Below are 102,684 nucleotides of genomic sequence, written 5' to 3' on the forward strand. Positions count from 1 at the left end.
AACCAAGATACCTACGAACTGGTTATTGATTTTACCAAATGCAGCAGGTACTTCACTTGGGTCAATGCCTTGAATTTGTGATACTGCACCAGGGGCCAAAAGCGTTGTGACAACTAAGAAGCCCACGAAGCCTGAAAGTGCAGCGGCGCCATCTTTGTCTTTAGACATTCCGTAAGCAACACCAACAGCGAACAATACTGACATGTTGTCAATGATCGCTGCACCAGCTTTAATAAGAAATGCAGCAAGTGCACTGTTTGCGCCCCAGCCATTTGGGTCGATCCAGTAGCCAATACCCATGAGTATTGCTGCTGCAGGAAGTGTGGCAACCGGCACCATAAGCGCCTTACCCACCTTCTGGAAGTATCCGAGAATGTTCACCTTAAGTTCCCCCTATAGGATTAGATGTTATGTTGAATGACTTATTTCAGCCGTCCAATTTAGTCATCCTAAGTTTATGATATTAATTTTGCTCCGCAAATTAAAAGCTCACCGTTTGTGATCATAATCACCACAATTTGCCCTTTCGGAAGGTTTTTGCTAGCGAGATCATAAAACTTATTTTATTATACGAAAAAATGGCGTTTTAAAGATAATATTCTCGCACTTTATGCAAGGCAGAATCAGTGTTATTTTGGTATCTAGGCGGGTAAATCACTGTAACTTTGCTCTGAAAAAGAATCATAAAAAACCATACAATTATTACTTTTCAGTTAGTTACTATGACAATAACATCGATAAAACGCGACTTGCTGTATGTGACTCGTTATCTAATTCAGTGATACAAACTAAGTACCCATATGACTGAAGCAGTCTCTACTTAGATAACGATATAGAAATTGAATTCTCATCTATAAGGACTAGCTGACTATGTACGCGCTAAGTAACTGTAAAATTTATACCGGTAGTGATGTTCTTACCGATCATGCGGTCATCATCGAAAACGATCTTATTCAATCTATTGTGCCGGTTTCTGAGCTACCTCAAAGCATCGAACTAAAAGACCTTGCAGGCGCTAATCTAAGTCCAGGCTTTATCGATCTGCAGTTGAACGGTTGTGGCGGTGTAATGCTAAACGATGCAATTACCCCTGAAACCATGCAAATCATGCACCAGGCAAACCTCAAATCTGGCTGTACTAGCTTCCTGCCAACACTCATTACGTCATCTGATGAAGATATGCGAACTGCAATTGCCGCAGCTCGTGAGTACCACAACAAGTATCAAAATCAATCGCTTGGTTTACACCTCGAAGGTCCTTACCTTAACGTCGCGAAAAAAGGCATCCATAACGTAGATTTTATTCGCCCATCAGACGAAAGCATGATCGACCTTATCTGCACAAACGCCGATATCGTAGCGAAAGTAACACTAGCACCTGAGCATAACGACCCAGAGCATATTGCGCGATTAAAGGCTGCTGGCATCGTAGTTTCAATTGGCCACACAAATGCAACCTACGCCGAAGCACGTAAAAGCTTTGAAGCAGGCATTACTTTTGCTACACACCTCTTTAATGCAATGACACCAATGGTTGGTCGTGAACCAGGAGTTGTTGGTGCAATTTACGATACTCCTGACGTATATGCTGGCATTATTGCTGATGGTTTTCACGTCGACTACGCAAACATCCGAATTGCTCATAAAATCAAAGGTGAAAAGCTTGTTTTGGTGACGGATGCCACAGCTCCAGCAGGTGCTAACATTGATCACTTTATTTTTGTCGGTAAGAAAGTATATTACCGAGATGGTAAGTGTGTTGATGAAAATGGCACGCTAGGCGGCTCAGCTTTGACAATGATTGAAGCAGTTCAGAATTCAGTTGAGCACGCGGGGATCGCTTTAGACGAAGCTCTACGAATGGCCACGTTATACCCAGCAACAGCAATTGGTGTTGAGGATCGCCTTGGCCGAGTTCGAAAAGGGATGGTTGCAAACCTGACTATTTTCGATCGTGACTTTAAAGTAAAAGCGACGGTTGTTAACGGACAATACGAGCAAAATTAAGCATGAATGGCGGACAGATTGGTAATGTAGATTTAGTAAAACAGCTTAACAGCGCTGCGGTATATAGGCTGATTGATCAGCAAGGTCCTATCTCCCGTATTCAAGTCGCGGACGTGAGTCAGCTCGCGCCTGCTAGTGTTACCAAAATAACCCGCCAACTTTTAGAGCGCGGCCTTATTAAGGAGGTCGCCCAACAAGCTTCAACTGGTGGTCGTCGTGCGATCTCTTTGACTACTGAAGTCAAACCTTTTCATTCGATTGCCGTTCGCTTAGGTCGAGATTACGTACAGTTCAGTTTATACGATTTAGGTGGTACCGCGCTGGCAGAAGATCAGCATGAACTGCACTACACTAACCAAGCAGACTTAATCGCAGGACTTATCGATTTATTAAAAGATTTCGTAAACCGTTGCGAAGACAAAATTGATCAACTCATCGCTATCGGCATCACTTTACCGGGCCTTGTTAACCCAACAACTGGCGTGGTCGAATACATGCCTAATACCGATATCGATAATCTTGCTCTCGGTGAAATTGTTGGAGAGAAGTTTAATACAGCATGCTTTGTTGGCAACGACGTACGTGGCATGGCGTTGGCTGAGCACTACTTTGGAGCAAGCCAAGACTGCCAGGATTCTATTTTGGTTAGCGTCCACCGCGGTACTGGCGCAGGTATTATCGTTAACGGCCAGGTTTTTCTTGGTTTTAACCGCAACGTCGGTGAAATTGGTCATATCCAAATTGACCCGCTTGGTGAGCAATGCCAATGTGGAAACTTTGGCTGTTTAGAAACCGTAGCTGCAAACCCAGCGATTATTCAACGAGTGAAGCAACTGATTACTCAAGGATACGAATCAAGCTTAACCGACCTTGAAAACATCACAATTGAAGCGGTATGTCAGCACGCAATGAATGGTGATGAACTTGCGAAACAGAGTTTAGTGCGAGTGGGCAACCAGCTAGGTAAAGCGATTGCGATTACGGTTAACTTATTTAATCCACAGAAAATTGTAATTGCTGGCGATATTACTGCAGCACAAGATATTGTTTTCCCTGCAATTCAACGCAACGTAGAGAATCAATCTCTTAAAACTTTCCATAACGACCTCCCTATCGTGGCTTCTCACATTGATAAGCAGCCAACGATGGGCGCATTTGCGATGATTAAACGCGCTATGCTAAACGGAGTTTTGTTACAAAAGTTACTGGAAGACTAAGTTTATACAACCAATTGAGTTACAATCTCGGGCTGTGTTTTCACAGCCCGTTTTTGTATATCAGGAATACAGCTCAACAGTATGGAAATTATTCTAATTACAGCCGCTTTTTTAGCTGGTTTTATTGCGCTTAAATGCAGCCTCCCTCCCCTCGTTGGTTTTCTACTAGCTGGATTTGGCTTGCATGCATTTGGTTACCAAAGCAATGACGTTATTGTCACTCTCGCAGATCTTGGTGTTACTCTTCTTCTGTTTACTATTGGACTCAAACTCGATGTAAAAACCCTGCTGTCCAAAGAAATATGGGGAGGGGCAACCGCCCACAACATACTCTCTACCGCTTTTTTTGCCCTAGCGTTATCCGGCTTAAAACTACTGGGCTTGACTTCGCTAGCCAGTATGGACGGCAGCCAAATCCTGCTTTTAGCTTTTGCACTATCGTTCTCTAGTACCGTTTTTGCCGTAAAAGCATTGCAAGAAAAAGGCGAAATGAACGCGACCTACGGCACACTCGCGATCGGTATCTTGGTTATGCAAGATATTTTTGCCGTAGTATTCCTGACTGCTTCAACCGGAAAAGTCCCAGAATGGTATGCCATCGGTTTGTTCGCACTGCCTTTCCTTCGTCCCCTATTCTATAAGCTGCTCGATAAAGTTGGCCACGGCGAAATGCTGGTGCTATTCGGTATTTTCTTCGCGCTTGTTGTCGGTGCTGGGCTATTCGAGTTGGTCGGGATGAAACCAGACTTGGGCGCGCTAATTTTAGGCATGCTACTCGCAGGTCACCCAAAAGCCTCAGAACTATCCAAGTCATTATTCAATATGAAGGAGCTCTTTTTAGTCTGCTTCTTTTTAAACATTGGTTTATCCGCCTCATTGAGCGTGAATGGCGTCGTTCTCGCCCTGCTATTTATCTTACTGCTACCAATCAAAGGACTCTTGTACTTCGTCACTATTAATCATTTTAAGTTTCGAGTACGTACCTCTTTGCTCGCCTCTTTATCACTATTTAACTACAGTGAGTTTGGTCTTATTGTTGCAGGGTTGGCCTATAAAATGGGCTGGATGCCAAGTGATATGCTTGCTGCGATTGCGGTTGCGGTGTCGGTATCCTTTGTAATTTCCGCGCCACTTAACCGCCTTAGCCATAAAATTTATCAACATTCAGGTAAGTGGCTGCAAGAGACAGCGGTAGAAAAGCTCAATCAACGCGACCAACTCATCAACCCAGGTCATGCCCAAGTATTGATCTTAGGTATGGGGCGTATTGGAACGGGCGCTTATGATGAGCTACGCTCACGCTATGGCAAAATTTCATTGGGTATAGAAATTCGTGAAGACGCTGCACATCATCATCGTTCAGAAGGAAGAAATGTGATTTCTGGTGATGCCACCGACCCGGATTTCTGGGAGCGAATTTTAGATACAGGTCATGTAAAACTGGTTCTGCTTGCAATGCCACATCATCAAGGTAACCAAACAGCACTTGAGCAGCTTAAACGCAGAAAATATAAGGGGCAAATTGCCGCTATCGCCGAATACCCAGATCAATTGCAAGGCTTACTTGAAAATGGCGTTGACGCAGCATTCAATATATATAGTGAAGCTGGTAGCGGTTTTGCTCGACACGTCTGTAAACAACTTCAGCCTAAATTCACACCAATTAAATAAGCAACAGCACTGATATTTTTTGAAAGGCTTTCTATTGATAGAAAGCCTTTTTTGTATAGTTTTTATACCAAACCTTGATCTCATTCACCAAAACAACGGTTGAGTTAAATATTTTCCATACAACAAGGCCTTTTATCATTTTTTTAATCACAAAACGTTGCTTTTTTTATTAGTAATGGCAAATTTAAACCATACCGATTAGAAATTGTTTAGTTTAGTAAGGATGTAGTATGTGTTCAGTATTTGGCATTTTAGACATTAAAAGCGATGCAGCCGCATTGCGCCCTATCGCATTAGAGATGTCGAAAAAACTTCGTCACCGTGGCCCAGACTGGTCTGGGATTTACTCTTCAGAGCGTGCTATTTTAGCGCACGAGCGCTTGGCGATTGTTGGTCTAAATAGTGGTGCACAGCCGCTATACAGCCCTGATAAGAAGCTCATCCTTGCCGTCAATGGTGAAATCTACAACCATAAAGAAATTCGTGCTCGTTACGAAGGAAAGTACGAATTTCAAACCGATTCAGACTGTGAAGTCATTCTTGCACTTTACCAAGATATGGGTGCAGATCTCCTTGAAGAACTAAACGGTATTTTCGCTTTTGTGCTCTACGACGAAGAAAAAGATGAGTATTTAGTCGGCCGTGACCATATTGGTATTATCCCTCTTTATCAAGGTCACGATGAACATGGTAACTACTATGTGGCATCAGAGATGAAGGCTCTTGTTCCAGTATGTAAAACAGTAAGTGAATTCCCTCCTGGTAGCTACTACAGCTCTAAAGATACTCAGCCAACACGTTACTATGTTCGTGACTGGAACGAGTACGCAGCAGTACAAGGTAACAGCACTAGCAAAGAAGAATTGACGGAAGCGCTAGAAGCGGCTGTTAAACGCCAACTAATGACTGACGTGCCTTACGGTGTGCTTCTTTCAGGTGGTCTAGATTCTTCTATTACATCTGCGGTAGCAAAACGCTTTGCAGCGATGCGTATTGAAGATGATGAAAAGTCTGAAGCTTGGTGGCCTCAACTGCACTCTTTTGCTGTTGGCCTAGAAGGCGCGCCTGACCTGAAAGCAGCTCGCGAAGTTGCCGACCAAATTGGTACCGTTCACCACGAAATGACGTACACGATTCAAGAAGGTTTGGACGCGATTCGTGACGTGATTTACCACATTGAAACATATGACGTGACGACTATCCGCGCATCAACACCTATGTTCTTAATGGGTCGTAAGATCAAAGCGATGGGTATCAAGATGGTATTGTCTGGTGAGGGCGCTGACGAAATCTTTGGTGGCTACCTTTACTTCCACAAAGCGCCAAACGCGAAAGAGTTCCACGAGGAGACTGTGCGTAAACTGCTTGCTCTGAACATGTTCGACTGTGCTCGTGCTAACAAGTCGCTGGCAGCATGGGGAGTTGAAGGACGCGTACCTTTCCTAGATAAAGAGTTCATTGATGTAGCAATGCGCTTGAACCCAGCAGACAAGATGTGTGGCAACGGTAAAATGGAGAAACACATCCTTCGTGAGTGCTTCGAGCACTACCTGCCAGAATCGATCGCATGGCGTCAAAAAGAGCAGTTCTCTGATGGCGTTGGCTACAGCTGGATCGATACGCTGAAAGAAGTAGCAGAACAGAAAGTGACAGACCAGCAGATGGAAACAGCTCAATATCGATTCCCATACAACACGCCAACGACAAAAGAAGGCTACGTGTACCGTGAAATCTTTGAAGAGTTATTCCCACTTCCATCAGCAGCAGAGTGTGTACCAGGAGGCCCTTCAGTAGCGTGTTCTTCAGCGAAGGCGATTGAATGGGATGAATCGTTCCAAAACTGTGTTGACCCATCAGGTCGTGCAGTACAGACCGTTCACAACGACTCATACTAATTCTCTACGATAAAGATAAGGGTTGGTTCGTCCAACCCTTTTAAAACAGACAAAAAATTAGATACGATCAAAAAGAGGTGCTTTTGCACCTCTTTTTATGTTTGATGGAATTAGGCTATTTTAAATCTAAATCACTATTGTCTATGCTGACAGGCACACGCTTGGTGATCATCTGAACTAGCATAATTGAGCGTTTCTCACCATCTTGTTCTTGGAAGATGGCATCTATGCCCGCAAATTGACCGCTTTTAACTCTAATTTGATCGCCTGGTTTTGGCATGCATTCAGAAACGGTATTGTCATTACAACACTTTTCTAGCTGCATCAATTCGAAGACCAAGTCACCTTGAACTTCTTTCGGTTGAGCACCAAAACGCACAAAGTCAACAACACCTCGAGTAGAGCGGACTGAGGTGAAGTTTGGCCCTTGCTCATAATCAAAGTAAGCGAATACGTAACAAGGAAACAGCGGTTCATCGACTTTTTGTCTTTTACCGCGCAAAATCTTCTCAACTTCTACAGTTGGATAAAAGCATTCTACACCTTGGTTTTCAAGGTGTTGTTTCGCCCTAACCTGCTCCCCACGTTTACAATAAAGTAGATACCAACGTTTCATCTTTTTACTAGCCAATTCTATTTTGTTTTTATCCTAGCATTAAGCCAAAGTTGAGTCATTGATATTCAGTTTATCTATAAAAGTATGATTATACATCGCTCGCATTAACGACATTTTTCAGCAACTTACGATAAAGAAGTCCATAGGCAAAAATGGAAATTAAGTTTGTGACACAACCAATACACCATCATATAATCTGCAAATCTAATCAAAAACAGCCACTTAACAAACAAAAATAGTTGAATGGCAAAATTTTATTATTTGTCACTCGTTGAATTGCATTGTATACGTAGAAGTCGTTAAAAAATGTAATAACTATTATTAGAAGAGCTTATGTCAAACCAACATCAATATTTTGGTCATCCACGTGGCCTGTTCTTATTGTTCGGTACAGAACTGTGGGAACGCTTTTCTTACTACGCAATGCGTGCCATTCTCGTGCTTTACCTTACTGATACAACAATGAATGGCGGCCTTGGCTGGTCAACCAAAGACGCATTAGACCTATACGGCATATACACAGGGCTTGTGTATATCACGCCTCTTATCGGTGGTTACCTAGCAGATAACTATTTAGGTCAACGTCGCTCAATTTTGCTTGGTGGCGCGTTAATGGCCATCGGCCAGTTTACTCTTGCACTTCCTGCTGATGCTTTAGGTATTGGTTCGCTACACAGTTTCTATTTAGGTCTTGGCCTACTTATCACTGGTAACGGTCTCTTTAAGCCAAATATCTCAACCATGGTTGGCGACCTTTATCAAGAAGGTGACAACCGTCGTGACGGCGCATTCACTATCTTTTATATGGGTATCAACTTAGGTGCATTACTTGCCGGCGTCGTTTCTGGCTCTGTGACAACCTCTTACGGTTGGAAAGCTGGCTTTGTTGCCGCTGGTGTGGGTATGCTGGTTAGCCTAGTGATGCAAATGGTACTGGCTCAATCATGGCTTGGTGATATTGGCCGCGAACCAGCGGCGAAACGAGATCTAAATAACAAAAACGCCACCACGAAGCAGCCACTCACCAAAGAAGAAGTGAATCGACTAAAAGTAATTCTGGTCATGAGCTTATTCACTATTGTCTTCTGGGCAGGCTTTGAACAAGCAGGTGGCCTGATGAACATCTACACTCAACAATATACTGATCGCATGATTGGTGGTTTTGAAGTTCCTGCTGCGTGGTTCCAATCACTAAACCCATTTTTCATTATTACTCTAGCGCCAGTTCTGGCTGTCCTTTGGGTAAAATTGGGTAAACGTGAACCCACTTCGCCAGTGAAATTTGCAATGGCACTGTTTTTCTTAGCGATTGGTTTCCTTTGTATGGTTGGCGCAGTGCTAGAACAAGGTGGAGATACAACAGTAAAAACATCGATGTTATGGTTGGTCGGCGCTTTCTTCTTCCACACATTAGGCGAGCTGTGTTTATCTCCAATTGGTCTTTCATTGGTGACTAAATTAGCACCGCTTCGCTTAGCTTCACTTATGATGGGTGCATGGTTTGGCTGTAATGCGATTGCTAACTATGTTGCGGGCTATGTGGGTTCTCACGTAGGCGAGTTAGGCGCTATGGCTATCTTTAGTGGTATTGCGGTCAGCGCAACCGTAAGTGGCGTAATTTTGCTCCTATTCTCTAATACACTCGTTCGCTGGATGCATGGCGCTGAAAATACGCACAGCACGGCAGAGCAAGTAGAAGAGCAGCAAGTACAAGTTGCTTGATCGCTCAACTAAACGTAGAAAGGGTCGCTATTGCGACCCTTTTTTGTATCTAAAGTTTAGATTGAACTAACTCAACCATCATCTCGATATGAAGTTCACTATCGTTCAAACAAGGGATGTAGGTAAAGTTTTCACCACCTGCTTCAAGGAAAATCTCTTTACACTCTTCCGAAATCTCTTCCAACGTCTCTAAACAATCTGAAGAAAATGCAGGGGTCACAACATTAATATTTTTCACACCCTTTGCAGGAAGTGCCTCTAGGGTCTTATCGGTATAAGGTTGAAGCCACTCTTCTCTCCCAAATCGGGACTGATACGTCATGCCAATTTGTTGTTCGCTTAAACCTAACGCTTTCCCAAGCAAGCGAGTCGTCTCTTCACAATGCTGTGGGTAAACATCACCATTGTCAGCATAACGTTTTGGAATACCATGATAAGAACACAGCAGGTAATCTCCCTGACCATTCTTTTGCCAATGTTCACGAACTGAATGCGCTAACGCTTCAATATATTTCGGGTGATTGTAATAATCACGAATAAAGCTAAAGCCTGGCATCACAGGCAGGTTCTTAAATGCTTTAGTGATTCCGTCAGAAACCGCTGCCGTTGTTGTGCCCGAGTATTGCGGATACAACGGTAAAACAATGACTTCATCAACGCCTTGCGCCAATAGGGCTTCAAAGCCTGATTGCAAACTTGGGTTACCATACGTCATACCAAGCTCTACAGGTATATCAAGCTTTTGTGCCAACTTTTCCGTTTGGCGTTTAGAGTACACCATCAACGGCGAGCCCTCTTCCATCCATACTGATTGATAGAGTTTGGCAACTTTAGGAGCTCGGATAGGAAGGATAACGCCGTGCAATAGTGGACACCAAAGCCATCGAGTCATGTCTACCACTCGGTGATCATGAAGAAACTGACTTAAAAAGCGCTTTACGGCAGGAGCGGTTGGTGCGTCAGGAGTTCCCAGGTTAACTAGGAGTACACCCTGTTTATTATTCTCTTTCATAACATCCTATTCATGGTAAACGGCTTGGTTCATATATTTAAGTAACCTCGAAGTAACGAATAGCCGAGCTGAAGTTAATTAGATATATGTTTACGAGTAAACTAAAAAAAGCGACCACTTGGGCCGCTTTCAATATATCAAAATATTAAATTTTTGACTTCAGCAAATTAAGATAGTGCTTTCTCGATATCCGCACTAACTTCAGCTACTTGCTTAGTACCATCAAACTTAAGGTACTTAGTCTTGCCTGCTTCAGCTTCTTTGCCGTAGTAGTTGATTAGCGGCGCAGTTTGCTCGTGGTAAACACCTAGACGAGCACGTACTGTTTCTTCTTTGTCGTCATCACGAACAACAAGATCTTCACCAGTTACATCATCTTTACCTTCCACTTTAGGCGGGTTGTAAACCACGTGGTAAGTACGACCAGAAGGAAGGTGAGCACGACGACCAGCCATACGCTCAACAATTACATCGTCTGCAACGTCAAATTCGATAACGTAGTCTACGTCTACGCCCATTTCTTTTAGGCCGTCAGCTTGAGGGATAGTACGTGGGAAACCATCTAGTAGGAAACCGTTTGCACAGTCTTCTTGAGCGATGCGCTCTTTGATAAGACCAAGGATGATTTCATCAGAAACTAGCTGACCAGCGTCAATAACAGCTTTAGCTTGTTTACCAAGCTCTGTACCTGCTTTGATAGCAGCACGAAGCATATCACCAGTAGAGATTTGTGGAATACCGTATTTTTCCATGATGAAGTTTGCTTGTGTGCCTTTACCTGCACCTGGAGCACCTAGAAGAATGATGCGCATGATTTATCCTCTTTAATATTTAAGATTTATACCGAAGCTCACAATAGCTGACCTCTTAGACATCAAACCTGAGAAGCACCTGCAACGATAAGTTTCGGTATAACGTATATAGGCGAGCAAAAATACACGCCTTATTACTCACATTCAAGTCGCAGATTCTATCACAGGTTCTCTGAGCAAAGAGTGTATTAAGACTAAAGAATGTTAACAGTACCCTCTTTCACGCCCTATTGATTATTAACTCAGCACTTGAGATGCAAAATTTTGCGACAACAAACAAAAAGCTCGCGAAATGCGAGCTTTTTGATTTGCAGAGGTTATTACACCTTAGTCAAAAGTTGATTAACGGCTCCTAAGAACTCTGTTGGATCCTCAATAGAGCCTCGCTCCGCTAGCATTGCCTGACCAAGCAGAACTTCAACCCAGCGACCAAACGCTTCTTCATCGGCTTCGTCAGCCATACGCTTAACCAATTTGTGCTCAGGGTTTAGCTCAAAGATGTATTTCACTTCCGGCACAGCTTGACCAGCTGCCGCAAGAAGCTTCGCCATTTGAGTACCCATTTCGTAATCGTCCGTTACCACAACAGCAGGCGTAGATGCGAGTTTGAAGGTGGTACGAACTTCTTTCACACGATCGCCTAGGTAAGACTTCGTGCGCTCTACAACCGACTTAAACTCTTCTTCGGTTTCTTTTTGCTTCTCTTTTTCTGCTTCATCTTCAAACTGACTTAGATCAAGCCCAGCTTTAGTGATTGACTGGAACTGTTTACCATCAAACTCAGTTAAGTAGTTCATCAGCCACTCATCAATGCGGTCGTACATCAAGATAACTTCAATGCCTTTCGCTTTGAACTGTTCTAAGTGAGGGCTGTTTTTCGCAGCTGCATAGCTGTCTGCCGTCAAGTAGTAGATCTTATCTTGACCTTCTTTCATGCGCTCAACGTAAGACGCCAAGCCCACAGTTTGCTCAGAAGAGTCCACTTCAGTTGAGGCAAAGCGCAATAAACCTGCAACTTTCTCTTTGTTTGCAAAGTCCTCCGCAGGGCCCTCTTTCATCACAAGACCAAACTCTTTCCAGAATGATTGGTATTTCTCTTCGTCATTCTTGGCCATACGTTCAAGCATCGTTAGCACGCGCTTAGTACAAGCATTACGTAGAGACTGAGTCACTTTATTGTCTTGTAAGATCTCACGCGATACGTTTAGCGGTAAATCGTTTGAGTCTATTAAACCACGTACGAAGCGTAAGTATGACGGCATAAATTGCTCTGCATCGTCCATAATGAATACGCGCTGTACGTACAGTTTCAAGCCTGATTTGTGGTCGCGGTTCATCATATCCCAAGGTGCTTTCGATGGGATGTATAGTAAGCTCGTGTAGTCGTTTTTACCTTCTACACGGTTATGACTCCAGACCAAGGGATCGGCAAAGTCATGTGATACGTGCTTGTAGAACTCTTGATACTCTTCTTCTGAAATATCAGATTTGTTACGCGTCCACAGTGCCTGGGCTTTGTTGATTTGCTCCCACTTTTTCTCATCTGTTTCCTTGCCTTCGTCATCACGAACGACAGTTTGGATTGAAACAGGAATGCCGATGTGATCAGAGTACTTACTGATAACGTCACGTAGACGCCACTCATTCAAAAACTCTTTACCCTCTTCACGCATATGAAGAATGATGTCGGTACCACGTGACTCTTTGGTAATGTTTTCGATGGTGTACTCACCTTCACCCGCTGAGTGCCATTGTACCGCTTCATCAGCGGCTAGACCCGCAGCGCGAGTGCGCACGGTAACGGCGTCAGCAACGATAAATGCCGAGTAGAAACCAACACCAAACTGACCAATAAGCTGAGAGTCTTTGCTCTGCTCTTCAGATAGCTTTGAGAAAAACTCGGCTGTTCCAGATTTTGCGATTGTTCCTAAGTGCTCAATCACATCATCACGGCTCATACCGATACCGTTATCAGAAATGGTTAAGGTATTTGCGCTTTCATCAAACGACAGTTTCACGCAAAGGTCTGCATTACCTTCGTATAGATCTGGGTTAGATAACGCCTGAAAGCGCAGTTTGTCTGATGCATCTGATGCGTTAGAGATCAGCTCGCGCAAAAAGATCTCTTTATTTGAATAAAGAGAATGGATCATTAAATGCAGTAGTTGTTTTACTTCTGATTGAAAACCACGAGTTTCTTTATTTTGAGATACGGTTTCGCTCATGTGTGCTCCATAACATCTAAACTAATTGGCTTTTTCATAGGGACAAGTTTGTGACTTTCCCCTTGAAATCACCTTACCGAGATGTCATTTAACATGTGGCTGACAAATGTAAATTCAAGGTCAATATTGCTAAAAACGGTGTTTTTTTAGAAAATTTTAATTATCCTACCCGTCTAAAAGCATCTAAAATGTCGTGCGCACTCCAAGCGCCCCGGTAATTTTGTGACATAAATCACCATAATTACAACATCATCCATCTAAGAAGAACTAAATGACTAACATTGGCACCAAATTTCTACTTGCTCAAAGGTTCACCTTTGATCCAAATAGTAATTCGCTCGCTGACCAACAAAACGGCAACGACGTTGTACGATTAGGAAGCAACGAAAGCCGTATACTTCTGATGTTGGCAGAGAGACCAAACGAAGTTTTAACCCGTAACGAGCTTCACGAGTTTGTTTGGCGTGAGCAAGGTTTTGAGGTGGATGACTCAAGCCTGACTCAAGCGATTTCTACTCTGCGTAAGATGTTGAAGGATTCAACAAAATCTCCAGAGTTTGTTAAAACGGTACCTAAACGTGGCTACCAACTCATTTGTTCAGTGGAACGCTTGAGCCCATTTTCTACTGACTCTAACACTGACGTTGAAGAAACCGCTTCTGAACACGAAGCGCCAGCAGTGGAGTTAGAAGCGAGCGATACACCACCAACAGAGATAGTGACCGATACTACTGCTGATCTTGAGCCTCAAGTAGAGCCGACTAAAACTCAGCCGAAGCCAGCATCTAACACGATTAACTGGCTACCGCGTGTCATTATCTTTTTGTCTCTGCTGCTTCCTGTTTGCGTATTGTTATTCACGAACCCTGCGGAATCCCAATTCCGTCAGATTGGTGAGTATCAAAATGTACCAGTGATGACACCTGTAAATCACCCTCAAATCAACAACTGGTTACCTTCAATAGAGCAATGCATTGAGCGCTACGTGAAGCACCATGCAGAAGACTCGTTGCCAGTTGAAGTGATTGCCACTGGTGGACAAAATAACCAGCTGATTCTGAACTACATTCATGACAGTAACCACTCTTACGAGAACGTAACACTGCGTATTTTCGCAGGTCAAAACGATCCAACAGACATCTGCAAATAAAGGAGGCCAATATGAAGATTAAATTAGCATCTGCGGTTTTGGCCGTATCCGTTCTTTTCAGTAGTTGGTTGTATTGGGGAAGTGACCTAAAAGTGGAGCAGCTCCTCACAGCAAACGAATGGCAGTCGACCATGGTGACAGTCATTACAGACAGCTTGCCTGACGATACTGTCGGCCCACTACGCCGAGTTAATGTTGAATCAAACGTGAAATATCTCCCTAATGGTGACTATATTCGCGTAGCAAATATAAAACTATTCGCTCAAGGTTCAACCGCAGAATCAACGATAAATATCTCGGAAAAAGGCCGCTGGGAAGTAAGTGACAACTATTTGTTGGTCTCGCCTTCGGAGTTTAAAGATATTTCATCTTCTCAATCAAAAGACTTTTCCGAAGCACAGCTACGTTTAATTACTCAAATTTTTAAGCTAGATGCGGAGCAAAGTCGTCGTATTGACGTCGTGAACGAAAAAACACTATTGCTCACTAGCTTGAACCACGGTTCTTCGGTACTGTTTAAAAACTAATTTTGATTGGATGATAAGGGGGCAAGACGCCCCCTTTGTTTTGCTTATGGATTGGCTAGATACCACTACTCTCTTTTTCGGTTCACTAATCGCCAACACGCTGGCTTCACTTTCCGGTGGCGGAGCAGGCTTGCTTCAATTCCCTTTACTCATCTTTCTCGGCTTACCGTTCTCCGTTGCGCTAGGCACACATAAGGTGGCTTCGGTCGCTTTAGGCTTAGGCGCAGCAAGCACGCATTTAAGATCAGGCACTATTAAATGGAAAGTCGCGCTCTACCTTATCTTGTCCGGCAGTATTGGCGTGATTTTAGGGGCTAACTTAATTGTACAGATCCCTGATGGTATCGCGGAAAAGATGCTCGGCACGATGATCCTAGCGCTGGGTATCTACTCGCGACTTAAGACATCGCTAGGCCAAGCTGAAGTAATACGCAACCGTCATCCTATTGGTTGGGTTATTGGTGGAATTGGCTTACTGTTTATCGGCATCATTAACGGATCTCTTACCGCAGGTTCTGGTTTGCTCGTGACACTATTTTTGGTGCGCTGGTTTGGTTACGACTACAAACAAGCCGTTGCTTACACCATGATTTGTGTCGGCCTGTTTTGGAATGGCATTGGAGGCATTGCCGTCGTACAGGCAGGGGCGCCTATTCACTGGGCTTGGTTACCTGTTTTATTGTTAAGCTCTTTTCTAGGCGGCAGTTTAGGCGCATGGGCCGCGACTCGATACAGTAACAGAGTGATTAAAGTTGCATTCGAAATTCTCACGTTTGCGGTGGGCATCAAGTTGCTGGTTTAAAAAGATTAAAAGGAAAGTTTCATGGATAAAGCAATCATTGATATTTATTACTGCCGCCAGTGCAACTGGATGTTGCGTTCAACTTGGCTATCGCAAGAATTACTGCATACTTTTAGTGAAGAAATAGAAACAATCAGCTTACACCCAGACACAGGTGGTCGCTTCGAAATTTTCTGTAATGGCCAGCAAATTTGGGAACGGAAAAAAGACAGCGGCTTTCCTGAAGCCAAGGTGCTAAAACAGCGCGTTAGAGACATTATCGACCCAGAACGCGATTTAGGACATTCAGACACAAAATAGGGAGCAATTCGCTCCCTATTTTTTTACTTAGTAAAACCGTTAAATCATGGTTTGTGCTAATACTTCGCCTTCTGGCGTTTTTACCGTTAGCTTATTGTCTTCTAGAGTACCAAAGCTTCTCGGTAAGCCATTACGTGGGAATGTCATCGAGCCTGGGTTGAATATAATGGCTCCATCTTGCATCTCTGCGACGGGAACATGTGTATGCCCGTGGGCGATGATATCACCTTCGCGCAGTGGCGGCCGTTTTTCAGAGTTGTACAAGTGACCATGAGTCAAAAAGATTCTCTTGCCAGATTCAAGTAGCACCCATGAGTAATCCATCATCATTGGAAACTTCAATAGCATTTGGTCCACTTCACTATCACAGTTGCCACGTACAGAAATAATTTGATCACTGTATTGGTTCAATAAGTCTGCTACCTGTGGAGGGTTGTAGCCTTCCGGAATAGGGTTTCGCGGCCCATGGTTTAGCGTATCTCCTAGCAAAATCAGGTGGTGCGCACCAGAGGCCAGAAATAGCTCAATGGTTTCTTTAGTTGCTGGCAAAGAGCCATGCAGGTCTGAGGCAAAAAATAGTTTCACGACATTGTCTCCTCAAAAAGTATGAGGTCATTCTACGGCATTTTTTTAGCAGCTCAACCTACGACGGTTTGAATACTACTGATAGCGCAATGATTCAATGACCATAGGCAAAACATAGAACCATGCTGCATACGCTGTTCCAACCAACACCAGTATCCAAAACACCATCGACATAAATTTTGATTTGGCTAGATGGTGCAGCGGATCGGGCTCTCCGCATCCTGGACATGCATGAGCGCGTTTTGAGATTTGTTTCTCACACACGGGGCAAGAGACTAAAGGCATGATACAGATTCCTCGACATTAGGCTTAGGGCGCAAAGAATAATGGTGAATTAACACATATGCAACCTAACATATATTAAATATTTTAGTTCTTTGTAACAGTCGCTGACTTGAGAAAAAATTCGTTGATTTTTCATTTATATCAACCTATTACACTTCTTCTCGCACCATACCATTGATGACAATATTGTTATAACTCACCATCCCAATGACCTCGCCACTTTCAATGACCGGCGCTCTGCTTATGCCAAATCGCTCAAACAAACGGGCACAATATTTTACGTTCATATCTGGTTCGACACACAAAGCGGGCTTGGTCATGATTTCATAAATATTTGTGCGCTGAGGAGAACGATTATTCGCCAGCACCTTTTTGGCGATATCATTCATCAACACGATGCCATATTCATCATTATCATCTCGCTTTTTCACCACCAGCGCTTTGACTTGGTATTTTTTCGCTAGCGTTATGCCTTCGTATACGGTCATCAGTCCATCAACCATTACATACGTTGCCGCCATAACATCTCGAACTCTAATTATCGTTTGATCACTCATAATTCATCCTCGACTACTTTGGTCAATGTCTCGACTTGATGCGCGACACCGACTGCATCTTCAATATCGATCTGAATAGCAATCCCCTGTCCCGACTCTCTGTCAAATTCACCAACCTCATTAATGGTTTCTAATATGTGTCGAGAGAGATGTTCCTCGACCACAAACAGCAGCACATCTTTTTGCACTTCTAGCGTTAAACCAAAAAACGTTCGCTTTTGATTTAAACCTTGCCCGCGAGCATTGTTAATCACTGTTGCACCGGTCGCACCAGCATCGCGTGCAGCGTCCAACACCTTGTCTGTTTTGCTGTCTTCAACAAACGCAAGTATCAATTTAAAGCGCATTTTCTTCTTCCTCCGAGATGTTTTTATTCAGCCATTGGGTTATTTGCGCATAGCCCATCACAGAGATCATAGGAAATAGACTGGCAAACGCGATCAAGCCAAAGCCATCAATCATTGGGTTTCTTCCAGGGACGGTCGAAGCAAGCCCTAACCCTAATGCAGTTACAAGTGGGACAGTGACGGTAGAAGTTGTTACGCCTCCAGAATCGTAGGCGAGTGGAACAATAAGCTTAGGAGCGTAAAACGTTTGAATCACAACGACGATGTAACCCGCGATGATGTAATAATGAATGGGATTGCCCACGACAATCCGGTAACTCCCTAATGCAATACCAATTGCCACCCCAAACGCAACGGCTACGCGCAAGCCGTTAATACTGATACTGCCTCCAGAGACTTGGTTTGCTTTTATCGCTACAGCGATTAAAGAAGGCTCTGCAATCGTGGTACTAAAGCCTATAAAAAAGGCGAAGGTGTAAACCCAATAGTAGTCGACCCACATTAAGGCTTTCCCTACAGATACTTTGAACTCTTGTAAAAACTCCGGCTCCGTTAATTGCACAGCCATCGTCTCCCCAAGTGGAAACAACGCCATTTCTAATCCAAGTAAAAAAAGAGCTAGCCCGAAAATCACATAAACGAACCCAAGCAAAACTTTCTTAAGGTTGCTAACAGGACGCCTTAACACCGCTAACTGAAAACCAAAAATAATGCTGGCGATGGGAACGACGTCTCGAACGGTCGATAATAAAGTATCTAGGAAATGATCAATTGAAATCATGTTACGACCATTCCGTAAACCATCACAAACATCATCGGTAACAGCGAGGCAAAAGCGATTAAACCAAAGCCATCCACCATAGGGTTGCGCCCTTTAATAGAAGACGCTAGACCGACGCCCAGTGCAGTGACCAAAGGTACTGTTATGGTGGACGTGGTTACACCTCCGGAATCGTAAGCGACGCCAATAATGGCTTCAGGTGCAAACCACGTCAGTATTCCAACGCCTACATAGCCACCAATGATCATGTAATGAATCGGCCACCCTTTTAAGATACGCAAAACGCCGATAACGATGGCTATCCCCACAGAGAGAGCTACTGTTACTCGAAGTCCTTCTCCGTAATCCTGCATGGACTGCTCTGAGTTAGCGATCATTCCGCCCTCTGCCGCAACTTCTGAGGCTTCTTCCGCTACCGCGGTTAATGCAGGTTCAGCTATCGTGGTGCCAAACCCCAAACAAAACGCAAAGACTAATAACCAAAACACGCTGCCTTTTTTTGCAAAGGCTTGAGCCATACTCTCTCCGATAGGAAAAAGACCAAGTTCTAGGCCAAAGATAAAAAAGGTTAATCCTAAAACGACAAGCAACAAGCCAAAAAGAATGGAGATCAGGTTGGGCAGCGGCTCTTGCAAAACGACTAATTGAAAAAAAGTGATAACAATGATGATGGGTAATAAGTCACGAGCACTATTGAGGAGCGCTCGAAAAAGCGCAACAAATGCTTCCATGCCTATCCTCCTTGATTGTGCAAACTGATTACGCTCATTCCAATGAGCGATAACTTCTAGTCTGGCATAGATTTCACTCTTCTACCGTGAATGCACTAGCGCCATCTATAACATTTAGTTACATATTTTCTAATATGTGAAGTTAATAGCCTCTCTGTCAGCTTGTCACTATCCCAGAAATAATGGTGTTGAGATGATCAAGCTAAGCACAAAACGACTATAATGTTCTAATACGTGTACATTCAAAGAGATAACATGAAGATATTACTCACAGGTGGCACTGGGTTTATTGGCTCGGAGTTGCTCAAGCTGCTATCAACTCACCAGGTTATGCTACTTACACGCTCTCCAGAGCGAGCAAAACAACGCCTACAGCATGCTGATCTGGGTAATATCGAATACCTTGACTCGCTCGAGTCGTTCGCCGATCTCAATCACGTTGATGCCGTCATTAATCTTGCAGGTGAGCCTATTGCGGATAAAAGGTGGACCAGCGAGCAAAAAGAAAAAATCTGCAAAAGTCGTTGGAAAATTACCGAGCAAATTGTTGAGCTGATCCACGCAAGTACCGAACCTCCCTCTGTTTTTATTAGTGGCTCGGCAGTTGGCTACTATGGTGATCAACAAGACCATCCGTTTGATGAGTGCTTACATGTTAATAGCGACGACTTTCCTCACGAGGTTTGTGCAAAGTGGGAGCAAATAGCCAAGCGCGCAGAGTCGGAACAAACACGGGTTTGTCTACTGAGAACTGGCGTGGTACTCGGCCTTAATGGTGGTGCGTTGGCAAAAATGCTATTACCTTACAAGCTTGGCGTAGGCGGCCCACTTGGGAACGGTAATCAGTACATGCCTTGGATTCACATCCTAGATATGGTCCGCGCCATCATGTACTTGCTTGAAACACCACATGCCCACGGTGCATTCAATATGTGCGCCCCCCATCCTGTGACTAATCGTATATTCAGCGGCACACTAGCTAAAACGCTAAAACGTCCGCATATCTTGTTCACGCCTAAATGGGCGATGGAACTCCTAATGGGAGAATCTTCCTGCTTATTGTTTGATAGCATGAGAGCCAAACCCAAAAAACTCACCGAACTGGGCTTTAAATTTAGCTACTCCAGAATAGAGCCAGCACTCAAGCACTTGCTTCATGACCGGAGCTGATGAATGATGGCTCTAATCAATGTTTCTGAGTCTTAAATTAAATTATGAAAAAGTCGATTCTTATTACGGGTTGTTCAACCGGCATCGGTTACGTGTGCGCTCACGCCCTACAAAACAAGGGATTTAATGTCATTGCATCTTGTAGGAAAGAACAAGATGTCCAGCGCCTAATTAATGAAGGGCTAACCTGCATCAATCTAGACCTAAATAGCCCAGAAAGCATTTCTTCGGGCGTGAAGCAAGCGCTAGAGTTAGCAGAAGGTAAGCTTTACGCAGTGTTCAATAATGGTGCCTATGGTCAGCCCGGAGCACTGGAAGACTTACCCACCGAGGCTCTTCAAGATCAATTTCAGACCAACTTTTTTGGTTGGCACCAGTTGGTCAGAGAAGTGCTTCCTCATATGCGCCAGCAAGGCGAAGGACGCATCATACAAAACAGCTCTGTTCTTGGTTTTGCCGCAATGAAATATCGTGGCGCCTATAATGCATCAAAATTTGCCTTAGAAGGCTGGACAGATACGCTCAGGCTAGAGCTTGCGGATACGAATATCAAAGTAGCATTGATAGAACCAGGACCGATCGAAACTCAATTTAGAAACAATGCATTACGAGCCTTTGAGAAGTGGGTTGATATTGAATCTAGCCCCCATCGTCATGCTTATGAAGGACAAAGAGAGCGACTCAACAACGACAAGTCTAATAATCGATTTGTTTTGCCTGCAGAGTCTTGCATCGCACCAGTTCTTCATGCATTAACTAGCGTTTCACCGAACATTCGTTATCGAATTACTACACCGACTAAATTATTCGCAGTCTTGAAAAGACTATTACCAACCCGTGTACTTGATAAAATTTTGCGACAGGCTGCATAAAAAAGTTTTGTCGAAATGTAATTTCACCGTAACAATGTGATGTCATTATGAACATGTAGGTTAAAAAAACCTCAACTAAACGAATCAATTTCTACGCAATTCAGCGGGGATTCTTTCGCCCAAAGTGATTGAGTTGCTTAGATTTGGTATCGCCACCCATTACGTTTTGTAGCAATGTTTATACTACTGCGAGGCAACAATGACATTAAATCAGCTTAACTGGCTTAGTGTGGGTGTAGTGTTGACCATGTTCATCCTATTTTGATACCGCACTAACAAATAGCATTAGAATTGCGCTGCTTCGGCAGCGTTTTCTTTTTATCTAACACCTGAGCAGCAATAACCTCACTCTATTACCTCACGTTTTCTCAAAATAGAATGATTCATTATTGATGGTGAATGTCGCTTGAATTTCACCTAAATCAACTCCATATCTAATATCAACGACAAGACACAAGGCAAGGATACTCTGATGCAATCCCCATTTATCGTTGAGATAACAGAACAGAACTTTCGCGAAACGCTTGAAGGATCAATGAACACGCCCGTTTTGATCCACTTTTGGGCCAACGCTCAGCCAGAAAGCGCACAGATACTCCCTGAGTTGCAATCTCTTGCTCAACAGTACAACGGTGCATTTACGCTTGCTCTACTAAATTGTGAAGATCAGCCCGCTTTAGCGTCTCAATTTGGCGTGCAAGTATTGCCAACTATCGCGCTGTTTATAAATGGTCAAGCCGTCGATGGTCTGGGAGGCCCCCAGCCAATTGATGCCATTGCTACCATGCTACAAAAGCATTTGCCAAGCCCAGATGAACAACTATTAAAACAAGTCAGTGAACTTCTTCAGCAAGGTGAGCATGCTCAGGCTTTGAGCATCATCCACACTTTGCCGCCAGAGCTGCAAGAGCGTGGTGATGTGAAACTCGCGATGGCTGATTGTTTGCTAGAAACCAAACAATTTGATATTGCCCAAGAACTACTGAACGCTATCCCTCTCGAGTATCAAGATAACTACTACAAGAGCCTAATAGCCAAGCTCGAGCTGCATTTGCAGGCTGCAGATAGCCCTGAGTTACAGCGACTAGAACAAGCATACGCAGCAGACATGGCAAACTTCGAACTCGCTTGTGAATTGGCGGTACAATACAACCAAGTTGGTCGGGATGAAGAAGCGTTGGAACTGCTGTGGAATATTCTTAAAAAAGACTTGGGCGCCCAAGACGGTGAAGTGAAGAAGACTTTTATGGATATTCTCAGTGCGCTAGGTCAAGGTAACGCATTAGCAAGCAAATATCGTCGCCAGCTTTACTCAATTTTGTACTAAGCGCCGCATTCTTCTAGGAATAAGACAACAAAGGCCGGGATTTCCGGCCTTTGTTTTTTGTTAGAAGTCGCTATACAACGTTGGTGCTGCTGGCGGATACTCTATTGGTTGCCAACGATCATTAAAGGTGTACTTGGCATAAAGCATGAAATGGTTTGGTGTATAAAACTCAGAACGTTGTACATCGACTAACGCACCAAGATACCAACGTTTGCTGACTCGCTTTTCCACCGCCGCTTGCAACGACGTACCAAAACCACCACCTTTGTCTGACTCCGCTACTGTCGATAAGTATGGCGCGTCTTCCTTAGTCCAAGAGTTAGAGACGGATGCACTCAATTGATATGACCAAGAACTGTTGTATCGGCCATAAAAGTTGATAGGTAAAGACACCGAGAAGTAACTTTGCGGACTGTAGTAGCCACCGTGACCTAGCGTGTACTCACCCAGATTTTTGTCGTAATCAAGGTACATTGAGTTCGTACCTATACTTAAACGCTGGTCATCCGTTGCAATTAACTTGTAGTACGCTCCACCTAGCACGCCTAAACGAGTGTTGTCCTCAACCTTTTCACCAGTCAAAACATGATACTGCAAGCTACTCCAAAAACCGTAAGGGCCACCAATGTCCCAGCTTGAGCTCAACTTCACACCTGTACGAGCAACTCCGCCCCATTTAGTCCCTTGAGGGTCAGTCGTGCCGCTAGGGACAGACATTCCAGCATAAGAAAGCGCGCTACTGGTCTCTGGGCGACGCGAAGCTTCTGCCGTCCAACCGAACTCACCCAGGTCCCCATTGATGCGCACACCACCAACCCATGTGGTATGGTCGAAACCAATTGGTGTCGTGCCGATATCGACCAACCAATCTTCAGCCTGCCAGCCCACTCCAAATGCCATACCTGATGCGTCATTTTGGAACGAAGTGCTGTCAGAATCGGTGGTTTTTTCATAATAGTCCAACTGACCTGAATCGATAGAAACATAATCAGCTTTTAGCAACAGGTGTCCATCCCAGCTCTCTATCGGGATTCGGGCTTCTATGGGCACTTGATTCGAAGTATTACGGCCATCTCGTGCACTGTAATCCCAGCCAATCATGACATGCCCATCACTCCGATCATGCAGTTTATCGATGTCCGATTTGACGTTACGAGTCAACCAGTAGTCGTCAGCAGTATCATATAGCTCGCGTAAGCTTAGGGGTTCTTTTTTCGCCTCTTCAGGTTCACGATTTTTATCCATTCGGTCACGATTTAAGGCTTGATAGGCGCGTGTTTCAGCTAAGGCCCACTGTTGATTTATCATTGCTATAGACATGCTATTGCGAAACGCTAATGCATCAGCATCAGGCATCGCATCCAACAACTGATTTAGCGCATTAGCGTCATTCCGATAGCCTTGTTGATTAAACACCGCGACCACTGTCATCAACTGTGCCGCAGTTAAGCTATCGCGCTTTTTATTCAAAATGAGGTGCATGTCGTGATACGTCGCTTCATCTCCAGTCAAAGCACTGGCTTGCAACATGCCAATTTCTGCTTGAGTTTTAAATGGCTCAGGCTTTAAAGAAACTTGTTCATACAAATCCAACGCAAGCTTAGGCTGTTGATTAACCAGCATCAGATCCGCTTGACTCAACAGTCGACGGGTTTTGAGTTCATCAAGCTGTAATACTTCCGAAGCACTTAAATCTTGTGTTGCGGAATTTAATGCTAAGTCCGCGTACCAACGATCAAAATCTTCAAAGTGATTCAAGCTTACCATCATGCTGCCGTAAGCCAGTTTGTCATCGGTTGACCAATCTTCTGAAAGCGAAATGTTTTGGAAAATCCTCTCAGCTTCCTTAACTTCATCAATGTCTAACCACGCACTCACTAGACGAGCGAGCGGTTGAATTTGACCTTGATAATCCGACTCTAGCGCACGTAATATCGCCATTACTGATTCGGGAGAAGCTAAGTAACGCGTTTGAATGTCTCTCAACTGAGCATCAAGCTTCAAGCGGGTTAAATTGCGCTGCATTGCGTCTGTCATGTCATGTTGTGCGATACTCTCTAGCTCAGCGATGGCCTCATTCACGTTGAAGTCCTGCGCGAGATAAAGCGCGTAAGCAAATTTCATTTCAGGGTCATTACTAGATGTAGCCCAATCGGACATCAGCGTATCCGCGCGTACTTTGTCGCCCATTGAATGAACCACGTCAGCAATATCAAGCCTTAACCATGGGGAGGTTGGCTGTAGCGCAATCAATTCCTCTACGGACGCTTTCATCGTTGCCTGATCATTTTGAGCGATTGCGATCCGCAGACGAGTCAAAATAACTTCCGACTTGATGCTCGCTATTTTTTCAGCGACCACTTCCTGCTGTGGGGCTGAGTAACTGCGCGCGAGTGCTTCCGCGCCAGACCAATCTTGCTGCTGAATACGAACATCTAAGCGACCACGCAATGCAGAGCTATTGCTGCTATCCAGTTGCAAAGCTTGTTTGAAAACCTTCTCTGCCGCGGCATAATTTTCTTGTACCAGATACAAAGAGCCTAATGATGAATAAGCATAAGGTTGGGATTTATCTACTTGAATCGCTTTTTGATAAGCGCTTTCTGCTTGCTTAAACTGGCCTTTTTCGACCAAGGCATCACCTTGATCAAGATACGCCCAATATTGAGAAGTCTCGATTAGCGCTGCCCATTTTGAGGCCGAGTCAGGATTATGATCTAAGTGCTGAGCCTGTTTAAAGTATCCGAGCGCTTTTTGTTGCTGCCCTCTACGTAGATAAACCTTACCCATAGCACCAAGCAATTCAGGATCTTGCGGACGAGTCGTCAACGCATAACGCAGCTGAGCTTCTGCTTGGCCGGTTTTATCTTCCTCGAGCAACGCTAACCCTTTGAGCTTGGCGAGATAAGTGGGGTCTTTGCGTAGTTCCTTTTCCTTTTTCCAGCGATCTTTCGCGCTTTGATTCGCTCTTTGTATCTCCATGTCAGACGGGTAGTAGCTAGCTAAGATGGCATATTGCTGAACAACTTGATCTGAAATAGGCAATTGATCCAATGCACGCAACCACGACGTTGCCGCATTTGTTCCAACCGAAGGAGCAAGCGCTAACTTTTTATAGGTATCGAGAATCCATGGATCAGCAGGATTCTCTTTGCGAATGTGGTTGGCTAACGCGAGTTGAAAAGACGGAACACTAGGATAATTTGCATTTAAACGTTCCAGTCCCTGTTTTACCGAGCTCCAACTGCCTGGCAAATTACTTTGCAACTGTAGGAATTCCAGTTGTAACGCTGGTGATGGCATTCCATTTGGGAAAAGGGCTTTGTAAGCTTGAATCGCTTCATCGTAACGACCAGATTTTGCAAGCAACTGAGCGCGCTGATAATCCGCTCTTTTCTCTCCCTGAATAGCCATAATCGATGACAAGTTTTTCGCTTGAGTCGAATGAGGCGCCTGTCTGATTAAGCGCTCAAATACCGGTTTTGCTAATTCTGGCTGCTTACGTTTCAGATACATATTCGCTTGATAGAAAAGCCCCGTTGGATTGCTTTCTTCAATCGCGAACAGCCTCTCCAGAGTACTCTCGACAATATCATCTCGGCCAATCGCATCCGCCAGTTTTAGCTGCTCAACCAACCACTCAACCGAGTCAACTCGTGCTAATGATGTGGAAAATTGAACCAGCTCGATAGGCTTGTAGACCTGTGCGAGCTGCGACTTTGTCAGAGGTTTTGAGCTAAAGCTTTCTGCATGCACAGTGCCGACGCCACCAGCCGCCAAAGCAACCAGTGGAATCCACCATAACACGCGTCCTGTTACTGACATCTCTCGCTCCATACAGGAAGCAATTCACCTTGCACACCAAAACGGTAACGTTCTTCATGCCAACCAAGCCCAAATAGACTTAATACGTTGTCGTAATAATGATCGTTTTTGTCCACCACAAGTTCATTTTGAGCACGACGAAACTGCGTCTCCAACAGCGTAGATTCACCAGAAGCCGCGAGTAACGGAAGAGCCGCAGCAGAAAAACCTGCGCTTCCTGCTTGGGTATATTTACCCGTTTCAGTATTTACTTCTCTCGCTGGCGCACCAAGGGCTTTGGTTGCCGCGACAAACGGCTGCATTTTTTGTACTAATACTGCTTTTTCTGAAACTTGGTCATTTAGCATACCCGCCCAAAGATAAGTGCGGATCGCGTTGTAACTGCCCATCGGCCCTGTAACCACATCTGAGCTATAACGACCATTTCTCAATGCTGCCCAGTCTGGGCTAAAGCCAGCTGGCATCGTTTTCTCTAGCATGTGAACACTTGCCTTGTACATTGAATCCCAGTTGTATTGCGGGTACAGCGACTGCATACGAGCAATCAGTTGTAACGGAACATAACTCGGATTCACACGGTACTGGCCGTCGGCATCAAAGCCCGTTGGAGCTGGCAACAATACCGTTCCAACTCCCGCTATGTTGATGGTTTCTTCACGTAAAATACGACTCGCGATCAGATGTCCAAGGGTCTGATAGTAGTAGTTATTCCATAATCTCCCCGCCTCAACAAGGGAGTAAGCTATCCACAAATCAGAATCTGACGCTGGGTTAGAATCCAACACTCCGAACTGACCATTTTCTTTTCTTCCCCACAACCAAGCGGGAAGCCTTGCCGTCAAGTCCCCATCAGCTAAATGTGATTGAGTCCATTTTAAAACCTGATCGAAGGTTTTAGGGTCATTGGCAACCAAGGCAAAAAACAATGCGTAAGATTGGCCTTCCGAGGTTGTAATCATACGCTCGTCACTGCCATCAACGACTCGGCCTTGCTCCATGTATACCGACTTAAATGTTTCCCATTGTGGCCACTCGCAGGTGTTAGCCCACAAGTAAGGAGACACGAACAACATAAGGAACGAGATGAGTTTTTTCATTATTCCTCTTCCTCAGTTTTTTCTAAACGTCTAGACGCCACTTGACGTAATACGCGCCAAAGCACAATGGTTACGATCACCACTAGCAAGGCGGCAAAGCACGCAACGATGACTGGGTGATTAGAGAAGTGATACCAAACGAGCTGCCACACAGGAAGCTTACCGACATAGTAGTGCGAACCCACGTTGTAGCTTGCTACTTCGTTATTTCTCAACGTCACTACCGAGCCAAACATGCGCTCCACTTTACCGGAGTCAGCCAACGCGCGATCAACCGACGCAAAATCTGACGGGTGAGCCGCCATAATAGAAATGACGCTGCGTTTTTTCGTAAATGGCGATTCTGCACCATAAATAGCAGCAAAAGAGCCTTCTGCCTCAACAGAAACATAATCCGCGGCCACTTGACGAGCATCACTTGGACTCATCCAGTTCATTCCGAGCTGCTTTTCATTTTTGCTTGGCAGGCGAATTTGTCTCTGACCTTCTTTAACCACTAAGTTAACTTGGTCAGGGTTATTAGCGGCTTGTTCTAGTGCATCCACAACACCAATCGTCAGGATGTCTTTATTTTTTAGTTGCTCAGCATTCCATTTATCTGTCAAAAGCACCTGAATACCTGGGTACCCAGAATCACTTCCTAACGAGCCCATGACGTTTAAGAAGGTCTGCAACACTTCTTTTGGAGCTCTCTCTGGAACAACAATCGCAGTTTCTGACAAATCGGCCATGCGTGTGTAAGGGAAGCCAGAAGTAGCAAAAGCGCGCATATTTGGCATTTCGATGTAGTGAGGGAAACCACTAAAATCAACCGTAGAGTCACCATCAATGACCGCGTATTGCTTACTTGGCTGCGTCACCTGACATTGCCCATCAGTCACCGACGCAAAACCAAACTCAAACTCGATTCGGTTTTGACTACCCACCTTAAAAGCCGGAATGCGAACAAACGTATCACCACTTAGAATGCCATCATCTAACAAAGGAACACGTATACGGTTAGATTCTCCACCTTGACCTTTTGTGGTTAGGTTGAACGCCTCAATGAATTGGTCATTAATACTCAAAGTCAGACGAGAGCCGGAATGATCCGCAGCAGGCGGTGAATAACGATAGTTAAGATCCATCGGTATACCACGGCTTTGCCAAGTAAAGAGATCGGGTGGTAAACGCAAACTTACGTTGATTGGTGGAGGCGTTCGGCCTTCCACTTGCAGCATGCTTTTTTGTTCGACTAACTCAGACAATGCAACAGGACGAGCCGTACTCACCCAGTTTGGCGCATCGTACGGGACTCGTGGTTTGATTTGTTTGACTTCATTAATCTTCGCGATTGGTCCAGTAAGAAGTTGGTTTCCCAACGCCAAACCTTGCACCGCAATGTTAAGATCCTTACTGTCACGGCCTATCACTAGAAGAAGCTTCACGTACGGGTCTGTTGGATGAGTGATGACTTGAAGACGAGGGCCATCCGTGTCTGGAAAATCTCTCAGAAACTCAGGTTTGTTGTCATTGGTAACAAAGACAATGGCGTTGCGCTTAGGTAACGTGTCGACACTAAAAGGGAATTGAGCACCACGCCAACCCGCAAGAGCACCAAAGTAAGAGCTCAAGACACCGGCAGCCTTGACATCATCTAAATCGTATTTGCTACCCATCACGACAGGCAGATTTAACTGGCTGAAATCACGGACATCAAAAAAAGGAGCCGGTAACAAACTCAAGTCACTTTCCAGCACTGTCTTTTGAGCAAGCATCTCAATTCGACTACTTTGGCTAATCTCAGCCCAAATGCTCGAGTCATTGGGGTTAGCACAGTCTTTCTGAGTATTCCCTATTAACTCAAAGCGAATTTGGTTGTAATTACTAAAGTAACGAGTGTCCAGCGGCATAGATAAGCTCAACTTTTTGCCTTGCTGGCCATCGACGATTGACGCTACTCCCATAAGTTCGTTGTTCAAATACACTTTGACGTGAGAAACCAAAGAGAGCAACGCTGGCGAAGGTGTGATATCAAAGTGCAACGTTGCTTTAGATACCACCTCATCGAGTCGCGAACCGAAACCAATATAAGCACTGGCCTCACTACCTTGGATAGCAATTGAACCACTGTAACCTAATTGACTAAATGGGATGACGCGCTTAAACACGGTCGAATCTTCAGCATCTTGCTGTGCCAAAGGCGTTGCTTGTTGCTGACTTACTTCTTGTGCCGCGAGACTGCACGACATACACATGAGAGTGATAGCCGTTGTCAACGCTGTTAGTTTTTTATTATTTAGCATGACTTGAGGTCCTGATTGGGACATAACGAGGTCTTAGTGACCAAATAAATTCGATACAAAATAAAAGTGCATCCACACTGACCTGAACAAACTTAGGACAATGTTGCAGCAAGCGTTTGTATCCATTAAAGCCGACTTGCAGTACAGCCTGCATACTCGATAGAGGTTTATCTGATTGATAACCTTGTTGCCATTTCGCCCATGTATCTGCACGTGCAAATGTACATTGGACGTATTGGATTTGTTGTTGATGAGACAATTCGTTGAGTTGTAAACCAAATATCCCCTTATGAGCATAGGCAACCGTCATAGGGAACACGAATTCTTGGCCACCTCGATTGAGGATCACTTCTAAGGTTTGACCGAGTAAGTAAGCACAGGTTGGTTCATCGACCCCGTCAATTTCTATGCGCACGCCCCCCAAAGAGAAATCCTTCATCTGCGCTTGTATTAAATGCCCAGAATTAAGCCTAACCGCGACAGGAATCGCCACCTCTACTCGGTGATCTTTTCGCACTTGTTTAGCTTCTACTGCAACCGCAACGGCAGCACCTAAAATCAACAGGTTGTACATCGTCCATACGAGATTCACGATAACTGTACCGATTTCATTTTGAGGCCCCCACCCCATTCGGTAAATCCCTACAGCGAAGCCCAAAATGTTGAGTGCAACCAAAACCAAATATGGTCGAGAGATCACCCAATCGTAGTGAGACTTTTCAACCAAACCGCCTTTTGCCGTTACGTTGAATGTCCCTTTATGGGGCGCAAACAAAGCCACCGTTGTTGGCCTTGCGATATACCAAGCAAGCACGGTTTCGTATACCTCACCCCAAAACGAATAACGGTAGTCACCCTGCATACGAGAGTTGGTCATGCTGGCGTGAATCATGTGGGGTAATACGTACAAAATGATCGCCAGCGCTGGCGCATAAATCACGTAGGAATGCAGCAACAAATAAGCCAAGGGTGCGATCAGGAATACAATCCTCGGGATACCAGATAGAAAGTGCAGCATGGCATTGACGTAACAAAGCCGTTGAGAGAGCTTAAGCCCCTTTCCAGTCAATGGATTATCGACCCTAAATATCTGCGCCATCCCGCGAGCCCAACGAATGCGTTGCCCAACGTGTGCAGACAATGTTTCTGTCGCCAAACCAGCAGAAATCGGCTGCTTAAGATATGCAGAACGATAGCCTAAACGGTGCATGCGCAGAGACGTGTGCGCATCTTCCGTCACGGTTTCGACTGCAATACCACCGACTTCCTCTAAAGGCTCTCGACGTAAAATAGCGCACGAGCCACAGAAGAAAGTCGCATCCCATAAGTCGTTACCATCTTGAATCAGGCCGTAAAACAAGTTGCCTTCGTTTGGCACGTTACGAAAGTTCGATAAGTTACGCTCAAAAGGATCCGGTGAGAAAAAATGGTGCGGCGTCTGAATAAGCGCCAACTTTGGATCTTTCAGGAACATCCCCATTGTGAGCTGAAAAAATGCTCGTGTAGGAATATGGTCACAGTCAAAAATCGCAACAAACTCACCGCTGGTCTGCTTCAACGCATAGTTAATGTTACCGGCTTTCGCATGTTCATTCGTTGGGCGGCGGATGTAGTTCACCCCTACACTTTTGGCGAAATCTCGGAAGCTATCACGCTTGCCGTCATCCAGAATGTGGATGTTAAGTTTGTCTTTCGGCCAATCGACACCTAACGAGGCATAAACCGTCGCTTTCACAACATCGAGATCTTCGTTGTAAGTAGGGATCATCAAGTCAATGGTTGGCCAAGTTGACTGATCCGGTGGCATCGATACTGGTTTGCGATTCAATGGCCAGATATTTTGGAAATAGCCAAGCATCAGCACAATCCAAGAATACGTCTCAGCTAGAAGTAAAACGCCCCCTAGAAACAAAGCAACAGGATCGTCCCAGTTCAGGGTAGACGAATAACGCCACCACAAGTATCGACATGAGGCCGTAACCGACAAGATGATCAAAAGCATGGTAGGAAAACGACCCGGCATGCGACGGACCATCATCGCTAATGCCCAGAGTAACAGCACAAAGACAGTCTGAGCCTGATAACCAAATGGCACCGTAAAACAAAGCAAAGCGATTAACACCACGAAAAACAACAAGGTGTAGTTCAACGCCATCGCTGACTTACTTGCTTTAATACGCTCTCGAACTTGTGGATCTTTGATGTTGTTCGCTGTCTGTTCTAACCAGCGGACGCCTTTTGCAACCAATTCAAATGGCAAGTAGAACGCATTGCGAATTTGCTCGGCTAAAGTCATCGCTAAGCTGCTGGTTTTTTTGGACCATGCTGTATTTACATTTACGTTTTGCCTGAAGCAAAGCAACCACACGCTTTGGATAATAAAACGTACAGGATCAAACCATCTTGGCGCAGCAAAATTAACGTTTGGATAGTAAACCAAAGGCAGTTTCCATGAGGGAACACCCGAAATAACCGGCTTTAAAAATACAAAACTCAATGAAAACCAAAAAGACAAAGCACACTCACCAACCCAGTTTGTTTTACAATTCCAGGCTTGCTCGTAAGCGTTCTTCTGCAGTCTGAATTGGTCCACTACCCAACGTTGGAAAATCAGATTAAGACTTCGCATAAATTAGCTTTGGTCCTGAGCGCTTGATAACGCTGATACACACCAAAAAGCAAAAGACTGAAAATCTTTTGCGGCTTGGCTCGATGGCGAATAGTGTTGAACGGTCGTCAGGTTTGCCACACATTCAAGCAATGCCGTATCTCGATGAATCGAAACAGGAATCAAGGATTCGCTAAGTTCCTTTTTCAGCACCAACATGAAATCACGACCAATTTCGGTTTCTGGCTGATATTTATTCACCAAAAAACGTAATTTATCAGAGCGAAGCAATCTCGATAGCTCTTCATGTTGTAGCCAAGATTGAAGAGTGAGATAACTCAGGGCGTCTGCCGTTACCACCACCACAATCATATCCATTGAGTCGACAAAAGATCGCACTTCAGGATCAGTAAGCTCTGCTAAGTCGGCGTGAAAAAGCAGCCACTGCTCACCACGGTTTTCGCTCACTTGCAACGTCATTTCACCTAGCATTGATAGATAGTGAGAACGCTCATTAAAAAACGCTTTTAACTGCTCAGAATTCAGATGGCCAAACGGTAAAAAAAGTGCACCTTGTGGGCTTTCATAACCAGCCTGGGTCCAAGGCTTATCTAAAAGAAGTTGTTTCGCCCAGCCTCCTTGCTCTTCCCTCGGCAAGCCAAGATGAGCTTGCAGTAAACTATTAGGCACCACCTCAATGGCCAGTACCTGTTTATTTATCTTAACTAACGCTTGTGCCAAATTCGCAGCGACGGTCGTTGAGCCACAGCCGCCTTTTAAACTAACAAATAGAAGGCGCTTCATATCGCTTCCGTTTCTGAATTTTTCTGCGTATTACGTACCAAAGATAGAACATTACGAGCACCGTTGGCTTTGAAGACTTGCCACTTATTTTTAACTTGTACGTAAGACTCGTTTTCTGTTGTTTCAATATACGTGTATTGAGTTAAGTTATAAGAAGAGTAGATCGAATTAATATCTTTTGCAGACTCAGTCATAGAATTTTTCACAATGTAACGGAGCTTAAACTGAGATAACAGCAATCCCGCCACTATCATTTTCAGTATAAATTCCATTGTTAAAAAATTGACGCATCGACCTATGCGTCTCATATTTATAGAACGATGATGAATGTGAATAAGTTTATTTATAGCCCATATAAATAACAAAGGCCTAAATAATATTTAACTTCAGAAAAAAGGATTACAATAATGAATTGTTACCATCCATTTAATACACATAAGAAATTTAAATATTTTAAATGAGAATCATAGACTTAGAGACTATTGATTTTAAACTCATAAACATCATGTGAAGCACATGCTATAACTATTTTAATTTCTGATCAATTTCGTTTAATATCTTAGCGTCATTTTCTTGTCACTAAGAAAATCAAAATTGTAACGATTAGCATACAACGGATTGTGAGCTTCACAAAACACATTAAGTTATTGATTTAAGGCTCTTTATGTCATCACTCTCTGAATCATCTGCTATTAAAAACGAACGAGAGATAAACTCTGTTTATGTAAACTTATTTACTCATAAACAGATGCTTATTGATTATTTGTTCAGTACACTACCGGAAAATGACAACACTTCACTTACAAGCTTTACAGACAAAGAAACTTTTTTGTCCACATTGAATGATGAAGCCTTAATGAAATTCAATGACTTATCTAAAACCCACCTTGAACAGTGTTTTTTTCTTAGTCATAAATTCACAAAAAAAACACCCAAAGCTATAAATCTTGCTAAAGACATTCACCAAACGAACATAAAGAAGTTTTCTACATGTCTATTAGTTGTTCCAGACTCGCTACTATCATCAACTAATGATGATTTTATAAGTGTCTTTATACAAAGCTTAAATGAGCTGGCAAATAATAAAAAAATCACTATTAGTGTTTGTATATATGGGCATCTGACGACTTCACTATTAAAGCCCATTCTTATTTCTCATAATAGACACATTGCAGGTTTGGCGACCATGACATCATTAGATGACGCTCGCTACTGCTATCTTGTGGATTTTTGGTCCAATAAACACGGTGTAATTACCCAACACGAATACATTCTCACTAAAACTAAAGATAAAACACTAAAAGCAACGTCTTACGAAACGCATCAATCTCATGTCATGCCAGAAGACAAATCGGATAGCGATAGAATCTATGTCAGCAGAAGAGCTTTCAGAGAAAGCGTGAAAGCCCCAAAAGGGATGCGTGTGGCAGAGAGCAATCAAGGACTCATAGCGATGCTAGACAACCCTCGCTCTTCAACTATTGTTTTCAGCTGTGATAACCAAAGCGAAGTTCAACAGATCGCGTTAGATTGCTACCGTTTAAGGTCCGCGTATGGCCGTCAGCTAAAGATTATTGTCAGGGAGACCCAACAATGTCTGAGATATGCAGATGAAAAGTTCTTACTTCGCTCGGGGGCAAACTTCATTTCTCACGCGCAAATCCCCCCAATGCGCTTTATGACTCAGGTTGAAGCAATTCAAGGCCAGATGCTTACACGCCCAATTCCTGACAGTTTAGAGGCGCTCTTAAAGTATGACCTTAAGTTTGGTAGCAAAGGCTACTTACAAAACCAGGACTTTAGCCAATACTGTATTGACGTCATTTCCCACTCAACACACTCAAATGTGAACTTTGCGCTTATCAAGCTGAACTTATTACCAGGTATGACGGCAGAGGAATGTTTACGTCTTTGCCATATTCGAAGAGATGGCGACGTTGTGACAGCCTGCAACAAAGCTCTATATGTCTTGTTCAGTGCTATTCGACATAGCGATATTGATATTGCACTCAACAATATATTTGAGTTCCCAGTGAGAGACTTATTTCATTCAACTCACACGTTTGATACTCAATTAGATATCGAAACAGAGTTAAAATTCATCGTTCAAGATGAAGCCGTCATATCCGACGACGTTTCAGCTCTGGCGACAGAGAGGAAAATATTCCATACCGCCACTAACTCCATTACTGATGTTCCTCCTTTGTTTGCTGTGAAAAAAACCATCGAGCTCAAGGAGCGTTCATGAATATTAACGATTTTTTACTGACCGTGATTATCAGCTCAGGTATTGGCCTACTCCTAGGATACTTTATCCGTGACCTAGTAAACGCTACCCGACGCTTTTACCACAAGCACTTAAAACGCTCGCGCTATTTTGAGCTAGATACATCAGCCACTAATACTAAGAAGCTTAAGTAATGATATCGCATTCTCATGACTCTACCCCCTCTACTATAGGATTGGGCTGGTGGAATATTTACTTTATCGCAAAAACAGCGCTCTATTTTCAAGGAATCATCGATTTCCATCCAATAGAAAACTTTGCGCTGTTGATCTTCATCCTGCTTCCTATCTCGATGAAAAGCCTAAATGCGGTACGTCATATCGTTGTATTTGTCGCCGCAGCGTGGCTCTTGCATTACGATTCTTACCTACCTCCTCTAGACCGTCTTTGGGCTCAAGCGGGACAGTTAATGCAGTTTGAATTGAGTTATCTGGTCGAGCTTTTGGGACGATTTTTATCATTCCAAGCAATACTCGGATTGCTCGCTTTGTGTGGTGCGTACTTTATTTTGAGCAAGTTCGTTAGAGTTTCAGTCTTTGTGGTTATTGCGATGGTCTATATAAGTATTCCTATGACGACTGAACCTCAGACAACAGTGGCTGCAGAAGTAGCTCAACAACAGCCGACAACCGAGGTTACTGCTAGCAAACAACCTCAAATAACGGAAATTAATGATGCCAGTTTCAACACGTTAACTGCAGATTTCTTTTCTAAAGAAGCTTCTCGACGTGTGGCATTCGATACCAACAGCGCAATGGATGCTCCTTTCGATTTGTTGTTCTTGAGTATTTGCTCGGTCGCGTGGGATGACATCGAAATTGCAGGACTGGCCGATCATCCTCTATTCAAAGAATTTGACATCATGTTCGACAACTTTAGCTCTGCAACGTCATACAGCGGGCCTGCGGTCATTCGTCTGTTACGAGCCAATTGTGGTCAACAGGAACACAGTCAACTGTTCCAGCCAGCACCATCAAAGCAGTGCTACTTGTTCGAAAGTTTGAAAGAGCTAGGCTTCACAGAAAATTTACTGATGAACCACAATGGTGTCTTTGATAGCTTCCTTGAATTGATCAAAAAAGACGGCGACTTACAAGCGGCTCTTATGTCTCAAGAAGACTTAACTCCTTACCAAAAATCTTTTGATGGCTCTTCGATCTTCCGCGATAAGCAAGTATTGGATAACTGGTGGCAGCAAAGACTTAACAGTAGTGACGACAAAGTCGTGGCACTCTACAACTCAATTTCACTACATGATGGCAACAGGATCATCAATGCGAATTCAAGCACATCTATTGCTAGCTACAAAATGCGCCTTAAGAATTTGCTTGATGATCTCCACGCGTTCTTTAAAACCTTAGAGTCCTCAAAACGCAACATCGTTGTCGCTTTGGTACCAGAACATGGTGGTGGAATGCGAGGAGACCGCATGCAAATTTCGGGTATGCGAGAAATTCCTGCACCGACAATCATTCATACACCGGTAGGAATTAAAATCTTCGGAGAAGGAATTCAGCGTCAGGGCGACACCGAACACGTAAGCGAGCCATCTAGCTATCTGGCATTGTCGCAGCTCGTTTCGAATATCCTGGATAAAAACATTTATCAAAGTAAGACGTTTAGCCCTTCAATATTGACAGAGAACCTACCAGAAACACGAGTTGTCGCGCAGAACTCAGGCTCTACTGTGATTGAAGTACAAGGGAAATATTATGTTTCTCTTGATGGTTCAAGTTGGATTGAATACCCCGCAAAATAGCGAGAGTAAAACCATGCAATGACAAAGGCCGGTGTTTCCGGCCTTTGTCATATAAAAAACCAATAACCTCTCAAAGGTCTCAGAACTTCAATTGTCTATTGTCTATAAATAGGTAAAAATGGATCGAATATTATGCACTTAAGGGAATAACTCATGCCAATTGATTCACTGATCACCATCGGTATTTTCGTCGTTCTTGCTGTCGTTATCTTATCTTCAGCCATTAAAACGGTTCCGCAAGGAAACAACTGGACAGTTGAACGCTTCGGACGCTACACCCACACATTAAAGCCGGGTTTAAACTTGATCATTCCATTCGTTGATAAAGTTGGTCAAAAAGTAAACATGATGGAGCGCGTTCTCGATATTCCTGCGCAAGAGGTCATTTCAAAAGATAACGCTAACGTGGTTATTGACGCTGTCGGATTTGTTCAAGTGATCGATGCTGCAAAAGCGGCTTATGAAGTCAACGACTTAGAACACGCTATTAGAAACTTGACCCTTACGAACATTCGTACCGTTTTAGGTTCAATGGAACTGGACGAAATGCTGAGCCAACGCGACATGATCAACTCTAAGCTGTTGGCGATTGTTGACCAAGCAACAAACCCTTGGGGCGTAAAAGTCACACGAATTGAGATTAAAGATGTCCAGCCACCAGCCGATCTGACCGCTGCAATGAATGCGCAAATGAAAGCCGAGCGTAATAAGCGTGCGGAAATTCTTGAAGCAGAAGGGGTTCGCCAAGCTGAGATATTAAAGGCCGAAGGTCATAAACAATCAGAGATATTAAAAGCTGAAGGCGAAAAGCAGTCTGCTATTCTCCATGCAGAAGCACGTGAGCGTGCCGCGCAAGCAGAAGCAAAAGCGACTTACATGGTTTCCGAAGCCATTGCAAAAGGTGACATGCAAGCCGTCAATTACTTCATTGCACAGGGTTATACCGAAGCGATCAAGAGCATTGGTCAAGCCGAAAATGGTAAAATCATTATGCTTCCATTAGAAGCAACCGGACTAATGGGCTCGGTTGCAGGGATAGCAGAAATGTTTAAACAGCAAGATAAAGAATAATTTATGGACTTTTTTAGTTTGTTGGAAGGTATCTCTTTCTGGCATTGGCTAGCGTTTGGCTTTGCTCTTTTAGCAGTTGAGCTACTTGGTACCGCAGGGTATTTTCTCTGGCTCGGGATGTCTGCACTTATCGTTGGAGCACTCATGACCGTTTTGCCAATGAGCTGGCAATTGCAATGGCTTTGCTTTGCAAGCTTCAGCTTAATCACCACCTGGCTTTGGTGGCGACGACAATGGTCTAAAGACAAGCAAGAAGACCAAGAAAGAGATCTGAACCAAAAGTACAAGCAGTTAATTGGGCGTACTCTTATCCTTGAAGAAGACTTTTCCGTCGGGCTCAATCGCATCAAGGTAGCCGATACCACATGGTCCGCACAATCGGATCAAGCACTTCCAGCCGGTACCCGCGTAAGAATCACCGATGTTGAAGGTATTATTTTAATCATTGAGCCTGATTCTAATTAATTTATGCCAAAGTAATGGGGCAAATCATGCTCCATTACTTTAATCTAAACAACTGCTTTCATTTCATTACCTTAATTAAAATCGAGAAAAAAATAAGTATTAGTAATATTATTAATACCCTACCTACCATTTCCTATTATTTAATTATTCAACACACGACAATCAATAAGATAGAAATATATCTAGGTAAATTATCGATCTAAATTTATTTTAAAAAATAAAACTTTATTGAATTATTTTTTGATCTTTTTATCCTCGGATACATACTTAACGCATAAGCATTTAAGTTGAGTGCTTTTTATTTGGTAAGTAAGAGGATGTACTATGAATAAGCTTCTCTTTCTAATGTTGTGCGGTATTTTTTCTTTTTCTTCCTTTGCCTACAACAACGGAAACGGCGGTACAACTAATTTGGGACCTATAGTCGAATGTAAGATGCCAAGTGGCGACGTTACGAATATTCCAAGTGAAATGTGTCGATTTAGAGGTGGGGAATGGGAATAGTAAAGAAGTAAGAGCTTAGTTTGATATAATAGCCCTATTCAACCTTGCCTTTCTGCGTAGTCACGGTTTATACAAGCACGTAGATATTTAAAGTTTATATTAAGGTGATTATTATGAGATTTTTATCTGGTCTATTAGTAATATCTTTTGCCATAATTCCGTTAACCACTCATGCTAATGGTGCATCCGGTGGTCGTACGTTAGGCCCAGAGATAAAGTGTGAGTTGCCAAACGGTAATGTACATATGTTGCCACCGTTATATTGCAAAATATACGACGGCCGAGAAGTGAAATAGAAAAGGAGCCTAGCGGCTCCTTTTATTATCTAATTAAGTATTAGTGGAAGCTGTAAGGGATAAGAACTTGTAGACGTAAGTCTGTTTCATCCGCATCGCCAGCACCTGCGTACTCATCACGTTCTAGGATTGTACCGTGTAAACGAATGGTAGAACCTTTAAGCGCGCCACTTTGTAGTGAGTAAGATACTGTTGCGTTAACTGCGTATTCGCTTTCGTAATCCCAGTCACCTGATGCTCCGCTTGCTGCAGAGTCAGCGCCAGTACCGTAACCAAAGCCTAGGTAGTAGTTCCAGCCGTTACCTTGGTTGTAAGATAGACGGTTGTACCATGCTAGCTCACCCGCTTTGTTCCAGTCAGACAGCGCGTCCCACCACTGAGACCAAGTACCATTGTTCATACCATATGTATGAATAGTACGAGGAACGAAGTCCGCACGGTTATCTGTGTCTGTGTAGCGCAACTCAGACATCCAAGCTAGCTTGCCGAAAGATTGATTCAAAGATAGACCAGTGTGGAAACCTAGACCATCGTATTTCACATCATCGTCAACACCGTAGAAATCAAATGCTAGAGTTGTACGGTCACTAACAGTGTACTTCAAGTAAGCCTTGTAAGAAGTGTTGTCAGTTTCGTTGTGGTAGCTAGTTACTTGACCTGCACCCCAGTCAACACCATTTGCATATTGAACGCCAGTAGCTTGACCCAAACCAAGTTGCATAAACAAGCTGTCAGTTAGGTTACCGTTTAGGCCCAGAGAGTGTAGGTAGCTCCATGAAGTGTCAGACCAAAGCGCTGGTGCGTAATCATCTTCGTGAAGCAGCCAAGGTGCTGTAAATTGGTCTGCGCCAAAGTAGCTTAGGTTGAAATCACCAAGTTTAGCGTTTAGTTCGAAACCACGGTAAGTACCAGGTACAAAGCTCCAAACGTTACCGATTGTACCGTTACCACCAGCCTGTAACATACCGAAACGAGCATTAAAGTTTTCGTTTGCTTTGAATTTCAGCGCTGCTTTGTAAACTTTAAGCTGCTGACCATCACCTGCACCCCAGTCTAGGTTGTTACAAGTTGAGATTTCGTTACATAGGTAGCCTTCGTTTGAATTGTAAAGACTATCGTTGTAAAGATCGCCAGAGTAGTAAGCCGCAACATCTGCGCCCACCCAACCATCGTGGTAGCCAGAAGTGAAGTCTAAAATTGCGTTGTAAGAAGAGTAGTTTAGACGACTCCAACGGTCACCATTTTCACCGCCGGGCTTACCTGTTGTACGAGTTCGTGAACGAGTATCAACTATGAATAATGCATTCAGACTTGAGTCTTGCATAAATTCGTTCACTTTCTCTACGTACTCGCCACCTGCTGCACTTTCAGTAGACGCTGTAGCTGGAGCGACAGCAACAACACCAAACATTGCTGCGGTTAACGCTGAAACCTTAAAAAATTTGTCCATGGAAAAACTCCTAAAAATGGATATAGCTGTATTTTTCTATCTCACCTTTAGTTGGCCGCCGAAGGAGAGAAGTAAATTCCTGATCAAACCTCATTATTTCTAATTTGGCTTTTTTTAGTTCCTGCATACACACCGTGTATCCACGTGATTAAGACTAACTTCGCAGCTAAAAACATCCAAATGGAACTTATTTTTTTTCTAAAAAAATATGAGCCACTCCAAAGTTCCATATAACTTATTGATCCAGATCTTATTTTTAACAACACCAACACAAATCAACAAAATATCATTTAAAATCAAACATTTAAATTTAGCCTGAAAGTATCAACTTGAAGTCACTCGCAGACTAAAAAAGCCAAAAAAACCAATAACCCAAGGTTCGATCTTGATCACTGAAAAGAACAAAGGCATCAATTACTCAATAAAAAAACACTTAATTATGAACAAGAAAAAGCCCCGCATGCTTACCATACGGGGCTTTTAGTTATTTTTTAGCTTTTTTGAGAAGACTTAATTCATCAATTCGAGTAAGTCTTGTTCTGTTTTAATTTCGATACCCAGTTCTTGTGCCTTTGCGAGCTTCGAACCTGCATTTTCACCAGCAAACAAAATATCGGTTTTCTTAGAAACACTACCCGTCACTTTAGCCCCCAGTGCTTGGAGGGCTTCTTTGGCTTCTGTACGCCCCATTTGAGAAAGTGTTCCCGTTAATACTACTGTTTTACCTTCTAATGGTAATTCCCCCACCTGCTCAGTAGTATTAATCTCTGGCCAATGAATTCCTTGTTCAAGCAAATCTTTAACCACCGCTTGGTTCTGTTCTTCACTAAAGAAAGTCGTAATATGTTGAGCAACCACAGCACCGATGTCTTGCACTTCAATCAACTGCTCTTCGGTAGCATTTTGGATCGCTCCCAACGTTTTAAAGTGCATTGCTAAGTTTGCTGCGGTTGCCTCGCCAACTTCACGGATCCCCAGTGAATACAAAAACCGAGGTAAAGTTGTTTCTTTGGATTTTTCTAACGCATTCACAATATTCTGCGCAGACTTTGGCCCCATGCGATCTAGTACGGTTAAAATCCCCGCTGATAACTTAAATAAGTCAGCAGGAGTTTTCACCATCTCACGATCAACAAGCTGCTCGATCACTTTATCGCCTAAACCGTCAACGTCTAACGCTTTACGAGAAACAAAGTGTTTTAGCGCTTGTTTGCGTTGGGCTTGGCAAACTAAGCCCCCCATACAACGTGTTACCGCTTCTCCTTCGATCCGCTCAACATGCGAACCACAAACAGGACACTGAGTTGGGAAAACAATATCTCGAGCTGTTTCTGGTCGGCGCTCTTTGATGACAGAAACGACTTGCGGAATAACATCGCCAGCACGGCGGATCACAACGTGATCACCAATCTTGACTTGCAGACGTTCTATCTCATCTGCGTTATGAAGCGTCGCATTACTTACCGTTACCCCACCAACAAATACAGGCTCTAGTTTAGCAACAGGTGTAATCGCACCAGTGCGACCGACTTGGAACTCCACTTCATTCAGTGTCGTCATTTCTTCCTGAGCTGGAAATTTGTAGGCAATCGCCCAACGTGGAGCGCGAGCAACAAAACCCAGACGCTCTTGCACGGCAATATCGTCAATTTTAATAACGACACCATCGATCTCATAAGGGAGGGCATCACGACGCTGCAATATATCTTGGTAGTAAGCTTTTACATCCGCCAAGCTTTCAACTCGCTTAGTTTCCGGACACATTGGCAGTCCCCAAGATTTGATTTGCAAAAAGCGTTCGTAATGACTTGCTGCCAATTCTGCACCTTGCACCACGCCTACACTGTATGCATAGAAGCTAAGCGGACGAGAAGCCGTAATACGTGAATCCAATTGTCGTAAGCTACCTGCCGCAGCGTTACGTGGATTAACAAAGATTTTCTCGCCTTTCTTCCTTGCTAATTCATTGAGCTTTTCAAACCCAGCTTTCGGCATAAAGACTTCACCACGAACTTCAAGACGATTTGGCCAGTCATTACCTCTGAGTTTTAAAGGAATAGCTTTAATCGTACGCACATTCTCTGTGATGTTTTCACCCGTAGTACCATCGCCTCGAGTGGCCGCCTGAACTAAAACGCCATTCTCATATAACAAACTTACGGCGAGTCCATCCAATTTAGGCTCACAACAGTATTCTTTCACACTCTGGCTGCCCACGCGCTCTTGTGCGCGCTTGTGGAAACTATCGAGTTCACTATCATCAAACGCGTTATCAAGCGAAAGCATCGGTACTTCATGTGTCACTTGGCTAAACGCAGAGAGAGGTTGCCCACCGACACGTTGGCTTGGCGAGTCTACGGTTATTAAGTCAGGGTTCTCAGCTTCAATATCCAGTAACTCTCGCATTAAACGGTCGTACTCGGCATCAGGGATCTCTGGGTTATCTTCCACGTAGTAACGCACAGCGTGGTAATGCAACGACTCTTTTAGTTCTTCTAGTCGCTGAAGTACTGATTCAGACATAGTAAAGCCCCGTGTATTTTCAATCGGTGAGGTTGGGAAATCCAAGAAAAAGGGCTCCATCCGGAGCCCTATTATTATTTGCTGTTAAGATTATGCGTTAGCGGCATTAAACTCAACTATTTGACGTCGATAAGATGCTAAACGATCTGGCGTCATTAAGTTGCGCTGGTCATCAAGTACGTTACCACCTAAGTCATCAGCAATTTGCTGCGCAGTTCGGAGCATTAAGTTGAAGTTCTGTTCAGCCTCGCCATAACAAGGCAATGTCATGAAGAATGAAATACCCTTCGTTGTAAACTCAGCAGGATCAGCATGTTCAAACGTACCAGGGTGCATCATATTAGCGACGCTAAACAGCACTTTGCCGTTACCGGACAAGTCGACATGACGATGGAAAATATCCATCTCGCCATAAATTAGACCGTTTTGTTGCATACTTTCAAATAAAGCAGTACCAACAAATGGCTCTTCACCAGCACAGTGCACATTCAATACAATCACTTGCATTTCAGGTTCTGGCTTTGGCTCTTCCTTAGGCTCTGCAACGACAGGCTCACTAACCGTTTCGACTTGCTGTTCTTTCTCCGTAATATCAAACGCGGCGGGAATAACTTCTTCTTCCACAGCAGGCTGGAATGGCTCTTCAGCTACTGTTGCTTGAACAACAGGCTCAACGTCCTCTTCTTTATCTTTTTCTGCAACAAATGAAGGGATGTCATCCGGCTCCTGCTGCGTCTGTTTGACTTCAGATGGACCACCGAATAACGGGTCAGATTCAAACTTGTTGTCGAAAGAACTCGCCATCCCAAAATCTGGTTCTTTGCGATCTTTGCGAATGATCTCAAAGTCATCTTCAGGAGCGGGAGCGAAGTCTCGTTCTTTCTCAACAAGATCATTTTTGTCTTCTTGGTCAACATCCAGCTTACCAAGTGGCTTGTTACCAAACTTTGCTTTGCCTTCTTTTTTACTGCTCCATAAACCATGAAACAGTAATGCCGCGATGGCTAATGCGCCAACAACAATGAGTACGAATCGCAATTCCTGCATTATTTACTCTCAATATACTTGTTTTTACTACTCGCAGTTCCTTGAGCAGCAACCCAAGTGCAATAAATCTGAATGATACGTTTACTTTACCAAAACTATATGTAGATTTAGAACAACTTAATGCAAGAAGTTCCGTTTTTTGTTGTGATTCTTGCCACGATTCCACTTAACAAGACGTCATTTGTCAGGGCTTTGAAAGAAAAGTCCTCACAGGTACAATGAGTTTTCATTTACACGAAGCCAAAATAGACATGAAGAAAAACAATCAGCAGAGAACCGGGTTCGGTTATTTTCTATACGGGATACAATTGGCACTAGCCCCTAAAATCAGGCGCTTTGTCATCTTACCTCTACTTGCAAATATCTTGCTTGTAGGTGGTGCCATCTTCTATCTATTTTCAAACCTTAATATATGGATAGAAGGCTGGATTGGGCAGCTGCCTGAGTTTTTATCCTGGTTAACTTACATTCTTTGGCCTTTACTCGCTCTAACGATACTCGCTACCTTCTCCTATTTTTTCAGCACGCTCGCGAACTTTATCGCCGCGCCATTCAATGGCCTCTTGGCTGAAAAAGTGGAAGAGTACTTAACGGGACAAAAAGTAAATGATGATGGTTTCACTGCCGTCCTGAAAGATGTTCCTCGCGTTTTAGCTCGTGAGTGGAGAAAGCTCCTTTACATTTTACCTAAAGCAATAGGCCTATTCCTGTTATTGCTCATCCCTGCCCTTGGACAAACAGTAGGCCCATTTTTATGGTTTATCTTTACCGCCTGGATGCTCGCGATTCAATATTGTGACTACCCGTTTGATAACCACAAAATCCCATTTAACGACATGCGTTACAAATTGAAACAAAAGCAAGGTAAGGCCTATGGCTTTGGGGTATTGGTGTCTGTATTTACGACGATCCCAATTTTGAACCTCATTGTCATGCCTGTAGCAATATGTGGTGCAACCGCTATGTGGGTCGCGGAGTTTAAGCACCAACGATAGTCGATTAGAGATTAAGGAAAGGGATCAGCGCCAGCTTTTCCCTTTTCTTTTATCAAGTTCTGGGCCAACCTAATAAGATATAACTTTTTAATCCTTTTCCCTTTTTTTCATACCGCATATTCTTCTATCCATATTCACACAACGTGTAATGAAGGAACATCACTATGAGCAAAATCTACGAAGATAACTCTCTTACTATTGGTAATACACCTCTCGTTCGTCTAAACAAAGTAAGTAAAGGCAAAGTTCTCGCGAAAATTGAAGCGCGTAACCCTAGCTTCAGTGTTAAGTGCCGTATCGGTGCAAACATGATTTGGGAAGCAGAGAAAGCGGGCCTTCTTAAGCCAGGTGTAGAGCTTGTAGAACCTACCAGTGGTAACACAGGTGTTGCTCTAGCATTCGTAGCGGCTGCTCGCGGTTACAAGCTAACATTGACCATGCCTGAATCAATGAGCCTAGAACGCCGTAAGCTACTAAAAGCACTAGGCGCGAACCTTGAGCTGACTGAAGCGGCGAAAGGCATGAAAGGGGCGATTGCTAAAGCAGAAGAAATCGTAGCAAGCAACCCTGAGAAGTACCTACTTCTTCAACAATTTGACAACCCAGCGAACCCAGAAATCCACGAAAAGACTACGGGCCCTGAGATTTGGGAAGCGACAGACGGTGAAATCGACGTATTCGTTGCTGGTGTTGGTACGGGCGGTACTATCACAGGTACAAGCCGTTACATCAAAGGTGAAAAAGGCAAAGCCATCACTTCTGTTGCAGTTGAGCCAGCAGAGTCTCCGGTTATTGCACAAGCACTTGCTGGCGAAGAAATCCAACCTGCCCCACACAAAATTCAAGGTATCGGTGCTGGTTTCATCCCTGGTAACCTCGATTTAGACATTATTGACCGTGTTGAGCAAGTTACCTCAGAAGAAGCGATTGAGATGGCTCGTCGCCTAATGGAAGAGGAAGGTATCCTAGCTGGTATCTCATCTGGCGCAGCGGTTGTTGCAGCGAACCGACTTGCGGAACTACCTGAATTTGAAGGAAAAACAATTGTAACTGTCTTGCCAAGTTCCGGTGAGCGTTACCTAAGTACAGCACTCTTTGCAGGTATCTTTACCGAAAAAGAGAACCAACAATAATATGTGTTCAAATCAATTTTTAGTTTAAAAAAGCCCCGTTTAGGGGCTTTTTTGTTGATCCCTGCCCTACCTTTGGTAATATCAGGGTGTTTTATTTCTAGCTTCAAAATAAAGAAGCAGAACACAAAAAGGTTTCAAAGTGATTACGCACGCAAACAGTTGCGTAGTTACCAAACTTTTGACTAGTATCAGAACTGACGCGCTTTGAACTCTTCCCGTGCTAGCGCACAAGATGTAAAGCAGTTAAGCTAAAATCTGGTCACAAACTAACAAAAAAATACATTTATTGGGGTATATCACATGTACGAGAAGCAAGTAGAAATCACAGCAGAAAACGGCCTTCACACTCGTCCAGCTGCACAGTTTGTTAAAGAAGCGAAAGCATTCGACGCAGACATCACTGTGACTTCTAACGGTAAAAGCGCTAGCGCTAAGAGCCTGTTCAAACTACAAACACTAGGCCTAGTAAAAGGTACTCAAGTTACTATTTCTGCTGAAGGCCCACAAGCTCAGCAAGCAGTTGACCACCTAGTTGCTCTAATGGACCAACTACACTAATCCGGTCTCCTACTCCAGAAGCCATTTTGTGAAAGCAAAATGGCTTCGTTGGAAATAGGCTCAAAACTAAGCTAAAACTATTCGTTAGCGCACCCATTATTCTCCCGTTTTATAAAGTTGACCAAACTTAAGGTAAGGCTATGATTTCAGGCATCCTAGCATCTCCTGGTATTGCAATCGGTAAAGCACTACTACTTCAAGAAGATGAAATTGTCCTAAACACAAACACTATTTCTGACGATCAAGTAGAAGCTGAAGTTCAGCGTTTCTTTGACGCTCGTAACAAATCTGCAGCTCAGCTAGAAACTATCAAGCAAAAAGCGCTTGAAACGTTTGGCGAAGAAAAAGAAGCGATCTTTGAAGGTCACATCATGCTTCTTGAAGACGAAGAGCTAGAAGAGGAAATCCTAGCACTTATCAAAAACGACAAGATGACTGCTGATCACGCTATCCACTCAGTGATCGAAGAGCAAGCATGTGCTCTTGAGTCTCTAGACGACGAATACTTAAAAGAGCGTGCAACTGACATCCGCGATATCGGTTCTCGTTTTGTTAAGAACGCACTAGGCATCAACATTGTTTCGCTTAGCGATATCAACGAAGAAGTAATTCTTGTTGCTTACGACCTAACGCCATCTGAAACTGCACAAATCAACCTAGACTACGTGCTTGGTTTTGCTTGTGATATCGGCGGTCGTACATCTCACACTTCAATCATGGCTCGCTCACTTGAGCTTCCAGCTATCGTTGGTACTAACGACATCACGAAGAAAGTTAAGAATGGCGACATGCTGATTCTTGACGCAATGAACAACAAGATTGTTGTTAACCCATCAGAAGCTGAGCTAGAAGAAGCGAAAGCGGTTAAAGCAGCATTCCTAGCTGAAAAAGAAGAGCTAGCGAAACTGAAAGACCTACACGCAGAAACGACTGACGGTCACCGTGTAGAAGTTTGCGGTAACATCGGTACAGTGAAAGACTGTGACGGTATCCTTCGTAACGGCGGTGAAGGTGTTGGTCTGTACCGTACTGAATTCCTATTTATGGACCGTACTGCGCTACCAACTGAAGAAGAACAGTACCAAGCGTACAAAGAAGTTGCGGAAGCAATGAACGGTCAAGCTGTGATCATCCGTACTATGGATATCGGCGGCGATAAAGATCTCCCATACATGGATCTTCCAAAAGAGATGAACCCATTCCTAGGCTGGCGCGCTGTACGTATCAGTCTAGATCGTCGTGAAATCCTTCGTGATCAGCTACGTGGCATCCTACGTGCTTCTGCACACGGCAAACTGCGTATCATGTTCCCAATGATCATCTCTGTCGAAGAAATCCGTGAGCTTAAGAAAGCGATCGAAGAGTACAAAGAAGAGCTACGCGCTGAAGGCCACGCGTTCGACGAAAACATCGAAATCGGTGTTATGGTTGAAACTCCTGCTGCTGCTGCGATCGCACACCACTTAGCGAAGGAAGTGTCTTTCTTCTCTATCGGTACAAACGACCTAACTCAGTACACGCTAGCGGTTGACCGTGGTAACGAGATGATTTCTCACCTATACAACCCACTATCACCTGCTGTACTTACTGTGATCAAGCAAGTTATCGACGCTTCTCACGCAGAAGGTAAATGGACTGGTATGTGTGGTGAACTTGCAGGTGACGAGCGTGCAACACTTCTACTTCTAGGTATGGGTCTGGACGAGTTCTCAATGAGCGGTATCTCTATCCCTAAAGTGAAGAAAGTAGTTCGTAACTCTAACTTCGCAGAAGTGAAAGCAATGGCTGAAGAAGCCCTTTCTCTACCGACAGCAGAAGAAATCGAAGCCGTGGTAGAAAAGTTTATTGCTGAGAAAGCTCAGTAATCGGTAGTACCAAGTAATTCAATACTTAATGGCCATTAGACGGCGAAAAAAGTCGTCTAATGAGCTATATTGGTATACTATAATTCGACAGAATAAAACCAAACCTTAGGAGCATGACACAATGGGTCTGTTTGACAAACTTAAGAAGCTTGTATCTGATGACAGCGCTGACGCTGGTGCTATCGAAATCATCGCGCCACTTTCTGGTGAGATTGTAAACATCGAAGACGTGCCAGATGTTGTTTTCGCTGAGAAAATCGTTGGTGACGGTATTGCTATCAAGCCAGCAGGCAACAAAATGGTAGCTCCTGTAAACGGTACTATCGGTAAGATCTTCGAAACTAACCACGCGTTCTCTATCGAGTCTGACGACGGTGTTGAGCTTTTCGTTCACTTCGGTATCGACACAGTTGAACTAAAAGGCGAAGGCTTCACGCGTATCGCTGAAGAAGGTCAAACTGTTAAAGCTGGCGACACTGTAATTGAATTCGATCTAGCTCTTCTAGAAGAGAAAGCGAAGTCAACGCTAACTCCAGTTGTTATCTCTAACATGGACGAAATCAAAGAGCTAAACAAGCTTTCTGGTTCTGTAACTGTTGGTGAAACTCCAGTTCTACGTGTAACTAAGTAATTTTTACTTAATCGAACACGAAAAAAACGCTGCCATTGGCAGCGTTTTTTATTATCTGACTTTTTTCTGAGCGATGTGCATCGCTGAAACACGTTCAACTGAGCAAGCCTAGTGCTGAGCTCGGCCTTTGCTTCGCTTGAGCGAGTAATGCAGTTGTCGCATCTTGGAGCACTTGAGAACGCACCATTTCCGTAGATTCTCTTGCGAAGTCTGTATCTCTTATTCGACTCTTGGATTCTGTAACACTCCGATTCACAGTATTTAAGTTATCCATCGAGCCGTTTACACGGTTCTGAAAGCTGCCAATTTCACTCCGGTGCGAATCAACATACTTAATTGCTGCATCAATCACCCCAATTGAAAGCTGCGCCTTACCTGCCGTCGACATATCGATGTCATCCATTGTGACTAATTGACCAGCGCTCACATCAAGCTCATCCGCTAAACTCCCATCGAGAACCACACCCTCTGGCGCCTTCATCGTAGAAGCGAAGAATTGCAGTTCGTTGTTTTCCGTTACTGAAGCATTCACTATCGATTGTTGAGCATTGATGTAAGTGGCGACCTGTTCTATACGGTCACCCAATTTGAGTCCAATGGATTCCGTTTGGGTTTGCCCTTTACTGTCTTGGTATTCGACTTTTAGGGTTTGGTTATCTTTAGTGACTCGCCAATCTTTATCGACCGCATCACCAACATAATGCTGCCCTCCCATCTCTGGGATATGGCTACGCATGTTACGTAACGTCAAAGAGATTGAATTAGCGTTCGCGCCAATATGGAAACTTTGTGAACCGTAAGATCCATCAAACAGGTTTTTATCCGCAAATGTTGTCGTGATCGCGACACGATCAAGCTCATCTTGCAGCGCTACGACCTCATATTGAATACTTTGCCGATCACTTGAGTCATAACTGCCGTTTGCTGCTTGAAGCCCCAGAGAGCGTAAGCGTTGCAATATGTCACTGCTTTCGTGCAATGCTCCCTCCGCTGTTTGAGCAACAGAAAAAGCGTCGTGCGCATTTCTTAAGGCGACATCAAGCCCTCTCGTTTGTACATGGAGAGTATTCGATATCTGTAAACCTGCCGCATCATCGCTCGCCGAGTTGATTCGAAACCCCGAAGTTAGGTTGCGTTGTGACTCAACATTTTGCGCAGTTGCTTGACTCAGGTGTCTCTGCGCCACCATCGCAGAAACATTGGAATTTAAAGAGATCATCTAATCGATATGAATGCCTTATCGAACATACTGTCAGGACACATCTGAATCGTTATAGCCAATAAGCAAAAAGCCAGGGATGAGCCTGGCTTTGGTTTCTTGCTTTGTTAAATTGATTAACCTAGCAGACTTAGCGCTGAGTTAGGCGCTTGTTTCGCTTGCGCTAGAATTGAGCTTGACGCTTGCGATAGAATTTGTGATTTGGTCATTGCCGTCGTTTCTTTCGCGAAATCTGTATCTTTGATACGGCTCTTCGACGCATTCACGTTCTCGTTAATGTTGTCCAAGTTGCTGATTGCGTGGTTGAAACGGTTCTGGAAAGCACCCAGCTCTGCGCGGTGGCTATCTACGTATTTCAGTGCCGCATCGATGATAGCAACAGATTCTTGTGCGCCACCAACTGAGGTTACGTCGATAGTATCTACCGTTACTTTTTTGCCTTCGCCCAGACCTAGTTCACCAGATAGACCGCCTGAAAACTCGACCTCGCCCTCAACTTTGTTGTTGCCAGCGAAGATTTGCAGTTTACCATCTTGGTCTACTGATGCTTTCACTAGGTCAGTTTGGCCGTTAATGTAAGTCGCAAGCTCTTCGATATCGTCACCCGCTTTTGCGCTGATGTTGATTTCTTGCTCTTGGCCGTAGCTGTCCGTTAGGTTGATTTTTAGGTCATTCTTGCCTTGGGCAACGTTCCAATCTTTACCTTTACCGCTTTCTGCTTGGTAGCTTACACCGCCCATCATTTTGTTGTCTGAGCGCATGTCTTTTAGCTCAAGCATTACCGCTTCGCCGTTATCCGCACCGATTTGGAACGATTTCGCGCCGTGGGTACCGTTTAGCAGCTTGTTACCACCGAAAGAGGTTGTTTCTGCGATGCGGTTTAGTTCGTCGTTGAGTGCGGTCACTTCTTCTTGAATCGCAACACGTTCTGCTTTCGAGTTTGAACCGTTTGCTGATTGCAGAGACAAGTCACGCATACGTTGAAGAATGTTAGTGGTCTCATTCATTGCACCTTCAGCAGTTTGTGCAATCGAGATACCGTCGTTCGCGTTGCGAACCGCTACATCCAAACCACGGCTTTGTACGTTCAAACGGTTCGAGATTTGCAGACCCGCAGCGTCATCTTTTGCACTGTTGATTTTGAAACCCGAAGACAAACGCTCCATAGAAGTTTGTTGAGCTGAGTTTGCGTTGTTTAGGTAACGCTGAGCGGTCATCGCTGATACGTTAGTGTTTACATTCACTGCCATGGTGATTTCTCCAATTGATTTTCCGGTGTAGCGGTTTCCGACGTCTCGGAAAACCAAGTAGTTCTCTCAAAGTTACCTCTATTAACGACACCAAATTCAGAAGCTTTAGAAAAAAGTTTAAAAAAATAACATTGCGAGATTTAGCTAATAAAATTGAAGAAAAGTAAGAAAAAGTGCTCAAGTTTCCACAAATCGAGCCGAGAGGGATAAATTGTATAGAAAACCAGCAAAAGGAAACAATTGAAGATAAGTTCGCAGACGATAGACGTGAAAATTAGAAAAGAAAAAGCCCCTTTTCCTTTGAGAGAACTGGGGCTAGGTTGGTCGCCAGAGCCTATGTGGAGATCAAGAGAAATGAACACATTTCCGGCATACCGAGTGCAACTTTACATTGAAAATGATTGGCAGGTGAGAGATGAGAGAGCCGCTCATTCTATTGTAAAGTTGCTTGCCAAAAGCCTGCATTCCCATCCACGTCTGAATGTATGAGTACAGGCTAAGTAAACTACTGCAATAGTGACATTGCAGAGTTTGGCAACTGTTTCGCTTGAGCAAGAATCGATGTACCTGCCTGTTGCAAAATTTGTGCTTTGGTCATTTGCGTGGTTTCTTTCGCAAAATCTGTATCTTTAATTCGGCTGTTCGAGGCGTCAACGTTTTCTTGGATATTCGCCAAGTTGTTGATGCTGTGACTCAAACGGTTTTGCTTCGCACCTAAGTCTGCACGTTGCGAGTCTACGTATTTCAGTGCCGAATCCAGCACAGAAATCGCGTTTTGAGAACCTTGTACCGTGGTCATATCAATATCTTGTACTGACGTTCTGATAGGTTCATCATTCAGGCCAAGCTCAGATGCTAATCCACCAGAAATAGAAATCTCACCCTGAACGTTTGGATGCGCGACAAAAACTTGCAACTTGCCATCTTCACTTACAGACGCATTAATCATATCAGACTGACCATTAATGTAAGTGGCAAGCTCTTCGATGTCGTCGCCCACTTTGGCATTAATGTTGATTTCTAGATCATCAACATTGCCGTCTTCGTCTTCACCCATACCTGGTAGCGTGATCTTCAAGTCAGATTTAGCTGGGTCAACGCTCCAGTTTTTATCTTTACCGTTCTCAGATAAGAAGGTCACACCGCCCATGCGAGTATCGTCCGCACGAATGCTGGTGAGTCCCATGATCATGGCTTCACCTGAGCTCGCACCAATCTGGAATGCCGCTTCACCGAATGAGCCGTTCAATAGACGACGACCACCAAATGAAGTGGTTTCTGCAATACGGTTTAGCTCGTCAATCAATGCCATTGACTCTTCGTTGATCGCCTGACGCTCAGCTGGAGAGTTAGTACCGTTCGATGATTGAATCGCAAGGTCACGCATTCGTTGCATGACAGAGGTTGCCTCATTCATCGCACCTTCAGCGGTTTGTGCAATCGAGATACCATCGTTCGCGTTACGCATTGCGACATCTAGGCCACGAGACTGTGCAGTTAAGCGGTTAGAGATCTGTAGACCTGCCGCATCATCTTTTGCACTGTTAATCTTATGTCCTGAAGATAAGCGCTCCATCGACGTGTTTAATTCATCAGTCGCTTTGTTTAGGTAACGCTGCGCGGTCATCGCGGAGACGTTAGTACTAACTGTTACAGCCATTTTGCTCTCCTGTTGAGTTCGCAAGCTTTTGCGAAGCGGCCAGCTTTACTCTCATTTGGATAAGCACTGACCGTAAAAGTTACTTGCTAAATCTGCCTTAAACGCAGGGTTTAGAATCTCTAAATCTGTTCTGATATTTTCAATACAATTTGTGTGCCAACTTACGTAAATTATTTAACTACTTTTAAAAGAATCAAATAAACAATAAGTTAGCTTTATCATTAAGCTATTTCCGGTTTGTAAGACTCACCTCACCCCAAGTGTATTGAACGCTGCCCTGTTGCCGCCCGACTTGCCTCCCGCATCATTGCCGCTTTGGGTAAAATCGTGCCGCATGACATCTCAGACTCCCAGGTTACGTCGACTTATCGCGCTTAAGGCTTTGCACATAAGGCATCAAAATCAGACAATGTGTATGAGTGTCATACTAGATGTAGTTAAACAACGTTAGATCTTTGGTCTTACCGAATGCTTGTTGCGATGCCTGTAACGCTCGCGAGTTTTCACTGAACTCGATCACGGCTTTGGAGTAATCCAAGTCCTCAAAGTTGCTCTTCGCTTTTGCCAGAGACAAATTAAAGTCTTCATGATTTTGCTCTTGGATATCCAGCGTACTCAATCGAGCACCGGCATCTGTACGCGCTTTATTCAAATGGATAAAAGCAGCGTGGAATTCTTCTGTCATTTGGTGCAATTTGGCGGTCGCCGACGTATCCGAAACCGATTTGTCTGACCATGCCATTGCATCCTTGAAGGTATCGAAAATGCTGAACTCTGCCCGCTTTTCGATCTCAATGCTGTCACCAGGCGTAATTTGGCCTTTTACGTGCACTTTCAGGCCTTTGTATTCAATCCCTTTCTCTGGAGAAAACTCATCGGCATCCACTACTTTGCCGTTACGCTCTAATTGGTAACCAAATTTGCCGTTATTCATATCGACAAATGTCACGCGATACGCCGCATCATCCTTCGTATCAACGTTAGTGGCTTTGTTTAGCAACAGCTCAGAGCCGTTTTGTAGATCGTAATTCGGCTGATAATCGCCAAATGGGTTTGGTATCTCCATAAACAGCTTGCTGCCAGGATCGTTCATTGGCATCTCGAGCATGCTAGAGACTTTCATTTTGCGCTGATAATCGTCCCCAGCGTATTGAACACTACCGTCTTTATCGCGATAGAATGGTTGGCTTTTTGGCTTAGTACCCGCAAACACGTAGTTACCAGATTCATCTTGCGAGTTCACTAAGTTAAGGAAGTTGTTCGCAATCTCTTCTAACTCACGCTTCTTTGCTTGTCGGTCTTCAGCAGAAAAGGCACCGTTAATCATCTCCATCGTTAAGCGCTTCGACTCGTCGGCAAAATTCTCCGCATTGGCGATATTAACTTCGTGGTTTTCTAGACGATTACGCACCAACACTATCGAGCTAAGATATTGTTGTAGCTGTTCTTGTTGCTGACTAATGTTTTGGATGTAATGCGCAGCGAGGGGGTCGTCACTAGGTTTCAGTAACTTTTTCCCTGAAGCAAGTTGCTCTTGGTTGTGGTGAACCTTATTCTCTTGACGACGCAGATCATTTTGTACGGACTGATAGTTATGGAAACTAGAAATTCGGGTTAGCACTTATCTCTTCTCCTTACCTCAGTTGTAAAATGGTATTGAAGGTATCATTCGCCGCTTGCATCACACGTGATGAAGCCATGTACGCTTGTTGAAACTTCATCATGTTGGCCGCTTCTTCATCGAGGTTAACGCCAGAAATAGAAGCAACGCGCTCTTGCGCCGCTTCATGCTCTAAACGAGCGACGGAGGCTAAACGGTTTGCTGTAGAAGATTTCAGTCCAACTTCAGTATTGAGGTTATGATAAACATCGATCAAGGTACTGGATTTTCCATCCATCATCTTGTCTGTTTGGATCTTCTGCATTTTTCTCAAGTTGCCGTTACCACCTTCAGAAGGCACCAAGTTTGCGGTGAATTTATCATTCATCAGTGCGCCTTCGCTCAACTCAAACACGGTTGCATCGCCGTTTTTATACAGCGGATGGCTTTTCGGCACTGAGATTTCAATCATCGGGTTATCTTTATCTAACGGGTATGAGTATTTGTCCGATAGTAAATTACCCTTGTTATCCGTGATCTTTAACCACGGCTTATCATGCTTCTCGTCGGCTGGTTGTACGGTAACCTCAAACTCTTTAACATCCCCCGCCTCACGAATTTTAAACTTGGCGTTACCTTGGGCAAAAGTGGTTGAGGCTTCATAACTTTGTGCGGCAATAGCTTTTGCGTCATTGGTTTCCATCTTTATGATGGCTGCACCACTTCTCGTTGGGCGGAGCAATACGCGCTCACCGGCGCCAAGGCCTTCACCAATTTGCACTTTCATACCATCCAGAACAAACGACGAATCCGAACGGTCGATGTTCAACGACATTTGCTCACCTTTCGGTGTTGTCACGCTGTATTGGTCGCCATCAAAACGCAGCGAATATTCACCACCTTTGATCGCGGAAATGTCCTCGATGTAAACCGCAACATCAGCTTGTGAGTCAGGCGCAGCAAAAACTCGAGATTTTGCCACCAGCTCAGAGTTCACGTCGGTAAATACGTCTTTACCTATCTTGCCGTTGAGATCCAGACCTTGAGATTGCAGCTGATTAATTTTGTAGGAAAAGCCCGTCGCTAAACGGCCCATTTCATCTTGCAGTTGTGGGATGTGTTTGTCGCGCATTTCAAGTAAAGCGCCGATTTTGCCATCCATATCATCAGACTTGATCGCTTTAATGCCATTCCCTTCCACCATTGCTAATCGTCTTTGATGAACATCCGGATAGCCATCGATCATTTTGAGCTGGCTTGCTTCCGTGCCAGAAACAAGAGTGTGTCCATTGCCGATATGAACATTAAACCCTTCCGCATTTTTGCGTGGGGTTACGGTAACTTTGGTGTACTCTGACAGCTCAGTAACCAGCTTTTCATGCTGATCCATCAGGTCATTATGTGGACCGGGAGTACGCATCATCAGTCGATGAATATCGCGAATTTCCAACGCAAGTTGGTTAACGCGCTCAATGCCCATATCCAATTTTTTATTGGTGACATCAGATTGCAGTCGCACGGTTTCGTGGAAATCATTTAATGTATCAGAGAAGATTTTCGCCTTTTCCAATACCACTTTTCGTGCCCCTAAATCGTTCGGGGTATCTGCCATGGTTTTTACCGCATCGAACCACTCATTCAGGTTCTCAGGAATTTTCTTCGATGCCACAGAGCTCAACATACTAGAGAGCATATCAAGATTGTCTTGGGTATCCGTTTTGTTGGCATTGTTGGTCGACGACAGGTTCAGTTCATTCACGGCAAACTGATCCCACGAGCGGCGAACATTTTCCACATGCACACCCATGCCGTAGGTAGAACCACCAAACATGCGCGGATCATTCGTGCCTTGGATAACAGACTGACGGCTATAACCCTCTGTATTAACATTAGAAATGTTATGACCAGTGGTGTTTAATTGTCTCTGAGCAGTAAGCACACTTTGAGTACCTACATTCAGAAGATCTGACGCCATACATGCCCCCGAAAACGAAATATAAATCGGCAAAACCGATCACCTAGACACATTAAAAGCAAAAGATGTGCCAAGTGATAGAAAGGCGTAGATGTTCAGATAAAGTGAAGGCTTGCACTATGGCAAGCCTTCGAGAACGTCATAAATTGTCGCAGAGACATTACATACTTTCGATTTTATCCTTCACCTGCAGGACTTTATCTGCGTAATTCGGATCGGTCGCGTAACCCGCACTGTGGATACCGCGAATAAACAACTCTGAATTCCCGCGTTTCTGCAATGCTGTCTCGTAACGTGGGTTGTCATTCAAAAATCGTACAAAGTCATTAAAGCTGTCTTCGTAACTTGAGTAGGAGCGAAACGCTGCCGTCTCTCTCACTGGCGTGTTATCGTGGAACTCTAAAGTTTGAGTCGTCACTTTGTCACCCTGCCAGCTTCGATCTGCTTTGATATTAAATAAGTTGTTGCTGCTGCCACGCGCGTTCTTCACGACCTTTTGTCCCCACCCCGTTTCCAAAGCGGCTTGCGCAAGTAGCAGAGATGGCTCGACTCCTAGGGCTTTCGCAGCTTTCTCCGCGTATGGCTTCATCGAGTTAACAAAGGATTCTGGTGAATCGAATCGAGTGGGTTCATTGCTTGGTCGAGATAGTTGACCAGATTCAATCAAGCGCTGTTCAATCTCGCGCGCTTTTTTCGGGTCAACACGACGATATTCCGCAGCATTGTTTGCCGCATCACGCATAGCCGTTTCTTTTTTGTCGTTCCCTTGCCCAGCCGTTAATTGCTTAACAATCATATCGGCCAGTCCCATTGAACCAGACGAACTCAATTCACTCGCCATCTGTTCATCCAACATTTGTCGGTAGAACTTCTCGTTTTGGCTGTTCATCATGTTGGACTCAAAGCCCTCATTGGCTTCACGCATGGATTTCAACATCATGGAGGTGAAGATCGATTCGAACTGACGAGCAGCCGCATGCAATGCTTCTTGCTCGCCATCTTTTCCCTCTTTCACTGCTTTTTGACGCAGAGTGTCCAGAGAACTGATGTCATGGATAAAACCAATGTCGTTAGGATTGTTCATTATACCTACCTCCTAACCATTAAATGATGATCAACTGGCCTTCAATGGCACCAGCTTGCTTCAATGCTTGTAAAATTGCCATCAAGTCCGAAGGCGCAGCCCCGACTTGGTTCACGGCACGGACCAAATCATCCAACGTTAAGCCTGGTTCGAACTTAAACATTTTGCCTTGCTCTTCGCTGACTTCGATATCCGAGTCTGGTACGACTACGGTTTGCCCACCAGAAAAGCCGTTAGGTTGGCTAACATTCAGGTTTTCTTTGATCGCAACCGTCATGCCGCCGTGCGTTACTGCTGCTGGTTTAAGACGCACATGCTTACCAACTACGATGGTGCCCGTGCGAGAGTTAACGATGATTTTGGCTGCACCATCTGCTGGGTCAAACTCTAGGTTTTCGATTGCCGATAAGAACGCAACACGCTGGCTGACGTCACGAGGAGCACGCACGCGCACAGATGTCGCGTCAACAGCGCTCGCCATTTGTGGGCCGAGGAAGTTGTTTACAGCATCCGCCATACGTTGAGCCGTTGTGAAGTCTGACTCAAGCAAGTTGAACGTGATGTAATCACCACGACCAAATGGGTTTGGAATTTCTCGCTCTACTGTCGCACCACTAGAGATAAGACCAACGGTTGGATTGTTACCTACGATTTTAGAACCGTCAGCGCCTTCAGCACTGAAGCCGCTCACTACTAAGTTACCTTGAGCAACCGCGTAAACTTGACCGTCGAGACCTTTGAGGAACGTTTGCAGCAAGGTGCCACCACGCAAACTTTTAGCACTTCCGATGGAAGAGACAGTCACGTCCACTTGCTGACCCGGTTTAGAGAAAGGCGGCAATTCTGCCGTAACCATGACTGCGGCAACGTTTTTAATTTTTGGCTTTGTGCCTGGCGGCATCTGAATGCCGAAGTTTTGCAGCATGGCGGCGAAACTTTGCTCTGTAAACGGGTTCGCTTCACCCGTACCAGGTAAGCCTGAAACCAAACCATAACCCACGAGTTGGTTGCTTCGTACACCTGCCACTTGCGCGACGTCTTTGATACGTGCGGCTTGGGCTACGGTAGAAAACAGAGCAACGCTCATCAGTACTAAAAGGAGTTTTTTCATGCTTACTTATCTCTTGCAGTCAAATTGCCGTCAGCACGGCGTGTTATAGCGCTACATTAAAGAATCGTGCCAAGAAGCCTGGCTCTTGCATATCTTGTTGCAAACCAGTCCCTGAGTATTGAATTCTTGCGTTAGAAACGCGATTTGATGCAATGGTGTTGTCGAAATTAATATCATCCGGACGAATAGTGCCACTTAAACGTATGTACTCATCACCCGTATTTAGCGTCATCCACTTCTCACCGCGGATCACGAGGTTGCCGTTTGCCAGTACTTCGATCACCTCAACAGTGATGTAACCACTGATGCTATTGCTCTGCTTTGCAGAAGAGTCACCTGCAAATGAGTTGGAGTTGTTTAAGTCATAAGAGAAATTATATTTTCCGCCAATTTTCAGCTCTTCTCCGCCCACTTGAAGCGGGTCCATTTGCGCTTCATTGGTTTTCGATAAATCGGCATTTGCGCTTTTCGTCGCACTGGTTGTCTCATCCAGTGTTACGGTAATAATGTCGCCAATACCACGTGGTTTAGAATCGTCGTATAGATCGGTAATGTGCTCGGCGCTAAACAACGAACCTGTTGCAGCAGCGTAATGCTCAGGCTTGTTTTTCGGATGAATTGGAGCCCAAGCAGGGTCGCCAGCAACCGGATCACTTCTACCACGTAAAGTATCTACAATACCGCTGCTCTCTTCTTTCGATTTATCGCCTTCTACTGCGTCGACCACAGTGGTTGCTTGTGTCACTTCATCCGTTTCAATCGGTTCCAACATGGCACAGCCCGACATCGTAGCAATCAAAGCGAGTAGGCAAATACGTTTCATCGTGAGCTCCTCAAATCTTGCTCTTAATCGTTACAATTGCTGGTTAACGAAGCTCATCATTTTATCGACTGACGAGATCACTTTTGAGTTCATTTCGTAAACGCGCTGGGCTTCGATCATGTTGACCAACTCTTCTGTTACATTCACGTTGGACGCTTCCAGCATGGATTGACGAATTTCCCCCAAACCGTCCAAACCAGGAACACCCTCTTGTGGATCGCCACTGGCACCCGTTGGTAAGTAAAGGTTCTGACCAATTGGCTCTAGGCCACCCGGGTTAACAAAATCTGTAATGGTTAGCTGACCAACGACTTGGTTGTCTTGCTGACCTCGGACGCGAACCGACACTTCACCATCCGTACCAACAGTAATAGAAATCGCATCTTCTGGAATCACAATTTCAGGCTCTACAGGGTAGCCAGAACCCGACGTGACTAACGTGCCTTCACCATTTAGCGTGAACTGACCGTTACGGGTATAACCGATGTTGCCGTCCGGCAATGTCACTTGGAAAAAACCGTCGCCTTCCACCATCATGTCCAGTGCGTTGGTCGTTGTCTGTGCATTGCCGTGCGTGTGCACTTTTTGCGTCGCAACCACTTTAGAACCCGCACCTAACATCAAGCCACTTGGCAGTTCCGTGTTCTGAGATGACTGGCCGCCAGGCTGGTTGATGTTCTGATAGAACAAATCTTCGAATACTGCACGGCTCTTTTTGTAGCCGACAGTAGAGGCGTTCGCCAAGTTGTTCGAAATCGTGGCAATGTTGGTTTGTTGGGCGTCTAGACCTGTTTTACTTACCCATAGTGCTGGATGCATAGTGAACCTCTAACTCTGTTAACTCATACGAAGCAGTGAATCTGAAGATTTATCCATTTCTTCAGCTGTGCTCATCATCTTGACTTGCATTTCAAACTGACGTTGTAAGTCAATCAATGCGGTCATTTCACCTACGGCATTCACGTTACTGCCTTCTATCGCTCCCGTCTGGAGACTAACAGTCGCGTCTGCTTCGTAAGGTTGGTTTGGAGTTTTATGGCGAAATAAGCCATTGGTGTCTTTAAACAAGCTTTGGTCATTAGGCTTAACGAGCTTAATGCGATCAACCGCTTGGAATTCTTCTGCCGGGGCACCTTGAGGAAGTACAGAGATGGTGCCATCCCGACCGATTTCAATTTTGGAGAGAGGAATAGGCAAAGTAATCGGCGCATCGTTTTCACCCAGCACCAAATGACCACTTGCGTTGGTAAGCATGCCATTTTGATCGACTTTTAAGTTGCCGTTACGGGTCAACCCTTCTTTCCCTGTGTGATCGAGTACCGATATCCAACCGCTGCCTTCAATCGTCACATCCAGATCACGCCCTGTTGTAATCACGCTACCTTGAGCAAAGTTATGCCCTGGACGCTCTGTCATGCTGAACACACGTGAAGGATGGCCTTCACCATAAGCCTGCATTGAGCGAGCCTGTGCTAAATCAGCCCGAAATCCGGTCGTGCTTACGTTAGCCAAGTTATTAGCGCGCAATTGTAGTGCCTGCATATTTTGCTTGGCGCCACTCATTGCGAGAAACAGTGCGCGATCCATAAATTACTCCAAAAAATCTCTCTGTACACGGAGTAAAAGCAATAGTTATGCCAAAACAAAAATAGGCTTATCAATCAATACTTTGAATTAACAATCAACAATTAAAAGAGGTCAATAGGGGCAGAAAACTGTAACGAGAGGCAAGGTTTTGATCCATACGGCGGCAACAGCGGCAAATCGTAGATCAAAGCATGCTTAGCCTGAGTGAGGTGTATTCAGGCTAAGCATCAGATGAATGTCATGATGAAAGTGAACAAAGCGGTAATTACTAAGAAGCAACCACACGCCATTACTTACTCAAGCAGAGTATCGAATGACCCAGCTAGTGCTCTAGCGGATCTGTAAGATATTCTGTTGTAGTTGGTTGTGTACTTCTAGCGAACGTGAGTTTGCTTGGAAGTTACGCTGAGCAGAGATCAGGTCCACCAACTCCTGCGTCATATCAATGTTTGACTGTTCCAGCATACCGTTATTGATGGTGCCGAAAGAGCCTTTATTTGATTCACCCCAGATCTTGTCACCAGAGAACTGCGTTGAATCCCATTGAGTGCCGCCTTTCTTATCCAGACCTTGCTCGTTCGGAACACGTACGAGAGCAACACGACCCAATGTAACGTTTTCACCGTTTGAGTAAGTTCCCAATACGCTGCCGTTTTCATCGAAGTCAACTTTGGTTAGGAAGCCCGTCGTTGCACCGTCTTCGTCAAACTTAGTCAGTTCGAACGGAGCCGCAAACTGTGTTGCTGAGCCTAAGCCGAAGTTAAGCGTCTGCGCGGGATCGGCACCATTCATATCGACTGGTGTCGTGTTCGTCGCCGGATCGCCCAGAGCCACAGAAGTGATTGGCTGACCATTGTTCAAGCTCGCCAACGTACCATCGTTGTTGAACTTCATGGTATGCCCCACATGACCTGTTGGCGTTTGCGCATCACCAGCCGCAACATTTAAAGGCTTTTCACCTTCTTTATCTGTCACGGTGTAGTAAGTGTTCCATGTATTTGGCTGAGTCTGATCTTTCAAGTAATACGTCGTTAGCTTGTAAGACTGACCCATCGAGTCATAAATTGTCGAAGAGGTTGAACGGTTGTATGTATCTGGGTCTGAAAAATCAAACTGTGTTGGATCTTTCAAATCGCCGTTCGCTGGCAAGTTCACACCCACTTCAATGTTTGCTGTTTGTTTTGGCTTACCAAATTCAGCAGGAATATTGATGGGTTGTGGCTCGTATGAAGAAACCTCACCAGAGCTTGGGTCCACTTGGTAACCTAATAAGAACTCGTCGTTCGCGGTCACCATGTAGTTTTCTTTATTTAAGTGAAATGCACCATTACGTGTCAGTTCATTCTGTTGTGGAGTTAGACGCTCTTTCGCTACAGCGAAAAAACCTGTCCCCGAAACACGCAAATCCATTGGGTTGTTGGTGTAAATGCTAGAGCCTTCATGGAACTGCTGTGCCACTTGGCTTGCTTGCGCACCACCACCCGGTGTGGTTTTTGCGTTAGTAAATAAAGAGTTAGAGTAGACATCAGCAAACTCAGCACGGGACTCTTTAAAGCCGTAAGTGTTGGCGTTCGCAATGTTGTTACTGGTGGTATTCAAATCCAGTTGGGCGGCGGACAAACCGCTTAAAGATACATATGACATTCCAAAATCTCCTAATCTAGCGAGCTATGACTACGCTTTGCCGACTTCCAATACTTCTGCAAGTCGAACTGGCGATTCAAAACCAGCCAGATTGAGTAATACGTTTCCGTCACCTTTGCCAAGCAATACGCTGTTTACGTTGGCATACGTCGATACTGGGAACTCTTGCGACTCCCCCTCAACTAAGCCAGACGCTTTCACTTTGTATTTGCCAGCTGGCAGTGGATTTCCGCTTTCATCTTTACCGTCCCAAAGCACACGCGTGTCGCCGGCTGGTTTCGCCCCTACCTCAAAGGTACGAACCAGTTGGCCAGCTTCATCCTCTACACGAACAAACAGATTATCGATAGATTGTGAAAGCTTAACCATTGCCGCCATTGGTGCGTCGTCCTGCTTCACACCTGCTGCTCCTGGGACCAATACGTCACGCCCTACCAAAGAGGAAGCTTGTAACGCTTGATTTGATGTCATTGACGAATTCAAACTCTCAAACTGAGTGTTCATCTTGCCAATGCCATCAACGGTCGCAAATGAAGCCATTTGCGCAATCATCTGGTCATTACTTACCGGCTTAAAAGGGTCTTGCTGAGACAGTTGCTTCGTGAGCAATGATAAGAAGTCTTCCTGTTTTAGGTCCTGCTTACCCGTGCTCTCTTCCGCTTTCTTGTTACTCTCTTGTAGACTTTTAAGCTGGTCGATATAGGACAAGCCGCTTTGACCAACGTTGTTAATTCCGGCCATACGCTACCCCCTTATCCTTATTGACCCATCTGCAGCGTACGCAGCAGCATTTGTTTACTAGAATCAGCGACCTGTACATTAGTTTGGTATGCACGAGAAGCTGAGATCATGTTTGCCATTTCTTCCATTACATTGACGTTAGGCTTGTAAATGTAGCCTTCTTCGTTTGCAAGGGGATGGTCTGGGTTGTACTCCGCACTCAGCGGTTTATCACTTTCTACAATACCCATCACTTTCACTGGCACCGTATCACCGCCACGCATGGCGTTACTTAACTCTGCACCAAACACGGCATGACGCGCTTTGTAAGTGTCTTTCGCAGAGCTGCTGACACTGTCGGCGTTCGCCAAGTTGCTTGAGGTAGTATTCAGACGAACGGATTCAGCGCTCATTGCGGAACCTGTCACATTGAAAACGTTAAATAAGCTCATCTAAATTATTCCCCTTTGATTGCTTTGGTTAAGTTCTTGAATTTGCTGCCTAGAAAGTCGAGTGATGCTTGGTGTCTGATTTGGTTTTGCATAAACAAGTTACGCTCTAAATCCAAGTCTACCGTGTTGCCATCTCCCGTATCTGGTTGCGTAGGAAGACGATATAACTTGTCCCCAACCAACGTTGTAGTGGCAGGAATATGCCGACCATCTGTGCGACTAAGACCAATGCTTGCCCCAGATGTTGCCGCTTGCAATTCCTTCGCAAAGTCTAAACCTCTTGCTTTGTAACCAGGCGTGTTTGCTTGTGCGATGTTGGTGGAAATCACCTCTGCATTGCGCTCACGTACGCCCACCGTGTGCTGGTGGATGCCTAGTGCATTGTCAAAAGATATAGCCATGTTTGCCTCTACAATTAAGAACTGACCGTGATTGATAACCAAAAAGCAATTAGCATGCCAAAACCTAAAGCATTACACCAACCTAGTGGTTACCGTGAATTGAAATAGCAATAAGTGAGCCAAAGTAACTGGAATGTCATGTCGTATCACTTTGCTCACTTAATAAAGATACACCGTGTTGAGGGCACAAGGCAAAAACGCGCTTCAACTAATTGAGTGATACATGAAGCGCTCGGCGCAGAAAGGTAACAAACAAAAAAGCCTGACACGAAGTCAGGCTTTTCTATCAATGAAGAGATACCGCTATTTAAGCTTGTAAATGATGCCCGGATTACAGCGCACCATTTCAAATTTATCAGTCAGACCAGTTAGCGACTCTGATGCCCCTAACAGCAAGTAACCACCAGGGTTTAAACTGCTCGCCATTTGGTTAAGCACTTTAGATTTCATTTCTGGAGAAAAGTAAATCAATACGTTACGACAGAAAATGATGTCGAACTTACCCATCAGTGCGTAACTGTCCATCAGGTTTTGTGGACGAAAGTTCACCAAACGCTTGACGTTATCTTTGACTTTCATGCGACCACCGTCCGCATTTTCAAAGAAGGTGCGACGACGTTCTGGTGAAAGCCCGCGACCCAAAGCCAAGTTGTCGTACACCCCTGCACGACACATCTCGAGCATACTTGCCGAAATATCTGTGGCTGTAATGGACACGTTTGGTAACAAGCCCGGCTTGCGCTGTTGCGTTTCCAGGATCGTCATTGCAATAGAATACGGTTCTTGGCCCGATGAACTGGCAGCAGACCAGATCTTAATTGGGCGCTTGCTTGCCGCTACTTCTGGCAATAATTTGTCAGCTAAAACCGTGAACGGATAAGTATCTCGAAACCACAAGGTTTCGTTAGTCGTCATCGCATCCACAGCGGCGACTCGTAATTCTCGATTACGCCCTGTAACAACATCACGTAGCAAATCTGATAACGATGCGAGCTTAAACTTCGTCACTAAAGGACTCAGTCGGCTACGCACGAGGTATTGCTTGCTATCACCTAACACGATGCCACATTGCGATTCTAGAAAACGGCTAAAGTCACGATACTCTTGATCACTGATTGTAATAGCAGTCATTAATGTCTCTTTTATTGTGTTAATGCAGATTTAACCGCGTTACCCAACTCATCTGGGTTAAATTTCGCAATGAAGGTGTTGGCACCTACACGCTCAACCATAGCTTGGTTGAATACACCACTTAATGAAGAATGGAGGATAACATAAAGGTCTTTCAAATCGGCATGTCTGCGAATTTCAGCCGTTAAGGTATAGCCGTCCATTTCTGGCATTTCAATATCGGAAATAACCAACGAAATTTGATCGTAGATATTGCCTTCTTGAGCCATTTCAATCAACTTATTGTACGCTTCTTTGCCGTCTTTGACAGATACGACCTCAAAACCGATGGATGTAATCGCACGCTCTACCTGTTTACGCGCGACCGTCGAGTCATCAGCAATCAGTATGCGGCGTACAATAGGCTTTTCTTGTTCTGCTTGTGCGATTTCTTCGCCAATAGCGGAATCCATCGTTTCATCAACTGGCGCAATTTCTGCCAGGATTTTTTCAACGTCAAGGATTTCAACCAGCTCATTGTCAATGTTTGTAACGGCAGTCAAGTAGTGCGCTTTACCTGCGCCGTCTGGCGGTGGCAAAATCGCTTCCCAATGCATATTGATAATACGCTCAACCGATGATACCAAAAATGCTTGGATCGTACGGTTAAATTCTGCAATAACAACAAAACATTTATCTAAATCAGTGGTTGGGCGGCCACCAATTGCCAGGCTCAAATCAATAACGGACACGGTATGGCCGCGGATATGAGCGATACCTTTAACCAGAGGGTGTAGATTTGGCATTGAAGTCAGCTTAGGGCACTGTAGTACTTCTTTCACTTTGAATACGTTAATGCCGTAGCGCTGTCGGCCCATCAGTCGAAAGGTCAATAATTCCAATCGGTTCTGACCGACGAGTTGCGTACGCTGATTCACCGAGTCAAGAATCCCCGTCATATGCTCATCTCCATCTCAAACTTTTTGTTTTTAAATGATACTCTACCACTGGCAAGCACGATACCAGGGAGACAGTATGGCGTATTTCACTTTCACTTCGACACCATTGACTATGACAATATGTAGAGCGCTAATTACAAAGTACGCTAAGTCTATCGGCATTTTGCTCAGTATGTTTAGCTTTTTTGTTCATTCAGCTTCAGATAATCAGATCGAGCAAATAAAAACAGCAGCAGAACAACATATTCTTGCTACGGTTGATCAGCCTGATGGTGGCGAGCTATCTGTTAATGCGGCAGAGATCGACTCGAGAATAAAAGCAACGGATTGCCCTGTTCCGTTAGATACATCTGCCTCTTCCACCAGCAGCACGAGAAGTAACATCAATGTGTTAGTGGAATGCCAACCGGATGACTGGAAAGTCTATGTCCCTGTGAGGATCTCGGTATCAGTACCAATGATCGTCGCTACACGAACACTAGGGAGAGGAGAAATCGTCAGCGCATCGGATGTTACCACTTCCATGATCGAGCTACAGCGCTTTCGTAAAGATGGATTTTCTAGCTACGATCAAGTGGTTGGGGCAAAGCTAAAGCGTAATGTTCGCTTAGGCGATGTCGTAGAGAGAAATGATGTTTGTGTGGTATGCCGAAATGAAAAGGTCATTATCAAAGCGGTGAATTCTGGCATGACGATCACAACGCAAGGCACAGCATTGCAGGATGGTTCAGCTGGCGATCAAGTAAGAGTGAAAAATGATAAGTCGCAACGTATAATAGAAGGCATAGTGACTGACATTGCGGAAATCACTGTTAATTTTTAATACCCACTGGTAGCGTGTTTAAACTGATCAATAAAAATGCAAAAAATGACTAAAGTTATTTTTGCGCTGGTCGATAGTCTGGATACCAGTATTACGATACAAGGCAAAGGTTAAACATGGCAGGTATAGATAATATACGTTCAGGGCAAATGATGACGACAACAAGTCGCGCACCTGCACGTAACGATTCCAATGCTACCAGCACGACAGAATCAAAAAAGGCGCCAGCGCAACAAGACGCAGTATCACTCAGCCAGCAAAGTAAAGCCGTCAGTAAACTCCAGAAGGATATGGCAGCTTCTCCGGCATATGACAGCGCCAAAGTTGCAGCAATCAAAGAAGCTATCACAAACGGTTCATACAAAGTCGATCCTGAAAAATTGGCTGACAACATGATTAAGTTTGAAAACGAATTGCAAGGCAAAAGCTAACTGACTTAGGCCGAAGGTAAGTATTTTATGGCAGCATTAGTCGATCTCGTTAATTTCCAGCTAGAAAATGCTAAGGCACTTTCCGCTGTTTTACGCCAAGAAACACAAGCAATAACGGCGCGTGTCTCTACCGAGATTGAGAACATTGCCAAACAGAAGATGACGCTCATTGATCAGCTCAGAACAACTGATCAGCGAATCGCCTCTCACCCGCACGTCAATCAACTTACTGAAGATGAGCACCTAAGTCAGGTTGTTGCTCAAATCCAATCGATCGTCCTCGACTGTCAACAAGTTAACCAAGTAAATGGCGAATCGCTTAGTCGCGCACAGCTGAGCTTCAATAAACTCAACAACATGCTCCAGCGAACTCATGGCAAAGTTGGCATGACCTACAATGCGGGCGGAAAAACCCACACCATCTCGACGCTTGGCACCAATATAAAAGCTTAAACGTCACTCCTACCCTCAATTCCCGCGCTCACGTAGATATAAAAAAGCGACTCATTGTTACCAATCAGCCGCTCAAAAAGATTATCTGTCTAGTGAAATGGTTTAAAACAAAGTTTGCTGACGCTTCTCAGGCACTTGCTGAACTTCTCCATAATCACGTAGCTTATCCATCTTACGGATATCCAGACGCAGCTCAGTCACATAACTGTCTTCAACAAGATAACTACGCACAACTTCTGCACCACGAATTACACCATCGACGGCACCAGTGGTGCTTTCAATACCCAAACGCTGGTCTTGCAGCTCTGCTCGTCCACTAACACGCATGCCATAAACTTGCTCTGCTAGCTCACGATAAGCATCAATTTTTGATGCGCGCATTGCTCGTACACGCTTTTCTTCTACTGTGCGGCCTGTCTGCTCACTGACGCTGGCGTAGCCCACCGCCACTAAGATTTCATCTTGACGCATCTGTTGTAATGGCTGACACCCCACCAATATCAGTGTGGCAACAATAAATAATAACTTCTTCATGCTTCTATCCTATGGACGGAGAATCACAGTGTACGGCTGACGAATGGTAGGGTCAGAACGAATCAACACACCATCTTGTGTGCGGATGCTATTTAACGTATCTAAGTCACGCCCAATACGGTCAGCCGGAAGGAAACCTTGCGCTGTCGCTACAACTACACGGCTTTGCATGCCAACCACGCGTGCATTGACAAGCACTCCGCCCTCTTGGCGCAACATTGTTCCGGTCAGTACATACTGAATTTGCTGCTCTTGAGCTAAATCTTGCCAATCACGACTTAAAGCAAAATCGCCCTGCTGCGTCACTTGAATAGAGCCCGTAGTTTTGAAATCAACCACTTTAAACCCTCGGCGCTGAAACTGATGGATAAAACCTTCAGAGACCGAGTTACCTAACCAGTTTGTTGCATCCATATTTTGTAGATCAACAAACGAGGTAATCGCAATCGGTGTCCGCGCTGATACTGCCACATTAGAAACCATCAGGTCTTCTGTCATGCTCTCAATGAAAAAGTCCATCGTATGACGCGGACTATCCATCAGCATGAACTGGCTTCCCGAGTACGGTTCTTTACCATTGTAAATCGGTGAGTACGCGCACGATGTCAGAAGCGTCATCATCGATGCGGCGACAAGCCACTTTTTCATGGTTTGATTCTCCAGATAATCTTAGGTGATACCGTTCTTTATTAATTCCTTTCCAAGAAAATGAATATTGGAACAGTCTTTGCTTTTCTTTGTTTGTCTAACGAAGAAAAACCCACCAAACTTCACTGAATTTGTTAAAGCAATATTTATACCCGAACGGTTGTAACCAATGAAAAAAATATTAAACAGTCTGTTTTCAATCACTTTAGTGATGCTTGTGCCTTTTAAGGTAATGGCATCTTGGTATGAAGTCACAGGCGTTGCCACCATCGTTTCTTCAGAAGAGACGGCAAGGCTCCATGCGTTGGAAGACGCGCTGTTCAAAGCCGTCAATTTTTCGGGCGCAGATATTGGCAGTATTAGCAACTTGATGCCGCTATTAGAAGAAAGCCGCAACGAATACCAGTTTACCAATCATGAAGTCCGTTACATTTTGGTCGAGTCTGAACGCAAACGTCGCGGTAAAGTCGAGGTAAAAATCCGCGTTGATATTTATCCATCGGCAACGGGTTGCCACACCGATCAATACAAAAAGACAATGCTGGTCGGCAATATTGAGGTCGCATCACCACAACAAGCAGTGATGGGACAAATTTATCAAGTTGGTGACGATTTTAGCCACGTAGTGAACCGTCAACTTGATCAAACCTCACGCAGCTTTGTGTCTGTTGGTACAACGGACTACTCAATAAGCAGCAACTATCCTGCTCGCACTCAAATGATCGCGCAAGACAATGGCGCACAATACATCATTGGAGGGGTCATCACCGATCTCACTGCAACGGTCGAATCTCAACTATTGCAAGATGACATCATCAATCGTCAGTTTGCGTTAGAAATGAAAGTATTTGATGGTAAAACTGGCCATGAAATCTTCAACAAAGCCTACCGTGAGGTCGCGCGTTGGCCATTTGCTAAGACGAGTCAAGTGGACACTCGTAGTGCACGTTTTTGGGCATCGACCTATGGCGAGATGATGCTTCGCGTTAGTCGCAATATTATGTTGGATCTGGAGTCGGAGCTATCTTGCAAAATTACACTGCCAGAGGTTGTGGCAGTCTTCGGTAATACCGTAACGATGGATCTCGGCCGTATGCACGGCGTAAAAGAGGGAGACAAATTACAGCTTTGGCACACCGCGTCGTTTATCGACCAAAATGGATTGCCAAGAAACAAAGTCTCGCAAAGCGAAATTACATTAACGGTATCACGCATATACGAACACGAAGCGGAACTGACGATTGATCAGCCAAATTTAGCATCTAGCGTTCAAATTGGCGACGTAATGAACAAGATCCTATAAAAGCAAACATTAAGTCTTGAGATATGCTCACTTTTGAATATCATAGGCAGCGCATCTTATTTGATTATACCAATGACCGTAGCGAATCGTTCAACGTGATGCTGATACAGATCTGGTAGATTGCTAGATTTGAACTCAGTAAAACAGTGCAATGAACTGCAACTATTGGTATTACGCCCCCATGGCACAGCTGGATAGCGCAGTCCCCTCCTAAGGGACAGGTCGTAGGTTCGAATCCTACTGGGGGCGCCATATCATAGCCTTAGCTCCCACTTGAGCTAAGGCTTTTTTGTATCTTCAATTTCAAGCCTCGCACTGCTCCCCCTAGTACATCGTGTTAGGTAATCTTCCCAGTAATCAATATGATCGGATCAGGTGTTTCGGTTACGGGATAAAGTCTTCTACTGATCTGACTTCTTCCCCTTGAAATCATTTCAACAAGCCCTATTTACAGTTTTGTATTTTATTACTTTAATTATCTATGAGTTTTGCTTACCCTTTTAGCTATTAATAAAATTATTAGTTAGCACTATGTCTAAGAGCAATTTAATAACTAACACTGGACACCGCTTTATTTCTAAAGGCAAGACAGCCTTTAAGATACATATCCATACCCCCGAGGATACGGTACTACACCGCTCGGTAGGATTTGTTCGTATTGGAGAAAAGAAAGGCTTACAAAAAGCCATTAAGCTGAGAAACGAGTTAGGCCGGCAAATGTGGGGCAAATTCTGGCGACGTCTTTTGAAAGACCCTTACCTAATGACCAGGCTTCCACATAGCGTTGAGCCTAAAATCGTTCACAAGCCTAACCCTACTCTTGAAAACCCTGACAACCGAGATACGTGTTACATCGCCAAGTGGCGAGAGTTCAATGATGACGGTGAGTATAAATATAAAACGGTGGTTCGCTCTATTAGTAAGTACGGCAAACTTGCCGCCTACATGCAAACCAAAAAAGCGTTGTTAGAAGCACATAAAGATAACTTGGAGATCCTGACATTCATGGGGCGTTTAAACAGCATTGATCTTAAGTAATACCTAGCCACTTTGAACATTTCAGTCAGTTTTTAAAGAGAAATAAAAAGCCCCAAAGAGCGAACTCTTTGGGGCTTTCAGCTTCAGTCTTCTATACTACGGTCGAATAGGAGCTTATTGCTGAACTTGGTATTCAAATTCTGGAACAACGACTTCTACGCGACGGTTTTGTTGACGACCTTCACGAGTGTCGTTTGAAGCGATTGGGTTGTTTTCACCTTCGCCACGAGCTTGGATACGTGATGAATCAATACCTTTTTCAACGAGTGCGTTAGCAACAGACTCAGCACGTTTTTCAGAAACTTTTAGGTTGTAAGCTGCTGGACCAGACGTATCTGTGTAACCTACAACTTCAACGTTCGCTTGTGGGTGCTCGTTTAGGAAAGCAACTAGGTTATCAAGTTTTGCAGCGCTCTCTGGTTTTAGAGTTGTGCTGTTTAGATCGAAGCTACCTGTACCAATTGTTTGAGTTTCGAATGTTTTCGTAACTACAACTGGCTCTTCTACCACTTCTTCTACAACCACTTCTTCAACAACAACTGGCTCTTCTACGATTACTGGCTCATCGTTGCCGCCGAATTTGAAAGAAACACCTAGTGTTGCAGTGTTACCTGTCGCACGAGTTACATCGTTGCTGATGTCAGTCAGTGTTTGGTATTCCGCACGAGCTGTTACGTTTTGGCTTAGGTTGAATTCAAGACCAGCCGCGCCTAGGTAAGAGTAATCATCTTTGCCATCAAACATTACGTAAGCGCCACCCACTTTACCGTAAAGTGCGATGTCTTCAGTGATTGGTAGGCTAAATTTAGGAGCAAGAGTGATTGCTTCTACGTGGCCACCGAAAGAAGTTTGGTTAAAATCACCGATGTTGTCGAAACCCGCTTCTACTGCGAAGTATTTATTCATTTCGTAACCAACAAAAGCGCCAAGAGTAGAATCGTCTTTGTCACAAGCCTGGCCCGCTACACACGCGTCTTCCATCCATGACTTACCCATCTTACCACCAACGTATACTTCTGCTTGTGCTGCTGAAGCCATAAGTAGAGACGCTGAAATTACCGCTGCTAATTTTTTCATTATTGATTCCTCTAAAGAAGTTCTTTTGTTAGATGCCGAAATGCGCCGTCTGACTGACGTTGTATTTCAATTCTTTTTATTCATTCCTTGAGTGAGATACTTAGTCAGCTTCTTTTTATGCACATGCATTTTTTTTATGGAAGCAACTTACGTACATTTCCTGTTCAGTGATACATATCGCCATCTCGGTATCGCTGACGGGATGAACTATAACGCTAAGAAATCGCGAGAAAAATCCCAATTCTGTCAATTTATTGTCATCAAAAATCTCGACAACATGTGATCTTAAGCAAAAAAATCCCCACGCAACCACGACGCAAACGTTTGCTTTAATTTTTGGAACAACATAGCTAAAGCAAAGATTTTTCTTAAAAATGAGACAAATAAAATGGAACTTTAAGGAACATGGATAAAAATCAATCAGATATTTGATATATAATCGCTCGTTTTTTATTCATGCCAACGATATTTGGATTAAAAAATCTTATCCATATTGAGGTAAATTACAGGTGAAACCATCTCTTCATTCACCAATATGAGAGAAAGTTTCTCGTTATCTAAATTGAAGATACAAAAAAGCCGCGGTTGCTCACCGCGGCTTTGTGACTATTTATTCAAAAGAACGTTCAGTTCAAAGCAATTATGCGTTTGCTTCACGCTCAGCAATGAACTCAAGCGCCATCTTAATGCGAGCAATACAGCGCTCTTTTCCAACCAGCTCCATTACTGCATCGACAGAAGGAGACTGACCCCCGCCTGTTACAGCAACACGTAATGGCATACCGATTTTGCCCATGCCGATTTCCAACTCTTCACATACTGCTGCGATAACGCCATCTTTGATGTTCGCTGTCGTCCATTCAGTTAGTGCTTCCACTTTCGCTAATGCAAGTTCTAGAGGCTCTTTAGCCACTCCACGTAGATGTTTCTTCGCTGCGCCCGCTTCAAACTCAGAGAAATCTTCATAGAAGTAACGGATTTGCTCAGCTAGCTCAACTAGCGTGTTGCAACGCTCACCCACTAGCTTGATCACGTCAGTGATAGCAGGACCATTCGTTACGTCTAGTTTTTGTTGATCTAGATGCCATTGTAGATGCTCAGCAACGTACGCAGGATCTGAGTTCTTGATGTAGTGGTTGTTCAACCATTGCAGTTTGTCAGTGTTAAAAGCAGACGCTGACTTAGATACTGCGTTTAGGCTAAATAGATTGATCATCTCTTCTTGAGAGAAGATTTCTTGGTCACCATGAGACCAACCAAGGCGCACTAGGTAGTTGTTTAGTGCTGCAGGCAGGTAACCCATATCGCGGTATTGCATGACTGATACAGCGCCGTGACGTTTAGACAGTTTCGCGCCGTCATCACCCAGGATCATTGCACAGTGTGCAAATGTTGGTACTGGCGCACCTAGTGCTTCGTAGATGTTGATTTGACGAGGCGTGTTGTTGATGTGGTCTTCGCCACGAACAACGTGAGTGATACCCATGTCCCAGTCATCCACTACTACACAGAAGTTGTAAGTAGGTGAACCGTCAGTACGACGAATGATTAGGTCATCCATTTGATCGTTGCGGATTTCAATGCGACCACGGATTTGATCATCAAATACTACGCTGCCTTCTTTCGGGTTACGGAAACGGATAACACATGGATCGCCATCTTTTGCCGCTTCGTTTGCTGCTTTGATTTTTGGATGGTTAGCATCGTAGCGAGGCATTTCTTTATTTGCTTCTTGCTCTGCACGGATTTCATCTAGCAGCTCTTTAGACGCGTAACATTTGTAAGCTTTGTCTTCAGCAAGAAGCTTATCAACCATTTCGTTGTAACGGTCAAAACGTTGAGTTTGGTAGTAAGGACCTTCATCCCACTCCAAGCCTAGCCATTCCATGCCTTCAAGAATTGCATCAACCGCTTCCTGAGAGTTACGCTCAAGGTCTGTATCTTCGATACGTAGAACGAATTCACCACCTTGGTTTTTAGCGTATAGCCAAGAGTAAAGTGCAGTACGCGCACCACCAACGTGTAGATAGCCAGTTGGGCTAGGAGCAAAACGAGTTTTAACCGTCATTTGAGTTCCTTAGGGGTAATGAGCAACGAGAGATCTCTCGTTGTAATGTCAAGGATAAAAGTGGCGACATTTTACCACCGTAAGTCAATTCTACAATCGGTTTGACAACAGAAATAAAAACAGGGCAGAACCAAAAAGGCACAGCCCTGCTATTTACTGTTAAAGCACGAGACGAAATTACTTCAGGTTACGCATTGCCCATTGCATAAATTCTTGCTGCTCTTCACGGCTCAATTCATTAAACGATGCTTTGATTGTTTTGGTTTCCGCTGGAGAAGACACAATGCTTGCCTTAGTCGATTCTTTATTCATTGCGTTATTATAGTCGGCAACTTCTCGTTCGTAATCACGAAAACCTTGCAAACCACCTTTACGAAGTTGAACCATAGAGAATGCCACTTCTTTTCCTTTTTTGTCTTTCAATACCACTTTAGGATCGAGTTCGAAGGCTCTCGCCTCTTCAATAGTACGGAATGTTTGATAAGTCAGAGAAAGCTCGGTGTCTTTTTCTGCATCAAACTCTAATACCAGCGGCTGCGAATCGAATTTACGGCGCTTTCCATCTTCAAATACGATTTGTCCAACCGTTACCGCTAATTGGTTTTCCCCATCCTTTAACTCGATGCTGTTGTTCTTGGATATCCACTCAGGGTAGACGAACTCGCCGTTGAGAACGCGAGGAACTAATTCAGATTGCAGAGTGAGTTGAGCAGCAAAAGCTGGCGCCGAAAGCATTGCGCAAAGTCCGAGAAGTGTCGTTGTTTTTTTCATCATGGTTTCTCACTTTATACCAATTTAGATAAGCCTCTAAAACTTACAGGCCAGTCATTTCAAAGGCTTATTTGAATAAGTATCAAGATAAAAAGGGCGTTTCCGCCCTTTTAGCTGCTTCTTTAGTTAGAAGTAGTATTCAACACCTACAGAGAACTCGTCGTAGTCAGCAGACTTCCAACGTGCTTCTGTTGGTTTATCTAATTGAGACGCACCGTCGCCAAAGTCTAGAGTACGAGCACGTACGTACAGCACTGCCGATGGGTCTACGAAATACATAACTTGTGCTGATAACACATCGTCCGCTGTATCGTTAATTTTCTTACCATCACGCTCGAGATCAAAGTTAGCGGCGTAAGCCAGTTTGTATTGCCAATCACCCGTGGTGTACATGATAGCGGCAGACATTGCATCTTGCTTTTCACTCACACCATTGCTTGCGTCCGCCTCCATGTATTTGTATTGCGCGAAGAAAGAGATCCCGTTATCAAACCAGCCTTGTGCCCCTACCAAGTACGTGTTGTTTTCCCACGTTTGGCTTTCCATCTTGATATTACGGTTACCTTCATATGCCGCATCTAACTGGATAGGACCAATTTTGTAGTGTGCTGCGATACCACCCCAGTAGTCATCCCCTTCACCTAGACCTGCTTTATCACCTGCACCAGCTGCGATATCTAGGGAGAATTTGTCAGCAAACATTGGAGAGTCCCAGCGGATAGTGTTTGATTGACGGTCTTGGTACTTGGCGCCACCAATAGCACCACCCCAGTCGTATACATCGCCGAGACCAGGGTTAGATGCTGGCCAGTCAACCAATTCGTACATAGGTGTCAAAACGCGACCCAGACGAATTTGACCCCAAGATGCACTTTCAAAACCGACGAATGTGTCACGTTCACCAAGACCTGCGCCCTCGCCACCAAAGCTAGGGTCTACATAACCGCCTTCGATTTGCCAAATAAAAGTAGGGTCGAAGTTAGCAAATTGTTTTTTACCACGGAAACCAATACGAGATTCGTTGTTTAGCTGCATGCCACCCAAATCATCGTCCGTTGCTTTGCTACCAGAATCGTAATCGCGGTACGCGGCCTGCATCGCGATGATTCCGTAAACTTCATAAGAAAATGAATCTTTGGTTAGAAACTCTTTTGCTGCGTCACTGTTTGCACCATCAGCAAATGCAGCACCACTGAACATCATGCCGGTAATTGCCGTGGCAAGTAGGCTTTTCTTTAGGTAAGACATTATAAACCCCTATATTTTTAGTTTTTTCCATTTTCAAATTCACTAACTAGGACATGGCAGGAACTTGAAACAGTGTTTGGACGGGGCAAATATGACAAACTTTTTTCGCACTAAAAAACTTTCCCTACAGCAATCTGAGCGACTTCAAAATGAGAAGATCAAAAATAAAATAAATCAATAAAAAACAATTACTTAGCATCAAATATAAAAAATAAAAAACGTTAAAAGTACGTTTTGACACTGAACTGACATTGAGAGCATCTAAAAAACGTGAGCGACTTCATTCATCTTTTAGGTGTTTTAACGGAACTTTATATTCAAAGAGAAAAAACCTTGAGATCACTCGCAAGTAAAATGACCGTGCACTTGTGGGATTCGAGAGATTTTGACGAAATTGTTGTGAGTAGCAAATGGGTATTGACCTTACCCTTGCAGGAAGGTTTAAGCTCATAGCATCACTACTATTGAGGTGCAGATTATGTATCAGTTAGTTATACCTTTATCAGGGCTCAACTGCATGGGCTGTGCGAGAAAAGTTGAGAATGCTTTACATGCGAATCACGATGTGGAGATCCTCAATTTGTCCCCGACGCAAGTAGAGGTCAAAACCGAGTCTTCTCTTAAAGAGCTCGTCTCGTCGATTGAATCTCTTGGTTACCAAGCAGGAAATCACTACGAGCTAAACCTTTCAGGCTTAAGCTGTGGCGGTTGCGTCAAAAAACTTTCATCTTTATTAGAATCTAATCAAGACGTTATTTCTTTTGAGGCTTCAACAACGCACTTAGAGATTCGTACCCTCCTCTCCGAGCAACAAGTGATCGACTTAATAGCAACACTCGGCTATACCGCCAACCTTGATTCTGTTGAAGTAGAGAACGAAAGCTCACCAGAGACCGAACAGGTAGAAAAGCAAAGCAATATTAAAGATACGCAGGTGCCACCAGCGAGTATTCAATTGCAAATGCTGATTCAAGGCATGACGTGTGCGAGTTGCGTCTCTTCAGTAGAGAAAGCACTTACTAACGTAGAAGGCGTTGAGAAAGCACAGGTCAACCTTGCAGAACAAAGCGCACTAATATTCGCAAGCCAAGACTCTGATGACCTCCTTAACGCAATTGTTGAATCGGTAAAACAAGCCGGTTACCAAGCAGAGATCCTACAAGACGCCGCAACCCAGCAAGAAAAGCAAGCGCAGCAACAACGTCAGCAACAAAAACGCTTTAAACTGGATGCTATTGCTGGCCTTGTCGTCGGTGCCCCTTTAATGATTTGGGGCGTTGCTGGCGGCAATATGATGATTCGCAACACCAACGACCAATTAGCTTGGGGCGCGATCGGTATCGTATGTTTACTCCTTCTTGCCACAGCGGGGAAACACTTCTTCAGTAACGCTTGGTTAGCAGCTACTCACAAGCGCGCCACCATGGACACGTTAGTCGTGCTCGGTACTGGCGCAGCGTGGTTCTATTCGATGCTTGTGGTGATTTTCCCAGACTGGTTCCCTCTTGCTTCACGCCACGTGTACTTTGAAGCGAGTGCAATGATCATCGGCTTAATTTCTCTTGGTCACTATATAGAAGCAAAAGCCAAAGCAAACACAACACGTTCCTTACAAGCGTTGATTAACCTGCAACCTCAGCAAGCTACGGTAATTACGGAACAAGGCGATCAACAAATCGCGGTTGAGCAAATCACGTTAGGCATGAAACTGCGTATCAAACCAGGCGAGAAAGTGCCTGTTGATGGCGTTGTGATTCAAGGTGAATCATACATTGATGAGTCGATGCTCACTGGTGAACCAGTACCAGTATTAAAAGCACAAGAGGCTCAAGTGTCTGCCGGGACATTAAATACCGATGGTGGATTAGTCATTGAGGCAACGGGCATTGGCGCAAATACCATGCTGGCTCGTATCATCCGCATGGTGCGCACAGCGCAAAGCAGTAAGCCTGCCATCGCAAAACTGGCAGACCAGATTTCATCGGTGTTTGTCCCTGTCGTTGTTGGCATAGCAATACTGGCCGCGCTCGTTTGGTTTGCCGTTGGCCCAGAGCCAAAAGCGAGTTATATGCTGGTGGTCACCACAACCGTCCTGATCATCGCCTGCCCTTGCGCTCTAGGCTTAGCAACCCCACTTTCTGTCACGGTGGGAGTGGGTAAAGCCGCAGAGCTCGGCATTCTGATCAAAGACGCCGACGCCCTGCAATTGGCAAGCAAAGTCGACACGGTTGTGTTCGACAAAACTGGCACGCTTACCCAAGGTAAACCTAGCGTTCAGAAAGTGTTTACTCACGCCACCAGCCAAGAAGATCTATTGGCTTTAGCGTATGCGGCAGAGCGTCAGTCTGAGCACCCACTGGCAAAAGCGGTATGTGATTACGCCAAACGACACGACGCAAAAGACGTCTCATTAGACAAGTTTGAGAACGTTCGCGGACGCGGCATTTTGGCGACGTATCAAGATAAACCGCTGCTCATTGGTTCGCTTCAATTTATGCAAGCAGAGAACGTTGCAACAGAGGCTCTTCAGAATGCAATTGACGAATGCGCTCAGAATGCATGGACTCCGGTTGCCGTTGCGCTCGATGGTGAGTTAGTCGGCCTGATCGCCATTGCCGACCCGATCAAATCAGATGCGAAACAAGCGCTCTCTGCATTAAAATCGCAAGGTATCAAAACGGTAATGCTGACGGGCGATAACCAACACGTTGCCAATGCTATCGGCCAAGAACTTGGTATTGATGAAGTGATTGCCCAAGTAATGCCAGATGAGAAAGCTCAGCACATTGAGCAACTTCAATCTCAAGGACATGTCGTGGCAATGGTGGGGGATGGCATTAACGACGCCCCTGCTCTCGCCTTAGCCAACCTTGGTATTGCCATGGGTAGCGGCAGTGATGTCGCCATTGAAAGTTCGCAAATGACCATCCTGAACACGTCACCAATGGCGGTAGTACATGCGATTGAACTCTCTCGCGCTACACTTAAGAACATGAAGCAAAACCTATTTGGTGCCTTTGTTTACAACTCGTTGGGTATTCCAGTTGCCGCAGGTGTGCTTTACCCAGCGTTTGGATTTTTGCTCAGTCCTGTTGTCGCAGGAGCGGCAATGGCACTGTCTTCAATTACTGTCGTTAGTAATGCAAATCGACTACGACTGTTTTCAGTAAAGTAACCACTTCTTTTTGAGGGTATTATGAAGTTGAAACTATTGACCTTTGCAATGCTTGCGACCGTGTCCGCCAACGTATTGGCAGCCGATGTCATTAACCACAAATCGCCATACTGTGGCTGTTGTGGAGAGTGGACAAAACACATGGAAGAGAACGGCTTTACGGTCGAAGAAAAATTGCACGATGATATGAACGCCATCAAACGCGAGCTAGGCATCAAGAACGAACAGCTTTACTCTTGCCACACGGCAGAGATCAACGGCTATCTGTTCGAAGGTCACATTCCAGCCGAAGACATTAAAGCGTTTTTGAAAAATCCACCACGTAACGCAAAAGGCCTATCAGTACCGGGCATGCCAATGGGCTCCCCTGGTATGGAATATGGCGACAAAAAAGACAGCTACACCGTTTACGCCTTTAACGAAAAAGGACAAGTGTTCGAATATAGCCACCACGAAGGCAACGGCAAATAAAAACAAAGCCCAGCGAGACAAACCGCTGGGCTTTTTCTTAATGGACAGTTAAGACAAATATAAAATTAGAAGCCGTAAGAGGCACCAAATACAAAAGCGTTATTCACTAGGCTGTCACCACTCGCGTTTTCTGCACCGTGTGCTTGACTACGGAACTCAAAGTAAGGTTGAACACCTTTACGAGTCCACGTTGCACGAAGCTCGTGGTCCATGGTTTCCGCTTCAATCATGTAGACGTTGTTGTAGCTTAGCGTCACATCCTCATTCATCACGTAACCGATGCGGTTGTCCATGCGGTAATCTGTATCCGCATCTGCGTCTGTCGCATCAATGTGCGCACGAGTACGGTTACTTAAGGAGATGCCGTTATCGAAGTTGTAACCGATCTTAACCAATGGACGGTACTGTACGTTCTCGCCAGCAGAGAATAGGTGTTGGTAACCCGCGGCAACCCATAAATGATCGGTAATATTAAATGACTGCTCACCACCCACAGTGATTGCTGGTGTTGTGTTACCTGCGCCACCGTTTTCTGTTTCCAGTTTACCCAACTGAATACCATCAAATTCGGTGTAAACCGTAAAGCCGCCGAATTGGTTATCAAAAGTATGACCAGCTTCCAGTGTAGACGTAACGTCCGAACCATGAATTCGACCATCATCGTGGAATTGAACATTACCTGTTACGTAAGAGGAACCAGCAAAAGCGCTAGAAGCGAAAGCGAGAGAAAGAGCACTCAGTGCAAAAATGTTTTTCATAATTACTGCCTTTATTTATTCACGTTATGCGATAGTTTTAGAGGGCATCTCTTCCCTTTTATCGCAAACTTTGGAATGTGCCTCCTTGGCGTTCGCAATATTGTTTTAATTAATTCGCGATGGAAAATAAAACATTTTAAAAAGTGATCTTGTTCAAACCGAAGCTCAACAACCCTGATAAAAACATGGAAAATACAGGCACTTATCGTATTTTTATAAAATTATTCAAAAAATAGAAGTGTGATCGTAAACAAATAATTTATTGATATTTAGCAGATTAAGTCGATCAAGTTCACAATAACCTTGACCATTACAACCAAAAACTTATTTATCAATGAAAAATAATTAGACATCGATCACGCTTAATTTCCTCAAAAAATAAAGAAAGCCCCAACATGATGTTGAGGCTTTGCCAAAAAATTAACTTACAAGAATCGAGTTATTTCACGCTGGTCACTCGACTTGCTTTCTCACCGGTTGCTGACACAGAACGGATAAACACTTCACCTTTCACATTTGGACGAGCATTATCTGCGTAAGTTAGCCAGTTCTTGCCGTCTAGAGAGTATTGAAGCTTCACACCCGGGAACTGAACGTTCATTGCCAGTTTACCCTCTTCAACTTTCGCGCCTGGTACAGGTAGGCGGTAGTCGATACCCGCTTTTTCTAGCTTAGCCAGTTCGCGTTGGCCAAGTACGTTCGCAAAGCGGTTGTAGTCTTGGTTTAGCGCAGCTTTGTTTACTAGGTTAGAGTTTTGCGAGTATTCAACACCCACTTTGTAGTCGTTTTCCCAATCAGCACGGTGCCATGCACGTTCAGCGGCTGCCAGTACGCGAGGGAATACCATGTACTCGTATTGCTCGTCGTTACGTACTGTCTCAGACCACAGCTGTGCTGATAGACCATAGAAAGGTTTCGCTTTGATTTCACCTTTACCAGTGAAGCCATTACCATCGCGGTCTACAGAGGTTTCTGCGTTCTGAGGCATGTTCTCTGGTGCAAAACCAAACATCTTACGAGTATCTGTTGCACGCGTCGCCCAGTAGTAACCACGCTCTTTCGGGTCAACTTCGTACGGCATGTCCATGTATACGTAGTCTGGGTTAGAAACGATAACGTCGTAACCTTTCTTAGACCATTCGTACACTGATGATGTGCCACCCCAGTAAAGAACGTCCCAGAAATTAACACGTGTGTTTTCTGTTGCGAACGCTTTCTCACCTTCACTGTACTTAAGGCCATCTTGCCAAGCTTGGAAGTTTGGAATGCCTTTCTCTGCCACCATCTTCGACACTTCTTCTGCAAAGTGGCTTGGTAGATGAGCAAAATCGCTTACCGTACCGTCTGCAATTAGCGTCTGACATTGTGGTGACTGTGCGAATGGCTTGTCTTGCTTAGACAAATCAATGTTACCCTTCCAGCTTACTTTGTCTTCTGCGTTGATGTCTTGCAGACCAGCGCCTAGCTTGATGTTCTTCGCTTCGTCACCACCAAAGTGCCATGTTGTTAGCGGCGTGCCCGCTTCTTGGTGCATTGCTGCTACTTCTGAAATCACTTTATCAACAAAGCGAGTTGAAGATTCCATACATGGGTTGATGAAGCTTTGCTTATTGTAGAACTGAACCGTCGTTACGTTCGATGTATCTTGAGGATCCATCAGGCGGTACTCGTTCGCTTCTGCTTCTTTACCTTCTTCCATTAGACGGTCGTAACGTGCTTCCATTGATACCACTGCTGCACGAGCGTGTGCTGGCATATCGATTTCAGGAATCACTTCGATGTTACGCGCTTTCGCGTACTTCAAGATGTCCACGTAGTCTGCTTTGCTGAAGAAGCCAGAACCAAAGTTGTCTGTCGTTGCACCTGAGCCAAGCTGAGGCAGTAAACAGCTTTTCTCTTCCAAATCGAAACAACGGTTAGCACCCACTTCAGTCAGCTCAGGCAGACCCGGGATTTCTAAACGCCAGCCTTCATCATCCGTTAGGTGAAGGTGTAGTTTGTTCATCTTGTACGCGGCCATTTGGTCAAGCGTTGCAAGAATCGCGTCTTTAGAGTGGAAGTTACGAGCCACGTCCACCATCACACCACGGTAATCAAAACGCGGCGCATCTTTAATAGACAGTTGTGGTAGAGAATCAGCATTTTGGCTATCTACCAGGCCAAAGATAGATTGTACTGCGTAGAAAGCACCTGCTTGGTCAAACGCTTTAATCGCAATACCGTCGCCTTTGATGCTCATTTCGTAAGCACCAGATTTTGCCAATTCACCGGTGAAGTCTGCAGGAACAACAGTGATGCTTACAGGAAGATCACCACGAACATCCACACCTACCACTTCTGCACGACCTTGAATTGCTGCATATTGAGCCGCATCGAATGCGTCTTTAGGCAGCGCAATACCCGCCGCGATATCTACCGTACCTTTACCTGCTTCAACAGACATTGGCGTTGGTAGTAACGTGGTTGATACGTCTTGTTTTGCTAGATCTTCGTTCTTCTCGAAACGAGACACAGCGCTCGCAAATACGTTGTTGTCATCTGGCGTACGTTTTAGGTTGTTACCCTCAAGGCCAGTCACGAAAGATGCAACGTCTTCTGTGTTAAGAGAAGCGATCATCTTAGGCTCTGCATTTGGTGCAGCAACGAAAGCGCCTGGCATGAAGTCAGTTTCAAATAGCTGCCAGTATTCAGCAACAAGAGGAAGCACAACCTCTTCACCCGCAGCAAAACCATCAAACTTATCTGTTGGTTCTAGTTTGTGTAGATCACCCGTTACGCGAGAGATTTTAAACTGTTCGTTTTCAACATCCAGAATCAGACGAATGCTATGGAAGTAAATAGCCCAATCTTTTGAGTCAACCGCTTCACCTTGGTTAACCAGCGTCATGTTTACCTTGTTACAAGACGCCCACTCAGCCCCTAAGTCCTGACAAGCAAGACCTTCGTTTGCACCGTGGTTAGTCAACACTTGGTATTGAATATCAAGATTATTAGCCAACGAATTTACAACTTGTTGTTCAGAGCTTTGCAGCGCAGAGCAACCTGCTAATGTAGTGATAACAGAAACAGCAATCAGACTAGGTTTAAACATCTTACTTCCCCAAAAAAGTCAGTGGTTCAAAACGACAATGATAAAAATCTCGGCCCCTCAAATGCGAGGTATCTAACCGTTACATTCAACATACAACCTGTTATTTCTAAGCGTAAAATAAATAGAAATAGGAAGTGATCCAGCTCAAAAAATGACACTCAGCAAAAACAATAAAAATCTAATTTTCATGGAGTTACAATACACGTCAAAATCGAACAACTTGTTTTGACGAGTTTGCTGCGATCTAGGTCACTTATATTCATGAGTTACGACTGATTTTGTAAGATTTGGATCACGCCTAATTATTTTGTGAACCATTAGTAAGCGAATTACCTATTTACCTTTCGTGAAGTGACTCTCATTTATTCGTCGTCAAAACTCGTCAATATTTTTAGAAATGACGATTTTGTCGAATACCCCACTGGAGAAATTGCACTTAACCTCACGCTATTTTGCGTATAAAGTTTAAAGGTATCTTATCTGAGGACCATTCTATGTTTCGTCTCTTGACGCTCATATCATCTCTACTTGTTACTTTGACTCCTTTTTCCTCTTATGCAGAGCCACAGCATTGGTTAGCGAAAAAAGGGGAAACCGAACTTATGATTATTGGCTCGGTACATGTGGGGGATAAAACGATGTACCCACTCCCTAGAACGGTCATCCAGCATTTAAGCCAAAGCGCAGGGTTGATTATTGAAGCAGACGTCAGGAATTCTGAAGGCTTGGTTTACCCACAAACAACCATTCTTTCTAAAGATGTTTTAGACAGAGCTCAACGTCGCCACTTAATTGAAATTGCCCAAGATTTAGGTTTGCCAGAAACTCAACTCCTAAATTCCCCACCTTGGATGGCAGCATTCACCATCCAACTCGCTTTAGTCAACAAACTGGGGTATGTCTCTGATAAAGGGGTCGACATGCACTTAATAGGACTCGCTGATAAAAAGCAAATCCCGGTCATTCCACTGGAGTCCGTGCAATTCCAAATCGATTTAATCGCAGGTCAATCAGAAGGCGGTAAAGAGATACTTCTCTCATCAATTGAAGAATATGATGGCGGAGAAGAGTTGGTTCAATGCTTGATAGAGAGTTGGAAGAGTGGTGATGGTAGCATGTTGGTCGAAGCCTCTTTGACCGATCATACAACAGAAGAGTTTAACCAAGCCTTTTTATACGAGCGTAATCGAGATTGGGCTAAAAAACTCGACACTGGCAGTGTTCTACCTCAGCAATCGGGTCGTTACACCGTTGTTGTTGGTGGCTTGCATTTAGTAGGTAAAGATAACCTGATTGAACTGCTTAAAAATCGGGGATTTAACATCAAACCACTGGGTAAGACGCGCCAAGCAAATTGTGATATCTAGTGATTGTTTGAAAAATGCCATTTAAATACAATTATTTAAATACAACCATTTAAAATTCATTCAAACTTTCTTATAAAACGCCGTTAAGCTAAGTGGATACAAAACAACTCATATGAAATTTAAATATTTATTCCTATACACGATTGGAATTATGCTCACTTCTTCGCTGTCTTATGCTAAACCGCCATGCAACGTAGAAGCTTTTCAAGCTATTGATATAACTCCGGAAGTAAAAGGCGGTGTTTTAGATAAAGAGAGTGGTCAATTTCTTATTACCGAAAAACCAATGATGCGTTGCGCGAACATCACGTTTTCAACAGCCCACACTCGAAATCGCGTTGCACATATGATGAACCAAGGCTTTGAAGCGGTTTACTATGATGGAAATACAAGCAAATCTCACTCAGTAACGTTTGATGAAGACGATTTAAAAGCGGGTTACGTCAAGATTGGTCCAAATCACCCAAAGACCGCTTATGTCTGCTTCACTACTTCTGAAACTCCTATCAATACTATCTCGTGTGACATCAAGTAATAAATTTACTCACTCTAAAAAATGAAAAGGCCCTACATTTCTGTAGAGCCTTCCTCTCAATACGTGTCGGTGAAGTGCCATATTCGAACATCAGGCGAACCCCAATTTGATTCGATACTATTGAAGTCTAAAATTACTAGCGCTAAAAACGACGAAAGCCTGCTCATTGAGCAGGCTTTCTAAAAGTGGTCGGTGAAGAGGGATTCGAACCCCCGACCCTCTGGTCCCAAACCAGATGCGCTACCAAGCTGCGCTATTCACCGAGATGTTTAACTGAGGAATTGTCCCCGTCAACGAATGCGTATATTACGGATTCTGAACTGTGGCGCAAGTGCTTTTTACAAAAAAACCTTAGGTCTTAATTCGTTTGATGAATAACTGAACACTAGCACGTAAAATGTGACTGATAACTCACAACAAAATACAGTTTATTAACCTTAGCAACATAATTGATCCAGATCAGTGTGCAACAAGACACCGCCATTTAGTTTATTCCTGTCGGGAACATCTTGGAGGAAACGTATGGACTTTTGGCTTGATCTCCTATTTGGTAATGCAGTGGGTCTATCGTCAATGATAGTAATTTTTGGGGCAATTGGTCTGATGTTATTTTACGGCGGTTTCTTCATATACAAGATCATGAACGACAAATCTCCTCACTAGATCTCGCTTAGCTCTAGAAACGCTTTGCACCGGAGTCGGTTACTTGCCTACTCCGGTTTTTTATTTGATCTCAATGCACCACGCATTGATATAATCCTATTATTCTTCCCTGTTCTTAATGAGATTACTGCTATGTCTCACGACGACGATTTTGATCTATTTCAACAGATGATGGGCGATGTAAAGCCAATCACTCAAGACACCACCGAACACAAAAAAGTACACCAAGTAACAGAAGCACAGCTCGCAAAACGCGAAGCAGCAATCTGGTTAACGGAAGATGACCCAGAATACCTATCACTTGATCACGCTGAAATGCTCAAGCCAGAGGACTTTGTTGAGTTCAAACGTGATGGTGTACAGGACGGGGTTTACCGCAAACTTCGCCTTGGTAAGTATCCAATCCAAGCTGGCTTGGATTTGCACCGTAAAACATTGAAAGAAGCACGTGATGAAGTCGTGACGTTTTTAAAGCAATGCCTATCAATGGACATTAGAACGGTCGTTATCGTCCATGGTCGAGGAGAACGCTCAAATCCACCTGCAATGATGAAAAGCTTTGTTAGCAGTTGGCTACGACAAATAAAGGAAGTCCAATGCGTCCATAGTGCGCAACGCTTTCACGGTGGAACTGGAGCCGTTTACGTCCTACTTAGAAAAAGTGCGGAAAAGAAATTAGAAACCCGCGAACGTCACCAAAAACGGTTAGGCTAAATTTCACCCTAATGCTAGAATGCCCGCCCTTATTCTTCCTTCCCCTTAAAGGAAGGGAGCTTCATTCGCCGTTGTGAAACGTTAGGAGACAAAAATGTCACAAGACAACGCTAAACGATTAAATAAATTCATCAGTGAAACGGGGTTTTGCTCACGCCGTGAAGCAGACAGACTGATTGAGCAAGGCCGTGTCACCATTAATGGCAACAAACCTGAAATGGGGACAAAAGTGCTACCTGGTGATGATGTTTGTGTGGATGGTAAGCCAGTGGCAGCAAAAGAGAAGCCGATTTATATCGCTCTCAATAAACCAACAGGCATCACCTGTACAACTGAGAGAGACGTCCCTGGAAACATCGTTGATTTCATCGGCCACCAAAAACGTATCTTTCCGATCGGCCGCTTAGACAAACCCTCTGATGGTCTGATCTTTTTGACCAACGATGGCGACATCGTGAACAAAATCCTTCGCGCAGGCAACAGCCACGAAAAAGAGTACGTCGTACGCGTGGACAAGCCAATTACAGGCGAGTTTCTCAAACAGATGTCGAGTGGCGTTAAGATTCTCGACACAGTCACCCTACCTTGTAAGGTAACGAAAGAAACTAAATTCTCTTTCCGTATTGTGCTCACTCAAGGACTTAACCGTCAGATCCGTCGCATGTGTGAAGCGCTGGGCTATGAAGTATTCAAGCTGCGTCGCGTACGCATCATGAATATCTCTCTTGATGGTATTCCCAATGGGAAATGGCGTTATCTAAGTGACGAAGAAGTGGCAGAGATCCTAGCAATGTGTGAAGGCTCGGTAGGTACAGAAGAAGCATCAAAAACAGACTCTAGAGGTCGCAACATTCGTAAAGCGACCGACGCGAAGCTGTTTGATAGCCGTGAAGAAAACCAAGATTCTACTGCTCGTCGTAACCAGAAGACACGAACTTTCCGCGGTAACAATGCTGATGAATTCCGTCATGCACCAAACTCGAAAAAAGGTCAACAAAAGCGTCGTCAGCGTGATGATGAAGGCGGACGTCCAGCTAAAGAACATTACAAAGCGAAATCACAAGGTGAACGCAGCAGACCGCAAGGCGAGCATGGTAAATCGCACCGTAAACCAGATGCATCGAGCAATACGCATTCAGCAAACAAGCCTCAATCACTGAGTAAGCCTAAGCAGCATTACATGAACCCAAATGCCGCGAAACCAAGCAAACCAGCTAAACGCACTGGTGGTACATTGAGTCTGAAGAAGTAACGCTTCACTGACAGGCAAGATCAAAAAAGGACGCTCATGAGCGTCCTTTTTATTTGTCATGAGTTTACAAACAAAGAGGTGCAAACTGACCACGAGTTAAGCTCAGCAAATCTCTCGGGGCTAACTCAATTTCTAAACCACGTTTACCAGCACTCACACAGATTTTGTCTTGCTCTGCTGCGCTTTCGTGCAAAAAAGTAGGTAAGGCTTTCTTCTGCCCTAGTGGGCTAATTCCACCAACGACATAACCTGTGGTCTTTTGGGCGATTTCCGGATCAGCCATATCGGCCTTTTTGCCCTTCGCTGCTTTCGCCGCCAGTTTTAGGTTCAGCTTTTGGTCAACAGGGATAATCGCAACCGCAAGGTTCTTTGGCTCCCCGTTCAAGCAGAACAGCAAGGTTTTAAATACTGTTTTCGGATCCTGCCCCAGTACTTCAGCAGCCTCCAAGCCATAACTATCGGATCTAGGGTCATGCTCATACTGATGAATCGTGTGTGGAATTTTTTTCTTTTTCGCAAGATTAATGGCCGGAGTCATCAAGATTCTCCTCATAAAAACAAAAAGCGCAGATTGAATTGGATCTGCGCTTTTAGTTAATGATATCAGCGAGTTTGAGTCAATCGCTTTTTCTCTGTTGGGTTACTGATCAATCGCCGTATCAACTAAATACGTGATTTCACCTGAAGGGGCATACTCATTAACATCAATAGGGCTATGTGTTTCTAAATAATCCTTCAAAACCTCAGCATCGGTAAAACCTGTATTTACATACCCTGGATGATCGTCGATTTTAGGGTAACCATCTCCACCAGCAGCATTATAGCTTGGTACGGTAAAGCGGTAATTACCATCTAAGCGAAGTTGCTTATTACCAATGAACACATTGGTTACCTCACCATTATTGATACTCATCGCAATGCCGGCAAACTGCGCGTAAGCTCCAGAGTCGACAGGTTTAGTTGCAACGACATTTAGGTAATCCAATACTTCTTTGCCCGTCATATCAACGTAAGAGACCATATTGCCAAATGGCTGAACAGTCAGCACATCTTTGTAGGTAATCTCACCTGCTGCAATCGAATCGCGAACGCCGCCAGAATTCATTACGGCGAAATCTGCTTTCGCACGTTCCATGTGAGCCGTTGCAATTAATCGACCTAAGTTTGTTTGCTGGTAACGAACCACATTGCGGTCACCCTCAAGCTTACCGTTAGATTCTGCAATCTTCACGTTTAGTTTGCCCTGACCTTTTTCTTGATAAGGACGAAGAAACTCAAGCATCATTTCGTCTTGTTTAATCTCATCTTGGATCAAGACTCGTTGCGACTGACCATCAACTTTAACTTTCTTTTTCAAGTTTACAGGGATTAGATCGTAGCTCACCATCGAGAGTTCGCCATTACGAAACTCGTAATCGGCGCGTCCCACATATTTCCCCCACTCATGTGCCTGAACAATAAAGGTACCATTTTGTTTATCGGGCTGACATTCATCACCTGGTTTAAAGTTCTTTTTGATAACGTTTGGACCTTCCATGCACACAGGTTCTTGTGAGTGTCCTCCAACGATCATGTCGAGATCGCCGTCATTCAAATAACGAGCTAACGCCACATCGCCAGGAGCATTGATGCCTCTATTACCATTTTCATAGTGTCCCATATGCGTGACAGCAAAAATCAGATCTGGATACTCTGTTTCTTTCAGTTCTGCAATCAGCTTCTTGGCTTCTTCTTTTGGGTCACGGAAGTCAATTTGTTCAATGAATTCAGGGTTGCCAAGTTTCGCAGTGTCTTCGGTTGTAAGACCAATGACCGCAATTTTAATGCCCTGCTTTTTAAACATCGCGTATGGTTGGAATAAACGCTTGCCAGTATTTTTATCGTAAATATTGGCAGACAACATCGGAAAGTTTGCCCACTCTTGCTGCTTGAATAGCACGTCCAATGGATTATCAAACTCATGATTACCTAGAGCCATCGCATCGTAACCAATTTTGCTCATGCCTTTGAAATCCGGCTCGGCATCTTGTAAATCAGACTCAGGTACTCCTGTGTTGATGTCACCACCAGAAAGCAATAACACGCTCCCCCCCTCAGCCTGTATTTCTTCGCGCAAATCATCGATTAACGTTTTACGCGCCGCCATGCCATATTCACCGTATCGATTTTGCCAAAAGCGACCATGATGATCGTTAGTGTGCAATACGGTCAATTTATAGGTTGTATCGGCATTCCATTCTGGTGCAGGTTGCGTAGCACACCCAGCTAACGAGGCCAAGATAGCGGCACTCAAAACAGTTTTGATCATCAGACGCTGATTCATTTATTTACCTTTTTCTTATTGGGATTACTGATGCACATTTTAAGCATTGGATCTATTTGAAAACCACGTGCACCCTAACACATTGATTTAATAATTATGATGCATTGTTTAGCAATAACAAATTCATCAGTAACAAGTTTGAGAATTCACGGCTTTTCAGATAAAAAAATAGCCAACACTCGGTTGGCTATAGTATGTGTTACCACCAGTCATCTGGCGTTTACTTGATATCGATATCTGCAAAGCTCTTGATCAGATCATCAAGCGATTTCATTTGTGCTAAGAATGGCTCTAACTTGTCTAGAGGCAGTGCAGATGGGCCATCACAACGCGCTTGGTCTGGGTTTGGGTGCGCTTCGATAAATAGACCTGCGATGCCTGTCGCTAGACCCGCTTTTGCAAGTTCAACTGTCTGCTCACGACGGCCGCCAGATGCTGCGCCTGATGGGTCACGCATTTGTAGTGAGTGCGTTACGTCAAAGATGATTGGGCTACCTTTCGAAGCATTTTTCATCACACCAAAACCAAGCATATCAACCACTAAGTTGTCGTAGCCGTGGCAAGAACCGCGCTCACATAGGATGATCTTGTCGTTACCGCATTCTGCGAACTTCTCAACGATGTTACCCACTTGACCTGGGCTCATAAATTGAGGTTTCTTCACGTTGATAACCGCACCTGTTTTGGCCATAGCTTCAACAAGGTCAGTTTGACGAGCTAGGAATGCAGGAAGCTGAATAACGTCTACCACGTCAGCGACGGGTTGAGCTTGTGCTTCAGTGTGAACGTCCGTGATGATCTTTACACCAAAAGTGTCTTTCAGCTCCTGAAAGATTTTCATACCTTCTTCCAGACCTGGACCACGGTATGAATGAACAGAACTGCGGTTTGCTTTGTCAAACGACGCCTTAAATACGTAAGGAATACCAAGTTTTTCCGTTACTTTTACGTAGTGCTCACAGATCTGCATCGCAAGATCACGAGACTCAAGAACGTTCATACCTGCAAATAGGGTGAATGGCTTGTCGTTAGCAACCTGAATGTCGCCGATATTAACGATTTTCTGTTCCATTTTGATTCTCTTTTTCTGTCCACGATACGCCACAGTTCGGCACATCGATAAAATTAGTGAAGTGTGACGTGCGTTTCACTCATCACATTAACTTGTGATTTTAGTAGCTCGGAAGCCGGATCGTCAGGGCATTGGTCAATAAAGTACTGAAAATCTGATACCGCTACTTGAGGGCACTCTAGCTGTTGGAAAATAAAACCACGGTCACGAATTTCGTATGGGTCATCTGGCACAAACGTTAGAGCAAGATTTGTACAACGTAATGCCAGCGTATAATGCTCTTCACGCAACATCGCACTTTTAATCAATGCCAACCAGCGACCAATAATTGTTGGGTTGTCAGCTTCCTCAAAATGTTCAGCCTTTAGCTGAGCTAGCGGTCCTTCCTGGCCAATAAGCCAAGCTTGAAGAATCCTTTCACCTACATACTCACCATTAAATGGGTTGATGTAGTCTGGCTTCTTATGCATCCAGTCGACTTTTAACAGGAACTGAGTAGGGAAAGTAACTCCCTTCAACGGGAACCCCAGCTTTTTGCCTAGGTATAACAAAATCGAACCTAAGCTCACAGGAATACCTTTTCTGCGCTCCAACACTTTATCGATGAAGCTGTTGTCCGAAATAAAGTATTCCTGCTCGTCGCCTTTGAATCCCCACTCGTGGAAAAACAGTCGTAGGAATGCATCAAATCGTTGCTCTTCATCGGTTTCATGAACAAGCGTGGCTTCTGCATCTTTGTAAAGACGCTCTAACTCTTGTTTCGCCCAATGTACTTTGGTTTCTGGGTTAATCGCTTTGTTTAGCTCAAGCGCACCTTCCACCAACGGTATATTGTCAAAATCTTCGTCAAAAAACTCTAACATGACGTCTATCCAAATAACGTAGGGCTCTTAGACACAGCAATGTTTGCAGCCATGACCAACCAACCTAATGCGCCGAAAAAGCCAAATATCTTCAGTAGGTTGTTTTTCGCAAGTTTCAATGAGAAGAATCCAAGCGCAATGTACGCCAGTACGCAGGTGATTTTGTTTGTTAACCACGGTGCGGCATCGGTAAACGGGATGAAACCAGTAATGAAAATAAGCGCGATACCTGACACTAGCAATGCAGTATCAACGATGTGGGGAAACACTTTCAAAAAGCGATTATTTCGCTTCGGTGAGTTCATCATCATTAACACGAATCGGATCGATAGTAGCGTCGCGCTGAGAGCGATCGTCACTAAGTGTATGTGTTTTAGAGCTACGTACATTTTTCTTCTCTTTTTAGTTAGTGTTTGCTGACTTCCATGATTAACTGGCCAGACAACCAAGTGTTACTCGATCGTTACCGCCATAATCTTTTTCCGTAGCGACCTGTTGGTAACCAAAGCCACGCATTATCTCACGCACCGCCTCACCTTGATCATAACCATGCTCAAATGCCAGCCAACCGCCCACTTCAAGATACTGACGAGCAAGATCCGAGATATGACGAATATCAGCTAAGCCATTCTCTTTAGCAACTAATGCAGATTTTGGCTCAAAGCGCACATCACCTTGGGATAAATGTGGATCTTTTTCATCAATATATGGCGGGTTGGAGACAATTAAAGCAAACTTCGTACCTTCTGTAATAGGCTCAAACCAACTGCCTTGAGCAAAGGTCACATTTTTGATGTTTAGCTGCTCAGCATTGTACTCTGCAAGTGCTTTCGCTTCTTGTTTGAGATCTACGCCCATTACTTGACGTTTTGGCATTTCAGATGCGAGTGCGATAGCAATTGCCCCCGTCCCCGTTCCAAGATCTAAAATAGGCCCAGTCTGCTCGTAGGTCTTATCGAGTGCAACTTCGACCAAACGTTCTGTATCCGGTCTTGGGATCAAGGTAGAGGGAGAAACTTTGAACGGTAAAGACCAAAACTCTCGCTCACCAATAATATAAGCGACGGGTTCACCAGTTAAACGTCGTTCAAGTAGAGCGTCGAATTTTGCTTGTTGCTCTGCTTCTAATGCTTTTTCTGGCCAGGTCAGTAGATAAGTTCGTGGTTTGCCAAGGACATGGCAAAGGAGTACAGCTGCATCGAGAGAAGGCGACTCTTTGCCGCCTTCTGCCAGTTTCGCCGTCGCACTTTTCAGTGCTTGCTCAATCGATTGAACTTGGCTCATCGATTAGCCGTTCTCTGCGAGCGCCGCAAGTTGGTCTGCTTGGTGCTCTTGAATCACAGGATCAATCAAGCTCTGCAGGTCACCTTCCATCACTTCGTTCAAACGATAGATGGTTAGGTTGATACGGTGATCAGACACACGACCTTGTGGGTAGTTGTATGTACGAATACGGTCACTACGGTCACCAGAACCTAGAAGGTTACGACGTGTATCAGACACTTCTGCGGCACGACGCTCTTCTTCCGCTTGAACGATACGAGCAGCAAGAACAGCCATTGCTTTCGCTTTGTTCTTGTGCTGTGAACGCTCATCCTGACACTCTACTACCGTACCCGTTGGTAAGTGGGTAATACGAATTGCAGAATCCGTGGTGTTAACGTGCTGACCACCCGCGCCAGATGCACGGAACGTATCGATTTTCAGGTCTGCTGCTTTGATTTCAGGCAGATCCGCTTCAGGGATTTCCGCCATTACTGCTACTGTACAAGCAGAAGTATGCACACGGCCTTGAGATTCAGTTGCAGGAACACGCTGTACACGGTGACCGCCTGACTCAAATTTCAACACGCCGTATGCACCGTCGCCGCTCACTTTTGCGATCATCTCTTTGTAACCACCGTGCTCAGCCTCGTTTGAAGACATGACTTCGATGCGCCAGCCACGCTTTTCTGCGTACTTGCTGTACATACGGAATAGATCACCCGCGAAGATACCCGCTTCGTCGCCACCCGCACCTGCACGAATTTCTAGGAAACAGTTACGATCATCGTTCGGATCTTTTGGCAGAAGAAGAATCTGTAACTCATCAGTAAGACGCTCAATCGTCGCTTTCGCTTCTTTGATTTCTTCTTGCGCCATTTCACGCATTTCTTCGTCGTCCTCGTTTGCCATCTCTTCAGCGGCGACAAGATCTTCTTGTGCTTGTTGATAAGCTTGGAAGCACTTGGTTACTTCTTCTAGCTGAGAGTACTCTCTTGATAGAGCACGGAATTTGTCCTGATTTCCAATTACATCAGGATCACCAAGAAGATGTTGAACTTCTTCGTAACGTTCTACTAGCGTTTCTAGCTTAGTCAGAATAGAGGCTTTCATAGTGTCGTTTTCTTAATAAAAAGCGTGAGTTATAGATCATCCAAGCCAAGTGTTTGGCGGATAATCGTTAATTTTGCTGGTTCGCCTTGCTCTGCTGCACTTTGCAATGCGCGAGTTGGAGCGTGAATCAGTTTGTTGGTGAGTTTATTACTCAGCTCGCGCAGCACTTTCTCCGGATCTGCGCCTGCCGCTAAAGATTGCAAACTTTTGCTCAGTAACTCTTCACGAATTTCGTTGGCTGATTTGCGATAGTCGCGAATACTATCGACGGCTTGCAGTGAACGCAACCATGTCATAAATGCAGCGCTTTCTTCACTAACAATCGCTTCAGCTTGAATCGCTTCGACTTTACGCTGCTCAATGTTGCTGTCGATGATAGATTGCAAGTCATCAACAGAATACAGATATGCGTCGTTCAGTTCACCGACTTCCGACTCTACATCTCGCGGCACCGCAATATCGACCAACAAGATAGGTTGATGCCGGCGCTGCTTTAGAGCCGTTTCGACCATACCTTTGCCAATAATAGGCAATGGGCTCGCCGTTGAGCTAATCACAATATCCGCTTTCGCCAAATGTTCAGGAATTTCGTTCAAACTGATCACTTCTGCGCCAAATTGGTCCGCTAAGCCTTGCGCGCGCTCTTTAGTGCGGTTCGCGACAATCATTTTTGTGCAACCGTTGGACGCTAAATGCTTCGCGACCAATTCAATCGTCTCACCCGCACCAACTAAAAGCACGGTTGAATCTGATAACGACTCAAAAATATGTTTTGCCAGTGTACATGCCGCATAAGCCACGGACACGGCATTACCACCAATATCTGTCTCTGTTCTCACCCGTTTGGCGACTGAGAACGTCTTTTGAAACAGTTTATCAATCGAGGCATCGACGGCTTGATGATCTCGCGAGTCAGAAAATGCTTGCTTTACCTGCCCCAAAATTTGAGGCTCACCCAACACCAGAGAGTCAAGACCGCACGATACGCGCATCAAATGCTTTATTGCAGCTTGTTCTTCATGAACATACAAACTCGGCATTAAATCTTCGCGGCTCACTTGATGAAATTGAGCAAGCCAATCGATCAACTTGTTTCGCGCTCCTTGCTTAACATCGCAGTACAACTCAGTTCGGTTACAGGTTGAAACAATCACACTGCCGTTAACTGCTTCGTGCTCTCTAAGTTGCTCGAGTGCAGGGCCGAGTTTATCCGGACCAAACGCCACCTTCTCTCGCAAGTCGACAGACGCTGTATTGTGATTAATTCCAATAGCAAGCAAGGACATCTAACGTGGTATCTCTGGGATAGGTTATAAAATAGGTCCAGAATTTTACTGTAAGCACGCATTTATTGAAAGGGTAAGCCGGATTTGTTTTCCTAAGTGCGACTTTTCAATGCTATAGTTGTGAGCGATTCCCGATGAAACTGATTAATAAGCCATCAAACATGACGTTACGCTCCTTTATTCTTTTTTTCTTGTCGAGCTTACTGCTCGCTGGTTGTTCGTCCGTTCCTGAAAGTGTTACCAGCGTTGAATGGCAAGCTCATGAGCAGCGACTCGAAACCATCCAAGATTTTCAAGCAACGGGGAAACTTGGTTATATTGGCCCAGACCAAAGACAAAATTTAAACTTCTACTGGAAACATTCTTCAGCACTAAGCCAGTTGCGTTTAACAACGATTCTCGGACAAACGGCATTAAAGCTCACCATCACCCCACAAGGCGCCACAGTAGAAACTTACGACGATCAGGTCCTTTCTTCTCGCAGTGCTAACCAGCTGATTTACCGTCTTACAGGGTTGATGATGCCCGTCGAACACATGCCTGACTGGCTATTAGGTCTACCGACCGATGCCGACAAATTCCAACTGTCTCCAACCAATACACTGCAAGCGTTAAACAAACAAATTGGTTTAAATGATTGGAGTATTGCATATCAACGATATGGCGACGTTCAATGGCATGAACAGTCTCTCCCTCTGCCAAATAAGCTGAAACTCACCACAGCTGATGTCAAAATAAATCTAGTGATCACAAAATGGAACATCACCCAATGATTGAACTTTCAACACGCTGGCCATCACCAGCGAAATTGAATCTCTTTCTATATATCAACGGCCGTACAGAGAATGGCTACCACGAGTTACAAACCTTATTCCAATTCGTCGATCACGGCGATGAGCTCACTATTCAAGCGAACTATTCTGGTGATATTACAATTTCTCCAGAGATAGAAGGTCTGCCTCTTCAAGACAATTTAATTTGGAAAGCAGCAACCGCGCTTCAAGCTTACTCAAACTGCCCTTTTGGCGCGCATATTGAGCTACAGAAAGTGCTGCCTATGGGTGGAGGCATTGGTGGGGGCTCATCGAATGCAGCTACAGCATTAGTGGCACTGAATTACTTATGGCAACTGAATCTAACTGACGACGAACTGGCTGAAATAGGTTTAAAACTAGGCGCAGACGTGCCCGTATTTGTGCGCGGATTTGCAGCTTTTGCTGAAGGTATTGGTGAAAAACTCTCTCCTGCTTATCCCGAAGAAAAGTGGTATTTAGTCGTCAGACCGAATGTATCTATCGCAACCGTCGACGTTTTTTGTCATCCAGATCTAACGCGAAACACCCCAAAACGAGATCTAGAAACACTTTTAAATACGCCAAGCGTAAACGATTGCGAAAAAATTGTACGAATGCTCTACCCAGAGGTTGATAAGCAACTTTCTTGGCTGCTACAATACGCGCCGTCAAGATTGACGGGGACAGGATCTTGCGTTTTTGCTGAATTTTCGAGCAAATCTGAAGCAGAAACTATCCTTGCACAACTCTCTGATAAAGTCTCGGCATTTGTCGCTCAAGGGCGCAATATTTCGCCATTAAAAGAGACTTTGGCTGAATACCAATCAGCCTCACACCGACCTATTTAAACTGGACGCAAACCCGAGGTTTCCACCGTGCCTGATATGAAGCTATTTGCTGGTAACGCAACACCTGAACTAGCCCAACGTATTGCTGATCGTCTTTACATCTCTCTTGGTGATGCATCTGTTTCTCGCTTTTCTGATGGCGAAGTTGCAGTTCAAATCAATGAGAATGTTCGTGGTAGCGATGTTTTCATCATTCAATCCACTTGTGCACCGACTAACGACAACCTAATGGAATTGGTTGTTATGATTGATGCAATGCGCCGTGCTTCAGCAGGCCGTATCACTGCAGTTATCCCTTACTTCGGCTACGCTCGCCAAGACCGTCGTGTACGTTCTGCGCGTGTGCCAATTACTGCAAAAGTTGTTGCTGATTTCCTATCTAACGTTGGTGTTGACCGCGTTCTAACTATCGACCTACACGCAGAGCAAATTCAAGGCTTCTTCGATGTACCTGTAGACAACATCTTCGGCACGCCAGTGCTACTTGAAGATATGCAGGCTCGCGGTCTAGATAACCCTGTAGTGGTATCTCCTGACCTAGGTGGCGTTGTTCGTGCTCGTGCAACAGCAAAAGCACTAGGCGACATCGACATCGCAATCGTAGATAAGCGTCGTCCACGTGCAAACGTTTCTGAAGTAATGAACCTAATCGGTGATGTTGAAGGTCGTGACTGTGTGATCGTTGATGACATGATCGACACAGGTGGCACACTATGTAAAGCAGCTGAAGCACTAAAAGAGCGCGGTGCTAAGCGTGTATTCGCTTACGCTACTCACGCAGTATTCTCAGGCAACGCTGCGGATAACATCAAGAACTCAGTTCTTGACCAAGTTATCGTAACTGACTCTATCTCTCTGTCTAAAGAGATGGCTGCAACAGGTAAAGTGACAACACTAAGCCTATCTCGCATGCTGGCTGAAGCGATTCGTCGTATCAGCAACGAAGAGTCAATCTCTGCAATGTTCAACTAATACGAACATTTCAGTTACACTGATTTCAAAAGCACCCCTCTTTGGGGTGTTTTTTTATTTGTACTGATAACTAGAAAATCCCTTGGTCGCCCACCGCGAGTTTTCTGTGCTATCATACTGCGCTTTTTGAGATTCCAGAGAGATCCTAACCTTGAGTCAACAAATCAAACTTCTTGTTGGTCTTGCTAATCCAGGACCAGAATACGCCAGAACTCGTCACAATGCGGGCGCTTGGGTTGTAGAAGAATTAGCACGCGTTCACAACGTTACACTGAAGAACGAACCAAAGTTTTTTGGTCTAACAGGACGCATTATGGTCAATGGCCAGGATCTCCGTTTGCTTATCCCAACCACCTTCATGAATCTATCAGGTAAATCGATCGCAGCGCTTGCGAAATTTTATCAAATTAAACCTGAAGAGATCATGGTTGCTCATGACGAGCTAGACTTACCGCCAGGTGTCGCTAAGTTTAAAAAAGGTGGGGGGCACGGTGGACACAACGGTCTGCGTGACACCATTAGCAAACTGGGCAATAACAAAGATTTTTATCGTCTTCGTATTGGCATTGGTCATCCGGGACACAAAGATAAAGTGGCGGGTTTTGTATTAGGTAAAGCGCCAGCTAAAGAGCAAGAGCTTTTAGATGCAGCAGCTGATGAGGCTGTTCGTTGTCTAGATATCCTGATTAAGGATGGCCTATCTAAAGCACAAAATCGCCTCCACACGTTCAAAGCTGAATAAGGTTACTATCATGGGTTTTAAATGTGGCATCGTTGGTCTACCTAACGTAGGTAAATCAACTCTGTTCAACGCACTAACTAAAGCGGGTATCGAAGCAGCAAACTTCCCGTTCTGTACCATTGAACCAAACACTGGTGTGGTTCCTGTGCCAGATCTACGTCTAGACGCACTAGCTAAGATCGTTAACCCACAGAGAGTTCTTCCAACGACGATGGAGTTCGTGGACATCGCTGGTCTTGTTGCTGGTGCATCACGTGGTGAAGGTTTAGGTAACAAATTCCTAGCTAACATCCGTGAAACAGACGCGATTGGCCACGTTGTACGTTGTTTTGAAAACGAAAACATTGTTCATGTTTCAGGTAAAGTTTCACCTATTGAAGATATCGAAGTGATCAACCTTGAACTTGCGATGGCTGATCTAGATTCTTGTGAGCGAGCGATTCAACGTAACGCGAAGAAGGCAAAAGGCGGCGATAAAGACGCAAAATTTGAACTAACCGTACTAGAAAAACTGTTACCAGTACTAACTGAAGGCGGCATGGCACGCACAGTTGAGCTATCTAAAGAAGAGTTAGCAGCAATCGGCTATCTAAACTTCCTAACACTGAAGCCAACTATGTACATTGCAAACGTAAACGAAGATGGCTTCGAAAATAACCCATATCTAGATGCGGTTCGTGAGTTCGCAGAAAAAGAAAACAATGTCGTTGTACCTGTATGTGCAGCTATCGAATCTGAACTATCTGAACTAGAAGATGAAGATCGCGAAGAATTCCTAGCAGATATGGGGATCGAAGAGCCGGGCCTGAACCGTGTAATTCGCTCTGGTTACGAACTACTGACTCTACACACCTACTTCACAGCAGGTGTTAAAGAAGTACGTGCTTGGACAATCCCTGTTGGTGCAACTGCGCCTCAGGCGGCAGGTAAGATCCACACTGACTTCGAGAAAGGCTTTATTCGTGCAGAAGTAGTCGGTTACGACGATTTCATCCAATTCAATGGTGAAAATGGCGCAAAAGACGCAGGTAAATGGCGTCTAGAAGGTAAAGACTACATCGTAAAAGATGGCGATGTTGTACACTTCCGCTTCAATGTTTAATTAAATGAATGAATTCTAAACACTTCATTTACACTAAAAGCCAGCTGTTAAGCTGGCTTTTTTAATACCTTAAGTAAATGAACAAAAATAAATTACGCAACTGCAAGCTAATTTATTTCCAGTTTTAGATCATAAACACGCCTCTTTGTTTAAAAAGGAAGCGAACGAGGTTTTTTCCGAAATTTATTAAAAAAAACTGTTGACGGATCTCACTCAACTTCGCATAATGCGCGCCGTTCCCAACGACAAGGCAACAAAGCGTTGAGAACAAAAAATATGGTTTTGGCTACGTAGCTCAGCTGGTTAGAGCACATCACTCATAATGATGGGGTCACAGGTTCGAATCCCGTCGTAGCCACCATTCCTAAATGTTCTTTTTATCAGAGCAGTTAGGAATAGATGCGGAAGTGGCGGAATTGGTAGACGCACCAGATTTAGGTTCTGGCGCCGCAAGGTGTGAGAGTTCAAGTCTCTCCT

The 102,684-nt window shown here is 44.4% G+C and carries 92 protein-coding genes and 3 tRNA genes (1 of these 95 cut by a window edge); 42 read left to right on the plus strand and 53 right to left on the minus strand.

Features of this window, described 5'->3' with window-relative positions; translation table 11 throughout:
• A protein-coding gene (nagE, locus tag MTF70_RS18245) for an N-acetylglucosamine-specific PTS transporter subunit IIBC (protein WP_005384985.1) crosses the window boundary here: on the minus strand, positions 1-381 show its beginning. 1,113 nt of this gene lie to the left of the window's left edge; 381 of the gene's 1,494 nt are visible here — the first part of the coding sequence; it begins with the start codon at positions 379-381; the stop codon falls past the left edge of the window.
• 489 nt (positions 382-870) lie between these two features.
• Here nagE and nagA point away from each other — a divergent pair, with 489 nt between their 5' ends.
• From nagA to asnB, 4 genes are all read left to right on the plus strand, one after another.
• Positions 871-2,007: an N-acetylglucosamine-6-phosphate deacetylase gene (nagA, locus tag MTF70_RS18250; RefSeq protein WP_025766987.1), complete on the plus strand. Its 1,137-nt coding sequence runs from the start codon at positions 871-873 to the stop codon at positions 2,005-2,007.
• Positions 2,008-2,009: 2 nt separating this feature from the next.
• Positions 2,010-3,224 (plus strand): ROK family protein, encoded by a 1,215-nt coding sequence (locus MTF70_RS18255; RefSeq protein ID WP_025766988.1) that lies wholly within the window; start codon positions 2,010-2,012, stop codon positions 3,222-3,224.
• A gap of 81 nt (positions 3,225-3,305) precedes the next feature.
• The gene (locus MTF70_RS18260) at positions 3,306-4,895 is read left to right on the plus strand and encodes a cation:proton antiporter family protein (RefSeq protein ID WP_025766989.1); all 1,590 of its coding nucleotides are present in this window, start codon (positions 3,306-3,308) and stop codon (positions 4,893-4,895) included.
• 230 nt (positions 4,896-5,125) lie between these two features.
• The gene (asnB, locus tag MTF70_RS18265) at positions 5,126-6,790 is read left to right on the plus strand and encodes an asparagine synthase B (RefSeq protein ID WP_005382100.1); all 1,665 of its coding nucleotides are present in this window, start codon (positions 5,126-5,128) and stop codon (positions 6,788-6,790) included.
• 115 nt (positions 6,791-6,905) lie between these two features.
• Here asnB and rfaH read toward each other — a convergent pair whose 3' ends face one another.
• A complete protein-coding gene (gene rfaH / locus MTF70_RS18270) occupies positions 6,906-7,406 on the minus strand; it encodes a transcription/translation regulatory transformer protein RfaH (protein ID WP_248394203.1) in 501 nt (166 codons plus the stop codon).
• 333 nt (positions 7,407-7,739) lie between these two features.
• On the opposite strand from rfaH, the gene MTF70_RS18275 reads away from it, so the two are divergent.
• Positions 7,740-9,128, plus strand: coding sequence for a peptide MFS transporter (locus tag MTF70_RS18275; protein ID WP_005382097.1), 1,389 nt, complete (start codon positions 7,740-7,742; stop codon positions 9,126-9,128).
• Positions 9,129-9,177: 49 nt separating this feature from the next.
• Here MTF70_RS18275 and hemH read toward each other — a convergent pair whose 3' ends face one another.
• The 3 genes from hemH to htpG all read right to left on the minus strand — a co-directional run bounded on the left by hemH (position 9,178) and on the right by htpG (position 13,177).
• Positions 9,178-10,140 carry a ferrochelatase gene (gene hemH / locus MTF70_RS18280; RefSeq protein WP_064353706.1) on the minus strand — a complete coding sequence of 321 codons (963 nt, stop codon included), beginning with the start codon at positions 10,138-10,140 and terminating at the stop codon, positions 9,178-9,180.
• A 167-nt stretch (positions 10,141-10,307) separates the two neighbouring features.
• Positions 10,308-10,952, minus strand: coding sequence for an adenylate kinase (adk, locus tag MTF70_RS18285; RefSeq protein ID WP_005382094.1), 645 nt, complete (start codon positions 10,950-10,952; stop codon positions 10,308-10,310).
• Between the two features lie 320 nt (positions 10,953-11,272).
• Positions 11,273-13,177, minus strand: a complete 1,905-nt coding sequence (htpG, locus tag MTF70_RS18290) for a molecular chaperone HtpG (RefSeq protein ID WP_053303298.1) — start codon at positions 13,175-13,177, stop codon at positions 11,273-11,275.
• 271 nt (positions 13,178-13,448) lie between these two features.
• On the opposite strand from htpG, the gene MTF70_RS18295 reads away from it, so the two are divergent.
• Genes MTF70_RS18295 through MTF70_RS18310 form a run of 4 tightly spaced genes read left to right on the plus strand, consistent with a single transcriptional unit; the run spans position 13,449 to position 15,956 of the window.
• On the plus strand, positions 13,449-14,327 hold the full coding sequence (locus tag MTF70_RS18295; RefSeq protein ID WP_017819958.1) for a transcriptional regulator: 879 nt from the start codon (positions 13,449-13,451) through the stop codon (positions 14,325-14,327).
• An 11-nt stretch (positions 14,328-14,338) separates the two neighbouring features.
• Entirely contained in the window at positions 14,339-14,854 is a 516-nt protein-coding gene (gene toxS / locus MTF70_RS18300) for a transmembrane regulator ToxS (RefSeq protein ID WP_005382091.1), read from the plus strand.
• A gap of 46 nt (positions 14,855-14,900) precedes the next feature.
• Positions 14,901-15,656, plus strand: coding sequence for a sulfite exporter TauE/SafE family protein (locus MTF70_RS18305; RefSeq protein ID WP_017819959.1), 756 nt, complete (start codon positions 14,901-14,903; stop codon positions 15,654-15,656).
• 21 nt (positions 15,657-15,677) lie between these two features.
• Positions 15,678-15,956 (plus strand): SelT/SelW/SelH family protein, encoded by a 279-nt coding sequence (locus MTF70_RS18310; RefSeq protein ID WP_005382088.1) that lies wholly within the window; start codon positions 15,678-15,680, stop codon positions 15,954-15,956.
• Between the two features lie 39 nt (positions 15,957-15,995).
• Here the strand turns inward: MTF70_RS18310 and yfcE are convergent, their stop codons facing one another.
• The 6 genes from yfcE to MTF70_RS18340 form a co-directional block, all read right to left on the minus strand.
• Entirely contained in the window at positions 15,996-16,541 is a 546-nt protein-coding gene (gene yfcE, locus MTF70_RS18315) for a phosphodiesterase (RefSeq protein ID WP_017634822.1), read from the minus strand.
• Positions 16,542-16,616: 75 nt separating this feature from the next.
• Entirely contained in the window at positions 16,617-16,826 is a 210-nt protein-coding gene (locus MTF70_RS18320) for a hypothetical protein (RefSeq protein WP_005382086.1), read from the minus strand.
• 149 nt (positions 16,827-16,975) lie between these two features.
• The gene (locus MTF70_RS18325) at positions 16,976-17,383 is read right to left on the minus strand and encodes a CBS domain-containing protein (protein ID WP_005382085.1); all 408 of its coding nucleotides are present in this window, start codon (positions 17,381-17,383) and stop codon (positions 16,976-16,978) included.
• Complete coding sequence (locus tag MTF70_RS18330) at positions 17,380-17,730, minus strand: P-II family nitrogen regulator (protein ID WP_005382084.1); 351 nt, start codon at positions 17,728-17,730, stop codon at positions 17,380-17,382. The genes MTF70_RS18325 and MTF70_RS18330 overlap by 4 nt, the downstream gene beginning before the upstream one ends.
• On the minus strand, positions 17,720-18,511 hold the full coding sequence (locus MTF70_RS18335) for a DUF1538 domain-containing protein (RefSeq protein ID WP_205460854.1): 792 nt from the start codon (positions 18,509-18,511) through the stop codon (positions 17,720-17,722). Before MTF70_RS18335 ends, MTF70_RS18330 begins: the two co-directional genes overlap by 11 nt.
• A complete protein-coding gene (locus MTF70_RS18340; protein ID WP_054865708.1) occupies positions 18,508-19,242 on the minus strand; it encodes a DUF1538 domain-containing protein in 735 nt (244 codons plus the stop codon). The genes MTF70_RS18335 and MTF70_RS18340 overlap by 4 nt, the downstream gene beginning before the upstream one ends.
• A gap of 255 nt (positions 19,243-19,497) precedes the next feature.
• Here MTF70_RS18340 and MTF70_RS18345 point away from each other — a divergent pair, with 255 nt between their 5' ends.
• From MTF70_RS18345 to MTF70_RS18355, 3 genes are all read left to right on the plus strand, one after another.
• The gene (locus MTF70_RS18345; RefSeq protein ID WP_005382076.1) at positions 19,498-20,412 is read left to right on the plus strand and encodes a TIGR01777 family oxidoreductase; all 915 of its coding nucleotides are present in this window, start codon (positions 19,498-19,500) and stop codon (positions 20,410-20,412) included.
• 44 nt (positions 20,413-20,456) lie between these two features.
• A complete protein-coding gene (locus MTF70_RS18350; protein ID WP_104975949.1) occupies positions 20,457-21,284 on the plus strand; it encodes an SDR family oxidoreductase in 828 nt (275 codons plus the stop codon).
• A gap of 472 nt (positions 21,285-21,756) precedes the next feature.
• Positions 21,757-22,611 (plus strand): co-chaperone YbbN, encoded by an 855-nt coding sequence (locus MTF70_RS18355; RefSeq protein ID WP_054578026.1) that lies wholly within the window; start codon positions 21,757-21,759, stop codon positions 22,609-22,611.
• A gap of 60 nt (positions 22,612-22,671) precedes the next feature.
• Here MTF70_RS18355 and MTF70_RS18360 read toward each other — a convergent pair whose 3' ends face one another.
• Genes MTF70_RS18360 through MTF70_RS18385 form a run of 6 tightly spaced genes read right to left on the minus strand, consistent with a single transcriptional unit; the run spans position 22,672 to position 33,424 of the window.
• Positions 22,672-26,436, minus strand: a complete 3,765-nt coding sequence (locus tag MTF70_RS18360) for a cellulose synthase subunit BcsC-related outer membrane protein (protein ID WP_205460853.1) — start codon at positions 26,434-26,436, stop codon at positions 22,672-22,674.
• Positions 26,427-27,533 (minus strand): cellulose synthase complex periplasmic endoglucanase BcsZ, encoded by a 1,107-nt coding sequence (gene bcsZ, locus MTF70_RS18365; protein ID WP_132936491.1) that lies wholly within the window; start codon positions 27,531-27,533, stop codon positions 26,427-26,429. Before bcsZ ends, MTF70_RS18360 begins: the two co-directional genes overlap by 10 nt.
• Positions 27,533-29,818 (minus strand): cellulose biosynthesis cyclic di-GMP-binding regulatory protein BcsB, encoded by a 2,286-nt coding sequence (gene bcsB, locus MTF70_RS18370; protein ID WP_132936490.1) that lies wholly within the window; start codon positions 29,816-29,818, stop codon positions 27,533-27,535. The genes bcsZ and bcsB overlap by 1 nt, the downstream gene beginning before the upstream one ends.
• Positions 29,808-32,447, minus strand: a complete 2,640-nt coding sequence (gene bcsA, locus MTF70_RS18375; protein ID WP_205460852.1) for a UDP-forming cellulose synthase catalytic subunit — start codon at positions 32,445-32,447, stop codon at positions 29,808-29,810. Before bcsA ends, bcsB begins: the two co-directional genes overlap by 11 nt.
• Positions 32,448-32,450: 3 nt before the next feature.
• Positions 32,451-33,230, minus strand: coding sequence for a cellulose biosynthesis protein BcsQ (gene bcsQ / locus MTF70_RS18380; RefSeq protein WP_005382068.1), 780 nt, complete (start codon positions 33,228-33,230; stop codon positions 32,451-32,453).
• Positions 33,227-33,424: a hypothetical protein gene (locus MTF70_RS18385; RefSeq protein ID WP_021034149.1), complete on the minus strand. Its 198-nt coding sequence runs from the start codon at positions 33,422-33,424 to the stop codon at positions 33,227-33,229. Before MTF70_RS18385 ends, bcsQ begins: the two co-directional genes overlap by 4 nt.
• Positions 33,425-33,894: 470 nt before the next feature.
• On the opposite strand from MTF70_RS18385, the gene bcsE reads away from it, so the two are divergent.
• The 6 genes from bcsE to MTF70_RS18415 all read left to right on the plus strand — a co-directional run bounded on the left by bcsE (position 33,895) and on the right by MTF70_RS18415 (position 39,612).
• Entirely contained in the window at positions 33,895-35,478 is a 1,584-nt protein-coding gene (gene bcsE, locus MTF70_RS18390; protein ID WP_205460851.1) for a cellulose biosynthesis protein BcsE, read from the plus strand.
• Entirely contained in the window at positions 35,475-35,651 is a 177-nt protein-coding gene (locus MTF70_RS18395) for a hypothetical protein (protein WP_017819966.1), read from the plus strand. Before bcsE ends, MTF70_RS18395 begins: the two co-directional genes overlap by 4 nt.
• The gene (bcsG, locus tag MTF70_RS18400) at positions 35,651-37,276 is read left to right on the plus strand and encodes a cellulose biosynthesis protein BcsG (RefSeq protein ID WP_025767002.1); all 1,626 of its coding nucleotides are present in this window, start codon (positions 35,651-35,653) and stop codon (positions 37,274-37,276) included. The genes MTF70_RS18395 and bcsG overlap by 1 nt, the downstream gene beginning before the upstream one ends.
• A gap of 153 nt (positions 37,277-37,429) precedes the next feature.
• Positions 37,430-38,347 (plus strand): SPFH domain-containing protein, encoded by a 918-nt coding sequence (locus tag MTF70_RS18405; RefSeq protein ID WP_005382060.1) that lies wholly within the window; start codon positions 37,430-37,432, stop codon positions 38,345-38,347.
• 3 nt (positions 38,348-38,350) lie between these two features.
• Positions 38,351-38,812 carry an NfeD family protein gene (locus MTF70_RS18410; protein WP_017634826.1) on the plus strand — a complete coding sequence of 154 codons (462 nt, stop codon included), beginning with the start codon at positions 38,351-38,353 and terminating at the stop codon, positions 38,810-38,812.
• Positions 38,813-39,429: 617 nt separating this feature from the next.
• On the plus strand, positions 39,430-39,612 hold the full coding sequence (locus tag MTF70_RS18415; RefSeq protein ID WP_021707681.1) for a hypothetical protein: 183 nt from the start codon (positions 39,430-39,432) through the stop codon (positions 39,610-39,612).
• Between the two features lie 40 nt (positions 39,613-39,652).
• Here the strand turns inward: MTF70_RS18415 and MTF70_RS18420 are convergent, their stop codons facing one another.
• From MTF70_RS18420 to zipA, 3 genes are all read right to left on the minus strand, one after another.
• A complete protein-coding gene (locus tag MTF70_RS18420; protein WP_005382055.1) occupies positions 39,653-41,062 on the minus strand; it encodes a hypothetical protein in 1,410 nt (469 codons plus the stop codon).
• 510 nt (positions 41,063-41,572) lie between these two features.
• Positions 41,573-43,585, minus strand: a complete 2,013-nt coding sequence (gene ligA / locus MTF70_RS18425) for an NAD-dependent DNA ligase LigA (protein ID WP_205460850.1) — start codon at positions 43,583-43,585, stop codon at positions 41,573-41,575.
• Positions 43,586-43,675: 90 nt separating this feature from the next.
• A complete protein-coding gene (gene zipA / locus MTF70_RS18430) occupies positions 43,676-44,632 on the minus strand; it encodes a cell division protein ZipA (RefSeq protein ID WP_017819969.1) in 957 nt (318 codons plus the stop codon).
• 251 nt (positions 44,633-44,883) lie between these two features.
• Here zipA and cysZ point away from each other — a divergent pair, with 251 nt between their 5' ends.
• The 5 genes from cysZ to crr all read left to right on the plus strand — a co-directional run bounded on the left by cysZ (position 44,884) and on the right by crr (position 49,814).
• Positions 44,884-45,627, plus strand: a complete 744-nt coding sequence (gene cysZ / locus MTF70_RS18435) for a sulfate transporter CysZ (protein WP_025767003.1) — start codon at positions 44,884-44,886, stop codon at positions 45,625-45,627.
• Positions 45,628-45,791: 164 nt separating this feature from the next.
• Positions 45,792-46,760 carry a cysteine synthase A gene (cysK, locus tag MTF70_RS18440; RefSeq protein WP_005382045.1) on the plus strand — a complete coding sequence of 323 codons (969 nt, stop codon included), beginning with the start codon at positions 45,792-45,794 and terminating at the stop codon, positions 46,758-46,760.
• A gap of 300 nt (positions 46,761-47,060) precedes the next feature.
• Complete coding sequence (locus MTF70_RS18445; RefSeq protein ID WP_005382043.1) at positions 47,061-47,318, plus strand: HPr family phosphocarrier protein; 258 nt, start codon at positions 47,061-47,063, stop codon at positions 47,316-47,318.
• Between the two features lie 140 nt (positions 47,319-47,458).
• Entirely contained in the window at positions 47,459-49,183 is a 1,725-nt protein-coding gene (gene ptsI / locus MTF70_RS18450; RefSeq protein ID WP_005389298.1) for a phosphoenolpyruvate-protein phosphotransferase PtsI, read from the plus strand.
• Positions 49,184-49,304: 121 nt separating this feature from the next.
• A complete protein-coding gene (gene crr, locus MTF70_RS18455; RefSeq protein ID WP_005382041.1) occupies positions 49,305-49,814 on the plus strand; it encodes a PTS glucose transporter subunit IIA in 510 nt (169 codons plus the stop codon).
• Between the two features lie 94 nt (positions 49,815-49,908).
• Here crr and MTF70_RS18460 read toward each other — a convergent pair whose 3' ends face one another.
• From MTF70_RS18460 to MTF70_RS18535, 16 genes are all read right to left on the minus strand, one after another.
• A complete protein-coding gene (locus tag MTF70_RS18460) occupies positions 49,909-51,033 on the minus strand; it encodes a flagellin (protein WP_025767004.1) in 1,125 nt (374 codons plus the stop codon).
• 116 nt (positions 51,034-51,149) lie between these two features.
• Positions 51,150-52,283, minus strand: coding sequence for a flagellin (locus MTF70_RS18465; RefSeq protein WP_005382039.1), 1,134 nt, complete (start codon positions 52,281-52,283; stop codon positions 51,150-51,152).
• Positions 52,284-52,788: 505 nt separating this feature from the next.
• The gene (locus MTF70_RS18470) at positions 52,789-53,943 is read right to left on the minus strand and encodes a flagellin (protein WP_042522766.1); all 1,155 of its coding nucleotides are present in this window, start codon (positions 53,941-53,943) and stop codon (positions 52,789-52,791) included.
• A gap of 427 nt (positions 53,944-54,370) precedes the next feature.
• Positions 54,371-55,564 carry a flagellar hook-associated protein FlgL gene (gene flgL / locus MTF70_RS18475; protein ID WP_017634832.1) on the minus strand — a complete coding sequence of 398 codons (1,194 nt, stop codon included), beginning with the start codon at positions 55,562-55,564 and terminating at the stop codon, positions 54,371-54,373.
• A gap of 13 nt (positions 55,565-55,577) precedes the next feature.
• Positions 55,578-57,518: a flagellar hook-associated protein FlgK gene (gene flgK / locus MTF70_RS18480; RefSeq protein WP_085570131.1), complete on the minus strand. Its 1,941-nt coding sequence runs from the start codon at positions 57,516-57,518 to the stop codon at positions 55,578-55,580.
• A gap of 160 nt (positions 57,519-57,678) precedes the next feature.
• A complete protein-coding gene (gene flgJ, locus MTF70_RS18485) occupies positions 57,679-58,605 on the minus strand; it encodes a flagellar assembly peptidoglycan hydrolase FlgJ (RefSeq protein WP_213986697.1) in 927 nt (308 codons plus the stop codon).
• Positions 58,606-58,621: 16 nt separating this feature from the next.
• Positions 58,622-59,713, minus strand: a complete 1,092-nt coding sequence (locus MTF70_RS18490; protein WP_005393118.1) for a flagellar basal body P-ring protein FlgI — start codon at positions 59,711-59,713, stop codon at positions 58,622-58,624.
• Positions 59,714-59,756: 43 nt separating this feature from the next.
• A complete protein-coding gene (gene flgH / locus MTF70_RS18495; protein WP_017634834.1) occupies positions 59,757-60,536 on the minus strand; it encodes a flagellar basal body L-ring protein FlgH in 780 nt (259 codons plus the stop codon).
• A gap of 30 nt (positions 60,537-60,566) precedes the next feature.
• On the minus strand, positions 60,567-61,355 hold the full coding sequence (gene flgG / locus MTF70_RS18500) for a flagellar basal-body rod protein FlgG (RefSeq protein ID WP_005382032.1): 789 nt from the start codon (positions 61,353-61,355) through the stop codon (positions 60,567-60,569).
• Positions 61,356-61,373: 18 nt separating this feature from the next.
• Complete coding sequence (gene flgF, locus MTF70_RS18505; RefSeq protein WP_005382031.1) at positions 61,374-62,123, minus strand: flagellar basal-body rod protein FlgF; 750 nt, start codon at positions 62,121-62,123, stop codon at positions 61,374-61,376.
• A 330-nt stretch (positions 62,124-62,453) separates the two neighbouring features.
• The gene (gene flgE / locus MTF70_RS18510) at positions 62,454-63,767 is read right to left on the minus strand and encodes a flagellar hook protein FlgE (RefSeq protein WP_005382030.1); all 1,314 of its coding nucleotides are present in this window, start codon (positions 63,765-63,767) and stop codon (positions 62,454-62,456) included.
• A gap of 30 nt (positions 63,768-63,797) precedes the next feature.
• Entirely contained in the window at positions 63,798-64,508 is a 711-nt protein-coding gene (gene flgD, locus MTF70_RS18515; RefSeq protein WP_005382029.1) for a flagellar hook assembly protein FlgD, read from the minus strand.
• Between the two features lie 17 nt (positions 64,509-64,525).
• On the minus strand, positions 64,526-64,939 hold the full coding sequence (gene flgC / locus MTF70_RS18520) for a flagellar basal body rod protein FlgC (protein ID WP_005393132.1): 414 nt from the start codon (positions 64,937-64,939) through the stop codon (positions 64,526-64,528).
• 5 nt (positions 64,940-64,944) lie between these two features.
• On the minus strand, positions 64,945-65,340 hold the full coding sequence (flgB, locus tag MTF70_RS18525) for a flagellar basal body rod protein FlgB (RefSeq protein WP_005382026.1): 396 nt from the start codon (positions 65,338-65,340) through the stop codon (positions 64,945-64,947).
• Between the two features lie 303 nt (positions 65,341-65,643).
• The gene (locus MTF70_RS18530) at positions 65,644-66,471 is read right to left on the minus strand and encodes a protein-glutamate O-methyltransferase (protein WP_005382024.1); all 828 of its coding nucleotides are present in this window, start codon (positions 66,469-66,471) and stop codon (positions 65,644-65,646) included.
• 11 nt (positions 66,472-66,482) lie between these two features.
• The gene (locus MTF70_RS18535; RefSeq protein ID WP_005382022.1) at positions 66,483-67,409 is read right to left on the minus strand and encodes a chemotaxis protein CheV; all 927 of its coding nucleotides are present in this window, start codon (positions 67,407-67,409) and stop codon (positions 66,483-66,485) included.
• A gap of 76 nt (positions 67,410-67,485) precedes the next feature.
• On the opposite strand from MTF70_RS18535, the gene flgA reads away from it, so the two are divergent.
• The 3 genes from flgA (at position 67,486) to flgN (ending at position 69,116) form a co-directional block, all read left to right on the plus strand.
• On the plus strand, positions 67,486-68,232 hold the full coding sequence (flgA, locus tag MTF70_RS18540; protein WP_005382020.1) for a flagellar basal body P-ring formation chaperone FlgA: 747 nt from the start codon (positions 67,486-67,488) through the stop codon (positions 68,230-68,232).
• Positions 68,233-68,348: 116 nt separating this feature from the next.
• A complete protein-coding gene (gene flgM, locus MTF70_RS18545; RefSeq protein ID WP_005382018.1) occupies positions 68,349-68,663 on the plus strand; it encodes a flagellar biosynthesis anti-sigma factor FlgM in 315 nt (104 codons plus the stop codon).
• A 27-nt stretch (positions 68,664-68,690) separates the two neighbouring features.
• Positions 68,691-69,116, plus strand: coding sequence for a flagellar export chaperone FlgN (gene flgN, locus MTF70_RS18550; RefSeq protein ID WP_005382015.1), 426 nt, complete (start codon positions 68,691-68,693; stop codon positions 69,114-69,116).
• Positions 69,117-69,218: 102 nt separating this feature from the next.
• Here the strand turns inward: flgN and flgP are convergent, their stop codons facing one another.
• Positions 69,219-69,650 carry a flagellar assembly lipoprotein FlgP gene (gene flgP / locus MTF70_RS18555; RefSeq protein ID WP_005382014.1) on the minus strand — a complete coding sequence of 144 codons (432 nt, stop codon included), beginning with the start codon at positions 69,648-69,650 and terminating at the stop codon, positions 69,219-69,221.
• A 9-nt stretch (positions 69,651-69,659) separates the two neighbouring features.
• Positions 69,660-70,298 carry a FlgO family outer membrane protein gene (locus tag MTF70_RS18560; protein WP_005382013.1) on the minus strand — a complete coding sequence of 213 codons (639 nt, stop codon included), beginning with the start codon at positions 70,296-70,298 and terminating at the stop codon, positions 69,660-69,662.
• Between the two features lie 169 nt (positions 70,299-70,467).
• Here MTF70_RS18560 and MTF70_RS18565 point away from each other — a divergent pair, with 169 nt between their 5' ends.
• The 3 genes from MTF70_RS18565 to MTF70_RS18575 all read left to right on the plus strand — a co-directional run bounded on the left by MTF70_RS18565 (position 70,468) and on the right by MTF70_RS18575 (position 72,639).
• On the plus strand, positions 70,468-71,601 hold the full coding sequence (locus tag MTF70_RS18565; protein WP_005382012.1) for a flagellar assembly protein FlgT: 1,134 nt from the start codon (positions 70,468-70,470) through the stop codon (positions 71,599-71,601).
• Between the two features lie 175 nt (positions 71,602-71,776).
• Positions 71,777-71,853, plus strand: a tRNA-Arg gene (locus MTF70_RS18570).
• Between the two features lie 279 nt (positions 71,854-72,132).
• A complete protein-coding gene (locus tag MTF70_RS18575) occupies positions 72,133-72,639 on the plus strand; it encodes a hypothetical protein (protein WP_005382011.1) in 507 nt (168 codons plus the stop codon).
• Between the two features lie 114 nt (positions 72,640-72,753).
• Here MTF70_RS18575 and MTF70_RS18580 read toward each other — a convergent pair whose 3' ends face one another.
• The 4 genes from MTF70_RS18580 to chiP form a co-directional block, all read right to left on the minus strand.
• Positions 72,754-73,716: an OmpA family protein gene (locus MTF70_RS18580; protein ID WP_005382010.1), complete on the minus strand. Its 963-nt coding sequence runs from the start codon at positions 73,714-73,716 to the stop codon at positions 72,754-72,756.
• Positions 73,717-74,356: 640 nt separating this feature from the next.
• Positions 74,357-75,784 carry a glutamate--tRNA ligase gene (gene gltX / locus MTF70_RS18585; RefSeq protein ID WP_005384075.1) on the minus strand — a complete coding sequence of 476 codons (1,428 nt, stop codon included), beginning with the start codon at positions 75,782-75,784 and terminating at the stop codon, positions 74,357-74,359.
• Between the two features lie 177 nt (positions 75,785-75,961).
• The gene (locus tag MTF70_RS18590) at positions 75,962-76,558 is read right to left on the minus strand and encodes a DUF2057 domain-containing protein (protein WP_169644123.1); all 597 of its coding nucleotides are present in this window, start codon (positions 76,556-76,558) and stop codon (positions 75,962-75,964) included.
• A 123-nt stretch (positions 76,559-76,681) separates the two neighbouring features.
• Complete coding sequence (gene chiP / locus MTF70_RS18595; RefSeq protein WP_005382007.1) at positions 76,682-77,803, minus strand: chitoporin; 1,122 nt, start codon at positions 77,801-77,803, stop codon at positions 76,682-76,684.
• Positions 77,804-78,281: 478 nt separating this feature from the next.
• On the opposite strand from chiP, the gene MTF70_RS18600 reads away from it, so the two are divergent.
• On the plus strand, positions 78,282-80,978 hold the full coding sequence (locus MTF70_RS18600) for a copper-translocating P-type ATPase (protein ID WP_205460849.1): 2,697 nt from the start codon (positions 78,282-78,284) through the stop codon (positions 80,976-80,978).
• 21 nt (positions 80,979-80,999) lie between these two features.
• Positions 81,000-81,449, plus strand: coding sequence for a DUF411 domain-containing protein (locus MTF70_RS18605; protein WP_158173717.1), 450 nt, complete (start codon positions 81,000-81,002; stop codon positions 81,447-81,449).
• A 65-nt stretch (positions 81,450-81,514) separates the two neighbouring features.
• Here MTF70_RS18605 and MTF70_RS18610 read toward each other — a convergent pair whose 3' ends face one another.
• The gene (locus MTF70_RS18610) at positions 81,515-82,207 is read right to left on the minus strand and encodes an oligogalacturonate-specific porin KdgM family protein (RefSeq protein ID WP_005382004.1); all 693 of its coding nucleotides are present in this window, start codon (positions 82,205-82,207) and stop codon (positions 81,515-81,517) included.
• Between the two features lie 439 nt (positions 82,208-82,646).
• Complete coding sequence (locus tag MTF70_RS18615; protein WP_213986691.1) at positions 82,647-85,298, minus strand: beta-N-acetylhexosaminidase; 2,652 nt, start codon at positions 85,296-85,298, stop codon at positions 82,647-82,649.
• A 494-nt stretch (positions 85,299-85,792) separates the two neighbouring features.
• On the opposite strand from MTF70_RS18615, the gene MTF70_RS18620 reads away from it, so the two are divergent.
• A complete protein-coding gene (locus tag MTF70_RS18620) occupies positions 85,793-86,665 on the plus strand; it encodes a TraB/GumN family protein (RefSeq protein ID WP_005382001.1) in 873 nt (290 codons plus the stop codon).
• Positions 86,666-86,777: 112 nt separating this feature from the next.
• Entirely contained in the window at positions 86,778-87,200 is a 423-nt protein-coding gene (locus MTF70_RS18625; protein ID WP_005382000.1) for a hypothetical protein, read from the plus strand.
• A 186-nt stretch (positions 87,201-87,386) separates the two neighbouring features.
• Here the strand turns inward: MTF70_RS18625 and MTF70_RS18630 are convergent.
• Positions 87,387-87,463 (minus strand) — tRNA-Pro (locus tag MTF70_RS18630).
• A gap of 259 nt (positions 87,464-87,722) precedes the next feature.
• Here MTF70_RS18630 and MTF70_RS18635 point away from each other — a divergent pair.
• The 3 genes from MTF70_RS18635 (at position 87,723) to rluF (ending at position 89,829) form a co-directional block, all read left to right on the plus strand.
• On the plus strand, positions 87,723-87,863 hold the full coding sequence (locus tag MTF70_RS18635; RefSeq protein WP_005382236.1) for a DUF3149 domain-containing protein: 141 nt from the start codon (positions 87,723-87,725) through the stop codon (positions 87,861-87,863).
• Positions 87,864-87,995: 132 nt separating this feature from the next.
• The gene (smrA, locus tag MTF70_RS18640; RefSeq protein WP_205460848.1) at positions 87,996-88,577 is read left to right on the plus strand and encodes a DNA endonuclease SmrA; all 582 of its coding nucleotides are present in this window, start codon (positions 87,996-87,998) and stop codon (positions 88,575-88,577) included.
• A gap of 94 nt (positions 88,578-88,671) precedes the next feature.
• Positions 88,672-89,829, plus strand: coding sequence for a 23S rRNA pseudouridine(2604) synthase RluF (rluF, locus tag MTF70_RS18645; protein ID WP_017634839.1), 1,158 nt, complete (start codon positions 88,672-88,674; stop codon positions 89,827-89,829).
• A 64-nt stretch (positions 89,830-89,893) separates the two neighbouring features.
• Here the strand turns inward: rluF and ybaK are convergent, their stop codons facing one another.
• The 8 genes from ybaK to hemA all read right to left on the minus strand — a co-directional run bounded on the left by ybaK (position 89,894) and on the right by hemA (position 97,749).
• The gene (ybaK, locus tag MTF70_RS18650) at positions 89,894-90,367 is read right to left on the minus strand and encodes a Cys-tRNA(Pro) deacylase (protein WP_205460847.1); all 474 of its coding nucleotides are present in this window, start codon (positions 90,365-90,367) and stop codon (positions 89,894-89,896) included.
• A 102-nt stretch (positions 90,368-90,469) separates the two neighbouring features.
• The gene (ushA, locus tag MTF70_RS18655; RefSeq protein WP_005382230.1) at positions 90,470-92,152 is read right to left on the minus strand and encodes a bifunctional UDP-sugar hydrolase/5'-nucleotidase UshA; all 1,683 of its coding nucleotides are present in this window, start codon (positions 92,150-92,152) and stop codon (positions 90,470-90,472) included.
• Between the two features lie 220 nt (positions 92,153-92,372).
• Positions 92,373-93,224 carry a 3-deoxy-8-phosphooctulonate synthase gene (kdsA, locus tag MTF70_RS18660; RefSeq protein ID WP_005384095.1) on the minus strand — a complete coding sequence of 284 codons (852 nt, stop codon included), beginning with the start codon at positions 93,222-93,224 and terminating at the stop codon, positions 92,373-92,375.
• A gap of 53 nt (positions 93,225-93,277) precedes the next feature.
• Positions 93,278-94,087: a SirB1 family protein gene (locus MTF70_RS18665; protein WP_042524122.1), complete on the minus strand. Its 810-nt coding sequence runs from the start codon at positions 94,085-94,087 to the stop codon at positions 93,278-93,280.
• A 5-nt stretch (positions 94,088-94,092) separates the two neighbouring features.
• The gene (locus MTF70_RS18670) at positions 94,093-94,476 is read right to left on the minus strand and encodes a SirB2 family protein (protein WP_005382225.1); all 384 of its coding nucleotides are present in this window, start codon (positions 94,474-94,476) and stop codon (positions 94,093-94,095) included.
• A gap of 40 nt (positions 94,477-94,516) precedes the next feature.
• Positions 94,517-95,371, minus strand: a complete 855-nt coding sequence (gene prmC / locus MTF70_RS18675) for a peptide chain release factor N(5)-glutamine methyltransferase (RefSeq protein WP_042524123.1) — start codon at positions 95,369-95,371, stop codon at positions 94,517-94,519.
• Between the two features lie 3 nt (positions 95,372-95,374).
• Positions 95,375-96,463: a peptide chain release factor 1 gene (gene prfA / locus MTF70_RS18680; RefSeq protein ID WP_005382222.1), complete on the minus strand. Its 1,089-nt coding sequence runs from the start codon at positions 96,461-96,463 to the stop codon at positions 95,375-95,377.
• Positions 96,464-96,492: 29 nt separating this feature from the next.
• A complete protein-coding gene (hemA, locus tag MTF70_RS18685) occupies positions 96,493-97,749 on the minus strand; it encodes a glutamyl-tRNA reductase (RefSeq protein ID WP_005384104.1) in 1,257 nt (418 codons plus the stop codon).
• A 134-nt stretch (positions 97,750-97,883) separates the two neighbouring features.
• On the opposite strand from hemA, the gene lolB reads away from it, so the two are divergent.
• The 6 genes from lolB to MTF70_RS18715 all read left to right on the plus strand — a co-directional run bounded on the left by lolB (position 97,884) and on the right by MTF70_RS18715 (position 102,568).
• Positions 97,884-98,522, plus strand: coding sequence for a lipoprotein insertase outer membrane protein LolB (gene lolB, locus MTF70_RS18690; RefSeq protein ID WP_085570134.1), 639 nt, complete (start codon positions 97,884-97,886; stop codon positions 98,520-98,522).
• Complete coding sequence (ispE, locus tag MTF70_RS18695) at positions 98,519-99,391, plus strand: 4-(cytidine 5'-diphospho)-2-C-methyl-D-erythritol kinase (RefSeq protein ID WP_085570135.1); 873 nt, start codon at positions 98,519-98,521, stop codon at positions 99,389-99,391. The genes lolB and ispE overlap by 4 nt, the downstream gene beginning before the upstream one ends.
• A gap of 27 nt (positions 99,392-99,418) precedes the next feature.
• Positions 99,419-100,363 carry a ribose-phosphate pyrophosphokinase gene (locus tag MTF70_RS18700; RefSeq protein ID WP_005393176.1) on the plus strand — a complete coding sequence of 315 codons (945 nt, stop codon included), beginning with the start codon at positions 99,419-99,421 and terminating at the stop codon, positions 100,361-100,363.
• 151 nt (positions 100,364-100,514) lie between these two features.
• Positions 100,515-101,105 carry an aminoacyl-tRNA hydrolase gene (gene pth, locus MTF70_RS18705; RefSeq protein ID WP_005384112.1) on the plus strand — a complete coding sequence of 197 codons (591 nt, stop codon included), beginning with the start codon at positions 100,515-100,517 and terminating at the stop codon, positions 101,103-101,105.
• Between the two features lie 10 nt (positions 101,106-101,115).
• Complete coding sequence (gene ychF / locus MTF70_RS18710; protein ID WP_005393178.1) at positions 101,116-102,207, plus strand: redox-regulated ATPase YchF; 1,092 nt, start codon at positions 101,116-101,118, stop codon at positions 102,205-102,207.
• A gap of 284 nt (positions 102,208-102,491) precedes the next feature.
• Positions 102,492-102,568: transfer RNA gene (locus MTF70_RS18715), tRNA-Met, on the plus strand.
• Positions 102,569-102,684 lie beyond the last annotated feature (116 nt).

The organism is Vibrio sp. 2CM40D, assembly GCF_023161825.1.
GTDB classification, from domain to species: domain Bacteria; phylum Pseudomonadota; class Gammaproteobacteria; order Enterobacterales; family Vibrionaceae; genus Vibrio; species Vibrio alginolyticus.

Bases quoted from the DNA above. Each gene is read 5' to 3' on its own strand.
- bcsA (WP_205460852.1), bottom strand. From the start codon at position 32,447: ATGCGAAGTCTTAATCTGATTTTCCAACGTTGGGTAGTGGACCAATTC.
- MTF70_RS18560 (WP_005382013.1), bottom strand. From the start codon at position 70,298: ATGAAAAAGTGGCTTGTCGCCGCATCGATGATGACGCTTCTGACATCG.
- MTF70_RS18565 (WP_005382012.1), top strand. From the start codon at position 70,468: ATGAAAAAAATATTAAACAGTCTGTTTTCAATCACTTTAGTGATGCTT.
- bcsQ (WP_005382068.1), bottom strand. From the start codon at position 33,230: ATGAAGCGCCTTCTATTTGTTAGTTTAAAAGGCGGCTGTGGCTCAACG.
- flgA (WP_005382020.1), top strand. From the start codon at position 67,486: ATGGCGTATTTCACTTTCACTTCGACACCATTGACTATGACAATATGT.
- flgN (WP_005382015.1), top strand. From the start codon at position 68,691: ATGGCAGCATTAGTCGATCTCGTTAATTTCCAGCTAGAAAATGCTAAG.
- MTF70_RS18590 (WP_169644123.1), bottom strand. From the start codon at position 76,558: ATGATGAAAAAAACAACGACACTTCTCGGACTTTGCGCAATGCTTTCG.
- cysK (WP_005382045.1), top strand. From the start codon at position 45,792: ATGAGCAAAATCTACGAAGATAACTCTCTTACTATTGGTAATACACCT.
- MTF70_RS18330 (WP_005382084.1), bottom strand. From the start codon at position 17,730: ATGCGCTTTAAATTGATACTTGCGTTTGTTGAAGACAGCAAAACAGAC.
- bcsE (WP_205460851.1), top strand. From the start codon at position 33,895: ATGTCATCACTCTCTGAATCATCTGCTATTAAAAACGAACGAGAGATA.
- bcsZ (WP_132936491.1), bottom strand. From the start codon at position 27,533: ATGAAAAAACTCATCTCGTTCCTTATGTTGTTCGTGTCTCCTTACTTG.
- MTF70_RS18410 (WP_017634826.1), top strand. From the start codon at position 38,351: ATGGACTTTTTTAGTTTGTTGGAAGGTATCTCTTTCTGGCATTGGCTA.
- MTF70_RS18460 (WP_025767004.1), bottom strand. From the start codon at position 51,033: ATGATCTCTTTAAATTCCAATGTTTCTGCGATGGTGGCGCAGAGACAC.
- MTF70_RS18340 (WP_054865708.1), bottom strand. From the start codon at position 19,242: ATGGAAGCATTTGTTGCGCTTTTTCGAGCGCTCCTCAATAGTGCTCGT.
- rfaH (WP_248394203.1), bottom strand. From the start codon at position 7,406: ATGAAACGTTGGTATCTACTTTATTGTAAACGTGGGGAGCAGGTTAGG.
- flgH (WP_017634834.1), bottom strand. From the start codon at position 60,536: ATGAAACGTATTTGCCTACTCGCTTTGATTGCTACGATGTCGGGCTGT.
- flgE (WP_005382030.1), bottom strand. From the start codon at position 63,767: ATGTCATATGTATCTTTAAGCGGTTTGTCCGCCGCCCAACTGGATTTG.
- MTF70_RS18535 (WP_005382022.1), bottom strand. From the start codon at position 67,409: ATGACGGGGATTCTTGACTCGGTGAATCAGCGTACGCAACTCGTCGGT.
- MTF70_RS18360 (WP_205460853.1), bottom strand. From the start codon at position 26,436: ATGTCAGTAACAGGACGCGTGTTATGGTGGATTCCACTGGTTGCTTTG.
- MTF70_RS18670 (WP_005382225.1), bottom strand. From the start codon at position 94,476: ATGTACGTAGCTCTAAAACACATACACTTAGTGACGATCGCTCTCAGC.
- gltX (WP_005384075.1), bottom strand. From the start codon at position 75,784: ATGACGGTTAAAACTCGTTTTGCTCCTAGCCCAACTGGCTATCTACAC.
- ispE (WP_085570135.1), top strand. From the start codon at position 98,519: ATGATTGAACTTTCAACACGCTGGCCATCACCAGCGAAATTGAATCTC.
- chiP (WP_005382007.1), bottom strand. From the start codon at position 77,803: ATGTCTTACCTAAAGAAAAGCCTACTTGCCACGGCAATTACCGGCATG.
- MTF70_RS18305 (WP_017819959.1), top strand. From the start codon at position 14,901: ATGGATTGGCTAGATACCACTACTCTCTTTTTCGGTTCACTAATCGCC.
- ligA (WP_205460850.1), bottom strand. From the start codon at position 43,585: ATGTCTGAATCAGTACTTCAGCGACTAGAAGAACTAAAAGAGTCGTTG.
- flgK (WP_085570131.1), bottom strand. From the start codon at position 57,518: ATGGCGTCAGATCTTCTGAATGTAGGTACTCAAAGTGTGCTTACTGCT.
- MTF70_RS18530 (WP_005382024.1), bottom strand. From the start codon at position 66,471: ATGACTGCTATTACAATCAGTGATCAAGAGTATCGTGACTTTAGCCGT.
- MTF70_RS18625 (WP_005382000.1), top strand. From the start codon at position 86,778: ATGAAATTTAAATATTTATTCCTATACACGATTGGAATTATGCTCACT.
- MTF70_RS18395 (WP_017819966.1), top strand. From the start codon at position 35,475: ATGAATATTAACGATTTTTTACTGACCGTGATTATCAGCTCAGGTATT.
- MTF70_RS18345 (WP_005382076.1), top strand. From the start codon at position 19,498: ATGAAGATATTACTCACAGGTGGCACTGGGTTTATTGGCTCGGAGTTG.
- rluF (WP_017634839.1), top strand. From the start codon at position 88,672: ATGTCACAAGACAACGCTAAACGATTAAATAAATTCATCAGTGAAACG.
- MTF70_RS18310 (WP_005382088.1), top strand. From the start codon at position 15,678: ATGGATAAAGCAATCATTGATATTTATTACTGCCGCCAGTGCAACTGG.
- crr (WP_005382041.1), top strand. From the start codon at position 49,305: ATGGGTCTGTTTGACAAACTTAAGAAGCTTGTATCTGATGACAGCGCT.
- htpG (WP_053303298.1), bottom strand. From the start codon at position 13,177: ATGAGCGAAACCGTATCTCAAAATAAAGAAACTCGTGGTTTTCAATCA.
- hemH (WP_064353706.1), bottom strand. From the start codon at position 10,140: ATGAAAGAGAATAATAAACAGGGTGTACTCCTAGTTAACCTGGGAACT.
- MTF70_RS18615 (WP_213986691.1), bottom strand. From the start codon at position 85,298: ATGTTTAAACCTAGTCTGATTGCTGTTTCTGTTATCACTACATTAGCA.
- MTF70_RS18445 (WP_005382043.1), top strand. From the start codon at position 47,061: ATGTACGAGAAGCAAGTAGAAATCACAGCAGAAAACGGCCTTCACACT.
- flgC (WP_005393132.1), bottom strand. From the start codon at position 64,939: ATGAGCTTATTTAACGTTTTCAATGTGACAGGTTCCGCAATGAGCGCT.
- MTF70_RS18620 (WP_005382001.1), top strand. From the start codon at position 85,793: ATGTTTCGTCTCTTGACGCTCATATCATCTCTACTTGTTACTTTGACT.
- MTF70_RS18260 (WP_025766989.1), top strand. From the start codon at position 3,306: ATGGAAATTATTCTAATTACAGCCGCTTTTTTAGCTGGTTTTATTGCG.
- flgG (WP_005382032.1), bottom strand. From the start codon at position 61,355: ATGCATCCAGCACTATGGGTAAGTAAAACAGGTCTAGACGCCCAACAA.
- asnB (WP_005382100.1), top strand. From the start codon at position 5,126: ATGTGTTCAGTATTTGGCATTTTAGACATTAAAAGCGATGCAGCCGCA.
- bcsG (WP_025767002.1), top strand. From the start codon at position 35,651: ATGATATCGCATTCTCATGACTCTACCCCCTCTACTATAGGATTGGGC.
- MTF70_RS18405 (WP_005382060.1), top strand. From the start codon at position 37,430: ATGCCAATTGATTCACTGATCACCATCGGTATTTTCGTCGTTCTTGCT.
- adk (WP_005382094.1), bottom strand. From the start codon at position 10,952: ATGCGCATCATTCTTCTAGGTGCTCCAGGTGCAGGTAAAGGCACACAA.
- MTF70_RS18635 (WP_005382236.1), top strand. From the start codon at position 87,723: ATGGACTTTTGGCTTGATCTCCTATTTGGTAATGCAGTGGGTCTATCG.
- MTF70_RS18325 (WP_005382085.1), bottom strand. From the start codon at position 17,383: ATGAGTGATCAAACGATAATTAGAGTTCGAGATGTTATGGCGGCAACG.
- flgF (WP_005382031.1), bottom strand. From the start codon at position 62,123: ATGGATCGCGCACTGTTTCTCGCAATGAGTGGCGCCAAGCAAAATATG.
- kdsA (WP_005384095.1), bottom strand. From the start codon at position 93,224: ATGGAACAGAAAATCGTTAATATCGGCGACATTCAGGTTGCTAACGAC.
- MTF70_RS18295 (WP_017819958.1), top strand. From the start codon at position 13,449: ATGACTAACATTGGCACCAAATTTCTACTTGCTCAAAGGTTCACCTTT.
- MTF70_RS18420 (WP_005382055.1), bottom strand. From the start codon at position 41,062: ATGGACAAATTTTTTAAGGTTTCAGCGTTAACCGCAGCAATGTTTGGT.
- MTF70_RS18335 (WP_205460854.1), bottom strand. From the start codon at position 18,511: ATGATTTCAATTGATCATTTCCTAGATACTTTATTATCGACCGTTCGA.
- ybaK (WP_205460847.1), bottom strand. From the start codon at position 90,367: ATGACTCCGGCCATTAATCTTGCGAAAAAGAAAAAAATTCCACACACG.
- smrA (WP_205460848.1), top strand. From the start codon at position 87,996: ATGTCTCACGACGACGATTTTGATCTATTTCAACAGATGATGGGCGAT.
- MTF70_RS18320 (WP_005382086.1), bottom strand. From the start codon at position 16,826: ATGCCTTTAGTCTCTTGCCCCGTGTGTGAGAAACAAATCTCAAAACGC.
- bcsB (WP_132936490.1), bottom strand. From the start codon at position 29,818: ATGCTAAATAATAAAAAACTAACAGCGTTGACAACGGCTATCACTCTC.
- MTF70_RS18275 (WP_005382097.1), top strand. From the start codon at position 7,740: ATGTCAAACCAACATCAATATTTTGGTCATCCACGTGGCCTGTTCTTA.
- zipA (WP_017819969.1), bottom strand. From the start codon at position 44,632: ATGCAGGAATTGCGATTCGTACTCATTGTTGTTGGCGCATTAGCCATC.
- MTF70_RS18255 (WP_025766988.1), top strand. From the start codon at position 2,010: ATGAATGGCGGACAGATTGGTAATGTAGATTTAGTAAAACAGCTTAAC.
- prmC (WP_042524123.1), bottom strand. From the start codon at position 95,371: ATGAGCCAAGTTCAATCGATTGAGCAAGCACTGAAAAGTGCGACGGCG.
- cysZ (WP_025767003.1), top strand. From the start codon at position 44,884: ATGAAGAAAAACAATCAGCAGAGAACCGGGTTCGGTTATTTTCTATAC.
- MTF70_RS18575 (WP_005382011.1), top strand. From the start codon at position 72,133: ATGTCTAAGAGCAATTTAATAACTAACACTGGACACCGCTTTATTTCT.
- ushA (WP_005382230.1), bottom strand. From the start codon at position 92,152: ATGAATCAGCGTCTGATGATCAAAACTGTTTTGAGTGCCGCTATCTTG.
- ptsI (WP_005389298.1), top strand. From the start codon at position 47,459: ATGATTTCAGGCATCCTAGCATCTCCTGGTATTGCAATCGGTAAAGCA.
- MTF70_RS18355 (WP_054578026.1), top strand. From the start codon at position 21,757: ATGCAATCCCCATTTATCGTTGAGATAACAGAACAGAACTTTCGCGAA.
- hemA (WP_005384104.1), bottom strand. From the start codon at position 97,749: ATGTCCTTGCTTGCTATTGGAATTAATCACAATACAGCGTCTGTCGAC.
- flgB (WP_005382026.1), bottom strand. From the start codon at position 65,340: ATGGCTATATCTTTTGACAATGCACTAGGCATCCACCAGCACACGGTG.
- lolB (WP_085570134.1), top strand. From the start codon at position 97,884: ATGAAACTGATTAATAAGCCATCAAACATGACGTTACGCTCCTTTATT.
- MTF70_RS18580 (WP_005382010.1), bottom strand. From the start codon at position 73,716: ATGAAAAAATTAGCAGCGGTAATTTCAGCGTCTCTACTTATGGCTTCA.
- nagA (WP_025766987.1), top strand. From the start codon at position 871: ATGTACGCGCTAAGTAACTGTAAAATTTATACCGGTAGTGATGTTCTT.
- flgM (WP_005382018.1), top strand. From the start codon at position 68,349: ATGGCAGGTATAGATAATATACGTTCAGGGCAAATGATGACGACAACA.
- MTF70_RS18415 (WP_021707681.1), top strand. From the start codon at position 39,430: ATGAGATTTTTATCTGGTCTATTAGTAATATCTTTTGCCATAATTCCG.
- MTF70_RS18470 (WP_042522766.1), bottom strand. From the start codon at position 53,943: ATGGCTGTAACAGTTAGTACTAACGTCTCCGCGATGACCGCGCAGCGT.
- flgP (WP_005382014.1), bottom strand. From the start codon at position 69,650: ATGAAGAAGTTATTATTTATTGTTGCCACACTGATATTGGTGGGGTGT.
- ychF (WP_005393178.1), top strand. From the start codon at position 101,116: ATGGGTTTTAAATGTGGCATCGTTGGTCTACCTAACGTAGGTAAATCA.
- MTF70_RS18665 (WP_042524122.1), bottom strand. From the start codon at position 94,087: ATGTTAGAGTTTTTTGACGAAGATTTTGACAATATACCGTTGGTGGAA.
- MTF70_RS18490 (WP_005393118.1), bottom strand. From the start codon at position 59,713: ATGAAAAAACTCCTTTTAGTACTGATGAGCGTTGCTCTGTTTTCTACC.
- MTF70_RS18465 (WP_005382039.1), bottom strand. From the start codon at position 52,283: ATGGCAGTGAATGTAAACACTAACGTATCAGCGATGACCGCTCAGCGT.
- MTF70_RS18610 (WP_005382004.1), bottom strand. From the start codon at position 82,207: ATGAAAAACATTTTTGCACTGAGTGCTCTTTCTCTCGCTTTCGCTTCT.
- toxS (WP_005382091.1), top strand. From the start codon at position 14,339: ATGAAGATTAAATTAGCATCTGCGGTTTTGGCCGTATCCGTTCTTTTC.
- MTF70_RS18600 (WP_205460849.1), top strand. From the start codon at position 78,282: ATGTATCAGTTAGTTATACCTTTATCAGGGCTCAACTGCATGGGCTGT.
- MTF70_RS18385 (WP_021034149.1), bottom strand. From the start codon at position 33,424: ATGACTGAGTCTGCAAAAGATATTAATTCGATCTACTCTTCTTATAAC.
- flgD (WP_005382029.1), bottom strand. From the start codon at position 64,508: ATGGCCGGAATTAACAACGTTGGTCAAAGCGGCTTGTCCTATATCGAC.
- prfA (WP_005382222.1), bottom strand. From the start codon at position 96,463: ATGAAAGCCTCTATTCTGACTAAGCTAGAAACGCTAGTAGAACGTTAC.
- MTF70_RS18350 (WP_104975949.1), top strand. From the start codon at position 20,457: ATGAAAAAGTCGATTCTTATTACGGGTTGTTCAACCGGCATCGGTTAC.
- MTF70_RS18605 (WP_158173717.1), top strand. From the start codon at position 81,000: ATGAAGTTGAAACTATTGACCTTTGCAATGCTTGCGACCGTGTCCGCC.